117 protein-coding genes, 2 pseudogenes and 1 riboswitch (2 of these 120 cut by a window edge) are annotated in these 109,299 nt (G+C 56.2%); of the genes and pseudogenes, 51 read left to right on the forward strand and 68 right to left on the reverse strand.

Annotated elements, in window-relative coordinates; all coding sequences use genetic code 11:
- The 5 genes in view from LAC65_RS17315 to LAC65_RS17335 are tightly spaced (at most 12 nt apart) and all read right to left on the reverse strand, a layout consistent with a single transcriptional unit that may run on beyond the window.
- On the reverse strand, positions 1–1,167 hold the 5' portion of the coding sequence (locus tag LAC65_RS17315) for an aldehyde dehydrogenase (RefSeq protein WP_040113550.1). The gene continues 300 nt to the left of window position 1, outside the view; the window shows 1,167 of its 1,467 coding nt (coding positions 1–1,167); the start codon lies at positions 1,165–1,167; the stop codon falls past the left edge of the window.
- A gap of 12 nt (positions 1,168–1,179) precedes the next feature.
- A complete protein-coding gene (locus LAC65_RS17320; RefSeq protein ID WP_040113552.1) occupies positions 1,180–2,217 on the reverse strand; it encodes an LLM class flavin-dependent oxidoreductase in 1,038 nt (345 codons plus the stop codon).
- On the reverse strand, positions 2,214–3,155 hold the full coding sequence (locus LAC65_RS17325; RefSeq protein ID WP_040113554.1) for a flavin reductase family protein: 942 nt from the start codon (positions 3,153–3,155) through the stop codon (positions 2,214–2,216). The genes LAC65_RS17320 and LAC65_RS17325 overlap by 4 nt, the downstream gene beginning before the upstream one ends.
- A 3-nt stretch (positions 3,156–3,158) precedes the next feature.
- Positions 3,159–3,986 (reverse strand): alpha/beta fold hydrolase, encoded by an 828-nt coding sequence (locus tag LAC65_RS17330; RefSeq protein WP_040113556.1) that lies wholly within the window; start codon positions 3,984–3,986, stop codon positions 3,159–3,161.
- A complete protein-coding gene (locus LAC65_RS17335; protein WP_040113559.1) occupies positions 3,958–4,560 on the reverse strand; it encodes an amino acid synthesis family protein in 603 nt (200 codons plus the stop codon). The genes LAC65_RS17330 and LAC65_RS17335 overlap by 29 nt, the downstream gene beginning before the upstream one ends.
- A 533-nt stretch (positions 4,561–5,093) precedes the next feature.
- Here LAC65_RS17335 and LAC65_RS17340 point away from each other — a divergent pair.
- Together LAC65_RS17340 and LAC65_RS17345 are read left to right on the forward strand one after the other, a co-directional pair.
- On the forward strand, positions 5,094–5,771 hold the full coding sequence (locus LAC65_RS17340; protein ID WP_040113561.1) for a GntR family transcriptional regulator: 678 nt from the start codon (positions 5,094–5,096) through the stop codon (positions 5,769–5,771).
- A gap of 2 nt (positions 5,772–5,773) precedes the next feature.
- Entirely contained in the window at positions 5,774–6,061 is a 288-nt protein-coding gene (locus LAC65_RS17345) for a DUF1330 domain-containing protein (RefSeq protein ID WP_040113562.1), read from the forward strand.
- A 178-nt stretch (positions 6,062–6,239) separates the two neighbouring features.
- Here the strand turns inward: LAC65_RS17345 and LAC65_RS17350 are convergent, their stop codons facing one another.
- Positions 6,240–7,436, reverse strand: coding sequence for an FAD-dependent oxidoreductase (locus tag LAC65_RS17350; RefSeq protein ID WP_040113564.1), 1,197 nt, complete (start codon positions 7,434–7,436; stop codon positions 6,240–6,242).
- A gap of 217 nt (positions 7,437–7,653) precedes the next feature.
- On the opposite strand from LAC65_RS17350, the gene LAC65_RS17355 reads away from it, so the two are divergent.
- Positions 7,654–9,981 carry an FdhF/YdeP family oxidoreductase gene (locus LAC65_RS17355; protein ID WP_040113566.1) on the forward strand — a complete coding sequence of 776 codons (2,328 nt, stop codon included), beginning with the start codon at positions 7,654–7,656 and terminating at the stop codon, positions 9,979–9,981.
- Between the two features lie 44 nt (positions 9,982–10,025).
- On the opposite strand, the gene LAC65_RS17360 is transcribed toward LAC65_RS17355, so the two are convergent.
- Positions 10,026–10,862: a substrate-binding domain-containing protein gene (locus LAC65_RS17360; RefSeq protein WP_040113568.1), complete on the reverse strand. Its 837-nt coding sequence runs from the start codon at positions 10,860–10,862 to the stop codon at positions 10,026–10,028.
- Between the two features lie 206 nt (positions 10,863–11,068).
- Here LAC65_RS17360 and LAC65_RS17365 point away from each other — a divergent pair, with 206 nt between their 5' ends.
- From LAC65_RS17365 to LAC65_RS17375, 3 genes are all read left to right on the forward strand, one after another.
- Entirely contained in the window at positions 11,069–11,758 is a 690-nt protein-coding gene (locus LAC65_RS17365; RefSeq protein ID WP_040113570.1) for a RipA family octameric membrane protein, read from the forward strand.
- Positions 11,759–11,869: 111 nt separating this feature from the next.
- Complete coding sequence (gene blc / locus LAC65_RS17370) at positions 11,870–12,397, forward strand: outer membrane lipoprotein Blc (protein ID WP_040113572.1); 528 nt, start codon at positions 11,870–11,872, stop codon at positions 12,395–12,397.
- Positions 12,398–12,487: 90 nt separating this feature from the next.
- On the forward strand, positions 12,488–12,766 hold the full coding sequence (locus LAC65_RS17375; RefSeq protein ID WP_040113574.1) for a VF530 family protein: 279 nt from the start codon (positions 12,488–12,490) through the stop codon (positions 12,764–12,766).
- 42 nt (positions 12,767–12,808) lie between these two features.
- Here LAC65_RS17375 and LAC65_RS17380 read toward each other — a convergent pair whose 3' ends face one another.
- The 5 genes from LAC65_RS17380 to LAC65_RS17400 form a co-directional block, all read right to left on the reverse strand.
- Entirely contained in the window at positions 12,809–13,021 is a 213-nt protein-coding gene (locus tag LAC65_RS17380) for a hypothetical protein (protein WP_040113892.1), read from the reverse strand.
- Between the two features lie 424 nt (positions 13,022–13,445).
- Positions 13,446–13,661, reverse strand: coding sequence for a YdgH/BhsA/McbA-like domain containing protein (locus LAC65_RS17385; protein WP_040113576.1), 216 nt, complete (start codon positions 13,659–13,661; stop codon positions 13,446–13,448).
- A gap of 374 nt (positions 13,662–14,035) precedes the next feature.
- Positions 14,036–14,587 (reverse strand): C40 family peptidase, encoded by a 552-nt coding sequence (locus tag LAC65_RS17390; protein ID WP_040113578.1) that lies wholly within the window; start codon positions 14,585–14,587, stop codon positions 14,036–14,038.
- A gap of 316 nt (positions 14,588–14,903) precedes the next feature.
- Positions 14,904–15,059, reverse strand: a complete 156-nt coding sequence (locus tag LAC65_RS17395) for a hypothetical protein (protein ID WP_158249873.1) — start codon at positions 15,057–15,059, stop codon at positions 14,904–14,906.
- 240 nt (positions 15,060–15,299) lie between these two features.
- Positions 15,300–16,367 carry an SDR family oxidoreductase gene (locus tag LAC65_RS17400; protein ID WP_040113580.1) on the reverse strand — a complete coding sequence of 356 codons (1,068 nt, stop codon included), beginning with the start codon at positions 16,365–16,367 and terminating at the stop codon, positions 15,300–15,302.
- Between the two features lie 101 nt (positions 16,368–16,468).
- On the opposite strand from LAC65_RS17400, the gene LAC65_RS17405 reads away from it, so the two are divergent.
- Entirely contained in the window at positions 16,469–17,371 is a 903-nt protein-coding gene (locus LAC65_RS17405) for a LysR family transcriptional regulator (RefSeq protein ID WP_040113582.1), read from the forward strand.
- 4 nt (positions 17,372–17,375) lie between these two features.
- On the opposite strand, the gene LAC65_RS17410 is transcribed toward LAC65_RS17405, so the two are convergent.
- On the reverse strand, positions 17,376–18,494 hold the full coding sequence (locus LAC65_RS17410) for a lactonase family protein (RefSeq protein WP_040113584.1): 1,119 nt from the start codon (positions 18,492–18,494) through the stop codon (positions 17,376–17,378).
- 263 nt (positions 18,495–18,757) lie between these two features.
- Between LAC65_RS17410 and LAC65_RS17415 the strand changes: the two genes are divergently transcribed.
- Positions 18,758–19,396, forward strand: a complete 639-nt coding sequence (locus LAC65_RS17415; RefSeq protein WP_040113586.1) for a LysE family translocator — start codon at positions 18,758–18,760, stop codon at positions 19,394–19,396.
- 40 nt (positions 19,397–19,436) lie between these two features.
- Here the strand turns inward: LAC65_RS17415 and LAC65_RS17420 are convergent, their stop codons facing one another.
- The 5 genes from LAC65_RS17420 to LAC65_RS17440 form a co-directional block, all read right to left on the reverse strand.
- Positions 19,437–20,204: an N-acetylmuramoyl-L-alanine amidase gene (locus LAC65_RS17420; protein WP_040113588.1), complete on the reverse strand. Its 768-nt coding sequence runs from the start codon at positions 20,202–20,204 to the stop codon at positions 19,437–19,439.
- A gap of 271 nt (positions 20,205–20,475) precedes the next feature.
- Positions 20,476–21,276 carry an inositol monophosphatase family protein gene (locus tag LAC65_RS17425; RefSeq protein WP_040113590.1) on the reverse strand — a complete coding sequence of 267 codons (801 nt, stop codon included), beginning with the start codon at positions 21,274–21,276 and terminating at the stop codon, positions 20,476–20,478.
- Between the two features lie 14 nt (positions 21,277–21,290).
- Complete coding sequence (locus tag LAC65_RS17430; RefSeq protein WP_040113592.1) at positions 21,291–22,352, reverse strand: ABC transporter ATP-binding protein; 1,062 nt, start codon at positions 22,350–22,352, stop codon at positions 21,291–21,293.
- Complete coding sequence (locus tag LAC65_RS17435) at positions 22,349–24,571, reverse strand: ABC transporter permease (RefSeq protein ID WP_040113594.1); 2,223 nt, start codon at positions 24,569–24,571, stop codon at positions 22,349–22,351. The genes LAC65_RS17430 and LAC65_RS17435 overlap by 4 nt, the downstream gene beginning before the upstream one ends.
- A 74-nt stretch (positions 24,572–24,645) precedes the next feature.
- Positions 24,646–25,674: an ABC transporter substrate-binding protein gene (locus LAC65_RS17440; RefSeq protein ID WP_040113596.1), complete on the reverse strand. Its 1,029-nt coding sequence runs from the start codon at positions 25,672–25,674 to the stop codon at positions 24,646–24,648.
- Positions 25,675–25,884: 210 nt separating this feature from the next.
- On the opposite strand from LAC65_RS17440, the gene LAC65_RS17445 reads away from it, so the two are divergent.
- Positions 25,885–26,919, forward strand: a complete 1,035-nt coding sequence (locus LAC65_RS17445; RefSeq protein ID WP_040113598.1) for a LacI family DNA-binding transcriptional regulator — start codon at positions 25,885–25,887, stop codon at positions 26,917–26,919.
- Between the two features lie 20 nt (positions 26,920–26,939).
- Here the strand turns inward: LAC65_RS17445 and LAC65_RS17450 are convergent, their stop codons facing one another.
- Genes LAC65_RS17450 through LAC65_RS17460 form a run of 3 tightly spaced genes read right to left on the reverse strand, consistent with a single transcriptional unit; the run spans position 26,940 to position 29,197 of the window.
- Positions 26,940–27,347, reverse strand: coding sequence for a DUF2000 domain-containing protein (locus tag LAC65_RS17450; RefSeq protein ID WP_040113600.1), 408 nt, complete (start codon positions 27,345–27,347; stop codon positions 26,940–26,942).
- A gap of 33 nt (positions 27,348–27,380) precedes the next feature.
- Positions 27,381–28,238, reverse strand: coding sequence for an AraC family transcriptional regulator (locus tag LAC65_RS17455; protein ID WP_040113602.1), 858 nt, complete (start codon positions 28,236–28,238; stop codon positions 27,381–27,383).
- A 56-nt stretch (positions 28,239–28,294) separates the two neighbouring features.
- Entirely contained in the window at positions 28,295–29,197 is a 903-nt protein-coding gene (locus LAC65_RS17460; protein WP_040113604.1) for a LysR substrate-binding domain-containing protein, read from the reverse strand.
- Between the two features lie 97 nt (positions 29,198–29,294).
- Between LAC65_RS17460 and LAC65_RS17465 the strand changes: the two genes are divergently transcribed.
- On the forward strand, positions 29,295–30,065 hold the full coding sequence (locus LAC65_RS17465) for a 2OG-Fe(II) oxygenase family protein (protein ID WP_192415490.1): 771 nt from the start codon (positions 29,295–29,297) through the stop codon (positions 30,063–30,065).
- Here LAC65_RS17465 and LAC65_RS17470 read toward each other — a convergent pair.
- The 3 genes from LAC65_RS17470 to LAC65_RS17480 form a co-directional block, all read right to left on the reverse strand.
- The gene (locus LAC65_RS17470; protein WP_040113609.1) at positions 30,027–31,130 is read right to left on the reverse strand and encodes a DUF2817 domain-containing protein; all 1,104 of its coding nucleotides are present in this window, start codon (positions 31,128–31,130) and stop codon (positions 30,027–30,029) included. The genes LAC65_RS17465 and LAC65_RS17470 overlap by 39 nt on opposite strands.
- A gap of 39 nt (positions 31,131–31,169) precedes the next feature.
- Entirely contained in the window at positions 31,170–31,937 is a 768-nt protein-coding gene (locus LAC65_RS17475; protein ID WP_040113610.1) for a transporter substrate-binding domain-containing protein, read from the reverse strand.
- A gap of 218 nt (positions 31,938–32,155) precedes the next feature.
- A complete protein-coding gene (locus LAC65_RS17480) occupies positions 32,156–33,157 on the reverse strand; it encodes a zinc-binding alcohol dehydrogenase family protein (RefSeq protein WP_040113612.1) in 1,002 nt (333 codons plus the stop codon).
- A 137-nt stretch (positions 33,158–33,294) separates the two neighbouring features.
- Here LAC65_RS17480 and LAC65_RS17485 point away from each other — a divergent pair, with 137 nt between their 5' ends.
- Positions 33,295–34,209 carry a LysR family transcriptional regulator gene (locus tag LAC65_RS17485; protein WP_040113614.1) on the forward strand — a complete coding sequence of 305 codons (915 nt, stop codon included), beginning with the start codon at positions 33,295–33,297 and terminating at the stop codon, positions 34,207–34,209.
- Positions 34,210–34,612: 403 nt separating this feature from the next.
- Here LAC65_RS17485 and LAC65_RS17490 read toward each other — a convergent pair whose 3' ends face one another.
- The 7 genes from LAC65_RS17490 to LAC65_RS17520 form a co-directional block, all read right to left on the reverse strand.
- Complete coding sequence (locus tag LAC65_RS17490; protein ID WP_040113616.1) at positions 34,613–35,071, reverse strand: hypothetical protein; 459 nt, start codon at positions 35,069–35,071, stop codon at positions 34,613–34,615.
- Positions 35,072–35,176: 105 nt separating this feature from the next.
- Complete coding sequence (locus LAC65_RS17495; RefSeq protein WP_192415493.1) at positions 35,177–36,145, reverse strand: HesA/MoeB/ThiF family protein; 969 nt, start codon at positions 36,143–36,145, stop codon at positions 35,177–35,179.
- Positions 36,146–36,155: 10 nt separating this feature from the next.
- Positions 36,156–36,914, reverse strand: a complete 759-nt coding sequence (locus LAC65_RS17500) for a thiazole synthase (RefSeq protein WP_040113620.1) — start codon at positions 36,912–36,914, stop codon at positions 36,156–36,158.
- 3 nt (positions 36,915–36,917) lie between these two features.
- Positions 36,918–37,115 carry a sulfur carrier protein ThiS gene (gene thiS, locus LAC65_RS17505; RefSeq protein ID WP_040113622.1) on the reverse strand — a complete coding sequence of 66 codons (198 nt, stop codon included), beginning with the start codon at positions 37,113–37,115 and terminating at the stop codon, positions 36,918–36,920.
- Entirely contained in the window at positions 37,099–38,043 is a 945-nt protein-coding gene (locus tag LAC65_RS17510; RefSeq protein WP_040113624.1) for an FAD-dependent oxidoreductase, read from the reverse strand. The genes thiS and LAC65_RS17510 overlap by 17 nt, the downstream gene beginning before the upstream one ends.
- A 122-nt stretch (positions 38,044–38,165) precedes the next feature.
- Positions 38,166–38,286, reverse strand: a riboswitch (TPP riboswitch).
- 428 nt (positions 38,287–38,714) lie between these two features.
- A complete protein-coding gene (locus tag LAC65_RS17515; protein ID WP_052246551.1) occupies positions 38,715–39,146 on the reverse strand; it encodes a type II toxin-antitoxin system VapC family toxin in 432 nt (143 codons plus the stop codon).
- A complete protein-coding gene (locus LAC65_RS17520; protein WP_040113898.1) occupies positions 39,139–39,384 on the reverse strand; it encodes a type II toxin-antitoxin system Phd/YefM family antitoxin in 246 nt (81 codons plus the stop codon). The genes LAC65_RS17515 and LAC65_RS17520 overlap by 8 nt, the downstream gene beginning before the upstream one ends.
- Positions 39,385–39,932: 548 nt before the next feature.
- Between LAC65_RS17520 and LAC65_RS17525 the strand changes: the two genes are divergently transcribed.
- A complete protein-coding gene (locus LAC65_RS17525; protein ID WP_040113628.1) occupies positions 39,933–40,370 on the forward strand; it encodes a 6,7-dimethyl-8-ribityllumazine synthase in 438 nt (145 codons plus the stop codon).
- 116 nt (positions 40,371–40,486) lie between these two features.
- Here LAC65_RS17525 and LAC65_RS17530 read toward each other — a convergent pair whose 3' ends face one another.
- Together LAC65_RS17530 and LAC65_RS17535 are read right to left on the reverse strand one after the other, a co-directional pair.
- Positions 40,487–40,699 carry a glycine zipper 2TM domain-containing protein gene (locus LAC65_RS17530; RefSeq protein ID WP_040113630.1) on the reverse strand — a complete coding sequence of 71 codons (213 nt, stop codon included), beginning with the start codon at positions 40,697–40,699 and terminating at the stop codon, positions 40,487–40,489.
- Positions 40,700–40,965: 266 nt separating this feature from the next.
- A complete protein-coding gene (locus LAC65_RS17535) occupies positions 40,966–41,691 on the reverse strand; it encodes a pirin family protein (protein WP_040113632.1) in 726 nt (241 codons plus the stop codon).
- 120 nt (positions 41,692–41,811) lie between these two features.
- On the opposite strand from LAC65_RS17535, the gene LAC65_RS17540 reads away from it, so the two are divergent.
- Complete coding sequence (locus tag LAC65_RS17540; protein WP_071668393.1) at positions 41,812–42,693, forward strand: LysR family transcriptional regulator; 882 nt, start codon at positions 41,812–41,814, stop codon at positions 42,691–42,693.
- Here the strand turns inward: LAC65_RS17540 and LAC65_RS17545 are convergent.
- Together LAC65_RS17545 and LAC65_RS17550 are read right to left on the reverse strand one after the other, a co-directional pair.
- Positions 42,687–43,622, reverse strand: coding sequence for an ROK family protein (locus LAC65_RS17545; protein WP_040113640.1), 936 nt, complete (start codon positions 43,620–43,622; stop codon positions 42,687–42,689). The two genes, LAC65_RS17540 and LAC65_RS17545, sit on opposite strands and share 7 nt — an antisense overlap.
- Positions 43,623–43,784: 162 nt before the next feature.
- Positions 43,785–44,954, reverse strand: coding sequence for an ROK family transcriptional regulator (locus LAC65_RS17550; protein WP_040113642.1), 1,170 nt, complete (start codon positions 44,952–44,954; stop codon positions 43,785–43,787).
- Between the two features lie 255 nt (positions 44,955–45,209).
- Here LAC65_RS17550 and LAC65_RS17555 point away from each other — a divergent pair, with 255 nt between their 5' ends.
- The 5 genes from LAC65_RS17555 to LAC65_RS17575 are packed head-to-tail and all read left to right on the forward strand — an operon-like array spanning position 45,210 to position 50,228.
- A complete protein-coding gene (locus tag LAC65_RS17555) occupies positions 45,210–46,445 on the forward strand; it encodes an extracellular solute-binding protein (RefSeq protein ID WP_040113644.1) in 1,236 nt (411 codons plus the stop codon).
- Positions 46,446–46,454: 9 nt separating this feature from the next.
- A complete protein-coding gene (locus LAC65_RS17560; RefSeq protein WP_040113646.1) occupies positions 46,455–47,363 on the forward strand; it encodes a carbohydrate ABC transporter permease in 909 nt (302 codons plus the stop codon).
- Positions 47,353–48,192 carry a carbohydrate ABC transporter permease gene (locus LAC65_RS17565; protein WP_040113648.1) on the forward strand — a complete coding sequence of 280 codons (840 nt, stop codon included), beginning with the start codon at positions 47,353–47,355 and terminating at the stop codon, positions 48,190–48,192. The genes LAC65_RS17560 and LAC65_RS17565 overlap by 11 nt, the downstream gene beginning before the upstream one ends.
- On the forward strand, positions 48,189–49,136 hold the full coding sequence (locus tag LAC65_RS17570; protein ID WP_040113650.1) for a carbohydrate kinase family protein: 948 nt from the start codon (positions 48,189–48,191) through the stop codon (positions 49,134–49,136). Before LAC65_RS17565 ends, LAC65_RS17570 begins: the two co-directional genes overlap by 4 nt.
- Before the next feature lie 3 nt (positions 49,137–49,139).
- Positions 49,140–50,228 carry an ABC transporter ATP-binding protein gene (locus LAC65_RS17575; RefSeq protein ID WP_040113652.1) on the forward strand — a complete coding sequence of 363 codons (1,089 nt, stop codon included), beginning with the start codon at positions 49,140–49,142 and terminating at the stop codon, positions 50,226–50,228.
- A 3-nt stretch (positions 50,229–50,231) separates the two neighbouring features.
- Here the strand turns inward: LAC65_RS17575 and LAC65_RS17580 are convergent, their stop codons facing one another.
- Positions 50,232–51,641, reverse strand: coding sequence for an MFS transporter (locus LAC65_RS17580; RefSeq protein WP_052246562.1), 1,410 nt, complete (start codon positions 51,639–51,641; stop codon positions 50,232–50,234).
- 117 nt (positions 51,642–51,758) lie between these two features.
- Between LAC65_RS17580 and LAC65_RS17585 the strand changes: the two genes are divergently transcribed.
- From LAC65_RS17585 to LAC65_RS17595, 3 genes are read left to right on the forward strand one after another with little or no spacing between them, the layout of a single operon-like run.
- Positions 51,759–52,652 carry a helix-turn-helix transcriptional regulator gene (locus LAC65_RS17585; protein WP_052246563.1) on the forward strand — a complete coding sequence of 298 codons (894 nt, stop codon included), beginning with the start codon at positions 51,759–51,761 and terminating at the stop codon, positions 52,650–52,652.
- Between the two features lie 36 nt (positions 52,653–52,688).
- Positions 52,689–52,862 (forward strand): hypothetical protein, encoded by a 174-nt coding sequence (locus LAC65_RS17590; RefSeq protein WP_166714220.1) that lies wholly within the window; start codon positions 52,689–52,691, stop codon positions 52,860–52,862.
- Between the two features lie 21 nt (positions 52,863–52,883).
- Positions 52,884–53,231 carry a hypothetical protein gene (locus LAC65_RS17595; RefSeq protein WP_040113654.1) on the forward strand — a complete coding sequence of 116 codons (348 nt, stop codon included), beginning with the start codon at positions 52,884–52,886 and terminating at the stop codon, positions 53,229–53,231.
- Between the two features lie 41 nt (positions 53,232–53,272).
- On the opposite strand, the gene LAC65_RS17600 is transcribed toward LAC65_RS17595, so the two are convergent.
- Positions 53,273–54,466, reverse strand: coding sequence for a zinc-dependent alcohol dehydrogenase (locus LAC65_RS17600; protein ID WP_040113656.1), 1,194 nt, complete (start codon positions 54,464–54,466; stop codon positions 53,273–53,275).
- Positions 54,467–54,729: 263 nt separating this feature from the next.
- On the opposite strand from LAC65_RS17600, the gene LAC65_RS17605 reads away from it, so the two are divergent.
- The gene (locus tag LAC65_RS17605) at positions 54,730–55,437 is read left to right on the forward strand and encodes a phage antirepressor KilAC domain-containing protein (RefSeq protein WP_040113658.1); all 708 of its coding nucleotides are present in this window, start codon (positions 54,730–54,732) and stop codon (positions 55,435–55,437) included.
- Between the two features lie 38 nt (positions 55,438–55,475).
- Here LAC65_RS17605 and LAC65_RS17610 read toward each other — a convergent pair whose 3' ends face one another.
- On the reverse strand, positions 55,476–55,694 hold the full coding sequence (locus LAC65_RS17610) for a hypothetical protein (protein ID WP_040113660.1): 219 nt from the start codon (positions 55,692–55,694) through the stop codon (positions 55,476–55,478).
- Positions 55,695–56,023: 329 nt separating this feature from the next.
- Between LAC65_RS17610 and LAC65_RS17615 the strand changes: the two genes are divergently transcribed.
- Genes LAC65_RS17615 through crtB form a run of 5 tightly spaced genes read left to right on the forward strand, consistent with a single transcriptional unit; the run spans position 56,024 to position 61,795 of the window.
- Complete coding sequence (locus tag LAC65_RS17615) at positions 56,024–56,929, forward strand: polyprenyl synthetase family protein (RefSeq protein ID WP_040113662.1); 906 nt, start codon at positions 56,024–56,026, stop codon at positions 56,927–56,929.
- A 12-nt stretch (positions 56,930–56,941) separates the two neighbouring features.
- The gene (locus LAC65_RS17620; protein WP_040113664.1) at positions 56,942–58,219 is read left to right on the forward strand and encodes a glycosyltransferase; all 1,278 of its coding nucleotides are present in this window, start codon (positions 56,942–56,944) and stop codon (positions 58,217–58,219) included.
- Positions 58,219–59,391 (forward strand): lycopene beta-cyclase CrtY, encoded by a 1,173-nt coding sequence (gene crtY, locus LAC65_RS17625; protein WP_040113666.1) that lies wholly within the window; start codon positions 58,219–58,221, stop codon positions 59,389–59,391. Before LAC65_RS17620 ends, crtY begins: the two co-directional genes overlap by 1 nt.
- Complete coding sequence (locus tag LAC65_RS17630) at positions 59,388–60,869, forward strand: phytoene desaturase (RefSeq protein ID WP_040113668.1); 1,482 nt, start codon at positions 59,388–59,390, stop codon at positions 60,867–60,869. Before crtY ends, LAC65_RS17630 begins: the two co-directional genes overlap by 4 nt.
- Positions 60,866–61,795 (forward strand): 15-cis-phytoene synthase CrtB, encoded by a 930-nt coding sequence (gene crtB / locus LAC65_RS17635; protein ID WP_040113670.1) that lies wholly within the window; start codon positions 60,866–60,868, stop codon positions 61,793–61,795. The genes LAC65_RS17630 and crtB overlap by 4 nt, the downstream gene beginning before the upstream one ends.
- Here the strand turns inward: crtB and LAC65_RS17640 are convergent.
- Positions 61,734–62,267, reverse strand: a complete 534-nt coding sequence (locus LAC65_RS17640; RefSeq protein WP_040113672.1) for a sterol desaturase family protein — start codon at positions 62,265–62,267, stop codon at positions 61,734–61,736. The two genes, crtB and LAC65_RS17640, sit on opposite strands and share 62 nt — an antisense overlap.
- Before the next feature lie 113 nt (positions 62,268–62,380).
- Entirely contained in the window at positions 62,381–63,781 is a 1,401-nt protein-coding gene (gene clcA / locus LAC65_RS17645) for a H(+)/Cl(-) exchange transporter ClcA (protein WP_040113673.1), read from the reverse strand.
- Positions 63,782–64,047: 266 nt separating this feature from the next.
- On the opposite strand from clcA, the gene glsB reads away from it, so the two are divergent.
- Entirely contained in the window at positions 64,048–64,971 is a 924-nt protein-coding gene (gene glsB, locus LAC65_RS17650; protein ID WP_040113675.1) for a glutaminase B, read from the forward strand.
- A gap of 3 nt (positions 64,972–64,974) precedes the next feature.
- Here glsB and LAC65_RS17655 read toward each other — a convergent pair whose 3' ends face one another.
- Positions 64,975–65,916, reverse strand: coding sequence for a D-2-hydroxyacid dehydrogenase (locus LAC65_RS17655; RefSeq protein ID WP_040113677.1), 942 nt, complete (start codon positions 65,914–65,916; stop codon positions 64,975–64,977).
- 186 nt (positions 65,917–66,102) lie between these two features.
- On the opposite strand from LAC65_RS17655, the gene LAC65_RS17660 reads away from it, so the two are divergent.
- Both LAC65_RS17660 and LAC65_RS17665 read left to right on the forward strand, forming a co-directional pair.
- Complete coding sequence (locus LAC65_RS17660) at positions 66,103–66,501, forward strand: DUF2946 domain-containing protein (protein ID WP_040113679.1); 399 nt, start codon at positions 66,103–66,105, stop codon at positions 66,499–66,501.
- Positions 66,502–66,575: 74 nt separating this feature from the next.
- On the forward strand, positions 66,576–68,306 hold the full coding sequence (locus LAC65_RS17665; RefSeq protein WP_040113680.1) for a DUF2534 family protein: 1,731 nt from the start codon (positions 66,576–66,578) through the stop codon (positions 68,304–68,306).
- Positions 68,307–68,345: 39 nt separating this feature from the next.
- On the opposite strand, the gene ahr is transcribed toward LAC65_RS17665, so the two are convergent.
- The 3 genes from ahr to LAC65_RS17680 all read right to left on the reverse strand — a co-directional run bounded on the left by ahr (position 68,346) and on the right by LAC65_RS17680 (position 70,890).
- Positions 68,346–69,362 (reverse strand): NADPH-dependent aldehyde reductase Ahr, encoded by a 1,017-nt coding sequence (gene ahr / locus LAC65_RS17670; RefSeq protein ID WP_040113682.1) that lies wholly within the window; start codon positions 69,360–69,362, stop codon positions 68,346–68,348.
- A 186-nt stretch (positions 69,363–69,548) separates the two neighbouring features.
- Positions 69,549–69,935, reverse strand: a complete 387-nt coding sequence (locus tag LAC65_RS17675) for a cupin domain-containing protein (protein WP_040113684.1) — start codon at positions 69,933–69,935, stop codon at positions 69,549–69,551.
- Positions 69,936–70,011: 76 nt separating this feature from the next.
- Positions 70,012–70,890, reverse strand: coding sequence for a LysR family transcriptional regulator (locus LAC65_RS17680; RefSeq protein WP_040113907.1), 879 nt, complete (start codon positions 70,888–70,890; stop codon positions 70,012–70,014).
- 131 nt (positions 70,891–71,021) lie between these two features.
- On the opposite strand from LAC65_RS17680, the gene LAC65_RS17685 reads away from it, so the two are divergent.
- On the forward strand, positions 71,022–72,197 hold the full coding sequence (locus tag LAC65_RS17685; RefSeq protein WP_040113685.1) for an MFS transporter: 1,176 nt from the start codon (positions 71,022–71,024) through the stop codon (positions 72,195–72,197).
- Here LAC65_RS17685 and LAC65_RS17690 read toward each other — a convergent pair.
- On the reverse strand, positions 72,194–73,129 hold the full coding sequence (locus tag LAC65_RS17690; RefSeq protein WP_052246552.1) for a LysR family transcriptional regulator: 936 nt from the start codon (positions 73,127–73,129) through the stop codon (positions 72,194–72,196). The two genes, LAC65_RS17685 and LAC65_RS17690, sit on opposite strands and share 4 nt — an antisense overlap.
- Before the next feature lie 35 nt (positions 73,130–73,164).
- Between LAC65_RS17690 and LAC65_RS17695 the strand changes: the two genes are divergently transcribed.
- Positions 73,165–73,428 carry a DUF2798 domain-containing protein gene (locus tag LAC65_RS17695; RefSeq protein ID WP_040113687.1) on the forward strand — a complete coding sequence of 88 codons (264 nt, stop codon included), beginning with the start codon at positions 73,165–73,167 and terminating at the stop codon, positions 73,426–73,428.
- Positions 73,429–73,452: 24 nt separating this feature from the next.
- On the opposite strand, the gene LAC65_RS17700 is transcribed toward LAC65_RS17695, so the two are convergent.
- The 3 genes from LAC65_RS17700 to LAC65_RS17710 form a co-directional block, all read right to left on the reverse strand.
- Positions 73,453–74,412, reverse strand: coding sequence for a sensor domain-containing diguanylate cyclase (locus LAC65_RS17700; protein WP_040113689.1), 960 nt, complete (start codon positions 74,410–74,412; stop codon positions 73,453–73,455).
- A 27-nt stretch (positions 74,413–74,439) separates the two neighbouring features.
- Complete coding sequence (locus LAC65_RS17705; protein ID WP_040113697.1) at positions 74,440–75,120, reverse strand: hypothetical protein; 681 nt, start codon at positions 75,118–75,120, stop codon at positions 74,440–74,442.
- 154 nt (positions 75,121–75,274) lie between these two features.
- Positions 75,275–76,045, reverse strand: a complete 771-nt coding sequence (locus tag LAC65_RS17710; protein WP_040113698.1) for a DeoR/GlpR family DNA-binding transcription regulator — start codon at positions 76,043–76,045, stop codon at positions 75,275–75,277.
- Positions 76,046–76,176: 131 nt separating this feature from the next.
- Here LAC65_RS17710 and LAC65_RS17715 point away from each other — a divergent pair, with 131 nt between their 5' ends.
- Both LAC65_RS17715 and LAC65_RS17720 read left to right on the forward strand, forming a co-directional pair.
- Positions 76,177–77,340 (forward strand): MFS transporter, encoded by a 1,164-nt coding sequence (locus LAC65_RS17715; protein WP_040113700.1) that lies wholly within the window; start codon positions 76,177–76,179, stop codon positions 77,338–77,340.
- A complete protein-coding gene (locus tag LAC65_RS17720) occupies positions 77,337–77,720 on the forward strand; it encodes a VOC family protein (RefSeq protein ID WP_104085783.1) in 384 nt (127 codons plus the stop codon). Before LAC65_RS17715 ends, LAC65_RS17720 begins: the two co-directional genes overlap by 4 nt.
- 119 nt (positions 77,721–77,839) lie before the next feature.
- On the opposite strand, the gene LAC65_RS17725 is transcribed toward LAC65_RS17720, so the two are convergent.
- On the reverse strand, positions 77,840–78,475 hold the full coding sequence (locus LAC65_RS17725) for a DUF2268 domain-containing putative Zn-dependent protease (protein ID WP_040113703.1): 636 nt from the start codon (positions 78,473–78,475) through the stop codon (positions 77,840–77,842).
- 113 nt (positions 78,476–78,588) lie between these two features.
- On the opposite strand from LAC65_RS17725, the pseudogene LAC65_RS17730 reads away from it, so the two are divergent.
- A pseudogene (locus LAC65_RS17730) lies at positions 78,589–78,831 on the forward strand (isochorismatase family protein); the annotation flags it as partial.
- Between the two features lie 233 nt (positions 78,832–79,064).
- Here the strand turns inward: LAC65_RS17730 and LAC65_RS17735 are convergent.
- On the reverse strand, positions 79,065–79,700 hold the full coding sequence (locus tag LAC65_RS17735; RefSeq protein ID WP_224144878.1) for a helix-turn-helix transcriptional regulator: 636 nt from the start codon (positions 79,698–79,700) through the stop codon (positions 79,065–79,067).
- A 57-nt stretch (positions 79,701–79,757) separates the two neighbouring features.
- On the opposite strand from LAC65_RS17735, the gene LAC65_RS17740 reads away from it, so the two are divergent.
- A complete protein-coding gene (locus tag LAC65_RS17740) occupies positions 79,758–80,120 on the forward strand; it encodes a VOC family protein (RefSeq protein ID WP_040113705.1) in 363 nt (120 codons plus the stop codon).
- Positions 80,121–80,243: 123 nt separating this feature from the next.
- On the opposite strand, the gene LAC65_RS17745 is transcribed toward LAC65_RS17740, so the two are convergent.
- Entirely contained in the window at positions 80,244–80,744 is a 501-nt protein-coding gene (locus tag LAC65_RS17745; RefSeq protein WP_040113707.1) for a P-loop NTPase family protein, read from the reverse strand.
- 817 nt (positions 80,745–81,561) lie between these two features.
- Here LAC65_RS17745 and LAC65_RS17750 point away from each other — a divergent pair.
- Positions 81,562–82,566, forward strand: a complete 1,005-nt coding sequence (locus LAC65_RS17750) for an ABC transporter substrate-binding protein (RefSeq protein WP_040113709.1) — start codon at positions 81,562–81,564, stop codon at positions 82,564–82,566.
- Between the two features lie 62 nt (positions 82,567–82,628).
- On the opposite strand, the gene LAC65_RS17755 is transcribed toward LAC65_RS17750, so the two are convergent.
- Positions 82,629–83,231 carry a TetR/AcrR family transcriptional regulator gene (locus LAC65_RS17755; RefSeq protein ID WP_040113711.1) on the reverse strand — a complete coding sequence of 201 codons (603 nt, stop codon included), beginning with the start codon at positions 83,229–83,231 and terminating at the stop codon, positions 82,629–82,631.
- Between the two features lie 138 nt (positions 83,232–83,369).
- On the opposite strand from LAC65_RS17755, the gene LAC65_RS17760 reads away from it, so the two are divergent.
- From LAC65_RS17760 to LAC65_RS17770, 3 genes are all read left to right on the forward strand, one after another.
- A complete protein-coding gene (locus tag LAC65_RS17760) occupies positions 83,370–83,771 on the forward strand; it encodes a RidA family protein (RefSeq protein ID WP_040113713.1) in 402 nt (133 codons plus the stop codon).
- 151 nt (positions 83,772–83,922) lie between these two features.
- A complete protein-coding gene (locus LAC65_RS17765) occupies positions 83,923–84,489 on the forward strand; it encodes a TetR/AcrR family transcriptional regulator (protein WP_040113714.1) in 567 nt (188 codons plus the stop codon).
- A 42-nt stretch (positions 84,490–84,531) separates the two neighbouring features.
- A complete protein-coding gene (locus LAC65_RS17770) occupies positions 84,532–85,008 on the forward strand; it encodes a nuclear transport factor 2 family protein (RefSeq protein WP_040113716.1) in 477 nt (158 codons plus the stop codon).
- 44 nt (positions 85,009–85,052) lie between these two features.
- On the opposite strand, the gene LAC65_RS17775 is transcribed toward LAC65_RS17770, so the two are convergent.
- On the reverse strand, positions 85,053–86,372 hold the full coding sequence (locus LAC65_RS17775; protein WP_040113718.1) for a D-serine ammonia-lyase: 1,320 nt from the start codon (positions 86,370–86,372) through the stop codon (positions 85,053–85,055).
- 211 nt (positions 86,373–86,583) lie between these two features.
- Between LAC65_RS17775 and dsdC the strand changes: the two genes are divergently transcribed.
- The 5 genes and pseudogenes from dsdC (at position 86,584) to LAC65_RS17800 (ending at position 91,428) form a co-directional block, all read left to right on the forward strand.
- Positions 86,584–87,507 carry a DNA-binding transcriptional regulator DsdC gene (gene dsdC / locus LAC65_RS17780; RefSeq protein WP_224144879.1) on the forward strand — a complete coding sequence of 308 codons (924 nt, stop codon included), beginning with the start codon at positions 86,584–86,586 and terminating at the stop codon, positions 87,505–87,507.
- A 124-nt stretch (positions 87,508–87,631) separates the two neighbouring features.
- Positions 87,632–88,009, forward strand: coding sequence for a peptidase (locus LAC65_RS17785; protein ID WP_040113719.1), 378 nt, complete (start codon positions 87,632–87,634; stop codon positions 88,007–88,009).
- 2 nt (positions 88,010–88,011) lie between these two features.
- Positions 88,012–88,239 (forward strand): annotated as a pseudogene (locus LAC65_RS17790) (Y-family DNA polymerase); the annotation flags it as partial.
- 73 nt (positions 88,240–88,312) lie between these two features.
- Positions 88,313–89,302 carry a tyrosine-type recombinase/integrase gene (locus LAC65_RS17795; RefSeq protein ID WP_040113722.1) on the forward strand — a complete coding sequence of 330 codons (990 nt, stop codon included), beginning with the start codon at positions 88,313–88,315 and terminating at the stop codon, positions 89,300–89,302.
- Positions 89,302–91,428 (forward strand): tyrosine-type recombinase/integrase, encoded by a 2,127-nt coding sequence (locus LAC65_RS17800; protein WP_224144880.1) that lies wholly within the window; start codon positions 89,302–89,304, stop codon positions 91,426–91,428. Before LAC65_RS17795 ends, LAC65_RS17800 begins: the two co-directional genes overlap by 1 nt.
- 230 nt (positions 91,429–91,658) lie before the next feature.
- Here LAC65_RS17800 and copM read toward each other — a convergent pair whose 3' ends face one another.
- The 7 genes from copM to LAC65_RS17835 form a co-directional block, all read right to left on the reverse strand.
- Complete coding sequence (gene copM / locus LAC65_RS17805; protein ID WP_040113726.1) at positions 91,659–92,009, reverse strand: CopM family metallochaperone; 351 nt, start codon at positions 92,007–92,009, stop codon at positions 91,659–91,661.
- 144 nt (positions 92,010–92,153) lie between these two features.
- Positions 92,154–93,551 carry a heavy metal sensor histidine kinase gene (locus LAC65_RS17810; RefSeq protein ID WP_224144881.1) on the reverse strand — a complete coding sequence of 466 codons (1,398 nt, stop codon included), beginning with the start codon at positions 93,549–93,551 and terminating at the stop codon, positions 92,154–92,156.
- The gene (locus tag LAC65_RS17815; protein ID WP_007708057.1) at positions 93,548–94,228 is read right to left on the reverse strand and encodes a heavy metal response regulator transcription factor; all 681 of its coding nucleotides are present in this window, start codon (positions 94,226–94,228) and stop codon (positions 93,548–93,550) included. The genes LAC65_RS17810 and LAC65_RS17815 overlap by 4 nt, the downstream gene beginning before the upstream one ends.
- Positions 94,229–94,256: 28 nt before the next feature.
- Positions 94,257–95,189, reverse strand: coding sequence for a copper homeostasis membrane protein CopD (gene copD / locus LAC65_RS17820; RefSeq protein WP_038863463.1), 933 nt, complete (start codon positions 95,187–95,189; stop codon positions 94,257–94,259).
- Between the two features lie 4 nt (positions 95,190–95,193).
- A complete protein-coding gene (gene copC, locus LAC65_RS17825) occupies positions 95,194–95,574 on the reverse strand; it encodes a copper homeostasis periplasmic binding protein CopC (protein ID WP_101826986.1) in 381 nt (126 codons plus the stop codon).
- A 35-nt stretch (positions 95,575–95,609) separates the two neighbouring features.
- Positions 95,610–96,545 (reverse strand): copper resistance protein B, encoded by a 936-nt coding sequence (locus tag LAC65_RS17830; protein ID WP_040113917.1) that lies wholly within the window; start codon positions 96,543–96,545, stop codon positions 95,610–95,612.
- 34 nt (positions 96,546–96,579) lie between these two features.
- A complete protein-coding gene (locus LAC65_RS17835) occupies positions 96,580–98,424 on the reverse strand; it encodes a copper resistance system multicopper oxidase (RefSeq protein WP_192415507.1) in 1,845 nt (614 codons plus the stop codon).
- Between the two features lie 303 nt (positions 98,425–98,727).
- On the opposite strand from LAC65_RS17835, the gene LAC65_RS18310 reads away from it, so the two are divergent.
- The 4 genes from LAC65_RS18310 to LAC65_RS17855 all read left to right on the forward strand — a co-directional run bounded on the left by LAC65_RS18310 (position 98,728) and on the right by LAC65_RS17855 (position 100,956).
- Entirely contained in the window at positions 98,728–98,946 is a 219-nt protein-coding gene (locus LAC65_RS18310) for a hypothetical protein (RefSeq protein WP_420852420.1), read from the forward strand.
- Positions 98,947–99,237: 291 nt separating this feature from the next.
- Positions 99,238–99,564 carry a four-helix bundle copper-binding protein gene (locus LAC65_RS17845; RefSeq protein ID WP_033755879.1) on the forward strand — a complete coding sequence of 109 codons (327 nt, stop codon included), beginning with the start codon at positions 99,238–99,240 and terminating at the stop codon, positions 99,562–99,564.
- A gap of 367 nt (positions 99,565–99,931) precedes the next feature.
- The gene (locus LAC65_RS17850; RefSeq protein WP_052246554.1) at positions 99,932–100,807 is read left to right on the forward strand and encodes a DinB/UmuC family translesion DNA polymerase; all 876 of its coding nucleotides are present in this window, start codon (positions 99,932–99,934) and stop codon (positions 100,805–100,807) included.
- Positions 100,807–100,956: a DUF4113 domain-containing protein gene (locus LAC65_RS17855; protein ID WP_224144883.1), complete on the forward strand. Its 150-nt coding sequence runs from the start codon at positions 100,807–100,809 to the stop codon at positions 100,954–100,956. Before LAC65_RS17850 ends, LAC65_RS17855 begins: the two co-directional genes overlap by 1 nt.
- 181 nt (positions 100,957–101,137) lie before the next feature.
- Here LAC65_RS17855 and LAC65_RS17860 read toward each other — a convergent pair whose 3' ends face one another.
- The gene (locus tag LAC65_RS17860) at positions 101,138–101,536 is read right to left on the reverse strand and encodes a response regulator transcription factor (RefSeq protein ID WP_052246555.1); all 399 of its coding nucleotides are present in this window, start codon (positions 101,534–101,536) and stop codon (positions 101,138–101,140) included.
- 537 nt (positions 101,537–102,073) lie between these two features.
- Entirely contained in the window at positions 102,074–102,991 is a 918-nt protein-coding gene (locus LAC65_RS17865; protein ID WP_040113733.1) for an AraC family transcriptional regulator, read from the reverse strand.
- A 158-nt stretch (positions 102,992–103,149) separates the two neighbouring features.
- Between LAC65_RS17865 and LAC65_RS17870 the strand changes: the two genes are divergently transcribed.
- The gene (locus tag LAC65_RS17870) at positions 103,150–103,884 is read left to right on the forward strand and encodes an SDR family oxidoreductase (protein WP_040113735.1); all 735 of its coding nucleotides are present in this window, start codon (positions 103,150–103,152) and stop codon (positions 103,882–103,884) included.
- A gap of 58 nt (positions 103,885–103,942) precedes the next feature.
- On the opposite strand, the gene corA is transcribed toward LAC65_RS17870, so the two are convergent.
- From corA to LAC65_RS17885, 3 genes are all read right to left on the reverse strand, one after another.
- Positions 103,943–104,947, reverse strand: coding sequence for a magnesium/cobalt transporter CorA (gene corA / locus LAC65_RS17875; RefSeq protein ID WP_052246556.1), 1,005 nt, complete (start codon positions 104,945–104,947; stop codon positions 103,943–103,945).
- A gap of 120 nt (positions 104,948–105,067) precedes the next feature.
- Entirely contained in the window at positions 105,068–105,388 is a 321-nt protein-coding gene (locus LAC65_RS17880) for an AzlD domain-containing protein (RefSeq protein ID WP_040113737.1), read from the reverse strand.
- On the reverse strand, positions 105,378–106,052 hold the full coding sequence (locus tag LAC65_RS17885; RefSeq protein ID WP_040113744.1) for an AzlC family ABC transporter permease: 675 nt from the start codon (positions 106,050–106,052) through the stop codon (positions 105,378–105,380). Before LAC65_RS17885 ends, LAC65_RS17880 begins: the two co-directional genes overlap by 11 nt.
- A 101-nt stretch (positions 106,053–106,153) precedes the next feature.
- Between LAC65_RS17885 and LAC65_RS17890 the strand changes: the two genes are divergently transcribed.
- A complete protein-coding gene (locus LAC65_RS17890; protein WP_040113746.1) occupies positions 106,154–106,702 on the forward strand; it encodes a helix-turn-helix domain-containing protein in 549 nt (182 codons plus the stop codon).
- Positions 106,703–106,799: 97 nt separating this feature from the next.
- Here LAC65_RS17890 and LAC65_RS17895 read toward each other — a convergent pair whose 3' ends face one another.
- The 3 genes from LAC65_RS17895 to LAC65_RS17905 form a co-directional block, all read right to left on the reverse strand.
- The gene (locus LAC65_RS17895) at positions 106,800–108,110 is read right to left on the reverse strand and encodes an MFS transporter (protein ID WP_040113748.1); all 1,311 of its coding nucleotides are present in this window, start codon (positions 108,108–108,110) and stop codon (positions 106,800–106,802) included.
- Positions 108,111–108,221: 111 nt separating this feature from the next.
- Positions 108,222–108,821: a nucleotidyltransferase family protein gene (locus LAC65_RS17900; RefSeq protein ID WP_040113750.1), complete on the reverse strand. Its 600-nt coding sequence runs from the start codon at positions 108,819–108,821 to the stop codon at positions 108,222–108,224.
- 54 nt (positions 108,822–108,875) lie between these two features.
- Positions 108,876–109,299 carry the final stretch of an aldehyde dehydrogenase family protein gene (locus tag LAC65_RS17905; RefSeq protein ID WP_040113752.1) on the reverse strand. Its footprint extends 953 nt past the window's final position, so the window shows 424 of its 1,377 coding nt (coding positions 954–1,377); its start codon lies beyond the right edge, outside the window; the stop codon is at positions 108,876–108,878.

Here is a 109,299-nt window from a genome sequence, read left to right on the forward strand (position 1 = left end):
CAGCACCGAAAGCACCGGACCAAACAGCTCCTGCACGACACTCTCTGCTGCCGGTACGCTGCTGCAATCAAGAATAGTAGGCGGATAATAGAAGCCAGGCTTGTGAACAGGCTCATGCCCGATAATCAGCTTAGCGCCCTGCTCCAGCGTGCGGCTGACGACCTGTTCAATGTTCTGTTTCTGGCGCAGCGTGCAGAGCGGGCCAAACTGCGTTTCAGGCTGCTGCGGACAGCCGATCACAATGCTGCGCACTTTACTCACCAGCCTCTCAATAAACGCCTCTTTAATACTGGCTTCTACCAGCAGGCGCGAGCCTGCAACGCAGCTCTGACCCGAGGCTGAGAAGATCGCAGCCACCTGAGCGTTCGCCGCACTCTCCAGATCGGCATCGGCAAAAACAATAAACGGTGACTTGCCCCCCAGCTCCAGTGAGGTGCTGGCGAGATTCTCCGCGCTGCCGCGTATAATATGGCGTGCGGTTTCTGCGCCGCCGGTAAAAGCGATATGATCGATAAGCGGGTGTGCGGTGAGCCGTGCACCGCACTGCTCAGCAAAGCCGGTGATGACGTTAATCACGCCGGGCGGAAAACCCGCTTCATCAATCAGTTCTGCCAGCGCCAGAAGGGGAGCCGGAGCAACCTCTGCTGCCTTCACTACCAGCGTACAGCCAGCGGCGATCGCCGGGCCGATTTTAACCGCTGACAGAAACAGCTGGCTGTTCCAGGGGATGATTGCCGCCACCACGCCCACCGGCTCACGTCTGACCCACGTTTCCATATCGGGCTTATCGATACTTAACGTGGCCCCCTCCATTTTGTCGGCCATGCCCGCGTAATAGCGGTAATACTCCGCCACATAGGCGATCTGCGCCTGCGTCTCGCGAATAATTTTGCCGGTATCCAGCGTTTCAATGCGTGCCAGCCGCGCCGCATCCCGCTCAATCAGATCGGCCAGCCGCAGCAGCAGTTTACCGCGCGCGCTGGCGGTAAGCGCGCGCCATGCCTCTGACGTAAACGCGCGGGCAGCCGCCTCCACCGCGCGGTCAGTCTCCTGCTGTTCTGCGCCGGCGATGGTTGCCCAGGGCTCTGCGGTCGCCGGATTCAGGGATGTGAACGAGGCTGCGCCGGTTACAAACTGCCCGTCAATATAGAGTTTAAACGCGTCCATCTCTCTCTCCGCTTAGTGGAATTCCGGAACGACCTGCTCAATAAAGCGCATCAGCGAAGCTTTTTTGCGCTCAAAGGTCATACCGCTGTCGAGCCATAGCGCATATTCGTCATAGCCCAGTGCTTCATAGTTTTTCAGCCGGGCGATCACTTCGTCCGCCGTACCGATAGCCAGGTTCTGGCGCATTTTTTCCGCGCTGTAATAGGTGTTAGCGGCAATCTCTTCATCACTGAGTGGCGCAATAAGCCCCTGCGTCACCGGACGCTCGTTTTTAAACCAGGCGCCAAAGTAGTGGTAGAAGCGGTTCAGCTCCTGCGCTGCCTGCTGTGCATCCGCTTCATCCGCCGCCACGAAACCGTGCTGCAGCAGCATAATTTTTAGCGGCTGCTCCGGAGCGTATTCCCGGCACGCCTCTTTAAACGTGGTAATCAGGCGCACAATCTCCTCGTCTCCCTGATGCAGCGGCGTGCACTGCACGTTACAACCCTGCTTAACGGCAAACTCATGGCTGTTGGGATCGCGGGCAGCCACCCAGATGGGGGGATGCGGCTGCTGTTTGGGTAACGGCGAGGACGTAGTGGACGGGAACTGCCAGAACTCGCCCTGATGAGCATAATCACCGCGCCAGAGCGCTTTTACTGCCGGCACCAGCTCCCGCATGCGCTGACCGGCTCCCCAGGCATCAAGGCCCGGCAGCAGACGCTCATACTCAAACGCATAGGCGCCGCGCGCAATACCCAGCTCCAGCCGTCCGTTAGTGATGATATCGGTCATTGCCGCCTCACCGGCAAGGCGAATCGGATGGGTAAACGGCGCAATAATGGTGCCGGTACCGAGGCGCACATGTCGGGTGCGGTGCGCAATATCCACCAGATTGATGAAAGGGTTCGGTGCAATGGTGAAGTTCATACCGTGATGCTCACCGGTCCAGATCGCATGCAGCCCGCCGCGATCGGCGATTTCGCACAGCGTCATCATCTCTTCGTAGAGCTTATCCTGTGCATCATCAGCCGAAACGCGCTCCATATGCAGAAACAGAGAAAGCTTCATACCACCTCCTGATGGGCTGGCACAGAGAACTGGCGCACCGAACCTTGCGCTTCATCGCCGTAATAGAGGCCATAATTACCCGCCGCATATTCACGCATGTAGCGTCCCAGCAGCGCCTGCAGCGCACCGTTAGCCACCGGTACTGCAGCCAGATCCTGCAGATCGCGCCACTCTCCCTGGTCAACTGCGGGTAGCGTACCGCCGGTGGGCTGAGCGCATAAAAAGACAATATGCTGCTGCTTTTTCTGCCGATCCTCCCACATGGAGTAGATAAAGCCCGGACTGGCGGCAATCTGCAGCGTGCTGAATACCTGCGTCAGCGTTTCATCGACGCTGCGGCCGCGCATGGTTTGTGCCGGTAGCTCATACCCCTCTGACTGCCTGACCAGCAGCACCTTACCGGCGGACTCGATAAGCGCACTGACCACAACATCCGGCCCGCTAATCAGCGACTCTGCCTGCTGATAAGGGGTAAAATAGGCGCCGCGATAGTAGCCCAGACCCGCCGTGCCGCTGGAAGCGAACTGCAGCACGTTACCAATCAGAATTGCGTGGTCGCCCGCGTCAATCACCTGATGCAGCGAACACTCAAACCAGGCCGAACTCTCATCAATCAGCGGCGTGCCCTGCTCTCCGCGATGCCAGCTGACGCGCGCAAACCGGTCGGCAATTTTCTGCGCAAACACGTTTGACGTCTCTTTCTGCTGTTCTGCCAGAATATTGACGGCAAAATGGCGGCACTGCGTAAAATGTTCAAAGTTAGCCGAACGTTTGTCGATGCTGACCAGCAGCAGCGCCGGGTCGAGTGATACCGATGAAAAAGAGTTTGCGGTGAAACCAATCGGCTCACCTTTAGCATCCCGGGTCGTGACCACGGTTACGCCCGTCATAAAGGCGCCAAAGGCGTCGCGCAACTCTCTGCGTTTATCTGCGTCCATAAGTTACTCCTGAATAGGCTCTTGTGACGTGACGGGGGCTGCAACCGGCTCAAGGAAAGAGAGCATCTCTTGCGTGACCCGTTCAGCATCGGTCAGATTCAACATGTGTCTGGCGTTATCGATAACCACCGCCTCACCGTAAGGTGCTGCGCCGGCCATCTGGCGTGTCATTTCCGGACTGGAGTTGGCATCCAGTTCGCCCGTCATGACCAGCACCGGACAGCGCATCTCTGCCCAGCGATCGGCATACAGCGAGTCGCCTTCAGCAAACGCCTGATAGGCGCGCGCATAGCCTGCCGGGCTGACCTGCTGCAGCCACTCGCCGACTTTGTGACGCAGCGGCTGCTCCTCCGGGGTGGCGCTGAACCAGCGCTCCAGTGGCGCATCCAGCTGGACATCACCGCTTGCCAGCTCGTGAGCGCGCTGCAGGACCGCAGCGCGGGCCGCAGCTGAGCGCCTGAATACGCCGCTCATGACGATGGCGCATCTGACAGAGTGCGGATAATCAATTGCCAGTCCGGCGGTGATCAGGGCACCCATTGAGTGCCCGGCAACCGCAAAACGCTGCTCTGGCTGAGTGGCGAGAAAGGCTGCCAGCCAGGAAACGTAGTCGGTCAGCGTCGCGTGATGCCCGAAGCCTGTGCTGTCGCCATGCCCGGGCATATCCACTGCGATAACCCGGAAATGGCGACTCAGCACCGCTATCTGGGGAAACCAGGCTTCCGCATTCATGCCCACGCCGTGAATCAGCACCAGCGGAGTGCCGGCTCCCGCTTCGAGATAGCTGACCTGTGCTGACGCCTCAGACAGCGGCTGGATTTTTCTGATCATGGCCAAGCTCTTTAAGATCAAGATAACGGTTACCGATGCGATGATGCGGGCGGCCGCCCAGCGCAGCGCCCAGCGCAATCACGATCTCGTCGCTGAACGGGGCATCATTGATGGTGAACTGCATGGTCAGATAATGTTCGCGCGAGCCCTCATCTTCTGTTCCCATCATCGGGACGAGAATCGGGGTGTTGGCCGGGCCGCGCGTATTGTTGAATGCCAGATAGGTTTTGCCCTGCACCGCAGAACGGTAGTGATTACCAAAATGCAGCGTATGAATCAGCGCTGAGGCGTGCTCCAGCTCGCCGTTCAGTCCGGTAACGGCACATTTGCCATAGGCGACCACACGATCGCCGCCCCCCGCTTCTTTAACGATTAATCCGGTCAGCAATTCGCCTAATACCGGCGCCATCTCACGGATTTCTGGTGCCAGATCTTCAACAAAGCCTCTGCCAGCCCACGGATTTTTGACCACGGCTGCAGCGGCAATCATCACCAGCGGCGTGCCCGCCGCTTTGCCGCCATCGGTATACACGGTTTCAGTGGTGACGACGGTTTTACGAATATCCGGATGCATGTAAACCCCTTTCAAGTTAACGGTTTGTTAATTGCTACTGATGAAAGGGGTATAGCATCGCCACTTTTGGGATGTCAAAACATGGTATACCATCATACAGTCATACCTTAATTGCCTGCTTTTTATGCGCCAGGATGCGCCAGACGCGGTCCTGGGCCATTTTTAGCGGGCTGCCAGTGCAGGTTTTAGCGGGTAGAAAATCAGCTATCGGAGTGTGACTGGCATCATAAAAGTGATGCAGGCCAGCGCAGCGGAAAAAAATCATGTGATTGATAAATATGCATTATTTTTAAAGCCCGCGCGGGAAAAGGGAATACTTCAGCGATAAGTGATAAAAATGTGAGCAATAACAAATTCCGGGTATGGCGGCGTTAGACGAAATCACAGCGCCGCTGAGGGCTTTATGACCTCAGACTCTGTTGCAGCCACGTCCGCGACGTTGCGTTAACTGCCGGAACAGTGCTAATAGTAAAAAAGAGCGCGCGCAGGGGGCTTCGCGCAACGGTTCTTAACGCGGGACAATAGGGAAGATCATGATTGCGATTCACTCCTTAAGGATTGAAAACACGCCGGTGACACTGCGGGAACTGGCGCTGGTCAAAGTAAGACAGGCAATCATCTCAGGCTATTTTAAAGCGGGCGATCGTCTGGTTGAACGCTCATTGTGTGATGAGCTGGGCGTCAGTCGTACCGTGGTGCGGGAAGTGATCCGTTATCTTGAAGCGGAAGGACTGATCGAAAACCTGCCTAAAAAAGGGCCTATTGTGGCGCGGCTCACCTGGGAGATTGCGCAGCAGATCTACAGCATACGTCAGCTGCTTGAATCTGCAGCTGCAGAAGATTGCGCCCGCAAAGCCACAACGGAAGATAAGCAGAAGCTGCACACCCGGCTGATGCGAATTGCCAGAGCATCTGAACATCATGACGATATTGAACGGGTTGAAGCGTCTCAGGCGTTTTATGAAACGCTGTTTTCGATTGCGGAGCATCATATCGCCTGGGAAATCGTGCAGCGGCTCAACAGCCGTATCAGCCGGCTGCGCGCCATGACGCTGCGCAGCCCTGAACGCCAGGTTGCCGGATTTGAACGTATGTCGCGTATCTGTGCAGCAGTTGAAGCCAGCGATCCGCAGCAGGCCAGAGAAGCGGTGATACAGCATCTGACGGAAGCTGCGCAGCTGGCAAAAACGATTCTGACAACGGAGGAGTAACCATGACCGCTTACTGGATAGCACACGTGACGGTGCATGATGCTGAGCGCTATCAGCGTTACCGGGATCTTGCACCGGCGGCCTTTAATAAATATCAGGCAACATTTCTCGCGCGGAGCGAGCAGGCGCTGACGCTGGAAGGCGAGAGCTATGGCCGGCATGTGTTAATCGCGTTTCCCGATTATCAGACGGCCGTGGCGTGTTACCACTCACCCGAATATCAGCAGGCGCGTGCTGCGCGTGCTGATATTGCTGACGCAACGATTGTCATTACCGAAGGATTAGCCTGAACCGGCCCGGCTGCATAAATTACTTATCTGTTCAGCAAAATTAACTCATCGAACAAAATTCGTACGTTCGCTGAAACGTTGCTATTATAGTGACGCTAAACAGCAATGCGTTGCTGACGAGAAAGTTTACCGGTTATCGTTCGCCTGCCCGCCTCGCGGGCTTTTTTTTGTCTGAAATTCAGACTTTGCCGGTCAGACGCGGGCGTTCCGGGCGAAATCCCAGTCCGATAAGACGCCCAAACAGGTGACGCAGGAACGGGTAGCGGCTGATGAACTGCGGCACTTTTGACGGCGCGCTGCGCGTGCGTTTTTTACTGCTCATCTTTATCTGCAGAAACTGCGTGGCAACCGTCGGAAACTGACGCCGCCGCTGGACTTTCTGTAGCGTTTTCAGGCTCACCCTGCCCCTGAGCAGTGAAGGCGTGAGCAGATTAGCGGTGGCCACCGCATCCTGGATAGCCAGATTCACCCCTACGCCACCGATGGGCGACATCGCATGCGCCGCATCTCCGATGCAAAGTACCCCTGCCCGGCACCAGCTGTCGAGCCGATCGATCCGGATCGACAGCAGGCGGAACATTTCCCAGTGCGTCAGCACCTGAAGCCGCGCTTCGCTAAAGGGGGCCACCTCAGCAAGCCGCGTAATAAATGCAGCGACATCGCCCGTTTTGAGCCGCTCAAACTCACCTTTTTCGATGGTATAGCCGCACTGCCAGTAGTCACCGCGATCGATCACAATAAAATTCTGCTTCGGTCCTTTATGGCCCATGCCGAGCGCCGGATCGTCGGGAAGCTTAGGGAGTGAAAACCACAGCACGTCACGCGGTGCGCCAAAACTCTGGCTGGTCAATCCGGCTTTAGCGCGTACCTGTGAGTGACGGCCATCAGCCCCGATCACAAGCGGTGCGTGAATAGTCTCTCCCTGTAACGTCGTCAGGCCGGTAACCCGGTCGCCCTCTCTGATAAAGTCAGCAAAGCCGGTCTCCTGCAGCAGCGTAAAATTGTCATACGCGCGGGCTTTGCGCGCCAGAAAATCAAGAAAATCCCACTGCGGCATAAAGGCGATAAAACGGCAGCGCATCGGCAGGCGGGAAAAGTCCGCCATGGTGATCTCTTCCCCACCTACTTCCGCCTGCAGCTTTTCAGCCCGCTGATGCGGCAGCGTTAACAGCTCATCCAGCAGACCAAGCTGGTGCATCACTTCCAGCGTTGAAGGATGAATAGTGTCACCGCGAAAATCACGCAAAAAGTCAGCATGTTTTTCAATCACAATCACATTTACGCCGGCACGCGCCAGCAGGTATCCCAGCATCAATCCGGCCGGACCGCCGCCTGCAATACAGCAGTCAGTATGGAGAGTTTTACCGTTGTGCATTCTGTCAGTTCCGCATCAATTTACTGATAATAATTATCATTTATATAGCATGTTATAGCAGTAAGGCGAGAATCCGATGCGCTTATATGCCCGTTTAGCAATCGCAGCGCTGCAATATTCTGTAAACATTAAAATAACCTGTTTTAAATAGTTTCCTTGCGGACCCGGCAGCTTATTCCAGGCTTATGAGATAATTTTTTACGCGAGATAAGCAGCCATGAAAGAGCAGAATCGGGATGTCGGCATTAAACCTTATGGCGGCTCAGCCGGCGGCTGGGGTGCACTGAAAGCGGTAGCAGATGCCATTCGCCGTCAGATGGCGGTGAAACAGGATGTGATTGCGTTATTTAAGGTCAATCAGCCGGAGGGATTTGACTGTCCGGGCTGCGCCTGGCCCGATCCGCGTCACGCCTCGTCGTTTGAGTTTTGTGAAAATGGTGCCAAAGCTGTCTCCTGGGAAGCGACCAGCAAACGCACCACGCCCGCCTTTTTCGCCGCGCACACCGTCAGCGAACTCTGGCAGCGCAGCGCGTTTGAACTGGAAGGTGAAGGCCGGCTCACGCATCCGATGAAATATGATGCCGTCAGCGATACTTATCAGCCCATTGAGTGGGAGACCGCGCTGCAGGAGATTGGCGCGCTGCTGCGCGGTTATGACGATCCCGATAGCGTGGAATTTTATACTTCCGGACGCGCTTCCAATGAAGCGGCCTTTCTCTGGCAGCTGTTTGCCCGCGAATATGGCACCAACAATTTTCCCGACTGCTCCAATATGTGCCATGAGCCCACCAGCGTAGGCCTGCCTGAATCCATCGGCGTCGGCAAAGGCACGGTAGAGCTGGAGGATTTCGATCACGCCGATCTGGTGATCTGTATTGGTCACAACCCTGGCACCAACCATCCGCGTATGCTGGGGACGCTGCGGGAGGTCTCTAAGCGTGGTGCAAAAATTGTGGCCATTAACCCGCTGCGCGAGCGCGGGCTGGAGCGTTTTACCTCTCCGCAAAGCCCGATTGAAATGCTCTCGATGGGGTCCACGCAGCTGGCCTCAACCTACTATAAAGTGCGCGTTGGCGGCGATGCGGCCATGCTCAAAGGGGTGATGAAAACGCTGCTGGCTATGCATGATAACGCGCTTGAAGCCGGCGAGCCGCCGGTTCTGGATGAGACGTTTATCCGTGAACATACTGAAGGCTTCGCGGCGCTGAAAGCGGATCTGGATGACACCAGCTGGGATCATATTCTGAAAGTCTCCGGCATGGATATCGCCGAAATCCAGAATATTGCCCACCTCTACGCCGCCGCGGAAAACACCATTATCTGCTACGGAATGGGCATCACCCAGCATCAGTACGGCACGCAAAATGTGCAGCAGATTGCGAACCTGCTACTGCTGCGCGGCAATATTGGCCGGCGCGGCGCAGGCATCTGCCCGCTGCGCGGACACTCCAACGTACAGGGCGATCGCACCGTGGGCATTACAGAGATCCCCTCGCAGACGCTGCTGGACAGTCTGCAGAAGGTCTTTGGCTTCACGCCCCCGCAGCAGCACGGGCACGGCGCGGTGGCGGCGATTCAGGCGATTCGTGACGGACGCTCAAAGGCGCTGCTTTGCCTGGGCGGCAACCTTGCTGAAGCGATCTCCGATCCGCAAATCACCTTTGAAGCGATGCGCAAGCTCGATCTGGTGGTGCATATGGCGACGAAGCTCAACCGCTCTCATCTGTTGATGGCTAAACATAGTTACCTGCTGCCTGTGCTGGGCCGCACGGAGCGGGATCGCCAGGCGTCGGGCGACCAGAGCGTCACCGTGGAAGATTCGATGTCGATGGTGCACGCCTCGCGCGGCACGCTGGAGCCTGCCTCGCCGCATCTAAAATCGGAACCGGCGCTGGTAGCAGGGCTGGCAAAAGCGACGCTGCCGGCTTCCCGCGTAAACTGGGATAAAATGGTCAGCGACTACAGTAACATTCGTGATGCGATTGAAGCCGTCTTCCCCGCTTTTGAGAACTTTAACCAGCGCGTAATGCAGCCTGGCGGTTTCCGCCTGTACAACGCGGCTTCTGAACGTGTCTGGCTGACGCCGTCGAAGCGCGCGCAGTTTAAAGTGATGCAGGGCATCAATGAGGATCCGCGCTCGCTACAGTGTCACGATCTGGTGCTGACTACGCTGCGTAGTCACGATCAATACAACACGACGCTTTACGGGCTGAACGATCGTTATCGCGGCATTACCGGCCGGCGCGACGTACTCTTTATTTCTGCCGATGAAGCGGAGAGCCGGCAGCTGCGCTCCGGCGATACGGTCAATATGACCGCGCTCGATCCGCAGGGCAACCGCACGCAGCGCCGTATGGAGAACCTGACCCTCGTGATTTATGACATGGCGCCCGGTTCGGTAGCCGCTTACTATCCGGAAGCGAATATCATGGTGCCGCTCGACAGCCACGATACGCAAAGCGGTATTCCCGCGTATAAAAGTATTCCGGTGGTGATTGAGCCTTCCGGTGCCGCGCAGGCTGACAGCAGCGGCGTGCTGCGTTAAGTGCAGGGCTCCGGATACCCATTCATGCTGTCCGGAGCCGCGCTTTAGTGGCGAATCGCGCAGCCACATTGCGACATTTCGCCCGGGATATATTTTCCCTGATGGGAATGCCGCACTTCCAGTGCACCCTGCTGCCAGACGCTGCTGTCAGCACGCTGCTCCAGTAACCGGTTCAGCGTTTCTGCGATCTGTAACTCGCTGCGCGGTGCCCAGCGGGTAAGATGCCAGGTGGATGTCGCCGCTTCGGGCACGCTGCCATACCCCGTTACCGCCACGTGCGCACCCTGACCAAAATCACGCACGGCCTGTAGCGCGCCAAACGCCAGCTCATCGCTGCTGCACACCAGCGCGTTAATACGTTCAGCGGCACGGGTTTTCTTCAGGTAGGTCATCATACTTTGATACGCCGCTTCGCGCCGCTCACTGCCGGCCGTCAGTAAGAGCTGTATCTCTCTCTCGTGCGTCTGCAAAGCGGCATTCACGCCTGCCAGCTGCTGGCTTATAGCCGGCGTTTCGCCGGCGTGCATAAAGCCTGTCCGCTGATGCCCCTGCGAAAGCAGCAGCAGGGCGAGCGCTTCGCCGGCGCTATAGCGATCGCTGGCCAGCGCATCAGCATGAAACTGCGCGACCGCAGGCAGGATCTCTGTGGCCAGAGTCTGCTCATCATCACAGACAGATGAGAGGAACAGCAGATGCGTAACGGGCAGCGCGGCGGCATTATGCAGCGCCTGCTGCAGCTCCTCGCGTGACTGCGCATGAATCAATAGGCTGACCATGCCGCGTTTGTTGAGCTGAGCGCTGAATACGCTGAGCTGACGCGCGGTTGCCGCATTTTCAGGCGCGCGACAGATCAGCGCGACAAGTGAAGAGGAAGCTGACATCAAAGAGGCTCCTGCCAGTCCAGGCTGGCCTGATGAATAAAACGGTGAGTATTCCACGTTACCCGAATAATGCGCTATCGCCAACAACCGGCGGTACGCTCTGATTAAGACCGGTGCACCGGACGGCTTTCAGCCGCGCCTTAACGATCACTTTGAGCCGGCAACTGTTACACTGTTGCCACTTATCTTCTGTTTGCGGAACCCTTATGCACGTGATTATCGATCCGGCCGATCGGCCTTTTATCCACCGACTGCTGGGCAGTGAACCTGACACCATCGACGCCAGCTCTGCTGAAGCGCAGCGCCTGCAGCAGGCTCTGGTTATCGCTCGTCAGCAGAAAAACCACGAAGCCGATCTCGACTGGAAACGTAACGCGCTCTATCTGGTGCTGTTTCTGTTTTTATATGGCGTACTCGGCGCGTCGTTAACCCTGGATCTCACCGGTCTGGCACAGGATTCGCTGCATAAAAGTATCGCTTATGCTCTGGCGGCAGTACCGGTGCTGATCGCTTTCTCAGGCCTGTTTATCTCACTGCTGTTTCTGTTTGTGACACGCGGCAGCGCGCGTCGTCTGCGCAGCTGGGACCAGGGCATCTGGGTACTTGAGAAATACACAGGGTGCAACCTCAGTATGCAGATCAACGAAATGGGCGCGCGCACGACCAATTATTCACAGTCCGCTATCAGCGTAGCGCTGGCGCTGTTTATCTGTGTCACCTGGGTAGTGATGTATAACTTCTTTACCTTTACCACCAGCGGCGTTATTGGCAGCGTTATCTCTCTGTTTATCACCACCATGACTTACGTCATGCTCGATATTCAGCTGCTGAAGTCCGGTAAGTCGATTGCCATTGATGAACCTCAGTTCCCGGCGGACGACGAGAAAACGCCATAGTCCTTGCAGGCAAAGGCGCGGGCGGAACGCATCTGCCCGCGCCCGCCACGCCTCGTCAATCCTTAACTATACTCAGCATGGGATTTTTACGATGTTGTGTAAGGAGAGACAATGAAGATTTGGCCTCTGGTTGCTGTCACCGCGCTTTCACTGACGCTGGTGGCCTGCAAATCGCCTACCCCGCCCAAAGGTGTTAAGCCGGTTACCGGTTTTGATGCACAGCGCTATCTGGGCAAGTGGTATGAAATTGCGCGTCTCGATCATCGCTTTGAGCGTGGTAAAGATCACGTGACCGCCACGTATAAAAAGCGCAGCGATGGCGGACTGGTTGTTATCAATCGCGGTTACGATCCGGAGAAGAAATCCTGGAGTGAAAGCGAGGGTAAAGCCTATTTCACCGGACGCTCTGACGTTGCGGCGCTGAAGGTTTCGTTCTTCGGGCCTTTTTACGGCGGCTACAACGTTATCGCGCTGGATGAAGATTATCAGTATGCGCTGGTCAGCGGCCCGAATCGCAGCTACTTGTGGATACTGTCGCGCCAGCCGCAGATCCCGGAGCAGGTCAAACGGGACTACGTTAATCTCGCCAGAGAGCTGGGCTTTGCCACCGATAAACTCATCTGGGTCGATCAATCCTGACAAACACGTTTCACCACGGGGTGGTTTGCGGTTACCGTATGTTTACGGTAACCTTGGCGCCCCTTTTTGCCCTGTGAGACGCAACCTGATATGCATTCAAATGACCCTCTGCACGGCGTAACGCTGGAAATGATAGTGACTGCGCTGGCAGAACATTACGGCTGGGCAGAACTGGCAAAAAAGATCAATATCAACTGCTTTAAAAGCGATCCCAGTATAAAGTCGAGCCTTAAATTTTTGCGACGTACACCCTGGGCGCGTACAGAAGTTGAAGCGCTCTATCGGGAGATGTTAACTGAACAGCCTGAGAAAGATCTTGCTGACGCCGGATTTAATCCGTGGACGCAGGGAAATAAAGAGAAGCACTGAGCGCGCTCAGGCAGGGCTAAATAGCGCCCTGCCCAATAAGTATTACTGCGTATTTTTATTCGCTTCTTTCTCTTTTTTATTCGCCATGTGATGACCTACTGCACATCCTGCTGCCGCACCGGCTACACCGTGATGCTTAAGATGCCCTGCCACACCGCCTACCGCAGCCCCTTTCAGACAGCCTTTAGCCTGAACCTGAGCAGTCGCTGATAACAGCACGCCGGCAGTTAATAAAGCAAACGCTATTTTACGCATATTCTTATCCCCGAAAATAAATGCAGATTGCATTCATGCTGAATATAGTAATGAAATTCCGGAATATCGAATGAATTACCTGAGTTGCGCCGCAATAATGTGTAACCAGAAATAAGTTACTAAAGGTTAAAATTCGCGTTGAAGCGTGTCATTGCTATGCGTTCTGCAGTCAGGGAATAAAATAGAATAAAAATGAGGCGAATAGATAGATCGGCCTGGCACAGTTAAACGTGCGCCTTACCTGACAAAGAGAGTGGATTATGCTTGCGAGTTTATCCACATTCCGCGTGAAAAGAGCAGGCGCAAACCTGTGGATAACCTTCTGCAGGCCGCATGGCAGATACGCCGCCATCGATTGGTTATTTTTTAACCACAAGAACAGCAAAGCCGCCCGAAGGCGGCCTTAACGCTTATTCACGCCAGATTATTTATAGAGCTCAGCGGTCATATGCACACGGTTGTTTGTATTGGCTTCAGTAATTTTGTACTGCGCGCCCTGCTCCTGCGCCTGAGCGGCAATTTTCGCTTCTGCACCATCCAGCGTACCGGAGGTCACAGAGATGCTCTGTGCAAAGCTTGCGCCGGATACCAGGGTCAGAGCGGTTACAGCAGCAATTGAGAGAGCTTTCATGGTTTTCATAATCTTTTCCTTAATATCTGTTTTAAAGGCCGCACGCCTTTGATGAGAAATATAGTAACACTGTAAACTATATACATTTTGATAATTAATGCTGTTACTGTGATCTTGCTAACTAAATTCACAAGCAATTCAAGCAGTTTATTTCACTTAAGAAAGCAGCTGGAGAATCACTCCGGAAACGCTATCAGCGCTGCCTCTGTTGCGATGAAGAGAGAATAAAGGTGTTGAGGAGAGTTTAAAAGCTAAGCATTTTGCCGTTTATGTTCATATTTTTTGAATAAAAACAGGCGTAAAAAAACCGCCATCAGGCGGTTTTCCTCAGCAGGCGGAGAGGGGTACGGCTGTTATTCCTGGATCAGAGAAGCAGGTAGCGCTCAGACTTTGTTTTTATAGTTGAAGCTGATTTGCGAACCCTGTTCGCGGGGCAGTCGCCGCGCCTGGAGATAGACAGACTTCCAGTAAGGATTGTTGAGGGATGAACGCATCACACCCTGACTCACCGACGCATGCAGGAACTGGCGGTCAGTATCATAGAAGCCGACATGCAGCTCATGCCTGATGCGGAAAAAGACCAGATCGCCCGGCTGCAGATGGGCCTGATCGACCGGCTTGCCCATGGCGATGAGTTCACGTGTCGTCACGCGCTCCATCGGAATATTAAAGCGATCTTTCAGCGTGCGCCAGACAAAGCCTGAACAGTCCACGCCGGAGAGCTGCGTGCCGCCCCACTGATATTTTGTGCCCTGCCAGGAGTGCATCTGATCGTGCAGTGCAGCAATAACCGGGATTAAATCGGGCTGTTTATCACCAGAGAGATTCATTTCAGCGCTGTCAGGCGGAGGCGCTTCATGATGCTTTTTCGCGCATCCAGCCAGCGTAAAGAGCAGCAGACTGGTAAAAAGAGTACGGCTTGCGGTGATAGTCATGGGTTGTCGTTTCGCCCGGCTTATTGGTGAAAGATTTATACCGTAAAAAAGCAGCACAGTTAAACCCGCAGCGGGAAAATCCTCACTCCCTCCCTGTTATTTACCTTAATTTACATAAAGGTAGCATCATGTTTATACGTATAAAAACAGGATAAACAGTAATTTTGACAGGTGCCGTGGGTCGCGCGTGCTGAACGAGCTAATTTTAGCGGGTGTTTGAGAAAAGAGGAGGAGGGAAAAGAAAAATTTCAGCCGTCTTGTGAAGTGATAAAGAGGATGTCCCGGTTAACTCTGACAGCCAGCCGGGACTCAATCGCTACTCTTCTGCAGCGGCGACGGCCAGCGACTCAATTTGCTGCCAGAAATTCTCAGGCAGAGACTGAACCAGCGGAACCGGATCGCTGACAGCATGTTCGATGACGGCCAAAAGTTGCTGTGTGTCACTGTTGTTGTTTTTCAGAAGTGTTGTCATAACGCAATAACCTGGTGAAATGTATCAGCGGGTTATTGTAAGGATCTGGTACTAAAAATAAATAAACAAACCGCACTAATCTGCCGCTGGCTTAAGGCATTTGTGCGTTTTGCACGTAACTTCACAGGCTGAAAACAGACCAGGCACGTCAGTTTTACAAAATAAAAACAGTGCGGTAAAAAATAGCGTTTATGCGCAACGTCTGCCGCTCGCCAGAGGCGGCGGCAGAACCTGAGTGCATCAGCGCGGGATGATATTTTCCGCTTTGAGGCGATCGAACAGCTGGATAAAAGAGTCAACGGACGAACGATAGCCGGTAAAACCTGCTTTGCGGCTTTTGCTCATATCTGTAAACACTTCCATCGGGCGACCGAGATCGGCATCGGTATGCCACCATGACGCCAGCTTACTGATATCCGCCTCACGTAACTGATAGCGTGCAGCGATCTCCTGCCAGATTTCAGCCGCCTCCTGCATTCTCTCTTCCAGCGGCAGCGTCTGAGCCGGCAAGTCTGCAGCTTCGATACCAAAATAGGCTGCCAGCTGCGGCCACATCCAGTTCCAGCGGAAAACGTCGCCGTTTACTGCGTTAAAGTCCTGATTCGCTGCGCCTTCTGCTGTAGCCGCCCAGACCAGCTGCTCAGCCAGCAAACCAGCATCCGTCACATCGACCAAACCATTCCACTGCTCAGGCGAGCCGGGGAAGATAAACGGCCAGCCTTTCTCACGGCACAGGGTGGCATAGACGGCCAGCGTCTGGCCCATATTCATCGCATTACCCAGTGCAAAGCCGACGATGGTGTGCGGACGGTGCACGCTCCAGCGATAATCATATTTTTCGGCCCCGGCAAACAGCTCATCCTCCTGAGCATAATAGAAGTTATCTACCGGCTGGCGGCCCTGCTCTTCGCGGAACGGCGTAACCGGTACGGCTCCTTTACCATAGGCTTCAAAAGGCCCCAGATAGTGCTTAAGGCCGGTTACCAGCGCCACGTGAGCACCCTGCAGCCGTTCGCCCAGCGCCTCAATGACGTTACGCACCATGCCGCCATTAACGCGAATGTTCTCTTTCTCATTTTCCTGACGTGCCCAGACGCTGAAAAACAGCGCATCGGGTTTTTCCTGCGCCAGCGCATCGCGTACCGCGTCGCTGTCGGTAAGGTCAGCAGTCAGGCTACGGCAGCCATCCGGTACTGCACCACGTCCGCGCGATAAGCCGGTAACGTCCCAGCCCTCTTTCTGCAGCTGTTCTGCCAGCGCACGTCCGATAACGCCACTGACCCCTACAATGAGTGCCTGTTTTTTCATCATTATCCTCCCGTCGGTTTATTAATATTTAGCCTAATAGAGAAATCAGTTCTTATCTCTGGTAAAAATTCACTTCATTTCTGAATTGAGTTCATGAATAGATGCACGATCATCGCCTGAAAGATATTGTTCCTTTTGTTGCCAGCGTGGAATGCGGCAGCTTTGCTGCGGCGGCGCAGCGGCTGCATCTGACCGGTTCAGCGATCAGTAAAAGCGTTACCCGGCTGGAAACGCGTCTCGGCTCACGCCTGCTGGAGCGCACCACGCGCAGTCTGAAGCTGACCGATGCCGGCAGCGCCTACTATCAGACCTGCCTGCGCGTCATGGAGGAGCTGGCCGAAGCGGAATCGGTACTGGCCGCGCAGCGAACGATCCCGTCAGGGCGCCTGCGACTGGCCCTGCCCAGCACCTACGGCCGGCTGGCGGTGATGCCGCTGCTGATCGCTTTTTGCCAGCAGCACGCGGAAGTGGAGCTAAGCCTGACGTTTTCCGATCGCTTTATCGATCTGTTTGAGGAGGGAATCGATCTGGCCGTGCGCATCGGCGGCTCGCCGGATCTGCCCGCGTCACTGGGCTGCCGTCATCTCGGGCGTGAACGTATGGTATTTTGCGCAGCGCCGGACTATCTGGCACATCACGGCTATCCCGCAACGGAAAATGAGCTGCTGCTGCATCCGGCGGTAATGTATGAACGGGTTGATGGCACCACCAAGCCCTGGCTGCTGACTACCGCAGAGGGGCACGCTTACTGGCGTAATGTCCCGCATCGTATGGCGCTGGGCGATGTGGATGCACAGGTGCAGGCAGTCTGTGCCGGATTAGGCGTGGCGCAGATGCCCTCCTGGCTCATCGCCGGGCCGCTGCAGCGTGGCGAGCTCGAAATTATTCTCCCACAGCAGCAGCCAGACGGCTTTGCGCTGTCGCTGATCTGGCCGCGCCGCAAGCAGCTGTTACCGAAAGTTGATGCGCTGCTGACGGCGCTTGAACAGTTGCCTATCCGTTAGCCGCTCAGGGACGTTCTGTGGTCACAAATTTGATATCAGTTGGCGTGGCAATTTCTGCCGCCTTCCCTTTCGCCTCCAGCTCGCCGCTCTCTTCGTCGAAAGAAAACAGCGAAATGGCGTTAGTGAAGACATTGGTCACGTACAGATAGCGGCCGGTGGCGTCAAAAGATAACGCCCGCGGCTCAATGCCGCCTGCCGGGTAGCGTATGGGCGCCTCCGGTTTGCCGTCACGCCCAATCCGGAATACCAGCAGATGGTTATGCGAAACGCGGTTGGACACAATCAGAAATTTGCCCTGCGGGCTGAGCATGATTGCGCCGCCGCTTCTCTGATCCGCCGTAGCGTTATCGGGCGCTATGTCCGTACTCGCAATGCGTTCCGGTTTTTCTCCCGTAAACCGCCAGGTTTCGACCACCGCCGCCATTTCTGCAATGACCCAGGCGTAGTGACCATCGGCTGAAAATACCATATGACGCGGCCCGGCACCGGGTGAAAAGGTCATGTCGCGTGCCGGATCCGGCTGCAGCGGCGTGGCTGAATGCGCGTCGTAGCGATAAGCATAAAGCTTGTCACCCCCCAGGTCAGCGGCATAAAGCGTCTTTCCATCCGGCGTAAACGTGACTGAATGAGCATGTCCGCTCTCCTGACGCTCGTCCACGACGCCGCTGCCTTCAGCAAACGGAAAGTGCTGCACCGGCGCACCCAGCGATCCATCCTGGTTCACCGGCAGTACGGCAATGCCTGCACCGCCTTTATTACCGGAATAGTTGGCGACCAGCAGATAGCGGCCATCGGGGCTGAGCGTGGCGTGTGTTGGCTCATCGCCGTGGCTGGTTACCGTGTTGATCACTTTTACGGTGCCATCAGCCGCAACCGACAGTGCGGTTACGCTGCCTGCCTTCTCTTCGTTGGTGGTATAGAGAAAACGCCCGTCGGCAGATTTCACCAGCCATGACGGACTCTTCATCTTCACCACATCCAGCGGAGTAAGCGTGCCGTCACGGTTCAGCTTCAGCCGGTAGAGCCCCTCGCTTGGCTGCGCCGGTTTTTCAGCCGCCGGAGCATCAGGCACGCTGGTCCAGGTGCCCACCAGGGCGATTTGATCTTCGCTATTTTGTGCCATTACATTTCCCCCAAAAGTAAAAAGAGCCAGTGACAGTGCTACGGAAAGCGGCGTCAATGCGCCAGACGCAGCGGGTTTGAAAGGTATAGACATCGTTATGTTTATCCTGCAGACCAGAGGTGTGATACAGCGTAGTCAGGAAACGGGCAATCTGGCAACGATTCTGCAAGCCGTCTATAGGAGTTAGTCAACAATCTGATTCTGCGATTAACACTGCCTGCCAGAGATGATTTAATAGCTTTTTTACTGCCCGGGACGGATCTATGTTGCCGTTTTCAAATGGATTTTTGCTTAGCCTCTCCTTATGTCTCGATATTGGTCTTGCCAATATCGCCATGCTGACCCTGGCGATGCAGCGCGGTTTTCTGCAGGGTTTCTGGCTGGGTGTCGGCACCTGCATTGGCGATTTGATCTATGCCCTGCTGGCGCTGGCGGGTATGGCTATGGTGCTGCAATTTGCGCCTGTGCGCTGGGCATTATGGATTGGCGGTGGCCTGCTACTGATCGGGTTTGCCGGGCGTATGCTTTACGCCGCGCTGATAAAGTCTGTTGCCATGCCGGCAGCTGAAACCGCGCCCCGACAGCCGCTGTCACGGGAATTCCGGCGCGGAGTGGTGCTGGCAATGTCATCGCCTACCGCCATTCTCTGGTTTGCCAGCGTGGGCGGCGCGCTGATTGCGCGTATGGGTAACCAGGGAGCAGGCGCCACGGCAGAATTCCTGAGCGGCTTCTTTATTGCAGGTTTGCTCTGGAGCGGCGTGATTTGCCTGACCGGCGCGCTGGGCGGCAAAATGCTGGGTGGGAAGCTGCTGAGGCTCTCTTATCTCGCCTCAGCGCTGATTTTCAGCTATTTCGCGGTGTATGTGATCTACTCCGGGTATCAGGAGTTTGTCATATCCTGAAGCGTGCTCTGCCGCTATCTGTGCGGCAGAGCAGCGCCTGTTAGCCAGCAAAATATTTATCTACCAGCGCATAGAGGATTGCGGCCGTTTCTGCATCCATTACGCCCGCATAATCCTGCTGACGAAAATGCAGCTGAAACGCCCTGACCAGCACACGATAGCCGTGAGCGGATGCAGCCTCCTGCGTGTTATAGCCATATGTTTTAAATTTGCTGATAATTTCATTTTTATCCGGCAATCCGGCAGCAAAACGCTCCCTATACATCTGTTTCGTACTTTCATCATACCAGGCACCCACGCCCGCTTCATATAATCGCTGCCACGGAAAGCTTGCGCCCGGATCGCTTTTGCGACCCGGAGCAATATCGCTGTGCCCTACTACCTGCGTAGGTGTAATATCGGGATAACGCTGCAGAATATTATATGCCAGAGAAATTATCGCCTCGATTTGACTGTCGGGATAAGGAGGAAAAATAAATCCTTCACTGCTACTTTTAGCCTCATTAACAATTTCTATGCCGATGGATGAGTCATTAATATTTGTTCGTCCGGCCCATGTGCTGACGCCGGCATGCCATGCGCGCTCGTGCTCATCCACCAGGTTAAATATACGTTCATCGGTAAATCCGGCGTCGATATACGTTTTGTCTGTAAAATCCGGGACCAGATAGTGGGCGCTGACGGAAGCACCCGTTAGCGCATTCACTGAACCGTTAAAATTTAATGCAGTGTAATGCATAATAAGAAAGCGTACGCGGCGGTTAAAGCCTTTTACAGAACGATAGCTGTTATAATCAATTTTAATCATGATATTCTCCTTTTCGTGTAAGAGAAATCATTTTTATAGCACCTATATTAAACAAAAATAAAACGAAGGTTTGCGATGACAAATTTATACAATTTTAATTACGGAGTTTTTTAAGCGCTATTTCACGCCTTTACGCTATATTTTCTTGTTGTATTTTTATTAATAAAAAATAGCCTGATGAATCGGATATTTACTGATGCAGTATGCTGGCATACCAGCGTTCCGGTTACGTTAAAAAACGGATGCAATAATTTGCATCCGCTAACGGTAGTTACACGCCGGCAATCTGCCTGAGCTCGGTTTCAGCGCCTGGCGCCACTGCCAGCACCTGAGCGCCTTTCAGCAGGCGATCGCCTTCGGTATTAAACGGGTGATACCAGCCTCCCGCCTCTTTCACCAGACAATATCCCGCCAGACAATCCCAGGCGTGCATATAGGGTTCAAAATAGCCTACCACCCGTCCTGCAGCGACCCAGGCCAGCATCAGAGCGCCTGAGCCAATACGGATAAAGTTGCCGCCCGCCGCCAGCAGCGACGCGAGCAGCCTGCCCACCTCTTCCGGGCTGACGTGGCTGTTTGCACCAAAACCTGTCACGTGATTCTGCAAAGTGCGTGCGGGATCAACCTGCAGTGTTGTGCCATTAAGCGTGGCGCCAGCGCCGAGGGAGGCGGCATAACACTCTTCATAAACCGGCGCATAAATAATGCCAACCACCGGTATCCCCTCGTGCAGTACGGCCACCGACACGCACCAGTTAGGCATACCGTTCAGAAACGGGCTGGTGCCATCGATAGGGTCAACCACCCAGGTATAACCTGACGAACCAGGCTGCAGGCCATACTCCTCTCCCAGAAAACCATCCTGCGGAAACCGGAGGCGGATCTGCTCTGCTATCAGCTGCTCAACTTCACGATCGGCGCGGGAGACCACATCCTGCAGATCATATTTCGTTTCCACCACCAGCGAATCGCGCTGCCGGAACCAGGCCAGAGCCTTTTCACCCCCCGCCCGCGCAACCTGCTCAGCCAGCTCCCGTCGCGCCTGTAGCGCACTGCTTACTGTCTCACTCATGACGCTTCCTCTTGTCAGCCGGCAATCAGAGCCAGCCCCTGTGGTTTGAAATCGACGCCGACCCGTGCCGCCAGCGGCAGCTGCTGCTCCATCTGTGCATCGACGATAAACAAGGCGCCCAGCTCAGTGGTCACTTCATATTCGATATGGTCGCCCAACCAGGTGCAGTGCGTGATCTCCCCCGTCAGCGCCCCGGCGCGGTGAGTGCTGAGCGTAATAAACTGCGGGCGCACGGAGAGACGGGCGGTGCCGGCGAGGACGCCGTTGTCCGGCACGCGATAGCGCTGATTTCCCAGCCGAATCAGCGCCTCACTCTCTGCGACCTCTTCAACTTCACACGGCAGGATATTCGCCTCTCCCATAAAATCGGCAATAAACTCGGAGGCCGGACTGCGATAGAGCGTTTCCGGCGCGCCCTGCTGAGCGATATCTCCCTCTTTCATGACAATAATTTTGTCGGATACCGCCAGCGCCTCCTCCTGATCGTGCGTGACATACACTGCCGTAAAGCCAAGCCGCTGCTGCAAATCACGGATATCGGTCCGCACCTGGCGACGCAGCCGTTCATCCAGGTTAGAAAGCGGCTCATCCAGCAATAGCACCTGCGGCTCCAGCACCAGCGCGCGCGCCACCGCAATGCGCTGCTGCTGGCCACCTGACAATTCTGAAGGCAGACGCTGTCCCTGACTCTCCAGTCCTACCAGTTTCAGGCCTTCACGCGCGCGATCCTGCGCCTCACGCTTCGTCATCCCGGACGACTGCAGCCCGTACATGATATTTTCCAGCGCGCTCATATGGGGGAACAGCGCGTAGCTTTGAAAAACCATGGCCACATCGCGTTCGTTAGCGGGCAGATGGGTGACGTCTTTCCCGCCAATCAGTATCCGTCCGGAGGTAGGATGTTCCAGCCCGGCGAGCAGGCGCAGCGTCGTGGTTTTACCGCAGCCGGAAGGACCCAGCAGCGTTACCAGCGTACCCGGCTCCACGATGAGCGAGAGATCCGGCAGCGCGTTAAACCCGGCAAAACGCTTAGTGACGTGTTCAAATACAACGGAACCTGCTTTGATGGCACTCATACAGCACTCTCCTGGGTTAAGGATGGAGCAACGGGCGGAGCGGCGACATCTACCGGGCGCGCCACGCGGCGCAGCCGGCGCTCACCCACCAGCCACTGGAACAGGCCAATAATCAGCAGCATGACAAAGATCAGTACGGTGGAGTACGCGATAGCCACACCATATTCTCCGTTCTCCACCAGGCCAACGATGTAGGACGTCGCCATGTTGTACTGCGCGCTGACAAGGAAAATCACGGCGCTGATAGAGGTAATCGCGCGCACAAAGGCGTAGACCAGCGCGGCGCTGATGGCCGGTTTCAGCAGGGGCAGTACCACTTTGCGCAGCGTGCGGAAACTGCTGGCACCCAGCGTCAGCGACGCTTCATCCAGACTTTTATCGAGCTGGCTCATGGCGGCAATGCCGCCGCGCACGCCCACCGGCATATTACGGAAGACAAAACAGGCGATCAGGATCATCGCCGTCCCGGTGATCTCCAGCGGCGGCAGGTTATAAGCCATAACATAGCTCACGCCGATAACCGTACCGGGAATGGCAAAGCTCAGCATCAGCAGAAACTCAAACGTCTGCCGCCCGGCAAACTTCTGGCGCACAATCAGCCAGGCGGTCAGCAGCCCGACAATTGCGGTGAGCGGCGCGGCGATCAGCGCTATCTCCAGCGTGGTCCAGAAGGAGTTCCATGCCACCCCGCTCCACAGCAGGTGTCCGTCGCTGATGCTCACGCGGAAAGCGCGCACGTAGTGCTCAATCGTCAGCACACTGTTCAGGCCCCACGACTGCACAAAACCTCCGACCAGAATCATGCCGTAGACCACCAGGGTAAAGAGGCCCCACGGGATCACCAGCCCATAGACGCCGCCGCGCAGCAGCCGCGGCAGCTGGCTGTGCTGGCCACCATCCCCTTTGCCGGTTACGGTGGCAAAGTTTTTGCCCCCCAGCCACAGGCGCTGCAGCACAAAGGCCGCCAGCGTGAAGCAGAGCAGGATCATCGCCAGCACCGCCGCGCGGCTCGGATCGTTCTGGGCGCCTACCACCGAGAAGAAAATTTCTGTCGAGAGCACGCCGTGGCTGCCACCCAGCACCATCGGGTTGCCGAAATCGGCCATGCTTTCGATGAAGCTGATCAGAAAGGCGTTTGCCAGGCCCGGCGCCATCAGCGGCAGCGAAACGCGGCTGAAGGTGCGCCAGCGATCGGCACGCAGCGTCTGCGACGCCTCTTCCAGCGAGGGGCTGACGCCCTCGGCTACGCCAATCAGCACCAGAAAAGCGATGGGTGTAAAAGAGAGCACCTGCGCGATCCAGATCCCGGTCAGGCCATAGAGCCAGCGACCGGGCTCTATGCCAAACAGCGCGGCCAGATGTTCTGTCACCACTCCCGAACGGCCAAACAGCAGGATCAGCGCCAGTCCGATAACAAACGGTGGCGTGATAATGGGCAGAATGGTCAGCATGCGCAGCGCTTTTTTACAGGGCAGCGGCGTGCGCGTGGCGGCGAGCGCGAAAGCGAGCCCCAGCAGCGTGGAGCCGGTCGCCGTCATCAGCGCCAGCCAGAGCGTGCGCCAGGCTGTCCCGCAGCTGCCGCCCGCCAGACAGGAGAGGCTCCAGATTGAGGGATCCTGCAGGTTAGCTAACAGGCCATCGGGTTGAAAGCTGCCGTCAACGTCCTGTACGGAGACCACAAACATACTCAGCACCGGGTAGAGCACAAATACGCTGACCAGCGCGGTGATCAGCACCAGCGCTGCCACCACAAAGGCATCTCCTCTCAGCACGCCGCGCTCGGCCAGCGCAAAGGCAAAAAGCAGCAGAAAGGTGGTCAGCAGTAAAATTGCGCCAGCTCCCATTGCAGGCTGCCCCTGTTGCAGCGTGCCAAACTGATTCTCCAGCCACAGCCAGCTCCAGCCGCTGTAGCCAATGGCATGGCCCTCAATCACCAGAAACAGAATCCCCAGCGCGCTGAATAACAGCAGCAGCGCGCTGCGCTGTCTGCCCGGCAGCAGGCCACTGACACCGCATAACAGCCAGAGCGTCAGCGCGCCCCACAGCCACGGATGTGCCGCGAGCTGCCACAGCGCCGGCGCGCTGGCCTCATCACGCCAGAGCGACAGGATCCAGCCGGTATCAAAAAAACCCGCTTCCAGGCTGTACCAGGGCAGCAGCGCCAGCGCTACGGCCCCCGATAGCAGAGCGCCTGTCAGACGGCGATTATGTGCATTCATATAACACCTCGAACGGGAGGGAGCGGGCTGGCGCGATCTGCACCAGCCCGGAATATCTGTCTGCATAGATGGGCTTACTGCGCGCCAGAGCCGATCTCTTTATCCCAGCGGCCGAGCAGCGCTTTACGTTTGGCCGTATCGCCATAGGTTTTAAAGTCGTAATCGATCAGTTTGATGTTCTCAAAACGCGGCGCATATTCTGAGATTTCCGCAGTGCGGTTAGAGGGCAGCTGGAATGACTTCGCCTCTTTCATATGCGACTGCGCTTCTGCGCTGAGCGCCCAGTCATACCAGACTTTGGCATTGGCCAGATTGCGTGCGCCTTTCACAATTGACATCGAGCCGATTTCGTAGCCGGTGCCTTCACACGGCGCAACGGTTTTTATCGGGAATCCATCAACCTGCATGGCGACGGCATCGTGCATAAACACAATACCGACCGTCGCTTCACCGCGCGCTGCGGCTTTCACCGGTGCCGAACCCGATTTGGTATATTGTGAGATATTGGCATTGAGTTTTTTCAGATAATCAAAAGCCTTGTCCTCACCCATAATCTGCACCAGCGTGGCCAGCGTGTTGTATGCCGTGCCGGATGAATTCGGATTAGCGATCTGAATTTCGCCTTTAAAGGCCGGGTCAAGCAGGTCCGCCCAGCAGGTGGGTTCTTTCAGTTTTTTCTCTGCCAGCAGTTTCGTGTTGTATCCCCAGCCCAGCGCCCCCGCATAGATCCCCACGGTGCGATAACCGGCATTTTCCGCCTGTTTCTGTGCCCACGGCTGCTGCTGATCGAGCAGCGGTGATTTGTAGACCTGCGTCAGTCCTTCCGCCGCCGCCTGCATATGCGGATCGCCGGTGCCGGCCCACCAGATATCGGTACGCGGATTACGCGCTTCACTGCGCAGACGAGCGTAGGCTTCACCGGCTGACAGCCGCACCATGCTCACTTTGATGTCAGGATGGCTCTGGCTGAAAATACGCGTCATCTGTTCGCACACCACGACATCCGCTGAACAGATCATATTAAGATTGCCTGCAGCTGAGGCGGTTATCGGCAGGCCAGCCGCTGAGAGGGTGAGAGCAACGGCAAGGGATAGGGTTCGCATAGTAGTCTCCTGTCGGGCAGAGGGTGCGCATTAATTGTTATTTGCACGTGTGTGCAAATTAGTAACGGACAGAAAATAGGCTGTCAAACGCTGTACTCTGCAATTGACTGCCTGCGTCACAAAAATGCAACATTTAAGCCGAAGGATAATTTGCACAGCTTTGCAATTTGCGGCAGACTCAGTTAAGCGACGGGAGTTGAGGATGTAACCATGCATAACGATAAAGCGGGCGTCAGCGCGCAGGATGTGGCAGCGCGGGCCGGAGTCTCCCGGTCAGCCGTTTCACGTGCTTTTACGCCGGGTGCCAGCGTCTCTGCCGCTACGCGGGCCAGAGTAATGAAAGCCGCAGAAGAGCTGGGGTATCACGTAAATCATCTGGCACGCGGCCTGGTGCGTAACCGCAGCGGCATTGTCTGTCTGATTGTCTCAGAGATCGCCACGCCCTACCGCGCGACGCTGGTGCGCTGGCTGACACAATTTTTGCAGGAGGCGGGCAAAGTGGCGATGGTGATCAATACCGATCGCTCTGACAGCAGCGTGTCGGCCGCGCTGCTGCAGGCGATCAATTTCCGCGCCGACGCCTCGATTATCCTGTCAGGCATGCCGGACCGTGCCATCACCGCCCAGTGCTACCGGCACGGACAGCGCATCATTCTGATTAACCGCGATGAAACGCTGCCAGGCTCGCTCAGCATTCATCTGGACGCGCAAAGCGCTGCTGAAACCGCCGTTATGGCCTTTCAGCGCGCAGGCTGCCGCCATCTTGCCTTTGCTAACTCGCTGGCCGGCACGCCCAGCCTGCAGAAGCGTGAAGCGGCGTTTCTGGCCGTTGCGCAAGACGCTGGCCTGCACGTTACCGTTGAGAGATTTGGTACAACCTCATATGAAAGCGGACAGATTCTGGCACACCGTCTGCTGACGCGCGCGCAGCGGCCTGATGCGATATTTTGCGTGACAGACCTTATCGCCTGCGGCGTGATGGATGAAGCGCGTCACCGCTTCCGGCTACGGGTGCCAGACGATCTCTGCCTGTTCGGCTATGACAACATTGCGCAGGCGGGCTGGGCGTCCTATAACCTGACAACCTTTGCACAGCCAGTAGAGCAGTTTGCACGTGACGCCGTGGCCTGGTTTAGCGCCACGGAATCGGGCGAGCATGACGCCTCCGGTACGGATGGAGAGCCGCCCGCGTCGCGTCTTTATCAGGCAGAGGTGATCTGGCGCGGCTCGGTGCGCGGCGGATGACGCCGCGTCAGCCGGGCTGACTACTCATGCAGCGCCAGCCCTTTGATCGCTTTGTCGACCGCTTTTTTCGGACCAAAAAGCGCCAGGCCAACCAGATTCATCTCCTGCGCGTTTTCTGCCAGAAACACCTCGCGGTTAGCCGCGTCGTTGCCGGTAGAAAACATCGCTTCTACATAGGGTATCAGCGTCAGTTCACGCTCCAGCCCCTGGCGATGCGCGCGCTGCAGGCCAGCGAGATTGCCGGAAAACACCCGCATCGGCTGTCCGGCGATCCGGCCATAGTGACGTCCCTGCGCATCGATGTAGGGTTCCCCCAGCATCTCCGGTGCCCCGGCGGCAAGGCCGGTAGCGATAAACGCCACCACGTTCAGACGCTGCCAGGTGGCTAAATCATCGCGTACGATCAGGGCAATTTTGGTGTCAGACATGGCATAACGCTCTCTTCAGAAAGGAAAACGCTATCATTCCTGATGCGGCCGTGCGCCGTATAGAACGTTTGTGCACGCCCGCTGATAGGCCGCCGGCGTCATATGCCAGGCGCGCCGGAACCAGCGGCCGAGATGACTCTGATCGGCAAACCCGGTGCGGGCAGCGACTTCAACCGGTGCCACGCCCTGCGCCAGCAGCGCGCGCGCCGCGCGCAGCCGCAGGCGTACCAGATAAGCGTGCGGCGTCTGACCAAACGCCTGCCGGAACTGGCGCGTCAGGCGAAAGCGATCCAGCCCGGCCAGGCGTGAAAGCTCGTCGAGTCCGACATCCTGCGCCATAAAATCATGCAAATAGTCGCGCAGCAGCAGCATCTGACGCTGTGCCACCGTATCAGGTCGCTCCGGACGCCGCTCAAGATGCCGCGACAGAAGCGTTATCAACTGCTCCAGCGTCTGATCGCGCGCCAGACGCCCTTCGCGCTGGTGAATGGCATACCACGCCTCTTCCGTGGCGCGGGCAAGCTGCACGTCATCCGTCAGCGTATGCCGGAATGCGCCGCCGATCCGGGCGATATCTCCCTGTCCGCGCTGCTGCATCATGTCAGCCACCCACGGCTGCGGCAGGTAAAGCATGACATAGGTAAAACCCGCAGCCTCCGGCGCGTGGCCATCATGCACCGCGCCCGGTTCAATAAGAATGACGCGGCCGGGGGTGCTGGTATGCAGTGCGCGACGGCAGTTAAAGCGCTGCAGTCCCTGCCGGGTCACCCCGACCAGCAGCTCATCGTGATCGTGTGCGTCGTAAGCGTGACCGCTGAAGTGGGCGTTGATACTCTCAATGCCGGTCTCCTGGTCGCGTCGCAGCTCAACCCAATCTTTATTTTCTGACATAGTCTCGTCCCTTCCGGCAGCGGTGCAGATTATCTGGCTACAGCGTGCGGGTAAAATCAGGCGGCCGCAAGCGCAGTGAGCCACTCTATCAGCGCCCGGGCGTCGGGCTGCTGCAGCGTGCGCTGCGGCCAGGCGAGATAGTAGGGCTTACTGAGCGGCAGGCTGAAGCTATCTGCGATCGCCAGATCGCCCCGCGCCAGCTCAGCGGCAATAAGACGCCGCTGGCCCAGCAGCAGCCCGGCCCCCGCAACCGCAGCATCTATCGCCAGCGACGTGAGGTTAAAGGTGAAAGCGGGCTGCTGCGCGGGTTCGCCGTGGCCGCGCGCCTGCAGCCAGCTTTGCCAGTCCGGCAGAAAACGCCCCTCATTGCCCCAGTCGAGATGGATCAGCGGCGCCTGGTTAAATAGCCGATCGCGCGGGAAGCGCTGCAGCAGCGCCGGGCTGGCTACCGGCAGCACCTCGTCATGAAACAGCCGCTGTTTCTCCAGCTGCGGATAGCGATCGTCACCGAATACGATAGCGAAATCAGCCGGCGTGGCGCTGAAATCGACCTGTGCATGGGTGCCATGCAGGCAGAGGTCGCTCGCGGGACAGCACGCGCGCCAGTGGTTCAGCTGCGGCATCAGCCACTTTGACGCCAGCGCCGGCAGTGCGTACAGAGTCAGCGCAGGCCGGCTGGCCGCCTGGCGCAGACTGAGCTGTCCCATCCGCAGGATATCAAACGCTTCTGAAACATAGCGCAGATAGGCCCGGCCGCTCTCTGTCAGCATGACCCCGTTTTGCGTGCGCACAAACAGAGCGTGACCCAGCAGCGTCTCCAGCTGGCGGATCTGCTGGCTGATCGCCGCCGGCGTCAGCGCCAGGTGCGCGGCTGCTTTTGCAAGACTGCCCAGCTCTGCAGCAGCTTTGAACGCGAGAATAAGGCTGATTTTTGGCAGACGCGAAGCACTGACGGACATTAACGTTTCCTTAGCAGGGCAGTAATGATTTATCGCTACGCATTCCCGCCGCAGCATCGTAGAGTTTTATGACACTGTTGCTACCGGGAAACGCACTATGTCTGGATTAATACGTTTTGACCTGCATCCTCTGGCGGACGCTGACTGGCGCGCGCAGTGTCGCGCGCAGCTGGAACAACACGGCGCCCTGGTGCTGCGGCAGTTTCTGCAGCCGGCAGCGCTGCAGGCTATCATTACAGAAGGGAACGCGCAGCGCCATCTTGCCTGGCATACGCGCAGCAACCATAACGTCTATCTGCTGAAAACAGACGAGACATTGAGCGCAGATCATCCCCGTAACCGCGATGTCATCAGCACCAAAGGCTGTATTACCGATGAGGCGATTGCTCACGACTCACCGCTGCGTCAGCTGTACAACGATACGCTGTTTAAACACTTTCTCTGCGAGGTGCTGAACGAGAGCGCCCTCTATCCTTATGCCGATCCGCTCTCGTCAATCAACCTGCACTATGCCGCACAGGGGCAGGAGCTGGGCTGGCATTTCGACAACTCCTCCTTTGCCATTACTCTGCTGCTGCAGAAGCCGCAGGCGGGCGGCATATTCCAATACGTGCGCGATCTGCGCGATGCTGACGCGGGCGAGATGAACTACGACGGCGTCGCCGCTGTGCTCAATGAAGCCTGCACGCCGGATGCGCTGGCGATTGAGGCGGGCGATCTGGTGCTGTTTCGCGGACGCAATTCGCTTCATCGCGTGACGCCGACCGAAGGTGATATCACCCGCATGCTGGCGGTGCTCGCTTACAATACGCAGCCGGGAATTGCGCTGTCAGAGACCGCCCGCATGACGTTTTACGGCCGGCTGTGACAGCAGCGCCTGCCAGCCGCGCCGGAAAATTTGCTGCGTGCGGAATGCCGTCAGCTCACGCCAGTCGCGGTCCTGTGGCCAGAATCCCTCAACCAGCTGCTGTTTGAGGGCCTGCCCGGCCGCACTCTGCACATCACCCTCTAAGTGCAGCCAGTGATCGTCCCGCACCCGCCGGTGCATCTCTTCACCTGCGTAAGTGCCACACTCCACCACCAGCGGCAGGATGGCACCGTGCGGCAGCTGATCCAGCAGAAACTGCGAGACGTAACCGGTGGCCGTTGCCGTGATGCCGGTGGCGCTCTCCTGCCCGCTGCCGGTATCGATCAGCGTCAGCCATTCACCATACAGCTCGCGTCCCCAGGCGTGCGCAGGAACCCGCTTCTGCGCAATGCCCAGCAGCATCGGATGTCCCCATGCGCCTGCGCCGGTATGCAGATCGAAACTCAGGATCTGTTCTGCCCGCAGCAGATGGCCGGTTACGATCTTCTGCAGCGTCCGCTGCGACCAGGTGGCGTGCTCTCCGCCATAAAACAGGCCATCAGCGTGCTGATACTGTCCGGCCTCCACCACCCGCTTGATCGCCGGCCAGCCGTCGCGCTGCAGCGCGGCAGCCAGCAGCCGATCCGCCTCTGCCCGCTCGCCGTGATAAAACGCGTGATAGCGTGCATAGTCAGCGTTATCCGGCAGCGGCGCGCTGAACGGAATAAAATTGCGGTTCAGATCGATATTCTCTTCATTGACGCGCCGCAGATGCGCCGCTCCCCACGGGTTCAGCAGATGAATCAGCATCACAGCACACTCTGCCGGTAAGCGGGCCGCATCCAGATCTTTCAGCCACTCTATCTGATTATCCGACCCGTAATATCCCTCCACGCCGTGCGTGCCGGAGATAATCAGCATGACGCGCGAGGCGTGCGGGTTGCCAATCACGGCAAGATCGGTAAACAGCGCTTCACCGGCCGGACCGCATAACGGATGCTGCCAGGTGTGCAGCGCCCCTTTTTTATGCTCAACGGCAGCCAGGAAGCGGGCCCGTTGCGTGCGGTAATCGGTCAGGTTACGCATAATTCTCCTGCTGGCAGATAACGGATTCACACATCCCGATCAGGGATAAACTTTATATTTGAAATACTTCTGCGCCAGGCGATCGTAGGTACCGTTGCGGTGCAGTTCTGCCAGGGCCGCATTAATCAGTTTAAGATTTGCGACATCATCTTTGCGCAGCCCGATTCCCACGCCGTTACCTAATACAGCTTTATCGGTCAGGGTCACTTTATTCACATATTCCTTTCCTTCTGCGGTATTCAGGAAGCCCTGATCGGCAGACACCGCATTCGCCAGCGTGCCATCAAGGCGTCCGGCAACGAGATCGGGATAAATCTCCATCTGGTTGGGATAGGAGACCACGCTGACGCCTTTGGGTGCCCAGTAAGTCTGCGCGTAGGTTTCCTGAATAGTCCCCTGCGCTACGCCGATGTTTTTACCGCGCAGCGTGGCGATGTCATCAGTCAGGGCGCTGTCAGCCGGGGTGATGAGCGCGCTGGGGGTGACATAAAGCATATCGCTGAATGCAACCTGCTCGCGTCGTTTCTCCGTCATCGACATGGCTGACAAAATCGCGTCAAACTTCTTTGCCTGCAGCGCCGGAATAGAGCCATCAAAGCCAATCTGAACCCATTTGCAACTCACTTTGGCCTGGGCACAAATGGCGTTGCCGAGATCGATGTCAAACCCCTGCAGCGAGCCATCGCTGGCTTTGGATTCAAAAGGGGGAAAGGTGGGATCGACGCCAAAACGCAGCGTCTGTTGCGCCGCGGCTGACTGAATAGCGCAGTACGAGAGCAGCAGAGCCAGTGAAATTCGCTTATACATAATTCTCTCCGGAAGGCTGAAAGCACAGAGAGCAGTCATATCATGACCCGCAGCATTCAGCCAGAGCGGCAGCCGCGATTTGCAGAGCAAATTCTTATAATAGTTAGGGGGTTAGCGAAAATTACGACGGCCATCAGATTAACTTAAGGCGGCGGGTGACGTTTTCCTGACTGAAACCCGGCACGAAGCGGCCGCTCCGTGCCGGGTGAATCACGTTATCAGAAACCGCTAAGCACCAGCTTGCCGCGCGCGCGTCCGCTCTCGATCAGCGCATGCGCTTTGCGCAGGTTAGCAGCATTGATGCTGCCGAGATGCTCCCCGGCGGTGGTCTGCAGGGTGCCATCATCAATCAGCTGGCTGATACGCTGCAGAATCTCATGCTGGCGCTGCATATCCGGCGTTTCAAACAGCGAGCGCGTAAACATCAGCTCCCAGTGTAATGAGATCGCTTTACGCTTGAGCGGCATGGCATCCAGCGTCTCCGGATCGTCAATCAGCGCCAGCTTACCCTGCGGCGCCAGCACCTCAATCAGCTGCGTATAGTAGCTGTCAGTATGGGTAAGCGACGCAACATACTTCACCGTGTCGATGCCGAGCGCACGCAGCTGCTCCGCCAGCGGCTGGTGATGATTGATAACGTGATGCGCGCCCTGCTGCTGCACCCACTCTTCAGTCTCAGGACGGGATGCCGTACCGATAATTGTCAGCCCGGTGAGTTTGCGTGCCAGCTGGGTGAGAATAGAACCCACTCCCCCGCCCGCGCCCACAATCAGCAGCGCTGCGTTCTCATCCGCCTGCACCTCAAAACGGTCAAACAGCAGCTCCCATGCGGTGAGTGACGTCAGCGGCAGCGCAGCCGCATCGGCATCGCTCAGGGAGCGCGGTTTGTGGCCGGCGATGCGCTCATCCACCAGACCATACTCTGCGTAGCTGCCGGCCCGGCTGATATCGCCGGCATAAAACACCTCATCGCCCGGCCGGAACAGCCTAACCGCTTCACCCACCGCCTCTACCACACCGACGGCATCCCAGCCCAGAATGCGCGGCTGCTCAGTGGCGGCGCCTTTACGTACTTTGGTGTCGACCGGATTCACCGCAATGGCATTGATTTTGACCAGCAGATCGCGGGCGCCGGGCTGAGGTTTGGCGACATCAGCGTCATACAGCGCATTTTCATCCGAAATGGGTAAGCCGTTCTGACTATAAACAATGGCTTTCATGCCTTATCTCCATGGTGATTGACAGATTTTCTGAATACCCATCAAGCATAGCGGGCAATGGCGCATGGAAAAATCGACGTTGCAGGGGAAGACTTTCACTCGTAGAGTGAAAATCCGGTTTGCCAGGTAAAAACGTCATGGTTCGTCTCGAAGATATTACGCTGTTTGTCCGCTCAGCTGCGCTGGGCAGCTTCTCCCGTGCCGCGCGCGAAGCAAACCTGCTGCCGGGTCAGGTCAGCGCGGCAATTCAGCGGCTGGAGCGCGATCTCGATCGCCGCCTGTTTGCGCGCTCAACGCGCAGTCTGCGGCTGACCGCCGAGGGTGAGCGCTATCTGCCTTTTGCACAGGAGATGCTGGCGCTGATGCAGGCAGGTGCAGAGAGTCTGCAGCGTCATGACGACGAACTGCGCGGTGAACTGAAAATTGCGATGCCATCCGATATCGGGCGGCATATCCTGCTGCCGTTACTGACCCGTTTCTGCCGTCAGCATACCGGATTGCAGCTGCGCCTTTCACTCTCCGATCAGGTCAGTAACGTCTTCCGCGATCCGGTAGATATCGCTATTCGCTACGGCAAATTAGAGGAGAGCAGCTACGTTGCGCTGCCGCTGGCTGAAAATAACCGGCGGGTACTGGTCGCATCACCCGATTATCTTATTGAACATGGCCGGCCTGCCGCGCTGACCGATCTCACCCGCCATCACTGTCTGCCGTTTATGATGGGAGGCCACGTATATGATAAATGGAGCTTTCCGCAGGCGGAGGGCGCGCAGCTTATCACGGTAAAAAGCCGCCTTATGTGTGATGACGCGGAAGTCGCACGCCGCTGGGCGCTGGCAGGAATGGGTATCGCCTATAAGTCCTGGCTGGACGTGGCTGAGGATGTACATCAGGGGAGGCTGGAGTTGATTCTGCCTGAGGTAAAAGGTGAGGCGACGCCACTGCATCTGATCTGTCCGCACCGCAGGCAATTCTCGCCAGCGATTCGCGCCCTGCACCATCACTTACGTGAGCATCTGCAAAACAGCGTGTCGCTGCCGGGCAAAGATTAATGGGTGAGCCAGCGGTTAACCGCTACTCTCACGCTTATCAGCGCCAGCATCACGAATAATCCCGTTCGGATTTCTCTCTATTCTCTGCTGCCTTTACGCTATCAAACCAGAGCCGGTCAGCTTTTCCTGACGCGTAACCCTTGTCCGCCTCCGGTTTAAGATGGCCTGGCATGGTATTCTTATTCTGAATCAGTAATAGTAAGCCACAGCACATATTTGTCAGGCTAACTATTCAGGATAGATAATGTCTTATTCCAGACCCCGATCGCGCAACCTGCTCACACACATCGTGCTGTTTATTGTGGTAATCAATGTCATTGATGTTATTCATGCGCTGCTGAGCTGATGTCAGACAGCCAGATGAATATCGCGGGAGGGAGCGGTGCTGCAGCACCGCACTTTCTCAGGAGTTATCGGGAGGCGTACTGCTTTCACTGAACTGCGGACGCTGGCGGGTCACTGAATAAACCACATGTTTCGGCTTAGCCGTATCCGTGGTGATATCAACGCCCGGAATGGTGACTTTGCCAAAACCAAACAGCGTCTGTACATAGCCGCCGATTTCATGCTTGCCTGCCGCCACGCGGATCTCTTTATTCTCACCTTTTTTCAGCATGCCCGCTTCCTGGCCGTCAACGGTAACATACACTGCCGATCCATCATCCGTGCGCGTAACCAGGTGTGAAACGTTGATTACCGTAGGTCCGCTGGCAAAGGGCGTGTCGGTGTTGCTGTTCTCAATCGGTGCGGCAGCACTCACCTCTGCCGGCGCGGTGCTGGCAGTCTCATCAGCGTGATGACGGGCGCAGCCGGTAAGCAGTAAGGCAGCGGTTAAAGAAGCCAGTGTAAAACGTGAAAGCATTGTGACGATCATCCCTTAGCAAAATGAGAAGCGTTTAGTTTAGCGTGGCTTCTCATGTGATAACAGTCACAGGATTCCAGTATTTTCCGAAAAACCTGCCGCCGGCTAACTGCTGCTGGCCGCCAGAATCGCCAGGTCCGTATAGCCCCGCTCCGCCAGCTCGCTGGCCGCCTGTGCGGCGCGTATACCGCTGGCGCAAACCAGCACGATGCGCCGCCCAGTGGGTGGCTGCCAGGCCGCCAGATCTGCCGGCAAAATACGCTCAGCCTGGCTTGCCACGCTGTGGGGCGCTTCATCCCGGCTGCGTAGCTCGACAATACAATCTGCCGGGGTAAGCAGCGAGCAGTCGATAAAGGGCACGCCCGGCACGACAGGCTCCTGCGCTTCATCAAAGCGAAACGCGCGAAAGTGCCAGTTCACAAAATCGCAGTTGACCAGTAATCCCAGCGGAGACGGCTGCAGATCAAGCAGCACCGTAAGCGCCATCTGCGCCTGTATGGCGCCAAGCGCGGCCACAGCCGGCCCCATCACCCCTGCCGTGTTGCAGCTGGCAGCCGTACGCGGCAGCCGGGGAAACAGCGCCCGGTAGCTGGGCGCACCTCCGCAAAATCCGCCCGCATAGCCCTGCCGGCCCAGCACTGAAGCGCTGATAAACGGTGTACCGGTCGCATAGCAGGCGTCTGAAAGCTGCCAGGTCACGGCAAAATTGTCGGCCGCGTCGATGACCAGCGAACAGTCAGCCATAGCCTGCGCGATGTTGCTGGCCGTCAGGGCCTGTGCGCAGGTTTCGATATTGACCTCAGGATTGCGCTGCGTCAGCGCCTGACGCGCGCTGAGCACTTTTGACTGCCCGATATCCTGCTGCGTAAAGAGCGTCTGGCGATGCAGATTATGCAGCGCCACTTCATCGGCATCATAAATACGCAGCGTCCCCACGCCGGCCCCCACCAGCTGCGGCAGAAGCGTCGCGCTCAGACCGCCCGCGCCGGCTACCAGCACGCGCGCCTGCGCCAGCTTACGCTGCCCTGACGCACCAATTTCCGGCAGTACCATCTGTCGCTGATAGCGTTCCATCCTGTTCTCCTCAGCTTAGTGTGGCCAGACCGAATACCGGCGTTGATGCCATCGCCATATCGCGCTTTTCCATCAGCCCTGCCTCACAGGCACTGCGCCCCGCAGCAATGGCCTGGCTGAACGCCGCTGCCATGCGGATGGGATCGCCCGCTTTCGCGACGGCGGTATTAAGCAGAATGCCGTCAAAGCCCAGCTCCATCGCCTGCGCCGCCTGGGAAGGAGCACCGATCCCGGCATCGATAATCAGCGGCGTATCCGGGAACCACGCCCGCATGGCGCGCAATCCGTCAATATTACGCAGGCCCTGCCCTGAGCCAATCGGTGCGCCCCAGGGCATCAGTAGCTCGCAGCCGGCAGCCAGCAGTTTCTCGCCAACAATCAGATCTTCCGTGGTATAGGGAAATACGCTAAATCCTTCAGCACACAGGATGCGTGCGGCTTCCACCAGCGCAAACGGATCGGGCTGCAGCGTATCGGCATGCCCAATCACCTCAAGTTTGATCCAGGCCGTATTGAACAGCTCGCGCGCCATATGCGCCGTGGTTACCGCCTCTTTCACCGTGTGGCAACCTGCGGTATTGGGCAGTACGCGAACGTTAAGGCTGGCCAGCAGGTCGCGAAACGCGGCACCCGCACTGCCCTCCCGCCGCAGGCTTACGGTAATAATTTCACTGCCCGCCGCCGCTATCGCCTGCTGCAGAATGGCCGGTGACGGATACCCTGCTGTACCCAGCAGAAAGCGCGATGTGCCCGTAAAGTCGTAAAACATGCGTTACCCTCCCTGCATCGGTGACAGGACTTCCAGCTGGCAGCCTGCCGCAAGCGGCTGACGGGAGTAAGCGCTTCTGGGCACGAAGTTGCCATTCAGCGCTGTCGCCACGCAGCTGGCATCGATTTGCTGCTCCTGCAGCAGTTCGCTGACTGTCTGCGCCTGGGTTTCAACGATCTGTCCGTTAAGCTGGATTTGCATAAGGGGTCTCCTGAATCAGTTTTTGCATCAGCTGCTCTGCCAGCATCGGCGCCAGCAGAAAGCCGTGGCGATACATGCCGTTAAGATAATAAATACCGTTTTCATAACGAATTTCGGGCAGGTTATCCGGCCAGGCGGGCCGCAGGCCGCTGGCGCTCTCGATAATGCGCGCTTCAGCCAGCGCCGGATGTATCGCCCAGGCGGCGCTCAGCAACTCCATCATGGCGCGCGCGCTGATGGCGCTGTCATCATCGCTCTCGACCATGGTGGCACCCAGCATAAAGCAGCCGTTACGCCGCGGAACCAGATAGCAGGGAAAACGCGGATGCAGCAGACGAAGCGGTCGTGAAAAGTGCAGATCCCGACTCTGTAAGATAATCATTTCACCGCGCACGGCCCGCAACGAGGGCAGCGCGTCGCGGGCATGAATGCCACGACAATCGATGATCTGGCCGGAAGGCGCGGAGTGATGGAACGTTACACCGTGCGCCTCAAGCTTCTGGCGCAGCTCAGTGAGCGCCAGCCGGGGATCGAGATGTGCTTCGCCCGCAAACAGCAGCCCCCGTGCGAAGCGATCCTCCAGCGCCGGCTCTACCTCTGCCGGATTGACCCACTGATGCGCGTGAGTCAGGCGCGCAAAACGGTTCAGCTCCTGACTGTCGCGTGGCGGAGCCAGCACCAGCGTGCCCTGATGCTCAACGCAGCTTACGCGCTGCTGCCACCAGCGAGCGGCATGCTGACCCAGTGAAATAACGTCGGCGGGGGCGCTTTCTGCTTCACACCAGGGTGCCAGCATGCCACCGGCATACCAGGATGCGGGCGGACGCTGCGCGTCATCGATCACTTCAACAGATTCACCGCGCTCCGCCAGCAGGGTTGCCACGCATAGCCCGCTGACGCCTGCGCCTAACACGCTCCAGCGGCTCATTGTCGGTTTTCCGGATAAAAAAGAAGGGTCACATCGGCCTCTCAGTGTTGACTGAGACCCGCGGATACAGGAAGGGAGATAAGGAGGTGCAGCCGTTTGCTGCAGCATTCCGGACGGCACCGGTCTGGCGCCCTCAGTCTTCCTACGCCAGTATCAACTGGGTCAGGTTCAAAGGGTCGCTGAACCGCGCGGTTGCGCTATCAGCCTCTCAGTCTCTGTGGCGAGACTCCCCCGACATCTTTAGTTTTATTCAAGCCGCATCACGCCGTCAAGGAGAGCCTTTTAAGGCTCTCTTCAGGAGCTTACATTTTGCGCTGCAAAAAACGATTATTTACGGCTTCTCCTTACTTATAAACAATAACTTAGAAGCCGTTTTGAACGCGGTTTTCTGGCTTATCGGCGTCTGAGACCAGAAATCAGATCACATTAAATTAATATATTTTCTACGGAAAACAGCGAATGTAATGCCACGTTTACGTCTGGGATCATGAAAGACTCAAAGCCTTAATTCGTCGCGGCGAGGGCTTTGGCTGCTTCCTGTGGGTCGGTAATGCTGCGGTAATAAACTTTGCCGAAGGTGCGATCGGGCACGCCGCCCAGCTCGATCCCGGTCATTGTTTCATGCATGAATTTAGCCCATAAAAAACCCGCTCGGGACGGGTGTGTTTTTATCAGAAAGTTTTCATCGGAATGTAATCTGAACAATATCGAATAATTTTTTCATCATCTGTGATTAAGGTCAGCGCCTCCATGTTCGCCTGAGCAACGATCAGCCGGTCAAACGGATCGCCATGCATATCACGAGGCAAACGTTTAAGACTTACGGTGTGATGTGATGAAATGGGAAGTTCGTTATAACCGTTTGCGAGCAAGCCGCGCAAAATCTCCTCTGGATCAACCGTAAAATGAGGTTTACCTAACGCGAATTTTATGGCGATTTCATGAATAGATGCGGCGGAAAAATATAGCTCGTTTAAGGGATCAACAATCAGATCGAAACAGGCTTGCGGAAGACGCTTAGAGTCTGCGCAAGCCCAGATAAGATAGTGAGTATCAAGTAGATAGCGATTAAAGATGTTCCGCGTTCTTACAGGACTAGTCATTGCCACCTTCAAACATCGACTGGATTTCATCTGACATGAAATCGTTGAAATTATCAGGAATGGCATACTTTTTATGATCTAAAAAGCCAACACGGTTTAACAGAGGCGCTGATTTATAAGGAACTATCATGGCTATCGGATCGCCGTGGTTAGCAATGATGAAACTTTCACCGCTACTCGCTGAACTCAAAATCTGAGAGTAACGAGCTTTCGATTCGGCTACATTCAGGACTTTCATATTAACCTCATTAATTGCGGTCATGAGGTCATATTATCACCTACCTGATAAAAGTGGTCAAGTGGCCATATTTTATATAAGCAACTGATATTGATACTATTATTTGATAACCGATGTTTATTCTATGAAATGGACGAATATTCGGGATCGGAAAATTTGCATCGAACAAAGTTAAACAGGGATGAAAATCGTCATTGATATGGCCAACATGCTAATGGGTGCAAAACGTTCAGTCCTGGATGTTCTTGATCAGCTTTGAGAGCTCAGCAACGACTCAGGTCGCGTGGTCCCGGCGTTGAGCTTAAATCAGATCATGGTTGCCTTTACCCGCGCACGCGAGAAGACCGAGCTCAAATGGAAAGTTTCAGCGCCAACTTTTCACAAGATTCGCTAGCGTGATTTCGGCCCGAAGATGACATGAAAAACCTGCATCGCAACGGAGTGGATCGCGCTCTCAGCCTATGTTATACACACTCATGTTAATGAAAATGATGAGATTTTACGGATAATTATCCGCCTACTCTACTTTGGCAAATGACGGAAGACTTATGGAACAGATTAGAATCGCCTTTATCAAGGCTGGCTGGCATAAAGATATTGTGAACAATGCGCTGGCAGGATTTGTCAGTGAATTCAATGAGCAGGGCGCAGACAGCGTGCTGAAAACCTATGATGTGCCCGGTGCTTTTGAGATGCCGCTGCTGGCAAAGCGCCTGGCCGAAACCGGTCGTTTTGATGCCATTGTCTGTGCCGCGCTGGTCGTGGATGGCGGGATTTACCGTCACGATTTTGTTGCGCAGGCAGTGGTTGACGGCCTGATGAGCGTGCAGCTCAGTACCAACGTACCGGTGTTTTCTGTTTCACTGACGCCACATAATTTTCAGCCGGTCAATGAACTGGAATCATTTTATACCGAGCATTTTATTAAGAAAGGAAAAGAAGCTGCACGAGCCGTGCTGGCTATCCATCAGCTTAATATTGATTAAGGCTGATAAAGCATTACGTTTGTTCCGCCTGTTTAATAATGGCGTGCAATGCAGAAATAAGCTTATTTACAGGACGCGCAATAATACCATTATGCGCGTCCTGTCATATTTACTGTTTAACGACTTGCTTCATGGCCAATCAATCCGCCAATAGCCGCCCCGCCCAGCGTACCGAAGGTACTGCCGCCGGTCAGCACAGCACCGCCCAGGGCGCCGACACCAGCACCAATTGCGGTATTTTTACCACGATGAGACATGCCGCTGCATGCGGTAACAGACAAAGCCAGCACCAGTACGGCGGCAATATTAAAGCTGCGTTTTAAAGTCATCAAAATCCTCATTACCATTTAATAATGGAATGCAATCAGGTTAATGTTGTTAGTTATTTGATCGCCCTTTGCCAGCAGGCGGCATGGGTCTCAGGATGCGAATTTAAAGTGCTGCAGAAATTTAAGAAAGGTAAAAATTCTTATTTTAGTCTGGCCCTGTCCGGGTTCCGAATTAAGCGCTGATAAAACAGCCAATGGTGAAGAAATAATGGAGAATAGTTATGAATAAAGGGTAGCGCGCCGCAGCACGCTACCCTTTTTGGCTATTAACGCTGAGGATGATTCACTTCAAGCGGACGCAGATCAAACACCAGCACCTCGGCATCATTACCATTCGCAAAAGTCAGCGCCGTTTCATTACGCACCCGCGCGCCGTCGCCCGCGCTGAAGCGCACGCCGTTAACCTCAATACTGCCGCGCGCAACATGAATATAGGCGTAGCGATCGGCTGCCAGCGTCAGCGTCTGCTGCTCATTATCGTTGAACAGGCCGGCATAAATACGCATATCCTGTCGCACCTGCAGCGAACCGGACTCGCCCTGCGGCGAGACAATCAGGCGCAGTTTGCCGCGCTTATCCTGTTCCGCCACGGAAACCTGCTGATAGCCTGGCGCGGTATTGCGCTCTGCCGGCACAATCCAGATCTGCAGAAAATGCACGTTGTCGCTTTTCGAGTGATTAAACTCGCTGTGCGTCACGCCGCTGCCAGCGCTCATCAGCTGCACATCACCCGGCACGATAACAGAACCGGTACCCATTGAGTCTTTGTGCTCCAGAGCACCTTCCAGCACATAGGAGATGATCTCCATATTATTGTGCGGATGGGCACCAAAGCCGCGACCGGGTGCAACCTGGTCGTCGTTAATCACCAGCAGATCAGAGAAGCCCACCTGCTGTGGATCGCGGTAGCCTGCAAAGGAAAAGGTGTGGCGTGAATACAGCCAGCCGTGATCGCCGGTGCCGCGCTGATTTGAAAGGCGTTGTTCAATCATGATCTGCTCCTGAATAAGTAAGGGAAACGATTTTGCTTCCTGATGTGATTCAGTATACGTAAACTGATTTGCTCAACAATGTGCTGACATGACAATCACTGTCACGAATTAGTGGACACTATGCAGATAGACGATCTTCGTATTTACGTTGCTGTTATCCATGCGGGCAACTTCAGTGCAGCCGCTGAACAGCTGATGCTTTCAAAGCAGTATGTCAGCCGCCGCATGGCGGCGCTGGAAGCGGCGCTGGGCACCCGCCTGCTCAACCGGAATACCCGCAAGCTTTCGGTGACAGAAAATGGTCTGCTGTTTGCGCATCACGCACAGCGCATACTGGATGATGTACAGGAAGCGGAACTGGCAGTATCCGGTCGTCATCAGGCTCTGCAGGGTAACTTCCGTCTGAGCGTGCCGATGTCGTTTGGCATTACGCATCTCTCCCCCTACATTGCTGAATTCCTCACGCTGCATCCCGGCCTGCAGTTTCAGGTTGAGCTGGCCGATCGCCATGTCGATATGGTGGGAGAAGGATTTGATATGGCTATTCGCATCGGCACCCTGCCCGACTCCAGCCTGATCGCACGCAGGCTGGGCGAATTCCGGCGGCTGATCTGCGGCAGCCCTGCCTATCTTCAGGGCGCCGGAGCGCCGGAGACGCCTGCGGAACTGTCGCTGCACCGCTGCCTGCGCTACGGCCGGGAAAGTCAGCAGGGCTGGGAGCTGTTCAGGGACGGGCAGCGCAGCGTCGTGGCAGTTCAGGGGCCGATGGTCAGTAATAATGGTGAAATGCTGCGCGATGCGGCGATTGCCGGGCTGGGGCTGATCCTGCTGCCGGAATTTATCGTGGCGCCGGCGCTGGCCAGCGGTGAATTAATACGCGTGCTGGATGCGTGGCAGCCCGCCTCGCTGCACCTTAATGCGCTCTACCCGCAGCATCGCCAGCGCAGCGAGATCCACCGGCAGTTTATTGCGTTTTTACAGCAAAAACTGGCGGCTCAGTGAGCCAGCGCCAGCAGCGCTGCACCCAGCATGCCACCCTGATGAGCATGGCGGCCGGGGATCACCAGCGGCTGCGGCGTACGGCGCAGCACCCGCTGCTGCACCGCCTCGTTAAGGGCAGCTATCAGCGGAACAACGGAGGCCAGCCCGCCGCCGACGGCGACGCAGCTCGCTCCGGTGATGTTAACGGTGTAGGCCAGCGGCTCACTCACCAGCTGGAGCCACGCCTCCAGCGTCTGCTGCGCCTGGTTTTCGTCTGCCTGCCAGCGTGAAACGATCGCTTTGCTGCTGAGCGTTTCATCATGCAGCACGCGGTGCAGGGTTTCCAGACCGCGCGCTCCGCCATAAGTATCAAGACAGCCGCTCTGACCGCACGGGCACGGCTGACGCGGTATGGCAACCGTTTTGCCTGCGATATCAACTTCGCGTAGCGTGATCGGGCCATGTCCCCACTCACCGGTTAAGCCATTCTGACCGGTGATCAGCCGGCCATCTGCAACCAGTCCGCCGCCCACGCCTGAACCGAGGATAGCGCCCAGCACCACTTTATGCCCCTGTCCAGCCCCGGCCAGCGCCTCCGCAACGGCAAAACAGTCGGCATCGTTATGGACCGTGACCGGACGCTGCAGGTATGCGCCAAGCTCCTGCGCCATATGACGTCCGTGAAAGGCAGGTATGTTACTGGCAAACATCTCGCCGCTCAGTGGCGCTACAATTCCGGCGGTGGAAACCGCGACCGGGGAGTGCGCGCTGAAATGTGCCTGATGTCTGGCGATCGTATCGCTGACGGTAGCGCAAAACGCTTCCCAGGAGCGGGCGGGCATCGGCTGCTGATCGAGCAGCTGGATCTGCTCAGCCTGCGTCATCACGCCAAGTTTAATAAATGAACCGCCAAGATCGAGGCAGATTACCGGTAAGGCAGGAATAGTCATTGCAGAGTCCGCTGGGTCAGCAAAAAGTTGCTGGCAATGTAAATAAAATAACGCCGGCAGGAAACGGGCCGCACAGGTTTTTTCGCATCGGCGCAATAAACGGCTAAAAGGTATGCAGACGCCGCGCAGGATTACCGGCGCCAGCCTGGCGCATCATCATGCTCATTTCATTAATACCTGAAACTGCGGATTAAACTCATCAAACAGCGGCAGCGCTGCCGCACCCAGCGCGGCGGTATCACTGCCGCTCATTCCGGTCCGTATGCGCGTGGCGGTCAGGTAGCGCCCGCGCACAGACTGGTAAAGCGGCGGCAGGCGCGCAACGATTTTCTCCAGCAGGGCAGCGGGGATCATACCGCCAATGATCACGCTCTCCGCGTCAAAGATGCACTCCAGCATATTGATGGCCTGGCGCAGCGGCGTCAGCGCAGTGGCGATCCACGCGTCAAACAGCTCTGCCGGCACCGCCAGCAAATCGTCCGGCAGCGCGGTCATGGGATCAAGCCCGCAGAATTCATAGGCTGCCTGCAGCGAGACATAGCGTTCCAGGCACCCCTGATTGCCGCAGTAGCAGTCGCGCCCGCCGGGATCCACCACCATATGGCCAACTTCACCGGCGTTATGTGCATCACCGCTGCAGACGTGACCATCAACAATGATACCTGCACCCAGCCCGGTACCAATGTAGAGATAGATAAACGAATTAAGATGGCGCGCCACGCCGTGAAAGCGCTCGCCAATTGCCGCTACCGTGGCATCATTTTCCAGCGTCACCGGCAGCTGACTGAGTGCCGCCAGCTCTCCTGCAATATCGACATCTTCCCAGCCGTGCAGCGTGGTCGGCCCCAGTGAAGAGAGTCCCTCAACGCCAAAGGGCCCGGGCATCACAACGCCGATACCCAGCACTTTGCGCCAGCGCGCACCCAGCTGCGACTTAATCTCATCCAGCACCGAGACGATGCGCGCCAGCGTGGCAGCAGGCTCCGGTTTTTGCACCATAATGAGACGGCGAAAATGAATTTCGCCGGTTAAATCCACCAGCACCATCAGCAGCGTCTGGTGATCAAGATGAATACCGATTGAAAACGCACTGGCCGGATTCAGCGTGACGGGAATAGCGGGCTGTCCGCGTCCCTGACGTCGCGGTCCATGGCTTATCAGCAGTTCAGCCTGTTCAAGTTCAGCGACAATATTGGATACCGTTTGCGCGGTCAGGGCCGTGAGCCGCGCCAGCTCAGCCCGTGTCAGTTCACCGTGCAGGCGAATGGCCTCAATGATCACGCGCCGGTTATGCGCCCGCGCGTGTTCAAGGTTAGTCCCTGATGTTCTCATCGTACTGTTTCCTTTTCACGCCTGGCCGCTCTGCCACCGCAACAATATCTATGATCGCTGGCACATTTTACAACCTGTTTACCTGACAGCGGCGGGAAAACGTGCAAAGTAGAAGCAGGACCCGCAGCAGATCGTTTCTGGCACATCGCTTGCTTACCTTTCTGTGGCATGGCAACTGACGCACACTTTTGCGCACGTTATTAAATCAATCAAATTGATTTAATTAATCTCTCACAGCTTTCAGGCGGACATATCATGAAAAAATCGGTTCACGGTTGTTTGGCACTGTTTCTGCTCGCCAGCGCTGCCAGCGCGACGGCGGCCACCTCACTCAATGCGCTGTTTATGACTCAGGCAGCCTATAGTGAGAGCGATATTCGCGCCATGACGCAGGCGTTTGAAAAAGCGAATCCGGACGTTAAGGTCAACCTTGAATTTGTGCCGTATGAAGCGCTGCACGACAAGATTGTCGCGGCACGGGGTGCGGGCGGAAATGGCTACGACGTGGTGCTTTTTGATGCGATCTGGCCGGCGGAATTCACAAAATTTAACCTGCTGCAGGATATCAGCAGCCGTATCAGTGCCGAAGATAAGGCGCAGATTTTCCCCGGTGCGCTTAAAACCGTGGTGTTCAACGGTAAAACGCTCGGTATGCCGTGGATTCTGGACACCAAATATCTGTACTACAACAAAGCGATGCTGGAGAAAGCGGGCATCCGCGACCTGCCGCAAACCTGGCAGCAGGTAATGGATGACGCGCGCATTATTAAAGAGAAAAAGATCGTGAATTATCCGCTGGTGTGGAGCTGGTCTCAGGCGGAAGCGCTGGTATGCGACTACACCACGCTGGTCTCCGGCTTTGGCGGGCAGTTCTATCAGAACGGCAAGCTTAGCTTCTCCAGCCCCGCTTCACTGCAGGCGGTAAAACTGATGAAAAGCTCGCTTGATGACGGACTGACTAACCCCGCCTCACGTGAGTATCTGGAAGAAGATGTGCGCAAAGCGTTCTCCAATGGCGACGCCGCGTTCGCGCTGAACTGGACCTATATGTACAACATGGCCAACGATGCAAAACAGAGCAAAGTTGCAGGTCAGGTTGGCATTATGCCTGCACCCGGCGATGCGCCAGGCAAAGCGGGCGCGGTCAACGGCTCAATGGGGCTCGGTATCGCCAGCGGCAGCACCCATGCCGATCAGGCGTGGCAGTATATCCGGTACATGACCTCTCAGCCGGTGCAGAACAACTATGCCCGTCTGAGCCTGCCTATCTGGAAAAGCTCTTATCAGGATGCGGCGGTGATGAAAGATCAGGAGAGCCTGATTAAGGCAGCGGACACGTCGCTGAGCGTAATGCTGTCACGTCCTGAAACCGCAGACTATTCGCGTCTCTCCAGCACGCTGCAGCAGCAGCTGCAGCAGGTGCTGACCGGCGGCGCGACCCCGGAAGCCGCCATGCAGGCGGTCGATAAAAGTGCCGCGCGGCTGCGCTAAGGAGCGGGCATGCTGAGTTTGCGTCAACGTGAGCGACGGCAGGCATGGGTGCTACTGGCCCCCATGCTGCTGGTCATGCTGCTGCTTACCGCCTGGCCGCTGATGCGGACCATCTGGCTGAGTTTTACCGACGCAGCCCTGATAGGCAGCGGCGATGCGCCCGGCTGGATCGGCGTGGAGAACTACCTGTACGCCTTAAGCGATCCCGACTTCCGGCTTTCGCTGTGGCGCACGCTCTATTTTACGCTGGTGTCGGTTGCTTTCGAGGGCGTCATTGGCGTGCTGGTGGCGCTGCTGCTTAATCAGCGGTTTACCGGCCGCAACGTGCTGCGCGTGCTGGTGATCCTGCCGTGGGCGCTGCCGACAATCGTTAACGCGATGATGTGGCGGCTTAATTTTAATCCGGACTACGGCAGCGTCAACGCGCTGCTGACACAGCTCGGTATCCTGGATGGCTATCGCAGCTGGCTGGGTTCACCCGACTCAGCGCTTAACGCCGTGATGTTTGCTGATGTGTGGAAGAACTATCCGCTGGTTACGCTGCTGGTGCTGGCTGCGCTGCAGTCGATTCCGGACGATCTTTTTGAGGCGGCGCGCCTGGACGGTGCCTCAGCCTGGCGACGGTTTCGCGCCATTACCTTTCCGGCCATCGTCGGAGCGCTAAGCGTGGCGCTGGTACTGCGCACCATTGATGCGTTCAAAATATTCGACATCATCTATGTCATGACCCGGGGCGGGCCGGTAGATAGCACCAAAACGCTCAGTTTCTACGTCTATCAGGAGTCCTTCAGCTATCTGCGCGCCGGCAGCGGAGCGGCCTATGCCATCCTGATGACGCTGCTGTGTGCCGTACTGATTGCGCTCTATATGCTGCTGCTGTGGCGGCAGCGTCGCCGGGGGAGTGCCCATGAAACGTAAGATGATATCTGTGGCTAAATATGTGGCGGCAGCCGCCGTGGCGCTGTCGGTTCTGGCCCCGATGGGCTGGCTGTTTCTGATGAGCGTCAGCGCCACCAGCGACCTGACGCGCGTGCCGCTGGAGTGGATACCGCGCCAGTGGGATTTCAGCCGCTACGGCCGGCTTTTGTCGCTGGCGCCGGGTGAACCGGGAACCCTGTTTCTGCATGCGCTGGGTAATAGTCTGCTGGTGGCGACGGGAGGAACGCTGGTCTGTCTGCTGCTGGCGATCCCGGCCGCTTTCAGCTTTTCGCGCTATCCCGGACGCGACGGCTGGCTGTTTGCGTCACTGGCCATCTATATGGTGCCGCCGGTGGCCTTTGTACTGCCGCTCTACTTTCTGCTGCAGCAGCTGGATCTGCTGAACACCCGCCCGGGTCTGATTATCGTTTACTGTTCGCTGATCCTGCCGTTTCTGACCTGGATGCTCAAAAACCAGTTTGACACTCTGCCGCGTGATATTGAACAGGCTGCGCGGCTTGATGGCCTGCGGGTGTGGCAGGTGCTGCTGCGCATCACGCTGCCGCTGGCAAAACCGGTTCTGGGCGCCGCAGCGCTGTTTGGCTGGCTGCTGGCGTGGGATGAATTTTTCTATGCCCTGCTGTTCACCAGCAATATTACGGCGCAAACGCTGCCGGTGACCATTGCCGGCTTTACTGCCGGACGCGCAACCGATGACGGCCTGATTGCTGCGGTTGGCATTCTGGCTTCGGTTCCCCCTCTGTTAATTGCTGTCTGGCTGCAGAAAACGCTGGTGAGCGGTCTGGCCAGCGGCGGGAGTAAAGGATGACAATTGACTGTAACGCAACGCTCTACGTCGCTGGCAACGTTAACGCCGATTTGATCATGGGTACGCTGGATAGCTGGCCACAGCGCGGCACTGAAGTCATGCTCCCTCAGAGTGAACTGCGTCCGGGCGGCTCGGCGGGTAACTGTGCGCTGGCACTGGAAGCGATGCAGGTTCGCCATCGCGCTGTCGCTAATCAGGGGAATGATGGCCTCAGCGCCTGGCTGGCGGGCTACTTCCCAAACAGTGCGGCGCACTGGAGACGCTACGCCTGCGAAACGTCTGTCACCGTTGGCATTACGCACAGCGATCACGAGCGCTCGTTTCTGAGCAATTTTGGTCACGTGGCGCAACTCAGCGCGGATGACGTACTGGATCAAATTCCGCTGCGTGCTGCACCGGGAGATATTGTTCTGCTGTGCGGCACCTTTCTCTGCCTGGCACTCAGTTCGCACTATGCCGCACTGCTGGAAGAACTGCAGCGGCGCGGCTTTATAACCGCCGTTGACACCGGCTGGCCTCCGCAGGGCTGGAATACGGCGGTGCGGCAGCAGGTTGCACAGTGGCTGCCGTACTGCGACTGGCTGTTACTGAATGAAGCAGAGACGCTGGGCCTCGGCGCGGCGGCAACGCTGCCGGAGAGCGCACGGCAGCTGGCGGGAGCCCTGAGCGGACGTGGCGGCTGCGTGGTGAAGCGCGGTAGTGCAGGTGCCGCCTGCTGGCAGGGTGCGCATTGGCTGGAACAGCCTGCCACTCCCGTCACCGTCGTGGATACCATAGGAGCCGGTGACAGTTTCAACGCCGGCTTTCTCACCGCGCTGTTACATCAGCAGCCGCTGAGCCGCGCGCTGCAGTGGGGCATTGCCGTGGCATCACAGGCGATCAGCACGCAGCCACGCCGCTATCCCGGCTGGCAACAGCTGCCATTTTCTGCAGAGGAGAGGTAATTTATGGCCAGTATTGAGCTCGTCAGCGTCGCCAGACGCTACGGCAAACAGACGGTATTGCATCCGCTCAGTCTCAGCATTCCCGATGGCAGTTTTACCGTACTGGTTGGCCCGTCCGGCTGCGGTAAGTCCACGCTGCTGAGGCTGCTGGCCGGGCTGGATAGTTTGTCAGAGGGAACCATTCTGATGAACGATATACCGATTGGCGATCGCGATCCGGCCGACCGCGACATGGCGATGGTGTTCCAGAGCTACGCGCTCTATCCGCACCTTACCGTGGCTGAAAACCTCGCCTTTCATATGCAGGTTAAAAAGGTGGGCCGCGCGGAGCAGCAGAGTAAGATTGCGCGCGTTGCCGCTATTCTGGGTATCGATAAATTGCTGCAGCGCTACCCGCGCGCCCTCTCCGGCGGCCAGCGTCAGCGCGTGGCGATGGGCCGGGCGATGGTGCGAAATCCTCAGGTTTTCCTGTTTGATGAACCGCTCTCTAATCTTGATGCTCAGCTGCGCATGGAGCTGCGGGCTGAAATCAAAGCACTGCACCAGCGTTTTAAAACCACCATGATTTATGTCACACACGATCAGGTTGAGGCGATGACGCTGGCCGATCAGATTGTAGTAATGCGCGAAGGTCAAATCGTTCAGCAGGGCGCCCCGCTCAGCATTTACGATCGTCCTGCGGATCTGTTTGTCGCCCGCTTTATCGGCTCGCCTCCGATGAATCTGCTGCCGGCGCACCTGGTAACGCGTGATGGCGTGCCGGGCATTGAATGTGAAGATCTCTGGCAGCCGCTTCCTCCGCGCTGGCAGCACGCGGCACAGGAAGGGGCTGCGCTGATGATTGGCATCCGCCCCCACGATTTGATACCGGCGATGCAGGACAGTCTGGCGCAGGTCGCCGTTACGGAGATCACCGGAGAATCCACGCTGCTGCATCTGACGTGGCACGGGCATACGCTGCATATGCAGGTACCTGGCCGTCACGCAGCCGGCAGCGGCGATCCGCTGACGATTGCGCTGCGCATGGAAAAAATCCACCTGTTCGATGCGCAGAGTGGCCAGCGTCTGCCGGAAGCGCCGCCGTTACCGTGAACGTTATCCTTCTGCGGGTGTGGTTGCCACGTTGTCATGCTGCATTAAGGCGATCGCCACCAGTACCAGCATGGAGAGCAGTTCAGTCCCCAGCGTACCGCTGATAGCACTCAGCCAGGATCCGGTCTGGCTGAAATGGCTGAATACGCCGCCCAGCAGCATCGGCCCCAGCCCCATCGCCGACTGCTGCACGGTCGACAACATGGCGCTGCCAGCGCCCGCCTGATGATGCGGAATATCGCGCATGCCAATACGGTAGAAGGTACTGACGATAAAAGACTGACCAAATCCAATGAGTGCCGTGGCTGGCGCCAGCGCAAGAATACCCGCCTGCGGCCACCGGAGCTGCAGGGTTGCCATCAGAGCCAGCAGGCCGGTGATCTGAATAGCACAGCCAGCCAGCAGCATTGTGCGCGTACCAAAGCGCGTGACCAGTGCGGTCGACCGCATGGCACCGATAAAATAGGCTACCCCCAGCGCTATGAAAGCGTTACCGGAGTCAAAGGCGCTGAAGCCAAGCCCGGACTGCAGCGTCAGAGCCATGACAAACATAAACCCGCTCCAGCAGGAGAAAAAGATAACGGCAAGCGTAAGGCTGAAACGCACGCCGGGTAAACGCAGCAGTGACGGGGGCAGCAGCGGTGAATGGCCTGACGCTTCAGCACGCACAGAGACCCGCCGCAGCTGCAGCAAAAACAGCGGCGCCAGCAGCAGTAACAGCACGCATGGCCAGCGCCAGTTCAGCACCGGCCCCAGCGCCAGGCTCAGCAACAGTGCGCCTGTGGCTCCGCCCAGCAGCAGCGCACCGCTGATATCAACCGGTACGCGGGTCGCATTGCGGGTTTCCGGAATAAAGCGGCGCGCAGCCACCAGTACGCCCAGACAGATCGGCAGGTTGATCAGAAACACGCTGCGCCAGCCATACCCACCCGGATCGGCTTTGATAAGAAAGCCGCCCAGCACCTGACCAATCACGAACGCCAGCCCGCCCATTCCGCCATAGAGACCAATCGCCCGCGCATGCTCCCTGCCCTGCAGCGTAATATGCAGCGTTGCCAGGATCTGCGGCACGATAAGTGCCGCACCCACTCCCTGCAGCGCGCGGGCAAACATCAGCATCCCGGCCCCGCTTGCCATACCGCACAGCAGCGAAGCCAGGGCAAAGATCCCGACACCGCTGATAAAAACCCGGCGCCGGCCATAGTTATCTCCGAGCCGCCCTCCCATCGCGAGGCAAACGGCAAAAGTAATACCATAGACAGCAACAATCAGCGCCAGCTGGGTGGGCGTTGCCTGCAGGCTATGCGCCATTGCATCCAGCGCCACGTTAACGATTGAAAAGTCGATCATAGGCAGTAAGAGTCCGGCCAGCAGTACCATCAGACCCGCCTGACGAAGTTGCGGAGTGTGCATCAGTTTCACCTTGTTTTCGTGTTCATTGCGGCATAGCATCTGCTGAAAAATAACCGGGTACCAGTTTTTGATTATCATGGTATTAAAACCACCCGTCTGGCCGGAGAAATGACGCTGATGTCGATTCAACCCGCTGTAAAATATGCTGAAAAAGAGGTTCATACGAATCGCAAACTGCTGGGCGCCTTTTTGCGTTCCCGACGGGAAAACCTCGATCCTGTCAGGCTGGGTCTGCCGCGTATGCGCCAGCGGCGCACGCCGGGCCTGCGCCGCGAAGAGGTCGCCCAGCTGGCTGATGTCGGCGTCACCTGGTACACCTGGCTGGAACAGGGTCGCGATATTAAAGCGTCGCTGAAAACGCTGACGGCGATCGCATCAGCACTGCAGTGTAATGACGTTGAAACGCAACATCTTTTCTCGCTCGCCGGTCATAAACTGCCCGCCCTTCAGGTTGCCGCCTGCTGCAAACTCGCTGAGCATAATCAGCAGATGCTGGATGCTATCCAGCTGCCGGCCATTATTGAGACACCGCGTTTTGACATCATTGGCTATAACGCTGCGTGGTGTGCGCTGATGGGTATAGATCTGGCAAGCGTAGAGGCTGAGGATCGCAACTGTATCTGGCTGGCGTTTAATCATCCCGGCTGGCGCGGCATGATACGCGACTGGGATGAAGTCATGCCGCAGATGGTGGCCATGTTTCGCGGCCAGATGGGAGAACACCTTGGCGATCCGCACTGGGAAAGCTTTCTCACCCGGCTGATTAACAGTTCTGATGAATTTGCACAGACCTGGCAGCGTTACGAGCTGGGAAAAGTGGAGAATCGGATCAAGCGTTTCTGGCGGGCGGAAACCGGGGAATTTACGCTGCGTCAGAATAACTGGTGGTCCGCTTCACGCAATGGCGACCGCCTGCTGGTTTACGTCCCGGCAGATGAAACAAGCGCAGCGGCACTGGAAAAACTCATTGCCGGATATCAGGCGCTGCGCTCCACAAATGCGTTAATCTGACTATGCTTACTTCATGATAAATAATCAGGAGAGAGCATGAAATTTCTTTATTTCGTTGCGCTTATTGCGGCGGCGGGTTATTTGCTGGCATTTCTGCCTAAATTGCGTACCCGGCGTGAACCCGTTGCTTACTGGGGCTGCTGGGCCTGGCTGGGCCTGAACGCGGTTTACTGGTCGGTATATGCTGTACGCAACTATTTCCCGCACTGAAATATTATTCAGGAGTAATGTATGTCTGAAATTAATCGCGATCGGATGCCCTATCTGCTTTATTTTGCCCGCCAGCGTCTGCTGTTAGAAAATATCGATGCCAAAGTAGTTGATATTGGCAGCGCAGAAATCGTGGGTAATCATTTTCGCTGGAAACTGGATGGTAAAAACGCTCAGGGTGAAACCGCAAAAGAGGTGGATGAGCTGCTGGAAGAGGTTGAACGGCATCTGAGTTTTCTGTTTGTTGATGGTCAGTTCACCAGCCTGCCTGATGTCAGTGAAGATTACGGCGACAGGCTGGATAACATGCCGTTTGTTGAAGTGTCGCTTTCTGAACTCAGCGACCGTGACGAAGGCAGCGTACGCTGAATTTCTGTTATGCAGGCTGCCACGCGGCAGCCTCCATAGCGTCAGGCTTCAGCAGTAGCCGATTTCATTCCCGGCACCAGAATGATTTTGCGGCAATCCTCTTTGCGTTTATCAAAGATCTCATACCCCTCTGCCGCCGCATCCAGCGGCATATGATGCGTAACAATCTCTTCCGGCGTTAATAATCCCTGTTCAATCAGCGACAGCAGCCGTGGCAGATAGGCGTGCACGTGCGTTTGTCCCATTTTGAAGGTCAGCCCTTTATCGAACGCATCGCCAAACATGAAGCCATGGATAAAACCGGCATAGACGCCCGGCACGCTGACCACCCCACCACGACGCACGGCCGCAATACACTGACGCAGCGCTTTGCCGCTGCTGCCTTCAAGTTTCAGATTGCTGAGGACGGTTTCGGTCAGGCTGCCTTTGGCTTCAAAGCCCACTGCATCAATCACCGCATCCACGCCGCGGTTCCCTTTGGTATGGTCAATAATCCAGGCTGCGGGATCGTCAATCTCGTCAAAATTTATCGGCGTAACGCCATAGCGCTGACGGGCAAACTCCAGACGATAGGCGTTATGATCAATCATAAAGATATCTTCGGCACCCATCAGCCTTGCACAGGCGGCGCTAAGCAGACCTACCGGGCCGGCACCAAAGATCGCGACGCTTGAGCCTTTATCCAGCCCGGCATTCTGCACCGCCTGCCAGGCGGTCGGGAGGATATCGGACAGAAACAGCACTTTGTCATCCGGCAGCGCCAGCGGCACTTTAAACGGGCCGGTATTCGCTTTCGGCACGCGAACATATTCTGCCTGTCCACCGGGTATTCCGCCATAAAGATGACTAAACCCAAACAGGGCGGCGGGTGGCGTGATATTTTTTTTATTGAGTATCGCACCGCGACCCGGATTAGTGGTTTCACAGGCGGCATACTGATGCAGATGGCAGAAGAAGCAGTCGCCGCAGGCGACCACAAACGGCACCACCACGCGGTCGCCAATCGCTACATTGGTTACGGCACTGCCAGCTTCCACCACTTCACCCATAAATTCATGACCAAATATATCGCCATGTTCAGTTTTTGGGATCTTACCGCGATATAAATGCAAATCAGAACCGCAGATAGCGGTTGCAGTGACACGCAGAATAATATCATCCGCTTCCTGCAATACCGGATCGGGAACCGTTTCAACGCGTACTTTGTGCGGGCCATGATAGGTTAACGCTTTCATTCTTAACTCCTCATTAATAAGCGCAGCAGGTGCCTGACATTATTTAAGGCGAATTGCCTGAGCCTGGCATCAATTGCTGATTAGGCAAGCGCATCGGCAGTTCTGCCCGCGTGGTGCAACCGGGTTGCAGTGGTGTCGGAACGTGGCGCACAGCAGCAGAAAAACTACCGAATTGGTTAAAAAAACACTGGATATAACTACAGTAAATTGTATACTTATCCAGCAGTCTTGATGACTGAATGACGTTTTAAGAGGTGATACGAATGATGATCTCAACGGAAATTCTTGCTGCTCAAACCGTGTCTCTGCTGATGAGCAGCCGTGACCTTGCCAGACTGACTGGCATCACGCACGGCGAAGTGAAGCGCCTGATTAAAAGCCTGGAAACCGCACAGCGCCTTTCCCAGCCTGTTACGGTCAGTCTTTACGAGCATGAAGGTGAGAGCCGTCAGGAGTTTCTGCTCAATAAACGCGACTCGTTACTCGCCGTAGCCCGACTTTCGCCCGGCTTTACTGCCGATCTGCTCGATCGCTGGCAGGAGAAAGAAAAGATCGCTCAGCTGCCGGACTTCACGGATCCGGCCGAAGCAGCCCGTGCCTGGGCGGAGCAATTTGAACAGCGGCGGCGCGCAGAGCAGCAGCTGGCACTCTCTGCACCAAAAGCGGAGTTTTTTGACCGTTTCACTGAGGTCAATGAAGCGCTTGGATTTCGTCAGCTCTGTAAAATGCTGAAGGTCAAAGAGACTGACTTCCGGCAGTTCCTGCTTGAACGCAATATTATGTACCGGGAGAAAAATACGCTGGCGCCACAGAAACACCATGTGCAGGCGGGCTATTTCTCTTTCCGCACCGGTACGGGTGAAAATCAGCACGCGTTCTCACAGGCCCGCTTTACCGCGAAAGGCGTGAAATGGGTTGCAAGCCTGTGGGCGGGTCACCTGGCCTCTCATCCTGCAGGCGTCGCCGCCTGATACAGCAGAGCCGATGAACAGACATCGGCTCTGCCTGCTTACTTGTGCTGATGCCGCTGACGCTGTAGCTGATGGCGAAACTGCCTGACCTCCTGCGGTGACCAGCACCGGCTGGAGAGCGGCAGCTCTTCATCAATTGCAGAGGGGAGCGGCACCTTCTCCAGCGTGCCGCGATTACAGATAGCGCGAATCAACACGGCGGGAGAGACGCCCAGGTAGCGCGCCATATCCGATAAACGCATTAGTGATTTGCTCATTGCTGCCTCCGGTTATTTCCTGACTACAGGTATCTTCCTGCAATGCTGATGGCTGAAATTTGATCGCGATCGGCAAGTTCGTTTTTTCAGGTCAAAAAATAACCTCTCCTGCCTCTCTTCCCTGCTCTGTGCGCTGCTGTTTCTGAGGATGCTGACAGCAATGTATTCCGATCTGCCGGGCCTGATGCCATACCAGCCAGCCGGAACGGTAAATTAATATAAATAATTGGTTTCTGAGACTTAACGAGTCATCACCGCTGGCATTCTTCCCCTGCGCAGTCTACGGTTAATAAAAAAAGCGCCACGTTTATTAACCATGGATAGCCGCTATGACCGCCCATGCCGAAATTGCAGCAAATCAGGAAAACGATCTTCGCCAGCTTTGCCATGCTCTGCAGGAGAATCTTGAGCTGCTACTGCCAGACGGACAGCCCTCCGATCGCGTGCGGGCCGCTATGCGTGCCGGCACGCTGCCGAGCGGTAAGCGCATACGTCCGCTGCTGCTGTTACTGGCGGCGCGTGACATGGGCTACGACCTGACAAAGCGTGGCATTCTCGATCTCGCCTGCGCGGTTGAGATGGTGCATGCGGCCTCGCTGATACTGGATGATATTCCCTGCATGGACGATGCGCTGATGCGACGTGGACATCCCACTGTGCATCGCGAGTTTGGCGAAAACGTGGCCATTCTGGCGGCAGTCGCGCTGCTCAGCCGCGCATATGAAGTCATTGCGCTCGCGCCGGATTTGCCCTCCCAGCACAAAACAGACGCCATTGCTGAACTCTCTGCGGCGGTCGGTTTGCAGGGGCTGGTTCAGGGGCAGTTTCAGGATCTGCATGACGGGGGTCAGAGCCGCAGCCCGGAAGCGATTGCCATCACCAACGAACTTAAAACCAGCGTGCTCTTTCGCGCTGCGCTGCAGATGGCAGCCATTGTGACCGATGCTGCGCCGGTAATGCGTCAGAAACTCAGCTACTTTGCGCAGGATCTGGGCCAGGCTTTTCAGCTACTGGACGATCTCGCTGATGGCTGCAAACACACCGGAAAAGATATTCATCAGGATCAGGGCAAATCGACGCTGGTGCAGATGCTGGGTGCTGACGGTGCGGAGCGCCGTTTGCGTGAGCATCTGCGCAGCGCTGATGAACATCTTGCCTGCGCCTGTCATCGCGGCGTTGCAACCCGTCAATATATGCATGCCCTGTTTAATCAGCAGCTGGCAATGTTCAACTAACGCGGATCATCTATGGGGCATTTTGCCGTTATTGCGCCGCCACTCTATAGCCATTTTCACGCGCTGCAGTCACTGGCACAGACCCTTATCAGCCGCGGACATCGTATTACTTTTATCCAGCAGGCCGACGCACGTACGCTGCTGACCGATGAGCGCATCGCCTTTACTCCGGTGGGTGAACAAACTCATCCGGCCGGATCTCTGGCGGCGGCTCTGCAGCGGCTGGCTGCACCCGGCGGCCTTTCCCTGTTTCGCGTAATTAACGATATGGCCGAAACCACCGATATGCTGTGTCGTGAATTACCGGCGGTATTGAAAAAACTGCAGGTGGATGGCGTCATTGCGGATCAGATGGAAGCGGCTGGCGGACTGGTGGCTGAGGCGCTGGGCCTGCCGTTTATTTCCGTTGCCTGCGCGCTGCCGGTTAATCGCGAAGCGGGCATTCCGCTGGCGGTGATGTCGTTTCGCTATGGTCAGGATGAGAAGGCGCTGAAGCGTTTTGCGGCCAGCAGCCGCATGTATGACCGCATCATGCGCCGTCATCGCCACGTTATCGCTTATCATGCGCGCGCGTTCGGTTTATCGCCACGTTCAGGCCTGCAGGATTGTCTCTCATCGCTGGCCCAAATCAGCCAGCTGGTGCCGGCATTTGATTTTCCGCGCCATCAGCTTCCCGCCTGCTATCACGCCGTCGGGCCGCTGCGTCAGCAGAGTATCACTACTCATCTGCCGCCGCCGTGGCCCGCACTGCGTCAGCCGGTGGTCTACGCTTCGCTGGGTACGCTTCAGGGACGCCGCTTTCGGCTGTTTCTGCGCCTGGCGCGCGCCTGCTGCAATCTCGGATTATCACTGGTTGTTGCCCACTGTGGCGGGCTGAGCGCGCATCAGGTACGCAAGCTGGAGCTGGCCGGGGCAGCCTGGGTGACCGATTTTCTCGACCAGCACGCTGCTCTGCAGCATGCTCAGGTATTTATTACGCACGCCGGACTGAATAGCGCGCTGGAAGCGCTGGCGCAGGGCATTCCAATGCTGGCGCTGCCTATTGCGTTTGACCAGCCCGGTGTGGCATCGCGTATCGAATGGCATGGCGTGGGGCGTCGCGCCTCACGGTTCAGCCGCACTCATCAGCTGGAGACGCATTTGCAACTGCTGCTGTCCGATTCTCACTACCGTCTGCGCATGTCCGCGATCCAGGCGCAGCTGCAGCGCGCCGGCGGCTGTCAGCGCGCGGCTGATATCGCTGAACAGGCGCTGTGCCGGCAACAGATTGTGCTGGCGGAGGCGACCTGATGTCTGAAACGCATGTTGATCTTATTCTGGTGGGGGCGGGGCTGGCAAACGGGCTGATCGCCCTGCGGCTGATGCAGCTGCAGCCGGCCCCTGACATTCTGCTGCTGGAGAGTGCCGCTCAGCCGGCAGGTAATCACACCTGGTCGTTTCACCGCGACGATGTCAGTGACGCACAGTTTGCCTGGCTGGAGCCGCTGCTCTCCGCGCGCTGGCCGGGCTATCAGGTCCGCTTTCCGGCGCTGCGGCGTAATCTGCGCGGGGAGTATTGTTCCGTCGCTTCACAGGACTTCGCCCGCCATCTGCGCGAAACGCTGGGAGACAGATTGCGCACTGCAGCACCCGTGCGCAGCGTAACACCGCAAAGCGTAACGCTGGAAAACGGCGACGTGCTGCATGCCCGTGCCGTGATTGACGGACGCGGCCTGCAGCCCACGCCGCACCTGCGGCTTGGTTATCAGTCGTTTGTCGGTCAGGAGTGGCATCTGGCGCGTCCGCACGGCCTGCAGCAGCCGGTTCTGATGGATGCCACGGTCGATCAGCACAGCGGTTATCGCTTTGTGTATACCCTGCCGCTCAGCGCTGAACGTCTGCTGATTGAAGATACCCACTATATCAATCATGCCACGCTCGATAGCGAACAGGCGCGACAAAACATCATGCAATATGCAGAGCAGCAGGGCTGGCAGCTGAGCCGCCTGTTACGCGAAGAGCAGGGTTCCCTGCCGATCACGCTTGATGGTGATATTGAACGCTTCTGGCAGCAACAGCAGGGTCAGCCCTGCAGCGGGCTGCGCGCCGGACTGTTTCATGCGACCACGGGCTATTCGCTGCCCTCTGCCGTTGCGCTGGCGGATGAGATAGCGGCTGCCCTGCCCTGTAATGCAGAAAAGCTTAGCCAGCGTATTGAACGGTTTGCCCGACGTCAGTGGCGCGAGCAGCATTTTTTCCGCCTGCTCAATCGTATGCTGTTCCTCGCCGGACGACCGGAAAAACGCTGGCAGGTTATGCAACGTTTTTACCGGCTTGATGCCGGTCTTATTAGTCGCTTTTACGCCGGAGAGCTCTTTCTCAGGGATAAAGCACGCATATTATGCGGCAAACCACCGGTGCCGGTGGGAGAAGCGCTGCGCGCACTGTTGATGACTCCTTCGCTACCAGGGAAGAAAGAATGAAACGTACTTATGTGATTGGCGCGGGCTTTGGCGGCCTGGCTCTGGCTATTCGTCTGCAGGCAGCCGGTATTCCGACCACGCTGCTGGAGCAGCGTGATAAACCCGGCGGGCGCGCCTACGTATGGCAGGATGAGGGCTTTACCTTTGATGCCGGTCCGACGGTAATCACCGATCCCAGCGCCATTGAAGCGCTTTTCACGCTGGCGGGAAAAAAACTCAGCGACTACGTTGAGCTGATGCCGGTCACACCCTTTTATCGTCTCTGCTGGGAAGATGGCAAGGTCCTTAATTATGACAATAATCAGCCCCTGCTGGAGCAGCAGATTGCCGCGTTTAATCCGCAGGATGTCGAAGGCTATCGCCGGTTTCTTGCCTATTCACAGGCAGTATTTAAAGAAGGGTATCTCAAACTCGGTACGGTACCGTTCCTGAATTTCCGCGATATGCTGCGCGCCGGTCCGCAGCTGGGCCGCCTGCAGGCGTGGCGCAGCGTATACGATATGGTGGCAAAATTTATTCAGGACGATCATCTGCGACAGGCATTTTCGTTCCACTCTTTACTGGTGGGCGGTAATCCGTTTGCAACATCCTCTATCTACACTCTGATTCATGCGCTGGAACGCGAATGGGGCGTCTGGTTTCCGCGAGGCGGTACCGGCGCGCTGGTCGACGGCATGGCGCGGCTGTTTCGCGACCTGGGCGGCGAGCTGCTGCTTAATGCCGAAGTCAGCCAGCTGGAAACAGAGGGTAATCGCATCAGCGGCGTGCAGCTAAAAGATGGACGTCGCTTTGACGCCAGCGCCGTGGCCTCCAATGCTGATGTCGTGCACACCTATGACCGGCTGCTGCAGCATCATGCGGTTGCCCGTAAGCGTGCCGCCACGCTGAAGCGGAAGCGAATGAGTAATTCGCTGTTTGTACTCTATTTTGGCCTTAACCAGCCGCACGCTCAGCTGGCGCACCATACGGTCTGCTTCGGCCCGCGTTATCGCGAGCTGATTAATGAGATATTTAACAGCAACCAGCTGGCGGACGATTTTTCGCTCTACCTGCACGCGCCCTGCACCACCGATCCGTCACTGGCACCGGCAGGCTGCGGCAGTTTTTATGTGCTGGCGCCGGTTCCGCACCTTGGCACTGCCGCAATCGACTGGCAGCAGGAAGGTCCGCGTTTCCGCGACCGTATTTTTGCCTATCTTGAGGAGCACTACATGCCAGGCCTGCGCGATCAGATAGTGACACAGCGTATGTTCACGCCAGAAGATTTCCGCGACACGCTGCACGCACATCAGGGCTCAGCGTTTTCGCTGGAGCCGATCCTTACCCAAAGCGCCTGGTTCCGGCCGCATAACCGCGACGCCGACATCAGTAATCTCTATCTGGTCGGTGCGGGCACGCATCCCGGCGCTGGCGTGCCGGGTGTCATCGGCTCAGCTAAAGCTACCGCGCAGCTGATGGTAGAGGATCTTGCCGGATGAATCAGCCACCCCTGATTGAGCAGGTCACGCAGACCATGGCGGCGGGCTCGAAAAGCTTCGCTACCGCAGCTAAGCTTTTTGACCCGGCTACGCGCCGCAGCACGCTGATGCTCTATGCCTGGTGCCGTCACTGCGATGATGTGATTGACGGTCAGACGCTGGGCGAAGGTGGCACGCAACATCAGGTGGCAGACGCACAAACGCGCATGCAGCATCTGCAGATTGAGACCCGCCGCGCATACAGCGGCGCGCATATGGATGAACTCGCCTTTCGTGCGTTTCAGGAAGTAGCGCTGATGCATGAACTCCCGCCCCAGCTGGCGTTTGATCATCTGGAGGGGTTCGCTATGGATGCGCGTGAAGAATGCTACATCACGTTTGATGACACGCTGCGTTACTGCTACCACGTGGCGGGTGTCGTGGGTCTGATGATGGCGCGCGTAATGGGCGTACGCGATGAGAACGTACTCGATCACGCCTGCGATCTCGGCCTGGCGTTTCAGCTGACAAATATCGCACGTGATATTGTTGAAGATGCGCAAAACGGGCGCTGCTATCTGCCGCAAAGCTGGCTGACGGAGGCCGGGTTATGCGCCAGTCAGCTGGCCGATCCGCACTATCGTGCGGCGATAGCGCTGCTGGCTGCACGCCTGGTGGCAGCAGCGGAGCCTTACTACCATTCGGCCCGCAGCGGGCTGCCCGATCTGCCGCTGCGTTCGGCATGGGCTATCGCGACGGCCCACGGGGTGTATCGCGAAATCGGGGTCAAAGTGCAGGATGCTGGTATGCGTGCCTGGGATGCCCGGCAGCGCACCAGCAAAGGGGAAAAGCTGGCGCTGCTGCTCAAAGGCGCGGGGATTGCGCTTACTTCTCGCGTGGCGCGTCCGCAGCCGCGTCCTGCCGATCTGTGGCAGCGGCCGCGTTAGGTTTGCGACCGTGACGTTCACGCAGCGTAGCCTGCAGCTTATGCAGCGGCGGTGCGTAGAGAAAACCAAACGAGACGCAACCTTCACGCCCGCGCACCGCATGATGCATCCGATGCGCCATATATAAACGCTTCAGATAGCCTTTGCGCGGAATGTAGCGAAACGGCCAGCGCTGATGCACCAGCCCGTCATGCACCATAAAATAGAGCGCGCCGTAGGTGGTCATCCCGGCGCCGATCCACTGCAGTGGCCACATGCCCTGCACGCCATAGTAAATCAGCCCGACTGAGAGCACGGCAAACACAACGGCGTAAAGGTCGTTGAGTTCAAACCTGCTGGTATGCGGTTCATGATGAGAGAGATGCCAGCCCCATCCCCAGCCGTGCATAATATATTTGTGCGAGAGCGCCGCCACTGCTTCCATCAGTGCAACGGTTGCCAGCAAAATAAGCGTGTTCCATAACCAGAGCATGGTGCGTCCATTTTAAAAGGTCAAAGAGTAAAGGTGGACTGCGATACGGGATGCCGCAAGTCAGCATAGGTGAAATAAGCGCGAGGGTCACGCTTATCTCTGCCACAGCCGGGTCAGCTGGCATCGCGCGACAGCGGTTCTTTCAGCGGGGTTTTCGCCAGCGTGCGCGCCAGCAGTGATGAATAGAGCGGCTTGCCGCCAAAAAACTGTGCCGCCAGCGTAGCGCCCAGACAGGTAATGATCATCGGCAGGATCAGCTGATAATTGCTGGTCATCTCCAGCACCAGCACAATCCCCGTCAGCGGCGCGCGGACCGACGCGGCAAACAGCGCGCCCATACCGGCAACCGCAAAGGTGCCCGCTTCCAGATGCCACGCCGGAAACCAGGCTATAGCGATCTGGCCAAAACAGGTGCCCAGCAGCGTACCCAGCGTCAGCATGGGCGCAAAAATGCCGCCCGGTGCGCCGGAGGCAAAGCAGCAGAGCGTCACCAGCGTGCGCAGCATAAAAAGACCAAACAGCATCAGCGCGCTATATTCGCCGCCAGAGAATGCCGGGATCAGCGTTATCCCGCCACCGGCCGCCTGCGGCAGCAGCATACTCAGTACACCGCAAAGTCCGGCCAGCACGCTGCCCCACAGCACCCACGCCGTGGTGCGCCCGCGATGCAGACGCTGAAAGCGATCCTGCATGGTGAAGATCAGCCGGTTAAACGCGACGCCGACAGCGCCAAACACCACCCCCAGCAGCAGATAGAGCCATAATGTATCAGTGGGCGCATCTCTGAGCTGGCCGATATCGATGATAGCGCTATTGCCCTCGCAGAGCCGGTAGACGATGCTGGCCATGATGACGCCAACAAATACCGCTTTGATTGAAACCAGACTGTAGCGAAACTGCGGACGCATCTCTTCAATAATAAATAAAATCCCCGCCAGCGGTGCGTTGAAGGCCGCTGCAAGACCGGCTGCCGCACCGGTTGCGAGCAGCGTGTGGCGCGATTCAGCGCTGCGCAGGCGAAACAGATCGCTGCACATGCCGCCGATATTCCCGCCCAGCTGCACCGTCGGTCCTTCCCGACCCAGCACCATCCCGGAACCGAGTGCGCCCATGCCGCCAAAAAATTTTACCGGCAATACGCGCCACCAGCGTACCGGGCGCAGCTCTTCCAGCGCACCTTCAATTTCCGGAATGCCCGAGCCACCCGCCTCAGGCGCAAAGCGGCGCACCAGAAAATAGCCCACGCCGCCCATGATGGCAGAGGCGGCAAAGGCAGAGATCGCTCCGGTCACGAAACCGCTATGCTGTGCAGTGAGCGTATCGATACGCAGCTGCAGCATCAGGTTGACCGCCCGGTTAAATGCCACACCCACCAGGCCGGTCAGGGTGCCGACCAGCGCCGCCAGCAGCAAAAGCCTTACCGGCGTGGTGTCCCGGCGCAGCAGCGTTTGCAGCCGCATAAACCGGCCAGGGCGACGCATAGTCTCTTCAGCGTCAGAAGGTGTAACAGGCATCAGTTTCTCCTAATCAGAAATCCATGTGCAGCGTCCCGGCGCCCTGCACCGTTCCAGCATAGTCAAAAGCGGGCAGCCCGTAACCTGGTCATTCGCAACAGAATTTTACGTTGCGGTTAATTCATATACAGTCCGCAACCGCGCTGTCACCGCGCGCGACAGAATGTGTCACAGAATTGCGGCTGGCGGATTGACGCGGCGCCTGCAAATCACCATCATCCTGGCCATCGCCCTTGTGGCCAGATTCATTACTATCGGAGCGGGATGTGTCAGAACTCAGTAACGCATTGCTTGAAGAGATTACCAGCGAGGTCCGGCCGCTGACGCAGCAGGGAAAGGTGGCGGATTATATTCCGGCGCTGGCGGACGTGGAGCCTGACCAGCTGGGGATCGCAATCTGTACCCCGTCAGGTGAGTGCTATCAGGCGGGTGATGCCGCTACGCGCTTTTCAGTGCAATCCATCTCTAAGGTGCTGTCGCTGACGGTGGCCCTGACGCTGTATGAAGACGCTGAAATCTGGCAGCGCGTGGGTAAAGAGCCATCCGGACAGGCGTTTAATTCGCTGGTCCAGCTGGAGCTGGAACAGGGCAAACCGCGTAACCCCTTTATTAACGCCGGCGCGCTGGTGATGTGCGATTTGCTGGAGAGCCGCCTGACGGCTCCGCGCCAGCGCATGCTGGAATTTGTCCGTGGCCTGGCGCAGCAGGAGGATATTCTGTATGACCGCGGCGTCGCGCGCTCTGAGTATGAGCACTCTGCCCGGAACGCTGCCATTGCCTGGCTGATGAAATCGTTTGGCAATTTTAATAACGATGTCAGCAAGGTGATGGAGACCTATTTTCACTACTGTTCGCTGGCCATGAGCTGCAACGAACTGGCGCGTACATTTCTCTATCTGGCCAACCAGGGACGCACACAGGATAATCGCCGGGCGGTGATCTCGCCGCGTCAGGCGCGTCAGGTGAATGCGCTGATGATGACCAGCGGCATGTATGATGGCGCCGGCGAATTTGCCTGGCGGGTGGGCATGCCGGCCAAATCCGGCGTGGGCGGCGGCATTATTGCGGTGATCCCGGGGGAGATGAGCATTGCCGTCTGGTCTCCGGCGCTGGATCGCTCAGGCAATTCACTGGCCGGCACCGCGCTGCTGGAGAAGCTGAGCGACCGCCTGGGCCGCTCGGTATTCTGACCCTTAGCTCACCTGATTACGCGGTTTATCCTGCGCAAACGCCTCCAGGTTGGCTTCAATACCGCGCAGCAGATTCGCCACGCCCTGCCGGGTTGCCCAGGCGATATGCGGCGTCAGCAGCAGCCGGGGCACGCCGGGTTGCAGCAGCGGATGCGTAGCGGGTGGCGGCTCACTGCTCAGCACGTCCAGCGCCGCGCCGCCGAGGGTTCCCTGACGCAGCGCGGCCGCCAGATCCTCCTCTTCAATCAGTCCGCCGCGCGCGGTGTTGATCAGTAACGCTCCCGGTTTCATCGCGGCCAGCGTCTGCCGGTTGATCATCTGCTGCGTCTGCGGCGTCAGCGGGCAGTGCAGCGTCAGTACGTCGCTGCGCGCCAGCACCTCATCAAAGGCGGTATAGCCGGCGCGGACGGCTGCCGCCCCCGGCCGTTCAGCATAGAGCACCGTCATACCCAGCGCCTGCGCCATCTCACCCGCTGCGCTGCCAATATCGCCTTTGCCGACCACGCCCAGTACCGCACCCTGAATATCCTGCAGCGGCTCGCGATGGATACAAAAGTGCGGCGAGGCGGGCCACGCGTCGCGGCTGCTGATGGCGTAATCCATCAGATGTCGCCGCAGCGCGAACAGCGCAGCGATTACCCCCTCCGCCACGCTGCGGGTGGAGTAGCCGGGTACATTGCTGACCACAATGCCCTGCGCCCGGCAGGCGTCAAGGTCGATACAGTCATAGCCGGTAGCCGTGACGCAGATATAGCGCAGTTCAGGCAGCTGCCGCAGCGTGTCGGCGCGCAGCGGGACTTTATTTGTCATGGCTATCGTCGCCCCCTGCAGGGCAGACACAATCTCCGCGGGTGCGGTCTGTCCGCGCCAGACCCATGCACTGCACCATTCTGGCTGCGCCGGCCGTTCGGGCAGCGTATCACCATCCAGCATCACTATTTTCATCTTCGCTCCGCTTTATTGTTTCTGCACTGTTCTCATCAGGTTGCATTAAGGTTAACAAAAACGGCGTCCGGGGTGAGCTTTTTCAAAAAATGCGAATTATTTCCCTCTCCGGCGGCGTTTGTTTAACGCGGCAGCGGCAATCGCGTTACAATTCCGCCTCTTCTCTGACGTGACCTGCTATCTGCTATGACGGTTTTACCTGCACTTCGCCAGCGCCTTACTGCCTGCCTCGCCATTCTGGCGGTGCTGCTGCTGTTTGTTGCGCCGGTGGTGTCGAAAAGCCTGATTGAGCAGCAGCGCGTTTCGCAGCCTGCCCCGGCCATGATGGAGATGGATCATCATCAGATGATGGAGCACGCCATGCCGGGCATGATGCATCATGACGCGGACGACGGCGAACTTGCCTGCGGCTACTGCGATCTGCTGGTGCATGTGCCGCTGATGATTTGGGTGTTTATTCCCTTTATCTGGCTGATGCTGCTTCACTCCCGTGCGCCACCGCTGCCGCGGCGCGCGGCACCCGTAGTGCGCAGGCGGGTGGCCATACCCCGTCCGCGCGGACCGCCTTCCCCGCTTCTTAACTGAATCCGCTTTAACGTGGCGCGGGCGCAGCGTGCTGCCCGTCGCCCCGGTTGTTTACTTTCAGAAGGAAGACGCTTTTGTCTGCTGTTAATTCTGCAGCACCGCGCGGCGCGGTGCTCAATCTGCTTCGCCGCCTGCATTTTTATATCGGCCTGTTCGTTGCGCCGTTTATCTTTATTGCTGCGCTGAGCGGCACGCTCTATGTGCTCACGCCTCAGCTCGAACAGCTGGTCTATCACGATGCACTGACGGTAACGCCCGCTGGTGAACCGCAGCCGCTGTCGGCTCAGATCGGCGCGGCACGTGCCAGGGCTGGCGCAGATGCGCATATTTACGCGGTGCGACCGGCACCGGGTGCAGAGGAGACCACCCGCGTGCAGTTCAGCGATCCGGCGCTGGGCGCCTCGACCTCGCGCGCGCTGTTTATCGATCCCTATACCCTGCAGATAAAGGGAGATATGCCGGTCTACGGAACCAGCGGCATACTGCCGCTGCGCACCACGCTCGATTTGCTGCACAGCAGCCTGCTGCTGGGCGATGCCGGACGCAACTACAGCGAGCTGGCGGCAAGCTGGCTCTGGGTAGCCGCGCTGGGTGGCGTGGTGTTGTGGCTGGCGACCCGGCCGAAGCGCCGGCTTAAACCGGCACGCAGCGGGTTGGCTTTCAGCCGCCACTGGCACGCCACCCTGGGACTGCTGCTGCTGCTCGGGCTGCTGTTCTTCTCTGCGACCGGCCTCACCTGGTCACAGTGGGCAGGCGCGAACATCGATAAAATGCGCAGTGAGCTGAACTGGCTGACGCCGCAGGTCAGAACGGTACTCGATCCGGATGCACCGGTCGCCCCCGCCGATCCGCACGCCGATCATCACAGTATGTCAGTGACCGATATGGCGGCGATGCGCAAACCCGGCATGCCCATGATGAAACCGGCGCCCGCCAATATGCCCGATGCTGACTGGGACCAGGCGCTGAATGCCGCGCGCGCGAACGGGATTGATGCAGCGAAAGTGGAGCTGCGCCAGCCGAAAAACAGCGGCAGCGCCTGGACCGTCACGGAAATCGATCGCCGCTGGCCCACGCAGGTGGATGCGGTGTCGGTGGATCCGCACAGTTTCGCGATCGTGGATCGCGCTGAATTTGCCCGCTTTCCGCTGGTGGCAAAACTGACCCGCTGGGGCGTGGATGCTCATATGGGTGTGCTGTTTGGTCTGCCCAATCAGCTGCTGCTGGCTCTCTTTGGTCTCGGCCTCTGCACCATGATTGTGCTGGGCTACCGCATGTGGTGGCTGCGCCGCCCCGCTTCGGCTGCTACCAGCCCGCTTGAGACGCTAACGGCAAGCTGGCTGGCGCTGCCGCTCACGGCGCGCCTGCTCTCCCTGCTGCTGGCCGTAGCGCTGGGGTATGCGCTGCCGGTCATGGGTGTCAGCCTGCTGCTGTTTTTAGCCATCGATTATCTGCGCTGGCGCAGACAGCAGCGTACGCCAATGACTGAAGCGGAGATCCTCGCTGCACAGCAGTCGCCGCTGGGCATTATTCGCGCCCGCTTTACGGTCAAACGTAAAGAGATGCGCTATTTTCTGCGCGGCCTGTTCATTCTGGCGCTGATTGTCGGTACGGTGATGAGTAATGCGATTATCGGTGGCGTGATCGATCAGTATGGTATTCCGTTCAGCCACTGGTCGCTGACCATGTATCTGACGCAGGGCTTTATGATTACGCTCTACACGCTGGTATTTACCGGACTGATGTCGATTCCGCTCTGGTACTTCTTTCTCGGCGAGCAGGACGATTCAGCAAACAAAGGGTAAAAAAAAGAGGTGGCTGAGCCACCTCTTTTCATCTCTGCATCAGAAATCAGCTTTCAGCACAACGCGGTAGTTCGCTTTACCGGCGCGCACATGCTCCAGCGCATCGTTGATTTTTGACATCGGGAACTCTTCTACCTGCGGCGCGATATCAGTACGAGCGGCGAGGCGCATCAGCGTACGCAGCTGGCCCGGCGAGCCGGTAGAGGAGCCGGTTACCGCGCGATCGCCCATGATCAGGGTAAATGCCGGAACCGGGAACGGCTTCATTACTGCACCAACGGTATGGAACTTACCGTGCGGGGCCAGCGCCTGGAAATAGGGCTGCCAGTCGAGATCGACCGCAACCGTACTGATAATCAGGTCAAACTGACCCGCCAGCGCCTTCAGCGCTTTTGGATCGCGGCTGTTGACCACGCGATCGGCGCCCATCGCTTTAACAGATTCAGTTTTGCTGGCGTTTGAACTAAACGCGGTCACCTCTGCACCCATGGCACGCAGCAGTTTGATGGCCATATGGCCCAGACCGCCAATTCCGATGACGCCGACGCGGCTGTTAACGTTGATGTTGTGCATCAGCAGCGGTTTGAATACGGTAATACCACCGCAGAGCAGCGGGCCGGCTGACGTGATATCAATTGATTCCGGTAGCGGGATCACCCACTGCCAGTCCGCACGCAGGTGGCTGGCGAAGCCGCCTTTGTTCATAATGGTCGGGACAGAGCCTTTTTCGCAGTTTACCTGCTCGCCGTTAATACAGGCATCGCAGTGCTGACAACTTTTCGCCGTCCAGCCGATGCCCACGCGCTGGCCCACTTTCAGCCCTTTGTTTTGCGCTGCGGCTCCCAGCTCGCTGATGCGGCCGATAACTTCATGCCCGGCAATGACCGGGAAAGAGGAGATGCCCCACTCATTATCGATCATAGAGAGATCGGAGTGGCAGACACCGCAGTAGTCCACTTCGACCATCACCTCTTCCGCGTTCAGCGGACCAGCTTCATATTCGTGCGGCACCAGTGCTTCGCCCGCTTTCATCGCGGCATAGCTTTTGATTTTCATTCCAGTCCTCTGTTTTTTAGTTACGACCCGGCAAGTTTAGCAGAGGCGCCGTGATGATTTAGGCGAGCAACCAGGCAACCAGCCCGATCAAAAACGCTGCGGGGCGCAAAAAGCATTAAGGGTTAAAGCGAACCGGGTGCAGATCGGCGCTGTTGCGCCTCCGGTCACTCTCCACCCGGCTCAACGCTAAAACTCCGGCTCTTCACCCGGCAGCGGCTCAGAGAGCGACTGCCCCTCTGCCCCGGCATAAAAAATAATCAGCTCGGTCCCCTGCTCAGCGGTATAGCCGCGATGCGCACTGTTAACCGTCTCATTCAGCGCTTCACCGGCATTAAAATGCTGGCGCCGGCCGCTCTCTTTATCTTCAATAATCAGCTGGCCCGACAGCACGTAAGCCGTGTTGGGCATGGGATGCGTATGCCACGGCAGTTCACTGTGGGGCGGCAGCGACATGCGCATAACGGAAATCTGTGGCTTGCCTGACGGATAGCAGTCGTAAGCCTGACCGTTCCATGCGGTGCCGCTCTCTGACACCAGTTCATGCACGATTTCACTGTTTTTTGAGTTCGTCATCTTTTCTCCTGTTACTTTGCGCGTTACCGGAGTGTAGAACATTGCTGCGCTTACCGACGCGCGCGCTGGATTTTGCTCAGCGTTCAAGCTGCTCCCGGCATTCGCTGAAGAGTCCGATAAGATGATCGGCCACCGCGCGTACGCGACCCGACGTTGCCAGATCGGCGTGCATTACCAGCCACAGCGGCTGATCGGCACTATTGTCGCGCTGCAGGCAATGCAAACCGCTGGCTCTGGCCATAAAGTGCGGCAACACGCCAACGCCCAGTCCGGCCGTCACCGCCGCAACCTGCGCGGTCAGCGTGTTGGCTTCCAGCCGGCAGGGCCTGCCGCGCAGCACGCGCTTGATCCAGCGGGCGGCAGGCAGATGCTGGTGTGATTCAGACCAGCCGATACAGGGCGCTTCATTGAGGGTAAAAGGTGCTGAAGCGTGCAGTAATGACGGCGCCATATACAGACCGAATCCCAGGGTTCCCAGCCGTCTGATGGTCAGGTTGCCCGCCTCAGGGCGAACCAGACGAATCGCCAGATCGGCCTCTCTGCGGTGCAGATTGACTGACTGCACCCCGCTCAGCACCTCCAGCCGAAGCGCCGGATGCGTCTGCAGCAGAGACGGCAGTGAAGGCAGAATAAAATGGGTGGCCAGATTATCCGACGTTGCCAGCCGTACCAGTCCGGCCACCGCTCCCTGCAGCTGCGCTTTTTCTGTCACCGCCCGCCCCGCCTCTTCCAGCGCCTCCGCCCGCTCCAGCAGCGCTTCGCCGTCATCCGTTAGCCGGTATCCGCTCTGATGCCGGCTGAACAGCGGCAGTCCCAGCGACTGCTCCAGCCGGTCCAGCTTTCTGGAGACGGTCGCGATGCCGGTTTCCAGCGCACTCGCCGCGCCGCTCAGCGTTCCGGCGCGGGCGATTGCCAGAAAGATCCTGATGTCATCCCAGTAAAATTCACTCTTCATAGTTTCCATTTATGGAAAATAGCCTTCCATTCTCCGCACTGTTTTCCCGATTTCGATCAGATGATACTGCGCATCCCCGGGAAGTTAAACCGGTTAAGAATTCCGGAATCTGAACATAAGGAGACTGCACCATGAATGACACTGTTATCGCTACGCACGCTGTGCCAGCGCGTAACTGGATTGCTATTGCCGCGCTCGGCCTCAGCGCTTTTACTATTGTCACCAGCGAGCTGGCGCCGGTAGGGATGCTGAACGCCCTGGCAAACGATCTGCACCAGCCTGCTGCCACCACCGGACTGATTGTTACCGCTTATGGCTGGGTCGCTGCGCTGGCTGCACTCTGCTCCGGCATGCTGCCAGCACGCACTCCGCGCAAGGCGCTGCTGGTTGGATTAATGGTGATTCTGGCGGGCTCCTGTCTGATGGCGATGCGCGCTTACGCTCTGCCCGCGCTAATGACCGCCCGCATTACCGGTGCGCTGGCCCATGGCGTATTCTGGGCGCTGATTGGCACCGTTGCCGCCCGGCTGGTGCCGGCCAGCAGGCTGGGACTGGCGACATCAGTGATATTTGGCGGCGTCTCAGCCGCCAGCGTACTGGGCGTACCGCTTGCCAGCTTTATGGCTGCTGCTGCCGGCTGGCGCAGCGCGTTCGGTGCCATTGCGCTGCTTGCACTGGCCGCCGCCGTGGTTCTCTGGCGCACGCTTCCGGCTCTGACGCCTCCTGCCCCCTTAAAACTGAATGACTATCTGGCTATTTTTCGTCATCGCACGCTGCTGACGCTGTTTGGCGCAACGGCAGCCGTCATCACCGCGCACTTTGCCGCGTTTACCTATATCGATCCGCTGCTGACGTTAAAGCAGGGTATTGCCCCTGCTGCGGTTTCCGCCCTGCTGCTGATGGCCGGCATCGCCGGCGTAGCGGGCAATATGATTGCCGGGAAGTTGATCGATCGGCATCTCAGGGGCCTGATTCTTTCAGCGCTGCTGCTGAGCGCGCTGGCGCTGGGCGCACTCAGCATCGCCGCATTGCCGCACGGCCTGACCGCGCTGCTGCTGGCACTCTGGAGCGCCGGGATCGCAGTAATATTCGTCGGGCTGCAGACCTGGCTGCTGCGCAGTGCCGGTACGGCCGCGCAGCCCGCTTCTGCGCTCTATGTCGCGATATTTAATGCCGCCATCGGCAGCGGTGCGCTGGCAGGAGGACATCTGGCTGGGCTTATCGGCCTGCAGAAGATGGTGCTGATGGCAGCAGCAGTGATGCTCGTCAGCAGCCTGTTCATACTGCGGCTGCGCACTCCGCGTTAATCACCCCGGACCGGCGCCGATGACATCTTTTCATCTGTGGCAACCGCTGCCGCAATGTAATCAATAAACGCCCTGACTTTTGCGCTCAGGGCGGAACGCTCACTGACGCAGGCGTAAATGATCATCGGCAGCGACTGAATCGCCTGTTTGTCGTCAGTAAACAGCGGGATTAGCTGGCCGCTGGCGATCAGCGGCCGGGCGATAAAGCTTGCCAGCCGTGCAATTCCGCCACCGCTGACGGCAATTCTGGCAATAATATCGATATCGTCACTGATAAAACGGGGATTCAGCCGGGCGGTAACGACCTCCCCGTCTGCGCTGAAGCTCCAGGGAAGAAACCGGCCATCTGTGGGATAACGAAACACCAGACAGGCGTGCTCGCTCAGCTCGTCAATGCGTTGCGGGGTACCTGCACGGGAGAGGTAAGCGGGTGCCGCACAGAAAATAAACGGCAGGGATGCGATTTTTCGCGCCACCAGCCGATCGTTCAGCTGCGCCTCAATGCGCAGGCTGACGTCGATATTTTCCAGCCGGTGATCGACATCACGATCGGTAGCGATCAGTTCTATGTCAATTCCGGGGAACATTTCATTAAAAGCCGGCATAAGAGGGGCAACCACGTAGCGGCCAAACGCCGCGGTGGTGGCAATGCGCAGCGGACCCTGCGGTCCGGTTTCCACAGCGGCAGCCTGCGCAGCAAGCGCAATATCATACGGTATATGGCGGACTTTGGCGTAATAACGCTGACCGCTTTCCGTCAGGACCATACTGCGGGTGGTGCGTGAAAGCAGACGCACGCCGAGGTGCGTTTCGAGCCGGGCCAGGCTCTGGCTTACGGCTGCAGCACTCATTCCTCTGGAGCGGGCAGCAGCGGCAATAGTGCCGTTTTCCACTACGCGAACAAAATTGTCGATCAACCCCAGCATATCCATCAGCGGCCCGCTCTTTTCGTAAATGTTGCTTAGCAATGATTAAAGCAATTGCGTCAGCTGGCGTGCGCTTACGGCTGCCACATCGGGTTACCCCTTATATATTTTCTCTGTACATGGCGACCATTATGGCGTTTCTGATGAGCCTGGTTATTACGCTGGCAGAGTCTGGTCCAGGCCCGCATTATATGACAAATGTGATGAATGCTTATCAGGTGGCGATGCCTGCTGCCTTTGTCTGCATTCTGCTTGTACGTCCGGTGGTTATCCGGCTGGTGGCGCTAACCGTTCACGGCCACTAATCTCCTGCACAGCTGGCCGCGTGCTTAGCGCGGCTTTTTGCGACGCTTTTCGGCATACATCACGCTGTCGCTCTCGCCGATCATTTCCGCGAGCGAGGCATATTTGCCTGCCTCACTGGCGATCATGCCAAACGAGTAATTAATGTTGTAGGGCTTAGCCGCCTGCTGATTCCATACTGACAGCGCCTCGCGCAGCCGGCACAGGTAGGCTTTAGCATCGCTTTGCCGGGCCAGCAATACAGCAAACTCATCGCCGCCGAGACGGCCTGCAATGTCATCCGGTCCGAGCTGCTGATAGAGCAGCGCGGCGAAGATCTTCAGCACGTTGTCGCCTTCTGCATGGCCCCACAGGTCATTGATAGGCTTGAATTTGTCGAGGTCAAAATAGAGGATGGCAAAGTCGCGATCCTGCTGCTGCAGTTGCTGAAACCGCTTTTCTCCCATCGCATAAAACCCGCGCCGGTTGGGAATATCCGTCAGGCTGTCCACCATTGCGATGTGCGTGACCTGAAATTCATCTTCGACAATCGCCGCCACGTCTTTCATTGCGGCAATGTCGTCGTCGGTAAAACGGCGCGGTTCGCTGTTAGCCAGACACAGAGTACCGGCAACGGCACCGTCGGGCAGCCGCACCGGATACCCCACATAAAAACGGATAAACGGCGTGCCGGTCACCAGCGGATTGTCATAAAACCGCGCATCTTCGCGCGCGTCTGTGATGATTAAAGGCTCATCCAGCATAATGGCATGCGCGCACAGAGAGATGTCGCGTTTCATCTCGCGGCCGTTGATCCCCTGACACGCCAGCGCCCACTGACGATCGCGATCGATAAGGTTGATTAGCGCTATCGGTACCTGAAACAGCCGGCGGGAAATGCGGGTCAGTCGTTCAAAGCGCTCATCGTCCTGCGTATCCAGCAGGCCAAGTTTGTGGAGCGACTTCAGCCGCGCAGCTTCATTTTCCGGCATTCCCGGCAATTTCATAGCAACCTCTTCTCTTTTCGCCCTGGACTATTTTAAGGGATAGCACTCTGTCCAGTTATAGTTAGTTTTCACCAGCGTCAGTTCCCCGGCTACATCACCGAACGTGGCGGCCTGATGCTTAAAGAAAAACGCGCGCACAGGTTCAGGTAAAAACGCCGCCCCGTAGCGCAGCAGCGTGCTGTGCCAGAAGGGAGCCGGCAACGCTCTGCCGGCATGGCGCATCAGGATTTCATTTTTCCACTGAGAATCGAGCACCTTTGCACAGAACTGCTCGCGCAGCGCCAGCGCAGGATGTGCCGGGATCCCCGCCAGCAAAAGCTGATCGGGTAACGCTACCAGCCGCAGATGCGTAATCACAACTTTTTCCGCTGCAAATTCACGCCAGATTGCCATTAACTGATCCACTTTCGCTGGCAGTGGCTCATCTGCGTGATAGAGCGGCAGAGTCAGGGGTAAGAAAGTAAAATGCAAACCGCAGGCGGGCAACGTATCGGCAAGCCGGTCACCTGCGGTGAGCTGAGTTAACTTCGCAATAAGGCGTGAAATATCTGCGGTCACGGAGGGCCGTATGCCCGTTGCCAGCGCGAGCCGGGTCGGATCGTAGTAGTTTTCCTCTCTGACCTTCCGGATACCTGCATTTTCCGCCCACAACGCCGCAGTATTGTTATTCACAGCGTGATATCTGTTTTGCAAACTTATTGCGTTCATAGCAACCCTTCAGGCATTAATTTAAGCATCGGCTTGTGGTCATATATTTGTCAGAAACAACGACTAATGACCTGGGCCTGGCGGATTGCTTACTTTGCATACTCAGATGTCACTTTTGCCGCTTTCTATAGCACGCAGAATAAATATATTGAAATCAGACAGATAAAATTTTCATGTGTTCCGACAGGAGGTTTATACCGGTCGCTTCAGCGCTTTCCCCCTCAATAACCAAAATGTCTATCTCCTCACAGCCGGCAACTAAAAATCGTGCCACGCCTGGTATCTTTTCTGCTGTCAGTCCGACGATAATCTGCTCACTCCGGGCTATTGCTGCTTTTTTAAATTCGCAATCTTCATACTCAAAACCAGTCAGTCCGGCTTCCGCGCTCATTGCACACCCGCCGATAAAGGCCTGATCGAACATGATGTTTTTCAATTGCGCTATTGCCGTATTTCCTGCACAACCGCCGCTTACTTTTTGAACACGCCCGCCCAGCATAATGACTTCTGCATTAGGGTGCTTTAATAGCGCTGCTGCGACATCAGGTGCATTCGTAACTATCGTTATGGCTAACTCTATAGGTATAAACTTAGTTATTGCCAGATTAGTACTTCCTGCATCAATAAAAATACAGTTGCCCTCAACAATCAGACTTGCACATTTCTGCGCGATCATGTCTTTTCTTGACAGGTGTTGCTCTTTTCGCAGGGAGAAGCTTCCTGCATCAGGCAGCAGCAGCACGGCTCCTCCATAAACCTTTCTGCAAACCCCTTCTTTACTTAATTCATGAAGATCCCGCCGGATAGTATGCTCTGAAACCCCGATTTCCTGGGCAAGTTCAGCACACACGACTCTTCCATTATCGCGCAATATTTGTCTGATAAAGTCTTGTCGCCGATCGGGGAAAGCTGCATAATCGAGCAATTATCACCTCTTAAATTCACAAAAAGAGCCACATCGAGCATGATCGTGCAGACGCTATACATTGTCAATGTATGTTCTGTCGGCAGCATGCCATGTATATGACATCATCAGATTTCACAATGAGGAACATAATGAATCAAAAGTTATACCGAATCTCTTCCAGCCGGGCTACCCGGCTAACTTTTTTCATTGCCGGGTTTATTACAGCGACATGGGCTGTTCTGGTGCCCTATGCACGTATTAATACTGGTGTAAATGAAGCGACGCTGGGATCTTTGCTGCTGTGTCTTGGATTGGGTGCTTTAATTGCTATGCCAGTAACAGGCTTACTGACCAGCCGCTTTGGTTGTCGCAGCGTTATTATGGCGGCTATCGCATTAGCTATTGTCAGCACACCTCTGCTGGCTGTGATTAATAACCCGTTGCTTTTGGGCGTTGTGCTGCTGTTTTTTGGCACAGGCCTTGGCGTGACAGACTGCGCCATGAATATTCAGGCGATCCTGGTGGAAAAAGAGGCGCCTGCTCCGCTGATGTCCGGTTTTCACGGCATGTACAGTTTTGGCGGTATTGCTGGTGCAGGTTTGATGACCTTGCTTCTGTCTGCGGATCTTAATGTTGTTACTGCTACCCTCTTCATCGTACTCATTGTGATTGTTTTAGCTTTACTGAGCTATCCGGGTTTGCTGACTTTTGCTAATCCTAAAGAAGGGCCGGCTTTTGCTGTACCTCACGGTGTTGTTCTGACGCTGGGAATGGTCTGTTTATTAGTGTTCCTGACTGAAGGCACTGTTCTTGATTGGAGCGCAATTTATCTGACGCAGGTAAGAGACATGCCTGAATCATTGGGTGGGCTTGGATATACCTGCTTTGCTATTGCCATGACAGCGACCCGGCTCACAGGGGATCGGGTGGTAAAATATCTTGGTCAATTAGCTGTCGTTGTGGGCGGATCGCTGACTGCGGCTATTGGGCTGGCACTGATTACGTTCATACCATCATGGCACCTGTCGCTATTTGGCTATGTTCTAATCGGAGCAGGGTGTGCAAATATTGTCCCGGTGATGTTTTCGGCCGTGGGTCAGCAGAGTGTAATGCCTCAATCCGTAGCTGTTCCGGCAATAACGACGATGGGTTATATGGGCGTATTAAGTGGTCCTGCTATTATCGGTTTTGTCGCTCATTTTAGTTCTCTTGCGCTGGCTTTCTCAGTGATTACAGCTTTAATGCTGTTTGTTAGTGCAATATCATTCACACTTAACCTTAGCCGGAAGAATTCCCCAGGAGCGAACAAATGAAAATTTCACATTTAGCTTTATGGACGGGAAATATTGAAGCGCAAAAAATATTCTGGCGAGACTATTTTGGCGGAACCCCTAATGAGTTATATATCAGCAAAAACCGGCCCGGTTTTTCCTCTTATTTTATCAGCTTAAGTGAAGGACCTACTATTGAGCTAATGCACCTGAAGGGTATGGCAGAGGGACAACACGGTGCAGAGCTTACCGGCTGGGCGCATGTTGCTATCGACGTTGGCTCCCGCCACCGGGTTGATGAAATGGTTATTAAAGCATCCGAAGATGGAATTTTAGTGAGTCCGGCTCGCCTCACAGGTGATGGTTATTATGAAGCTATCATCAAGGATCCCGATAGCAATCTTATTGAAATTATGGGTTGAATTTTTGTGAGCAATAACCTGCTTATAACTCAGCTGCATTATTGTTTTGATTGTCAAAACCAGAACGTCCGTTTTTGCCTGCAAAACGGACGTTCCGAATAAACAGGACACGAATATTTTTAAATGAACATCCTGAAATCCTCAGCGCTAATATCTGCCAGCGCTGAAGCTTTCAGATGCGGAGAGGCTGCCAGATACCGGGAAATCAGCTCAAAGCCTGCGGTGTATCCCAGCCACTTTGGCAAATCGCCGGTTCCGTAAAACCAGGCATTGTGATCGTAATCGGTGCGATGCCAGCTGTCATGCAGTTGCCGGGCGAAGGATTGAATAATATCTGAGTTGAGGCTTTCCCAGAGTTCAGGTTTACCGCCTAGAAGCTCAAGAGAAAAGTGCCCGGCAAGTCCTTCAGAAACGATAGCTTCCCCTAACGTTGAGCCGTATCCGGGCCCTGCCCACCTGGCCGCATGGTGCAGTTCATGAGCAAACATTCGCTCAAGCGAGTGCGCTTCATTTTTACAGAATGCCGGGTTTTCAGGGTCGACCGTTAAATAGATAACGCCTGACTCAGGACAAAAACCCGTGTGCCCTTTTTCAGGGATCACAAACTTTCCGGCTTTAACCACCACATCCAGCGAAGGGACCGGCATCAGCCGCTGAGCTTTTTGATAGGTAGCGGTCAGGCTGGCCTGAAGCCATTCACGGTGAGCGGTCAGTTTTTGTTGGGCATTCAGAATATGCAGGGTTATGTGAGGCATGTCAGCACCATCAAGGGCAAGAGTATTTATCCGCATACCAGCAAACATATACTGAACGTCACGGATATAACAGGAAAAGTCCGGTAATGGTCAACGAATATATCGGTTGTAATCAGCTCAGCCAGCGGGGTATTAAGGAGCTGGTTATCGCCGGGATGAAAACAGAATTTTGTGTGGACACGACCTGCCGTGCAGCGGAACGCGGATTCAGGACAGTGCTGATTTCAGATGCGCATACAACAATGGATAACTGCTGCCTGTCAGCTAAAGAGATCGTCAGCCTTCATAATGTCACGCTGGCTGGCCCGTTTGTTACGCTATCCACTGCGGCTGACTGGAACGTTATCGGGAAATGAGTATCAACCGCAGCCGCCCGCAGGGCGGCTGAAGGCACTACGCTTAACGTATAGAACAATCCGGTTTGTCGGCCAGCGTCTGCTATGAGCGAAAAGCGGACAAATTAATAGATATGGGCAGGCCTGAATATTCTGGAACACTGGCATTCAGTTCAGCTACGCCCAGGGATTATGTTATCCAGACCCGCACTGCGCCACATGCGGAGTAAGCGATGTCGGGAATGAGGGTATCCTTACCGCATAAGTTGAAGAGATGTGAATCGCGTTACGTCGAAATGGCGGAAGGCATTACGTTTTTCACACCATGCCGCAAGGACAATATCACCGGAGAAGTAACCTAAAGCGAAAGGCCATATCGTTCTTTCACTCACATTACCTGACCTGTCTGTATAACCTGTCCGGATTTTTTGTCTTCGCCTGATGGCGCTTCGAAGAGAATTCAGATTTTCAAAATTGTGATGGGCAACCTGAGTCTTTCCGACTAATAGCGTCGAGTCATCAAACAGCATCTTTAGCTGTGGGGGCAGACCTTGCCGGATCTTACCCGTCACCTCAGAAGCCGCTTTTGCTATACCCGCATCACCATATACAGCTACCCATCGCAAACCGAGCGCCAGCGCGTCAAGCTGCTCAGGGGTAAACATCACAGGCGGCAAATGATGGCTCCGGGAAAGCAGAAATCCCGTGCCGGCCTCCCCTTGAATGTCTGCCCCCTGAGCACGTAGTGCGTGAACATCACGGTAAAGCGTGCGAAGGCTGACGGAAAGCTCTTGAGCAAGCCAGTGTCCGCTTACCGGATAGCGATGCTGATACAAAATCTGCAGAAGATTGAGTAGGCGCTCTGCACGCTTCGGTCCCGATGCTGACATGTTCTGTCAATGCTCCATGCAATAGTGAAGTCTCATTCTTTTTGACGCGAGAGACTTATGATACTTAACCTGATCATTCTTTATGTTGATGACCCGATTGTCAGCAGCAGATTTTATCAAAATCTATTCAATACAGAACCAGACGTGATGCTTCCGACGTGGGCGGCTTTTTCCTTCAATAACGGCCTGAATCTTGGACTATGGTCAACAACGGCTAGTGACTTTGTATCCTGCGGTAAGGGTAACCGAACTGAGTTGAGTTTTATGGTTAAAGATATTCAGGCGGTTGATGCGCTTTATCAGCAGTGGTCAGACAGCGGTGTGCAGATAGAGCAGCGGCCCAAACAGGCTGTTTTTGGCAGGACGTTCGTTGCGCTTGATCCTGACGGGCACCGTATCCGGGTATGTATACCGGATTAATAAGTAAAGACGCTTAACAGCCCATGTTTAAACCTGAAGCGTCCGCTTCTGGCACAAAGCGGACTGACGCACAGGCCAATGTCCGCTAAGAGCGGGGAGCGGCCGTTTACTGAACTGCCTTAATCAAAGTTGAGTAAGGAATTGATGGATATCTTTGCGACTAGCTAGCTTTATTTTGTTCCCGGGACTGACTTTTGAAAAGACAGAAAGATGGCCCTCATAACTACTCGACCCGGTTCGGATTTCATATAATGAGGCCCATTCCAGCAAGGCCTCATAATCTTCAACAGTTCCATTGTTCCTTACTCCTCTAACTTTAATGTTTTCAACACATTCACCTGGCTTAGGCGTCAGCCATATAACATGAGAGGCGTATAAAGAGACTTGATCAGCAATCCAGCCATAAACGCCCTCAATAACCCAGAGTTGTTTATTTGCTATTGCAAGAACATCTTTAAGCACTTCAGCCTTTTCCCTGGCTCTGCCGTAACCATCTTGTTCCCAGTAAAGAGTATCTAAATCTGTAACAGGTAACTTTTTGAATTCAGAGATACGTGCAGCAAGCCAGCTTTTGCCTGAACCGCTGTTTCCCATGATTAGCACACGCTCTAACTCATTGCACATGTTTAAATTCCTGTCATGAATCATTTCTGAAAACGTATGATATATAGAACTAAAGGCAGTAAAACCCGTTTCTGCAGGGTTGGCATTCTATGTATGCAGATGTTGAATACGCAACAAATGGCTGGCCCAGGCGCATTTTCTGCTGCATTGGCTGCAATTCTTTGTAGTATTTCTTCACGGAGAAGCCGGGTAGCCACAGATGCATTTCCGCAAAATTCAGACAACAACCCTGATATCAAAAAACCTCATCCGGCAGCGTGCTGTGTGTAAGTCGATGACCTTAAAACCCGCCATCTCCGCATCCTCTTTTTCTTTGCCAGGATCTCTGGACATTCTCTCTTTGTGAAGTGGTCCTAAAATATACTCGATAAATGCAGATGCAGGCTCAGCCTGCTGTGTCAGATAGCTCCCTCCGGTTTAAGAACCCGATATATTTCTGGCCAATCCGGTGCTACCGGATGCCAGGGGCACCGCAGACTTAATCACATTTGATACAGTTCCATATTAACGGGCAGGTTTTCATTTATACGCCAGGCAGTCGGTTAACTTACAAAAATCGTTATATACTCACTGATATAGCGGTAAGTAATGATGCCTGCCCTATCGACAGCTCTCCGAAAATTTCATGTTGGTTAAACGGTGGATCCTGGTGAAGACAACGTTCACCTGCGCAATGTTATTGCGCTGCTATGCCGGTATATGCCGTAAATGAACAACCTGCGATGGGCGTTAATGCTTTGCCAGACGCACCTTTTGCAACCGACAGGAAAGCGACGTTATTTCCAGGCAACTCAGCTTCTGACAGGGATATTTACTAATGAAAAGCCTGCAATGGGCACTACCGCTTCTGGTCGTAAGCGCTCTGGCATCGGCTCAGACAGTCACTGACGACAGCGGAAAAAAGATTGAATTGAGCCAGCCGGTGCTGCACATAGCCGATGCCTGGTTTGCCCACCACTCTCTGCTTATGACGCTGGGCGCCGGCGATCGGATTGTGGCAACCGTAAACCATCCGGCGGACCGGCCGTGGATGTTTAAGGTACAGCCATCGTTAAATCAGGCGCTCCAGGCACACGGTAAAACCTTTAACAGTGAAGCGCTGGTGGCACGCAACGTTGATGCGATTTTTGTACCCGCTAACGATCCCGATGCAGAGTCTTATCGTCTGGCCGGTATTCCCGTACTGGCAATGAATTTTGATGATTTTGACTCGATGAAACGCTCACTCACTACCACGGCTCAGGTGGTCGGCACACCGGCAGCGGCCGCGCGAGCCCGGGCTTATAATCGCTATCTGGATACGCAAATCGCTGCTATTCAGACCAAAACGGCCGCGCTTGCGGAGAGTGAACGCCCGCGCGTGCTGCATATTCAGTCGCTGCATCCGCTGAAGGTAGATGGCCGGAATACCCTGATTGATACCTGGATCAGGCTTGCGGGTGGCCGGAACGTCGCCGCCTCCGTGGATGGCAATATGCGCCCTGTTTCACCGGAGGAGGTGATACGCTGGGATCCGGATGTGATTATTATCGGTGCCGGCGCGGGAACCCTGGCTGACTCTGACTACAAATCGCTGTTCGCCAGCGTAAAAGCCGTGAAGCAGCAGCAGGTGTGGCAGAATCCATCGGGTGTCTTTCCCTGGGATCGCTACGGCACTGAAGTCGCACTGCAAATCCAGTGGGCTGCCAAAAAACTGCATCCGGCGCTGTTTGCAACGCGCGATCTGGTTGACGCCACTCAGGAATTTTACCGGACATTTTACGATTACCCGCTGAGCAAACAGGATGCGCAGCGTATTCTGCAGGCACTGCCTCCAGGTTGAGGCAGGCAGGATTTTGCAATATTCGTTGATAAGCTGTGGTATCCAGACCAATTAAAGCGGCGTTATGGCTGCGCAACACTTTCCAGCAGACCGCCGAAGAGCAGAGTAAACGCCTGAATAGCTTTTGGTAATGCCTGTTGTGGATTACCGCTGGCAGCGACCCATAGCGCGGCATTCAGTGCCGCGCCATTTAACAGCCACGCAGCCGCATCCGCATCGACTGATTTGATTACGCGACGTTCAATCAGATCGGTAATACTCTCACGCGTAGCACTGAGGCAGTTATTCTGACTCGGCCATTTTGCAGGATCGCCAAGAAAAGCGGGACCATCAAGCAGCACAATGCGCCGGACCTCTTCATCCAGCGCCATCCTGATATAGGCTATCCCTTCAGCTAGGAGCGTTTGCTGGTCGTTATCGGAGTGAACCGCTTCACGTTTAGCGCGTTGCGCCATTTCAGAATCGATCTGCGTCACTACCGCGGCGAGCAAGCCTTTTTTATCCCCAAAGTTATGGTAAAGCGCCCCGCGCGTCAGACCGACACTGGCAGTCAAATCGTCCATTGATGCAGCTGCAAATCCCTTTTCAGCGAACGCTTTGCGCGCAGCTGCAATCAACTTTTTCCGGTTTTCTTCCATCGTTTCTGTGCGGCGTCTGGTAACCATATACTTCTCCTGCTGCTAACGCCGCGCATGCCATTTGACATACGCAGCGTATGTGTGATTAATTTTACATACGCCGCGTATATTAATTGTTTTATTTATGCTGCGCATCCCCTGTTGTTCTCCCACAAAGGAGTCCCTGTGACCCAGCCAACACCCGTTTTTCCTGCTCATCGCCACGCTCTTTATGAACAGCATCGTTATTCTGCAGCAATCCGCTCTGGCGATTTATTATTTGTTTCCGGGCAGGTGGGTAGCCGCGACGACGGCACCCCGGAGCCGGACTTTGCAACCCAGGTACAGCTTGCCTTTGAGAATCTCAGAGCCACGCTCGCTGTGGCAGGGTGTACGTTCAAAGATATGATTGATGTAACTACTTTTCATACCGACCCGGAAAACCAGTTTTCAACCATCATGCAGGTAAAACAGACTCTTTTTCCGGCGCCGCCCTACCCCAACTGGACCGCCGTGGGCGTTAACTGGCTGGCAGGGTTTGATTTTGAGATAAAGGTTATCGCCCGCATTCCTGAGTCTCAGGCATAAAAACGTTGCAGAGCAATATCAGGGAGAGCCAGCTTACGGCTCTCCCTTTTTGATCCGCTCAGTCAGCATTGCATAGCTGTCTGTCGCCCCGGTGATAGCCTCCTGCTAAAAAAACGTTGACGAGGTAGAACGATCGTTCTACCTTAAGGCCATGAACAAAACATCAGGCAGTACCCGGGAAAAAATTCTCAAGAGCGCTGAGCAGCTGATTTATCAGAACGGTATCCACGCCATGGGCATGGATCTTCTGGTCAAAACCTCAGGCGTCGCCAGAAAAAGTATTTATCATCACTTCGCCAGTAAAGAGGAGGTGGCATCAGCCGCGCTGAGCGTGCGCGATGAGCAGTGGATGGCGTGGTTCAGAAGCGCGTCCGATCAAGGCAATACGCCGCAGGATCGCATTCTGAATATGTTTACCGCGCTGAAAAGCTGGTTTGAGTCAGAGGGTTTCCGCGGCTGCGCATTTATCAACACCGCCGGTGAGACAGGCAACCCTGACGATACCGTTCGCCAGATAGCGAAAACCCACAAGCAGAAGTTACTGGATTACGCCCTGGAGCTCAGCAAAGAGATGAATGTTGCACATCCCGAGGCGCTGGCCAGACAGCTGCTGATTCTGATAGAGGGCGCCATTACCGCGTCCTATGTTATGGGGAGCGGGAGCGCGGCCGACGACGCACGGGATATTGCGAAAATGCTGCTGGAGCAGGTTTCCTGAAGCCTGCGTACTCATCAAATTTGAATTAACAGGAGTTTTACCATGTCTGATTCATACCAACGCCCGCCGCTTCCTCCTTTCACCCGCGAAACGGCCATCGAAAAGGTGCGCCTGGCTGAAGATGGCTGGAACAGCCGCGATGCGGCTAAAGTCGCACTGGCTTACTCAGCGGACACACAATGGCGCAACCGCACCGAGTTTGCTCATAACCGTGAAGAAGCCGAAGCGTTTCTGGCCCGTAAATGGAAAAAAGAGCTTGAGTATCGTCTTATCAAGGAGCTCTGGGCGTTTGATGGCAACCGCATTGCTGTCCGCTACGCCTATGAATGGCGCGATGATTCAGGTAACTGGTTCCGCTCTTACGGCAATGAAAACTGGGAGTTTGAAGGCGATGGCCTGATGAAGCGCCGTTTTGCCTGTATCAACGATATGCCTATTAAAGAGAGCGAACGCAAATTTTTCTGGCCGCTGGGACGTCGTCCGGACGATCATCCGGGGCTGACTGCGCTGGGGTTGTAACGGCGGCAGGGCAGCTCGCGTGACTGCCCTGCTGCATGGGTTTATCAGCAGCTGGCTTTAGCGAGGTAGCGCTGCATTTCATCAGCAGGAACCATGCCGCCACCTGTCGCCCAGACAAGCTGCGTGGCCTGCTGCAGCTGCTGCGGAGTGATACCCTGCTGTGCCAGATAAGCGGGGCTTGCCGCGATGCGCTGCGGCCCCTGCATGCCCGCCAGCGCGGAAGGTTCCAGCTGAATACCTTCCGTTTCATCCAGCATGGCAAGCAGCGTAAACAGGGTGCGATCGCTGAGCGTATAGCAGCCGTCGATCAGCTGCGCCATCGCCCGGCCGACAAAGCCGGAGGCGCGGCCCACCGCCAGTCCATCCGCAGCGGTTTTATTGTCGATACCGATATCCTGCACCGCAATACCATCGTGCAGGCCGGTGCTCATTCCCAGCAGCATACAGGGTGAATGGGTTGGCTCCGCAAAAAAGCAGTGAACGTTATCGCCAAAAGCCAGCTTCAGGCCAAAGGCGACGCCTCCCGGGCCGCCACCCACGCCACAGGGCAGATACACAAAAAGCGGATGGGAGGCATCCACAGTAATGCCTTTCTCCTTCAGCTGCTCTGGCAGGCGCAGGCCGGCAACGGCATAGCCCAGAAACAGCGTGCGTGAATTTTCATCATCAATAAAGAAGCAGTCGGGATCGGACTCCGCCGCTTTGCGGCCCTGCTCCACGGCGACGCCGTAATCCTGCTCATACTCAATCACGTGCGCTCCACGCCTGCGCAGCAGCGCTTTCTTCCACTGACGCGCATCTACCGACATATGAACGGTAACGTGAAACCCGAGGCGGGCACTCATTATGCCGATCGAAAGGCCCAGGTTGCCCGTTGAACCTACTGCTATTTTATGCTGGCTGAAAAACTGACGGTGCGCCGGAGAAAGCAGCTGGCTGTAGTCATCGGCTGGCGTGATAAGCCCCGCCTCCAGCGCCAGCTTCTCTGCGTGCGCGAGAACTTCGTAAATGCCGCCGCGCGCTTTGATGGAACCTGAAACGGGCAGATGGCTATCTTTTTTCAGCCAGAGTCTGCCTGGCAGCGGCGCACGCTGCGCCAGCCGCGCCTGCATCGCGGGTAGAAGTACCATATCTGACTCAATAATACCGCCGCTTTCAGCCGTTTCCGGAAAGGCGGCGGCGATCAGCGGAGCGAAACGGCGCAGGCGGGCTTCGGCATCTTCAGCCTCTTCACGCGTCAGTCCCGTATGCAGGAGCCCCCTCTCTGCCGTCGTCACCTGATCGTTAAACCAGATGGTTTCACGTAGCGCCCTCAGATCGCTTACCGCCGGTACAGACCGGAGTTTTTCAGTTAAATCAGTCATGGTTACTCTCATTCAGCCCGACGCATCAAAAGAAAACAGAGCGTTATTTATATGCACGCGGCTGCGCGGTGACAAACGATGGTTTTTCAACTTAACATGAGCTCAGCTAACTCAACAGGCGAGCACGCATTGTGCATTTTTATCTGCAACGTCCACGCCGGTTAAATAACTAATCGCTAAATCAGCAGCTTAAACAGTAAAGGTGAAAAATGTGTTCTCTGAGATGCGTGAAATAGAGGGTGGCCAGCTGGGACGTCTTTTCACCTTTGAAGCCGCTGCCCGCCACGGCTCGTTTGCCGGAGCGGCGGCGGCGCTGGCACTGACGCCCAGCGCTGTCAGCCACCGTATCAGCCAGCTGGAAAGAGAGCTCGGTATCTCGCTGTTCACCCGTTTACACCGCAGGGTGCTGCTGACCGAAGAGGGTGAGCGGATCTTCAATGCCATGAGTACCTCACTCGACTACCTCAACCGGGAAATTCAGGGCATCAGAAATCAGGGATCCAGCGGAAGGCTTACGGTTTACAGTCGCCCGTCGTTTGCGCACGCCTGGCTTGCACCGGCGGTGGCCTCTTTTCTGGAGCAAAACCCCGCTATCGATCTCGTTATTAATACCGGAAACGAACCGGTCGACCTGCATAAAATGGGTGCCGATCTGGCCATCTGTTTTGATGCTGACGTGCCGGACAGATTTCACCTGGACCCGCTGATGGATGAACATATTATTCCGGTTTGCAGCCCGCGCTACGCTGCACAATTCAGGCTGACGGACTGCCCGGAGAATCTCCGGAGCTGTCGCCTGCTGCACGATCGTCAGGCGTGGAGTATCGATTCCGGAGAAAATGAATGGCGGTTGTGGGCAGCGCATTTTGACGTGGATATTACGGCAGCGCGCCGTGCCGAATTCGATCAGGCAGAGCTTGCGGTTGCTGCAGCGATAAACCATGCCGGCATCGCGATGGGACGTAAGGCGCTGGTGAAACAGCGTATCGCCTCTGGCGAACTGATAACGCCTTTCCCGCGCCTGGCGCTGCTGTGCAGCGAACGGTATTACATCGCTACCCGCGCCGACAGACGCTGGCCAAAAACAGAAACCTTTATCCGCTGGCTGCAGGAAACCGCGGCGAAAGAGAAATAATTACGCTCATAGTATCGTCACGCTGGCAGAGCAGGATCACGGCGTAAACCGCGCTATTTTTAAGCAGATCGGGTATAATAGCCGGACACTTGCCCACCCTTTTTATCCTCAGCGAAACAGGCATATGGCATTTCAGAATCCGGCTCAAAACTTTATCGAAGCGCGCCTGAACCTGGGTGATATCGTCTCGCTGTCGCCCTGGTCCACCTACCTGATGCGCAGTGATACAGCCTGCCCGGAGGCGGGTATCGTCAAAGGCTCAGTGCTGGCAGTTGATCGGGCACTGACGCCGCGGCACGGTCAGATTATTGTGGCGGAATTTGAGGGTGAACTGGTGCTGCGCAGGTTACTGCTGAAACCCGTTCCGGCGCTGCAGTCGCTGGAGAGGTCCGATGCTATCGTTCTGCTCGACGAGAACCAGCCGCTGCCGGTGTGGGGCGTGGTGGCTTATGCGCTTAATGATATCGCGGGCCAGGGTTTCACCGGGCCTGCAGGAGAATAGGTATGTTTGCGCTTGCTGATGCCAACAATTTTTACGCCTCCTGTGAAACCATTTTCAGGCCCGATCTGCGCGGCAAACCCGTTTGCGTGGTATCAAATAATGATGGCTGCGTGATTGCCCGTTCAGCTGAAGCAAAGCGCATGGGTATAAAGATGGCCGCCCCCTGGTTTAAGCATGAACGCTATTTTCGTGACAATGGCGTACACGTTTTCAGTTCTAACTATGAGCTTTAGTAAGTTAAGTGGAATGCAACATTTGCGGTATAGACTTTAGCCAGTTGTCCTGAACTGAAAGGGGAAGGCCGTGAACACAAAAACACATTCCACTTCGGCTTTGCTGCTGGCCGGGCAGTGGCTTAAAATTCTTTCGAATTTAGGAAGAGCCAGCTCAACTATTAAAGCCTATCGAAGTGCCCTGACGCATTTTTTTGCCTTCTGTGAAATACACGATATTGCTCCTGAAAGGGCTTCCTTTGAAGACATTGCAGGATATATCCGCCCTCAGCTCCCTGATATGCCGTCACCCGTTGCCAGCGCCACACTCCAGTTGCGCATTTCAGCTCTTCGCCTCTGGTATGACTTTCTGATCTACCAGGATATTTGCCGTCTCAACCCGTTACCCCGTTCGGGTTTGCCTGGTGCCATTTATACCGGGCGAGGCCTGATCCCACGTATCACCCGCCTCCCCGTTATTCCCGATGACGGGCAGTGGCTCAGGTTCCTGAAACACGTTTCTGCCGCGTCCCTGCGTGACCGGCTGATGCTTGCTCTGGCGTATTATGGCGCGCTCCGGCGTACGGAAGTGACGGCTCTGAGGCTTGAGGACATTGATCTGGCTCACCGCCTGATACGCATCCGCGCAGAGACGACGAAAAACAGACGGGAAAGAATGGTCTGCTACAGCGCTGACGTTGCGCGGGTACTGGCAAATCATTTCCAACAGCTACGGCTGGCAGGCTGGTCAGGCGGTGCTCTGTTCCGTTCCGCCTCTGACCGTAATTACGGCGCTCCGCTCTCGTTCTGGAGCTGGAGTAAAACCGTGCGGAAATGGGCGACAGAGACTGATCAGCCAGACATCACCACGCATACTTTTCGTCACCTCCGGCTGACGCACCTGGCACGGGCCGGATGGAAACTGCATGAACTGGCTACGTATGCAGGGCACAGGGACCCGCGTACCACACAAATTTATATTCATCTGTCGGGAACGGATATGGCTGCCCGCATGGCTGCTGCCGTCGCTGAAACCGACCGGAAGATCGCAGAGCTTATCTTTCAGGCGGGGGCAGTGTGATGAAAGCAGAAACAGGAATTCATAACATTTATGTCCCTTTCAGTCGTTCAGACTATCAGCTGAATAATGTGTTAAACACTGAAGAGCGCGAGGCGTTAAGCACCGGGCACAAACGTACCTCTGCTCTGAGCCAGCAAGGTCCGCTGTCATCTTTACTGCGGCCTCTTCAGGATATTGCCGACCGCAGCGGCACAAGTGACAGACTCGTCAGGATTATCATTTCTGCCGTTCTGGCGGAAATACACCGGACAGGGCAACCCTGCTGGCTGTGGGGATCAGAAAAGTGGCTGACGCTGTGCCAGCAGCACCGTTCAGGCAGGCCCCTTATTGCGGCTTTTGCCTTCCATCTTGGCCCGTTCCCCTCACCGTTCGATCTGCCGCATCATGGTGCCCCGTCGCTGTACGCCTGTGCCATCTATGGCCGGGAATTTTTCACACAGGAACTTAACCGGCTGACGGAAGCTCTGGTTTCACTGGGATACAAACGCAGGAACCAGAAAAATCAGCTGTCAGCCCTGCTGGGCATACTGATGATGATGAACAGTAATCCTCAGCTCGAAAGCTTCACGACTGATCTCCTGTGGCGCGCGCAGAAATATCACGATCGCGGGATCGCAAAGACAGTGGGCAGAGTTTCGCATGCGCTTGCCGCAATGGGCATCATCAAAAGCCCCGTGCGTATGCGCAATTACCAGGAGTGGCGCGAAAAACCGACAGAAGACATCGCACAGGCCTGGGTAGCATGCTGTCGGCGGTGGAGGGAAACCTCAGTGCTTCGTCCCCGATCCAGAGAGAGCCAGTACAGTTTTATCCTCCGCTGCGGCCTGTGGCTCGCCCGGGAGCATCCGGAAATACGCGAGCCGTCCGACTGGACAATGGAGATCTGCGCAAGCTTCATTGCAACAGTCGGAAGAATGAAAGTCGATGAACTTTCTCTGGGCACGGCACAGGGGATGCGCCGGTCTTCCCGTTCCGGAGAACCCATGCTGCCAAACTCCCGCGCCGGTTTTGTGTATGCCGTCCGCCGCTTTATGATTGACTACGAGAGCTGGGGATGGGGACGGCTGAAATTCAGTCCGTCCCGCCATCTCTCCACGCCTGATACGCCGCTGTTTCGTCAGGGCGTCAACCCCCGGGTTATTGATGATCCGGTCTGGCTGAAACTGGTATGGGCAAGTCTGAACCTGCGTCAGGAAGATTTGCTGAGTGAAATTCATTATCCCCTGTCTATGCTGCAGGCTATGGCGGTCATCTGGACGCATGCAGGGCTGCGCCAGAATGAGCTGATGCGCCTGACCGCAGGCTGCATCATTCCACAATCGGAAGATATTAACCGGGACGACGGCAGTACCATTCCTGCCGGGACCCTTTGCTACCTTAATGTGCCAGCTGGCAAGACCTCTAAAGCCTTTGTTAAACCGGTTTCTGCTGCAGTGAAAAAGTATGTCGATATCTGGCTGGCAGAGCGACCAGAAGAGCAGGCAGCGCTGACGGATGAACGCACCGGTGAAAAGGTCCGTTTCCTGTTTCAGTACCGGGGCAAAGCCGTGGGAAGAGATATAATAAACCGCACCGTTATTCCGGTTCTCTGTGCCAGAGCGGGGATGCCGGAGGAAGACAGCCGGGGTCCCATTACCAGCCACCGGGGGCGAGCATCGGCCGTGACAGCACTGGCCAGTGTTCCTCAGGGCATGTCGCTATACGAGCTGATGCAGTGGTCAGGTCACTCTTCGCCGCAGTCTACGATGCATTATATTCGTATACGGCCGACACAGCTGGCAGCCTCTTTTGTGAAGGCGGACCGGGTCGCGCATATGATGAGCGTGCTGATTGACCATGATCCGCTTGCCGTCAGCCTCACCGGTCCGGCAATATATTATGATCTCGGCGATTCGTACTGTATGAATCCTTTCTGGAGCAACTGCCCGCACCGGATGGCGTGCATCGGTTGTGACTTTAATCTGCCAAAACAGAGTGCAAGAGGACTTCTGCTCGAAAGTAAGGCGTCCGTAAAAAGATATCTGGAGGAGGTGCCGCTGACGGTTGACGAGAGAGCCATCGTGGAGGGAGATACGGAAAAACTGGAGGCTGCTCTGAGAAAAAGCAGTAAGGTTCTCATCCGGTAAAACATCTGTCCGGACAGCATATTATTTCAGGTAAGTAGCAGCACAGTGCGTGAGTTCTGCGTCGTAACAGAAAGTCAGCAGTCAAAGCTGATTCACTGAGCCATACCTCTTTTTTCCGCAGTCATTCCGGTTTAGATTATTTCTTTTTTCTGCCTGAAAAAAGATAAATAAGGGCCCTCTCAGGGGCCCTGCCGGTCGGTTGAAATCAGTCTTCTGATGTCAGCTGTAAACTATTTATTCAGCCATTTTTCCAGATGTTCAATCTCCGCCTTCTGTGCTTTGATGACATCTTCAGCCATATTTCTCATTTCAGGATCTTTTCCGTACTTCAGCTCTGTTTCGGCCATGGCTATCGCGCCTTTATGGTGCTCAGCCATGCCTCTGGCAAAAGCCCTGTCTGCATCCTGCTCCTTCATCGCATCCATCATGCTGCGGTGCATATTCTGCATGCCGGCCATGTATTCTTTTGAAGCTGGAGACATATGCATGTCCTGCGTCATCTTCATATCTGGCTTCTGTGCCATAGCCGCAACTGGCAGAACAACCAGCAGGGAAACCAGGGCTGTCTGTAACTTTTTCATGATCCGTTCCTTTTCTGGGCTAAGAGAATTTAGTTTAGTAAAGCACCCGGGCTCGTTTCACTAAACCGGGAAAGAAATCCTTGGTTTAAAGCAGTTCAGAATTATTACGGGCGACAGCCCGAAGAAAGCGCACATCAACATAAATTATGCTGCCGGTATTTTTACCGTAAACGTAACGATGTCATCGTCCAGAAAAACCTGCAATGTACCGTTGTGAGCCTGAACAACGGCTCGCGTGATGGAAAGGCCCAGGCCAGCACCGTCCGTGTTATGTTGCCGGGACGAGTCGCCCCGGTAAAAGCGATCAAAAAGCCTGTCCAGATTTTCCTGCGTGATGGCTTCCGTGCGGTTAGATATATAAACAAACGCCATCCCGATCTGCTGTTCTGCCCGGATCAGGATCGCCGCGCCGTCTGAAGAGTACTTTATGGCATTGGTTATCAGGTTGCTCAGCGCCCGGCGTAGCATCAGACGATCGCCCTTCATGCTGGCCTCCCCTTCAAGCGTCAGGGTTTTACCGTTTTCAGCGGCCAGCGGCTCGAAAAATTCGATTAGTTCTTCGAGTTCTGCCTTTGCGGAAAAAATCTCATTTTCCAGCGCCAGCAGCCCGTTTTCAGACTTCGCCAGAAACAGCATGTCGCTGCTCATTCTGGCAAGTCGGCCCAGCTCCTCCAGGTTTGAGAAAAGCACTTCCCGGTAGCTGGCAGCGTCACGCTCCCGGGACAGGGCAACCTGCGTCTGCATCATCAGGTTACTTACGGGAGTGCGCAGCTCATGGGCTATGTCAGATGAAAACTCTGACAGGCGCCTGAAAGAGCCCTCCAGTCTCTCCAGCATGCTGTTAAACTCGGCTACGGTAGGCATAAGCTCCGAAGGAAGGTGTCGGGCCGGCAGGCGCTCACTGAGATTATTAACGGTAATAGCCGAAGCCAGCCGGTTTATTTCATTCAGCGGCCGGAGTCCGATGCGGGTGGCAAGCCAGCCCAGCAAGACAGAAAGAAAAATCAGTCCCCCGTTAAGCCACATCAGCCACTCTTTCAGCTGGCCGATAAATTCATCATGAAAGCCAGTATCGTAGGCGGCTGTTATCAGCACGTCCCGGTGCCTGCCCGCGTTCTCTGCACCGATTTTTTTAATCATGACGTTATAGCGCCAGCCGTCTTCCTCCACCGTCTGCAGGGTGTTCAGCTTCAGAGCCTCACCGGCAAAGCGCTCAGCCGGAACCGGGAAGCCGGGAGAGAAATAGTCGGCGAGTATTTGATTATCGGCAGTCCTGATCGACAGATAAAGTCCGCTATGGCCCACCATGGCGTCGGCAAGCTTGCGGGCAAGCCCGACGGTATCAAGCTTTCCTGTACGGACTTCACTTTCCAGCAGTTCGGTAGCCAGCTCAAGCTTACCGGTCAGCAGCGTAAGGTCCTGGCTGCGAAAGTAACTGCCCAGCGCGGCAACCAGCAGAACGCTGGTAAGCAGCCAGACGGACATCATGACACCGGCAAAGACCAGGCTAAGTCTGGAAGTCAGAGACCAGTTACGCTTCATTCTTCACGTATCTCCAGCACGTAGCCAATGCCGCGCACGGTATGGATCAGCTTCGGGCTGAAGTCATCATCCACCTTGCTGCGCAGCCGCCGGACAGCCACATCAATCACGTTAGTGTCACTCTCAAAATTAATATTCCAGACCAGGGAGGAGATGAGATTTCTTGGCAGCACTTCACCGCGACGCTGCAGCAGCAGCTCAAGCAGAACAAACTCTTTTGTGGACAGATGAATTTTTTTGCCGGAACGGCTGACGCTCCGGCGGGATATGTCCATCACCAGGTCAGCTATTTCGTACATGCCGGATGCCAGAGAGCGGTTACGCCTGAGCTGGGTCCGGATACGGGCCAGAAGCTCGGCAAAATCGAACGGCTTGAGCAGATAGTCATCGGCTCCCAGGTCCAGGCCTTTGATTTTTTCGCTGACGTTATCCCTTGCGGTCAGAAACAGCACGGGCTCTTCGTGGCGGGCCATTCTCATCTGCCGCAGAATGTCCCAGCCGTCCAGGGAGGGCAGCATCACATCAAGAATAATCAGGTCGTAGCGCTGCTGAAGGATATGCTCCAGCCCCTGACGGCCGTCATTCACAAGGGTGACGTCATACCCTGCCTCCTGAAGACCCTGTTTCAGGTAAGTCCCGGTTTTAATTTCATCCTCGACGATCAGAAGAGTGGTCATGGTATAAGGGCCCTGCAGCTGAGTGTCGTTACGCCATACCGTTACCGGGCGACAGCGTGCCAAGCCAGGCTACGGTCGCCAGAATCAGGATAGACACGCTGAACTCTGTAATAATACTTTTGCGCATCAACGCAATACCCGTCTTATAGTGGCCCTGACCGAGCGCATTTTCCAGTGCGGGTGCAAGCCGGAAGCGGTTCGCGGCAGCCAGCAACAGCATAACGAAAAACAAGCCTGTCTTGATTAGCAGGAGCAGCCCGTAGTGGCTGCCCGGCAAAGATTTGACCGGGTCTTCCACAATGAAGAAAAAGTTAATGACGGCGGTGATGACAATACTCAGCACAATCACCGTGCCGGCCCGGGAAAAGCCCGTCAGGGCTTCCGCAAGCTGCCGGACGTGGCTGGCCGTCTGCGCCTTTTTGATGCATAACAGAATGGCAAAGGCCGTGAGCGCGCCCACCCATGCACCGGCTGCCGACAGGTGGATGATATCGCTCAGCAGATGCAGATAGTAGCTCATACCGTCGTTCATGGCCGCATGACCGCCCCATGCCAGGGTGGCCAGCGCTGTGCCTCCGGAAAGCGTGAGAACGTAACGCGACAGAACGGCATTGCGCAGGCGCAGGCCCAGTCCGATGAAGGCCAGCACGAGTGCGGCAAGCCGGATAACCCAGCTGAGGCCGACCGCAGTCTCACCGATAACCATCTCTATGATGTGGAGCGTGATTTCACCTGCGTCGGTCACGCCACTCATCGCCTGCGCGACCAGCAGCATATTCGCCAGCGACAGAACAATGCCGACGGATATCAGAATAAAGAAGAACGACCAGACACTGAATAATGACACCGATTTTTTAAGCGTTCCCTTCACGGCATACAGTTCAAATAAAGGCAGCCCAAACAGAACCATAAGGTCAAGGTAAAGGAAAAAGCGGATAACAATAAAAGTCTGATCGTTCATGGCATTATTTCACGCTAAAGCTGACGTTACCCGTGCGCGGGTGTGTATCAGAAGACACCGCACGCCACTCCACCTTGTATGTGCCAGGCACCAGAGGTTTGGCTGGCGTGATCACCATGGTTTTCGGATCGCCACCGGCGGCCACTTTTGCCGCAACCGCCATCGGGGCATGAGAGGACATGCCGGGCATAGCGGTCATGACGAGACGTGCACCAGAAAATTTTGTGACCAGATTCTCAGTAAAGTGCAGCTCCACTTTTGAAGGCGCTGCCACCTGCGCTTTATCAGCAGGGACAGAAGAAGCCAGTTCCGGATGCGCCTGCGCGCCAAAAGCAGCAACAGAGGCGGCAACAGCGATGACGTAGCCAGCATAATTACGTTTCATATTCATACCTGTCTTGTTTGTTAGAATTAACTGCATCAGAACCACACGCGGGCACCGAGAAGAAAGCGCACTTCGTTGTCCTTCTCTCCTTCACGGGTCGCCATATCGGCCGTGTTGCCATAAAGCTGGCTCCACGATACGCCCACATAAGGCGCAAATTCCCGCTTTACTTCGTAACGAAGGCGCAGGGAAAGCTCGGTACCGGACAGTCCTTTCCCGGTTTCACGCACCTCATCATCCTTACCGTAAAAATTGGCTTCAAAAGACGGCTGCAGGATGAGCCGGTTGGTCAGCAGCACGTCATACTCTGCTTCAAACCGGAGCGCGGTGCGTCCCTGCTCACCGGCAAACGCGGTGAGTTCAGTTTCGAGGTTATACAGCGGCATGCCCTGAAAGCCGGCGGCGGCCCATGTCTGGGGCCTGCCGGGCCTGAAGTCCTGCCGCGCACCCGCGACCACGTCCCACCAGGGCGAGACAGCGTGCCCCCAGAGGGCCTGCACCTCTGCCGACTCGGTTTTTCCGTCGCTGGTTTCCCCTTCGCTGCGCAGCCAGAGCCGATCAATATCCCCGCCAGCCCAGCCGCTGACGTCCCAGCTGAATCCCCCGGCCTCATTATTTTTCTGCCACTCAAGCTGATCGGCCAGCAGATACCAGTTCATGCTGCTGTCATGCACTTTATGACCATGCACGTCAGGAAACGCAGCCCGGCGGTCGGCGTCCGTCAGTACCGGAACAGGCGTTCTGCTTTCAGTCGGGGCAGCAGGCTGCATAGACTCCATGCCTTCCATCCCGGACATGGGTTCCATATTGCCCATAGCGGAGTGGTCCATGCCCGACATTGCACCTATGTCATGCTCCTGCATGTTGTGCGCCGCTTCAGCCCGGGCATCAGGGACGGCCGTAAGTGCGCTGCCGGCAATCGCTGCGAAAACCAGCAGCCCGGCCGCCGGGCTGCAAAAGTTATGTTTCATATCACCACGATCAGAAGCTGACATCAGAAGTACCTCACTCATTAACCCGGACCTCACGGAACATGCCTGTTTCCATATGAAAAAGCAGGTGACAGTGGTAAGCCCATCGGCCCAGCGCATCGGCCGTCACACGATAGCTGCGGCGCGTGCCGGGCGGCATATCTATGGTGTGTTTACGCACCAGGAAATTCCCTTCTTCATCCTCAAGGTCGCTCCACATTCCGTGCAAATGAATGGGATGTGTCATCATGGTATCGTTGACCAGGACAATGCGGACGCGCTCGCCATAGCGGAGTGTGACCGGCTCTGCATCGGAAAACTTAATACCATTGAAAGACCAGGCAAATTTTTCCATATGGCCGGTAAGATGCAGTTCTATGGTGCGTGAGGGTTCGCGTCCGTCCGGATCGTCAAAAGTACTTTTCAGGTCAGCGTAGGTCAGAACCCTGCGGCCGTTATTCCTCAGCCCGATACCCGGATCGCTGAGCTTCGACGTGGGCATCATGGCCTGCATGTCAACCAGTGGGTTGTTCGTTTCTGATGCCGGATGCTTCTGCATATCACCCATGCCGGCCATGCTGCCGTGGTCCATGCCGGCCATGCTGCCGTGGTCCATGCCGGCCATGCTGCTGTGATCCATGCCAGCCATACTGCCTGCCGGGGCGCTTTCCACAGCTGAACCATCCATGCTCTGCATGCTACCGCCGTCCATACCCTGCATCTGCCCGTGATCCATACCCCCCATGCTGCCGTGATCCATACCCCCCATTCCCATATCATCCATGGTGAGCCAGGGACGAGGATCGGTGGAAGGAACCGGGGCAGTCATGCCTTCACGAATGGCAAGCGTGCCCCGTGCATAGCCGCTTCTGTCCATGGACTGGGCAAAGATGGTGCAGGCATCCTGGACGGGCTCCACAATGACATCGTAGGTTTCAGCCACGGCAATACGGAACTCATCCACGCTGACGGGGGTGACGTACTGGCCGTCAGCAGCCACCACGGTCATCTTTACGCCGGGAATGCGCACATCGAAGTAGGTCATGGCAGAGCCGTTGATAAAGCGTAGGCGGATTTTTTCGCCTTTACGGAACAACCCGGTCCAGTTTTTACCCGGGCCCTGACCGTTCATGAGATAGGTGTAAGTCGCACCGCTGACGTCTGCAAGGTCAGTCGGATTCATCTTCATTTCCGCCCACATCTTCCGGTCGGCCAGGGTATTTCCCAGTCCCTTATCCCGGGCATCACGGAAAAAGTCACCAGCAGCAGGCTTGGCGAAGTTGTAGTAGTCGGACTGCTTTTTCAGTTTTGCAAGAATGGCAGAGGCATTTTCATCTGACCAGTCGGTCAGCATTACCACGTGTTCCCGGTCATACTTAAATGGCTCGGGCTCAGCGGGATCAATGATAATCGGGCCGTAAACGCCCTCCTGCTCCTGCAGGCCGGAGTGGCTGTGATACCAGTAGGTGCCATTCTGCTTTACGCGAAATGAATAGACGTAAGTATCATCGGGTTCAATACCGTGAAAGCTGAGGCCGGGAACGCCATCCATGTTGGCTGGCAGAATGATGCCATGCCAGTGAATGGAGGTTGTTTCTTTCAGACGGTTTTTAACCCGCAGCGTGACAGTATCACCTTCTTTCCAGCGCAGCAGGGGCCCCGGCAGGCCGCTGTTGATGGTTTTGGCATAACGGATGTTGCCGGTGATATTAAGTGGCGTTTCGGCGATAAACAGGTCGAAATCATTACCGGTAAGCATGTGGGGCTGTACCAGACTTACCGCCGAGAAAGCATTGAACGTCTTCATACCAAGACCGCCAGCAACGCTGGCCGCTGCGATCCCTTTGATAAAATTGCGTCGTGAACTTTTAAGCTGCATGACTGTGCTCCGGCAAAATGCAGATTATCCCGGGAGAAAATCTCTCCACACCAGATGCATCACTAATGCAATCCGGTCAGGAACTTTATTTTTGTTACCGGCAAGCTATCACAACAGGAATCCCGACTTGATTACATTTATGTCATGTTGGAACCTGATGTTTTTGAATTACATTTTTGTCATTTTCGTTCACGGTGTTTTTTTTCGGATACGATGAAAATCACTGAGGCCGGTAAAGTTCCTGTCCGGAATTAACGGCTATTTTTATCCTTTAAACGTAAGGAATTACGAATGAAAAAGATTATGCTTGCCGCCGCTGCGGTCCTTCTGTCCGTTTCAGCCGCTCAGGCTCAGCCAGCCCCCATGGACATGTCCTGCTGCATGAACAAGAAAGCCCCGGCGGCCTCCATGAATGAACATGAGCTGGCGATTCAGGCACATCAGAGCATGAATAACAGCAGTTCTGCCGCACATCAGAACATTATTGAAACGCACCGCAAGATGATGCAGGAAGATAAATAAACGCAGATGACAGCCCGTAGCCTTAGCTGAAAAAACCTGGGCATAAATCATCCGGATTTTGTCATGGTTACTGTTGTTACGGAATGTGTTGTGCGTTAACCCTCATTACACTGAGTTATCTGAACAACTTTGTTTAGGCTGTAATCAGCCAGCCCGTCTGACTGTGACGGGCTTTTTTTAACCCTGTTTTATCCCACTCCTGCTACCGTCTGTATAAAACGCTTTTGCAGCAATCAACATTTTGTTCCATGCTTACCACTTCTTTGCATTTAACGATTACGGGAAGAAATTATGTCTGAACAATACCGCAACTGCATTGAGGCCTGTTATATCTGCGCTGCAACCTGTGACTACTGCGCAACGTCCTGCCTGAAAGAAGAAAATATTGAGATGATGCGCGAATGCATCCGGGCGGACATGCAGTGCGCCAGCATCTGCCGCCTGGCAGCTGAGCTGATGACAATGGACAGTGAATTCGCTGCTCAGATTTGTAAGGTTTGCGCAGAAGCATGCCAGAAATGCGGTGATGAGTGCGCGAAACATGAGCACGAGCACTGTAAGAAATGTGCTGAAGCCTGTTACCGCTGTGCTGAAGAATGCCGGAAAATGGCAGCGTGACAGCAAATGGAAGCTGTCCAGTCGCAGCTTCCGGAAAGTACCGCCTGTCTCATTCCAGCCGGTGATTTTTGATACATACACCCGGCGTCAGGGTGGTAAAAATCACCGTTCTTATCCGGACTGCCCGCTATACAGCCAGAAGGGAAATGCCGCGTCCCTGTTCAGGCTTTTTTAAACTGACATCCCCCTGTATTAAATATCGTAAAAACCCGGGCGTGTTTTTGCAGCCGGTCGGTACATATGCCCTCTGCCTTATCCACAAAAACGGGGGATAAGTCCTGTATAATTAATGTACAAATTTGTAGTGTACATCCTCTCAGAAAGATTTAAGTCTCGTGTTGAATTTCTATTCCACATAAATGGCGATATGTCGGCGCGGATGATGGCAATACTCGATGAGATGGCTGCCGGGCAGGAAGTCTACTCTATCGATGAAAGCTTTCTTGATGTCACGGGCATTAGCAGTTATATGCCGCTGGAGCGCTTTGGTCAGCAGATGCGCGAGCGCGTTCGCCAGGAAACCGGCCTGACCATAGGCGTAGGCTTTGGCCCGACCAAAACGCTGGCCAAGCTGGCGAATCAGGCGGCCAAGCAGTGGACGAAAACAAACGGCGTGGTCGATCTCTCCGATCCCCTGCGCCAGCAAAAATTGCTGCAGCTGACGCGCATTGGCGATATCTGGGGTATTGGCTGGCGAATCGCCCAGCGTCTGGAAGAGATGGGGATCACCACCGGGCTGCATCTGGCAGAAAGTAATACCAGTACGATCCGCAAAAAATTTGATGTGATTGTTGAGCGCATTGCACGCGAGCTGCGCGGCGAATCCTGTCTGGCACTGGAGGATGCGCCGCCGCCAAAACAGCAGATCGTTAATTCACGCTCTTTCGGGCAGCGCATCACGACGCTGGATGATATGCAGCAGGCGGTTATGGCCTATGCGACCCGGGCTGCTGAAAAGCTGCGCCAGCAGGGCTCCCGCTGCCGTCATCTCACCGTCTCTGTGACGACCGGCCGCTATGGCGACGATCCCAGGTACTCTGCTACCGCGCCCGTCAGCTGGCAATATCCAACGGCGGACACGCGTGACATCGTCGCCTTTGCTTTGCAGGGGCTGAACGCTATCTGGCGCGACGGCTTTCGCTATGCCAAAGCGGGCGTAATGCTGAGCGACTTCTGGCAGTCAGGCAGCACGCAGTTTGATATGTTCAGCCAGCAGCAGCCGCGTGCCAAGCGGATGCGCTGATGACCGCTCTCGACGCCATAAACCGTTCAGGGAAAGGCAAAATCGGTTTCGCCAGCCAGACGACAGGAAACCAGGCGTGGCAGATGAAACGCAACATGCTCTCACCCCGCTATACCACTCGCCTGGCCGATATCCCTGTGATCCGATAGCAGGCTGTCGCGCCACCCGCTCCCGCTGCTGAGTGCTAAAAAGGTACTCACCGGATTTAAGCAGCAGAAAACCAGCTAAAGCCGGAGCGCCTCTGACAGTTGTCAGAGGCGCTTTATCTGGCGCAGAACGTTATGCGGAATACAGACCTTACCGACGGGCTGAGCGAGATAACAGAAAGCGTCAGCCCTGCTGCACTGCACGCTGTTCGCTCTCATTCATCGCGCGATGCAGGGTTGCAAGCAGCGGTTCAATGTCGAGCGGCTTGGTAAAAATATCAAACGCTCCCTCCTGAAACGTGCTGCGGCAGACGTCAAGCGTACCATACGCGGTCATAAGAATAACCGGCAGCAGCGGATGACGGGCGCGCTGTTCGGTCAGCCAGTTAAGCCCATCCATGCCGGGCAGCCGCACATCCACCAGCAGACAGCCGCGCAGCGGCAGCGCTTCTGCACTGGCAACGGCGTCGAACGTCGCCAGATCGCCGAAGTCAGCCACCTCGTAATCTACGGTTTTCAGCAGAAATCCCAGCGACTCCCTTACTGACAAATCATCATCCACTAACCACACTTTCGCGCTCATTCCATTACTCCGCCACCGGGAAAATTAACGTTATCTCTGCACCATATCTGGCGCGATTTATCAGCACCCGCTGACCGTTCAGGTACAGCGCCGGGCGCATTTGCAGAAAAACCTGGTACTGACTGGCGAAGACAGATTGCGGCTGCCAGCCTCTATTTCAGAAAAGTTCGTAGCCTGCCTCAGGGTTGTTCTTCCGTTATCGTGCAGCAGAAGCGACATGTTGCCGTAAGGCTGCAGTGCAATAAGAGAGGTCAGCCTGAACGATAAAAAGTGCCTGCAGCATGGCTGACAACAGCCTGCAGCACGGCTGCCGGAAACCTGTCGCGCGCAGCGCAATGCGCTGTTCCTGAGGCGGCAGCGGTGCTTCACTTAAAGATGCGCGATCTTTTCATATCCCTTCCCGGAACGCCATCGGCACAAGTCTGGATAACGCAGCCGCCAATACCACGATTAACTGGGGGATTCGCTTTAAAACATTTAGGCTTCTTTCTGTGGCAGGGGGTGATGCTCAGTCAGCCGTTACCCGCGTGCAGGGTGCTAAAACAGGTCGTATGGTTCGGCTGGCAGCAGCGTAAATGCCCGTTTCATTATGCGCGCCTCCTCTGCCGGACTGCGGCCAAACAGGCGTTTAAATTCGCGGCTGAACTGTGAGTCACTTTCGTAGCCTGTACGCGCAGCTGCCCCGGCTGCGGTCAGGTTCTGCTGGATCAGCATCAGTCGTGCACGATGTAAGCGCAGTGATTTAAGATACTGAATGGGTGAAGTTTGTGTAACGGTTTTAAAGTGCAGATGAAAACGCGGCACGCTCATGCCCGCCTCACGGGCAAGTTGCGTAACGTTTATAGGCTGCTGCCAGTTATCATGGATTTGCTGTAGCGCCCGGGCAATGCGGCCAAAATGGCCCTGATACGCCAGCGCGGCGCGTACAGCGGCACCCTGCTGCCCCATCAGAATGCGAAAGCAGATCTCTTCCACACGGGCCGGCCCCAGTATCCGCGCCTCAAGCGGATCCCGTAATGCCTGAAGCAGTGCCAGCGTACTCTGTAGCAGTGTGCTATCCAGCGGCGTGGAGATAATAGCGGCCGTCGCCCTCTCTTCACCCGCAGGCTTTGCCGGCACCTGCGCGATGAGTTTCGCCAGTACGTTAACGTCAAAACGGATCGCCAGGCCCAGCAGCGGCTCAGCGGACGTCGCTTCAGTCTCCGCTGAGAATGGCAGAGGCACAGATAATACCAGATAGTGTTGCGCGTCATAGCGGTAGACATTATCCGCCAGAAAGGCACGCTTAGCGCCCTGGCAGATAATGATGATGCCCGGCTCATAAAGTACCGGCGTGCGCGCCCACTGCTGATTAGCCCGCATAAATAACACGCTATCCAGCAGGGATTTTGTATATCCCTCCTGCGGTGCCAGCTGGTTAAGCAAAGTGCAAATCTGCTGTTGCACGTCATTCATCACACGTTCTCCCGGATAGTTGAATTCCTGCTTAGTCACAAGGCGCAGCGCGCGGCTCGCTCTGCGAGAGGATCAGGCAAAGATGCGCAGTGAATAGGTCTGTTGACGATTGCGGCATTTTTCAACAATAGCAGGGTACTTCACACGAGGAAAAAAAGATGACTGATGCAAAAGCGAAAGTAATTATTCTGACCGGCGCCAGCAGCGGTATCGGTGAAGCCATCGCCCGCTATCTGGCCAGGCAGGGTCACAGGCTGATCCTTGGTGCACGCCGGGCCACACGTCTGGCATCGTTGTGTGATGAGCTGCAGCAGCAGGGTGCCCGGATAGATTATCTGACGACAGATGTGACGCAGCGCGCTGATACACAGGCATTAGCCCGTCTGGCTATTGAAAAATATGGACGGATTGATGTGATGATTAACAATGCGGGCGTGATGCCGCTCTCTCCGATGGCTTCACTGAAAGTTGAAGAGTGGGACCAGATGCTGGATGTTAATGTGCGCGGCGTGCTTTACGGCATCGCTGCAGTACTGCCCGCAATGCAGCAGCAGCAGGCGGGGCACATTATCAATATCGCGTCAATCGGGGCGCTTACGGTCTCACCCACCGCGGCGGTTTACTGCGCCACTAAATTTGCCGTCCGCGCTATTTCTGAGGGATTACGGCAGGAGTCGTCCGCTCTGCGCGTTACCGTTATCAATCCAGGCGTAGTGGAATCTGAGCTGGCTGACAGCATCACTGACGATGTGGCCCAGGAGGCGATGCGCAGCTTTCGGGCTATCGCCCTTAAACCGGAATCGATAGCGCAGGCGGTCAGCTGGGCTATCGATCAGCCTGGCGAGGTTGACGTCAGTGAAATCACGCTGCGCCCTACTGCCAGCCCGTTTTAAGCCATAAAAATTCTGGCGATTTCAGGCTGAAATTTCAGGCATCGACGCGCGGGCGTCGTTATAACCAGCCCGCGCGCTTCAGCCGCCACCACATAATGCAGCAGATAAGCAGCGTTGATCCCAGCGCCACCGGATAACCAAAATGGCTGTGCAGCTCCGGCATGTCGGAAAAGTTCATGCCATACATACTGAATACAATTGTTGGCACAATCAAAATGGCGCCCCAGCCCGCCAGCTTCTTATTCACTTCACTTTGCTGTACAGAGACCAGTGCGAGGTTGACCTGCATAGCACTGGCCAGCGTTTCACGCATATCCTCTGCATCGATCATGACGTGATGCGCGTGATCCTGCACATCGCGCAGATAGGCGCGCAGATTTTTTGGGATAATATCTTCATGGAAACGAACCAGCTGCGGGCAGATTTCAGTGACCGGCATCGCGGCGTTGCGCAGCGCCAGCAGCTGGCGTCGCAGATGGTAGACCTGCTCCAGCGCGTGGTTATCAAAGCGCGTGGAAAACATCCCATCTTCGAGATTACCGATACGCTCGCTGAGCGTTTGTGTGATTTTACTGTAGTTGTCTACGATAAAATCGAGGATACAGTAGAGTGCATAGCCTGGCCCCTGGGACAGCATGGCGTGATTCTTTTCCGCTTTTTCCCGGATTGCGGCATAGCCTTCCCGCGATCCATGGCGTACCGTAATCAGGAAATTTTTGCCCAGAAAGAAGTGCGTTTCACCAAACGTGATGTGCTGCTGCGCCTGCATATACGCCGTTTTGACCACGATAAATACCGATTCGCCATACTGTTCAATCTTAGGACGCTGATGCGCCAGCAGAGCATCTTCGATCGCCAGCTCGTGCAGCCCGAATTCCTCCTGCAGCTTTTGCATAAAAGCGGGTTCGGGCTGGTATAACCCAAGCCAGACGAACGATTTATCTTCTTTCAGGATATCGCTGATCTCTGCAACATCGACATGCTCTTGCCGCTCGCCATGACGATAGACCACGCAGTTGACGATCTCATCTGCATGATTGTCGGTTCGTTCCTGCTTTTCCATTTTTGCCTCAATCCTGCTCTGGCTTACTCTGTCGCTCTCTGAAGGGATCCGGAAGCGACGCCTTATACTGTTAGGGTAGCAAAAGCCGTGGCAGGCGGATATTGCCAGCCTGAAAAGTCGTTACGGCACGCCCAGATAACGCAGTAATCCCGTCATCGCTGCGGCTCCTGCGATAACCAGAATCAACGGCGTCCGTCGCCATGCCAGAAAAACAGCAAACAGAACGCCTGCTACCCGTGCGATGCCGGCAAAGTGCGTTCCTTCAAACAGTGCGGTTGTGACCGCCACCGCCAGCAACAGGACCGTGGCAGCATCTGACAGCATATTGCGCGTTTTTTCTGACATCGGCAGCCGGCTACCGAGACGGTATCCGGCAAAACGGATAGCGTACGTTCCGACGGCCAGCAGCGCGATACCGGCAATGACCAGACTATTGTCCATCTTTACGCTCCCGCCAGCTCAGCAACCCCAGCAGGGAAAAGAGCACCGGCATTCCTGCCGGTACAAAAGGCGTGACCGCGACAGAGAGTGCGGTCCCGGCCAGCGCCGGAATGCGTGTCCGCCGTTTGCGCAGCGCCGGAAAAATCAGCGCAATCAGGATCGCCGGGAAAACCGCATCCAGCCCGATGGCGGAAACGTCAGGAATAAAGCGGCCAATCATGGCGCCGCCGATAACGGTGAGTGGCCAGACCGCAAAAATACCGAGTCCGCACAGCCAGTAGGCAACCCGGCGCTGCTGCAGCCCCGGTTGCGAGATACCAAATACCACGCTCTCATCGTTCATGATATGGCAGCCAAGGAGGCTGCGGCCTCCCTGCCCCACCAGATCTTTTACCGCAATGCCAAACGGCAGATGGCGCGCATTGACCAGCAACCCGGCGGCGGCGGCAGTGAGCGGGCTTCCGCCACCAGCAACAATGCCGATAAACAGAAATTCCGAAGCGCCTGCCAGCACCAGCGTAGAGAGCGCTATCGGCACCCAGAGCGGAAAACCCTGTGCAGCGGCCAGCGAGCCATAGGAGAGGCCCACAATACCGTCTGCCAGACAAACCAGAACAATCGCTTTTATCACGCCGCGATCAAGCACGTTAATCCCTGCACGCATCACATATTGATCTCATACCGAACAGTAAAGACAGTATAATGAACGTTCAGAAATTGTTTTACAAGATGAACAAACGTTCGATAAAACGAACAGGAGCTGCTGTGACACCACCGATTGATACTATTGCCGCCGGGCTGATCCGCGAGCGGCAGCGTGCCGGACTTTCACTGACTGAAGTGGCTCGCCGTGCGGGTGTGGCAAAATCAACGCTCTCACAACTGGAAGCGGGCAACGGCAATCCCAGTATCGAAACCCTCTGGGCGCTCTGTGTCGCGTTAAATATTCCTTTCGCCCGCCTGCTGGAACCAGAGGTAAAACGTCTGCAGGTTATTCGCAAAGGTGAAGGGATGATTGTGTCGGCTGAACTGGCTGATTATCAGGCGGCTCTGCTCGCCAGCTGCCCGCCAGGCGGGCGACGCGACCTCTATCTGGTGACCAGTCAGCCAGGCGCGCCGCGCGCTTCAAAGCCGCATCCGCCCGGTTCGGTTGAGCACGTTATCATTGCCCGCGGGCGGGCCAGGGTAGGACCCAGCGATGCGCCGGTGGAGCTGAATCCTGGCGATTACATCTGCTATCCCGCTGATGAACCCCACGTGTTTGAAGCACTGGAAGCCGATACCATGGCGGTGCAACTCTCTGAGCAGAACTGATATCGCCTGAGCCTGAATAAACGCGTCCTGCCTGACGTGTACGCAACGTTCACTGTAATCAGTAAAGCGCGCCCGTAACAGGCGCGCTTTATGGCGATCAGCGATTGACCAGTTTTGCCGGCAGTGCCAGCACCAGCAGGCAGCTGAGCAATAAACAGGCAGCAAACAGCCACAGCGCCCCGTCGCTGCTGCCGGTCATATCCAGCGCGATTCCCATAACAGAATTACTGACCAGGCCTGCAATATTGGCAATTGAGCAGGCGAGCGCAAAACCTGCGGCGGCGGCAGTACCGGTCAGAAAGGTTGCGGGCAGGCTGAAGAAAACCGGCACGGCACCAATAATCATCGCCTGCGCAATGGAAAATAGCAGCACGGTTACAGCCACATTACTGCTCCAGAAGGGCGCGCAGGCCATTGCGGCTGCACCGATGATAAAAGGAACAATAATATGCCAGCGGCGTTCGCGCAGCCTGTCTGAGCTGGCTCCAATCAGCAGCATGCCAGCCAGCGCGGCCAGACTTGGGACCGCCGTAAGATAACCAATCGTGGTGAGATCGGTGGAGCCTGCTTTTTTCAGCAGCGTCGGTAACCAGAAGCCCATTGCGTAAGCGCTGAGCAGTATGGAGAAATCGATTCCGCCCAGCATCACTACCCGCAAATTAAGCAGGCCATCCCGCAGCCGGTGTTTCGCTTCAGCAGCTTCGCCCGCATCGCTGCGGAGTTCATCAGCAATGACCTGTTTTTCCTGAACGCTCAGCCAGGATGCCTCTGCCGGGCCATCCGGCAGCATTCGCAGCGTCATCAGCCCCAGCAGAATACTCGGCAGGCCCTCCAGCAGAAACAGCCACTGCCAGCCATGCAGCCCGTGCAGTTTGTCGAAGTGCGTCATGATCCAGCCTGATAGAGGGCCGCCGATGATACTGGAAAGTGGCAAACCCAGCATAAACAGCGCAATAATGCGGCCGCGTCGCCAGGAGGGAAACCAGCGGGTCAGATAAAACAGCACGCCCGGCAGAAACCCTGCTTCTGCCACGCCCAGTAAAAAGCGGATCGTATAGAACTGACCGGGAGTTTTTACCAGCAGGGTAAACGCCGAGAGCACTCCCCAGCTGATCATGATCCGCGCGATCCAGATCCGTGCGCCGGTGCGTTGCAGAAACAGGTTGCTTGGCACTTCAAACAGAATGTAACCCACAAAAAACAGACCCGCACCCAGACCAAACGCCGTTTCGCTTAGCGCTAAGTCGCTTGCCATCTGCAGCTTGGCAAAACCAATATTAATGCGATCCAGGTAGGCTGCCAGATAACACAGGCAGAGAAACGGGATCAGTTTTAACGTTATTTTTCGATAGATGGCGGCACTTTCCCGCCGCGACTGGATTACTGAAGGATCGGCTACTGCGCTCATCACTCTCTCCGCGTACCATGACTCTGAACAGGGACGGTCAACCGGGTAGTGTGTCACCCGTTCGCATAAATATGACCGCGCGAGAGTAGCGGTAATTATCACCCTGCGCCACTACTTCCTGCGGCGGGCGAGCGGCGTGGCGGTAATGGGGAGATCGGCGTCGCGGATCACGCCAGCGTGTCCCTGCAAACGCAGCAGGCGCGCGGTATCAAGCAGCGAGCGGGCGCCGCTGTCCCCTTTTAACTCACTAAGTGCCGGGCCATATTCTGCCGCAAAGCCTACCGGGTGGCCGGGTTTGTTCTGCCAGCAAAAACGGGCCTGGGAGGCCCCTTCGGAGAGTGCGCCGGCGATACGCTGATGATCTTCTGCAGTAACCCATGCCATATCGCCGGGCTGAATCAGCCAGCCAGACCAGTGCGGCACAGCGCGAACGGCAGCGGCAATCGTCTCGCCGCTGCCTGCACTGCTGACACATAGCACCGGTATCGCCTGCGCGGCAGCCAGCGCCCGTATCGCGGTATATTCAGGTCGCGTTACCAGCAGAAGCGGCAGCCCGCTGCGTTGTGCTGCATGCAGCGTCATACCGAGCACAGGATGGGGTGTTCCGGTGCTGTCAGGCAAGAGGGCAAGCAGCTTATTGCCTTTTCCGCCCGCCTGCTGAAAACGTGTTCCCTGCCCTGCTGCAAGGATGATAATGCCCGGACTTTTCATGTTGCTGGCTACCTGAAAATCGTGAGGCGCACAGTATTGCGCGCCTCAGGGCAGTTAGCGACGGTTTTTCCATACTGTCTGGATATTGCAGAACTCGTGTACGCCAAAACTGGAGAGCTCACGGCCATAGCCGCTCTTTTTAACGCCGCCAATCGCGACGCGCGGATCGGATGCGCCGTTGCCGTTGATAAATACCGCTCCTGTTTCCAGCCGCTCTGCCAGCCAGCTGGTCACCGACTCATCGCGGCTCCAGACGGTGGCACTCAGACCGAAATCGCTGTTGTTAGCCAGCGCAAGGGCGTGTTCTGCATTACGCGCCGTAGTGATTGCCGCGACCGGGCCAAATATTTCCTGCTGAAATGCTGTCATCTCCGGCGTCACATCAGCCAGAATGGTAGGGGCATAGTAATTTCCTTCCCCCTCAATTTTATGACCGCCCAGCACCAGACGTGCGCCCTCTTTGAGCGTTTGCTGCACC

It is taken from the genome of Pantoea eucrina, from assembly GCF_020079945.1.
GTDB lineage: Bacteria > Pseudomonadota > Gammaproteobacteria > Enterobacterales > Enterobacteriaceae > Pantoea > Pantoea eucrina.

What these genes read in the sequence shown, in the direction of transcription:
- LAC65_RS17320 (WP_040113552.1), bottom strand. Translation starts at nt 2,217, where the DNA reads ATGAAGCTTTCTCTGTTTCTGCATATGGAGCGCGTTTCGGCTGATGAT.
- LAC65_RS17325 (WP_040113554.1), bottom strand. Translation starts at nt 3,155, where the DNA reads ATGGACGCAGATAAACGCAGAGAGTTGCGCGACGCCTTTGGCGCCTTT.
- LAC65_RS17330 (WP_040113556.1), bottom strand. Translation starts at nt 3,986, where the DNA reads ATGATCAGAAAAATCCAGCCGCTGTCTGAGGCGTCAGCACAGGTCAGC.
- LAC65_RS17335 (WP_040113559.1), bottom strand. Translation starts at nt 4,560, where the DNA reads ATGCATCCGGATATTCGTAAAACCGTCGTCACCACTGAAACCGTGTAT.
- LAC65_RS17340 (WP_040113561.1), top strand. Translation starts at nt 5,094, where the DNA reads ATGATTGCGATTCACTCCTTAAGGATTGAAAACACGCCGGTGACACTG.
- LAC65_RS17345 (WP_040113562.1), top strand. Translation starts at nt 5,774, where the DNA reads ATGACCGCTTACTGGATAGCACACGTGACGGTGCATGATGCTGAGCGC.
- LAC65_RS17350 (WP_040113564.1), bottom strand. Translation starts at nt 7,436, where the DNA reads ATGCACAACGGTAAAACTCTCCATACTGACTGCTGTATTGCAGGCGGC.
- LAC65_RS17355 (WP_040113566.1), top strand. Translation starts at nt 7,654, where the DNA reads ATGAAAGAGCAGAATCGGGATGTCGGCATTAAACCTTATGGCGGCTCA.
- LAC65_RS17360 (WP_040113568.1), bottom strand. Translation starts at nt 10,862, where the DNA reads ATGTCAGCTTCCTCTTCACTTGTCGCGCTGATCTGTCGCGCGCCTGAA.
- LAC65_RS17365 (WP_040113570.1), top strand. Translation starts at nt 11,069, where the DNA reads ATGCACGTGATTATCGATCCGGCCGATCGGCCTTTTATCCACCGACTG.
- blc (WP_040113572.1), top strand. Translation starts at nt 11,870, where the DNA reads ATGAAGATTTGGCCTCTGGTTGCTGTCACCGCGCTTTCACTGACGCTG.
- LAC65_RS17375 (WP_040113574.1), top strand. Translation starts at nt 12,488, where the DNA reads ATGCATTCAAATGACCCTCTGCACGGCGTAACGCTGGAAATGATAGTG.
- LAC65_RS17380 (WP_040113892.1), bottom strand. Translation starts at nt 13,021, where the DNA reads ATGCGTAAAATAGCGTTTGCTTTATTAACTGCCGGCGTGCTGTTATCA.
- LAC65_RS17385 (WP_040113576.1), bottom strand. Translation starts at nt 13,661, where the DNA reads ATGAAAACCATGAAAGCTCTCTCAATTGCTGCTGTAACCGCTCTGACC.
- LAC65_RS17390 (WP_040113578.1), bottom strand. Translation starts at nt 14,587, where the DNA reads ATGACTATCACCGCAAGCCGTACTCTTTTTACCAGTCTGCTGCTCTTT.
- LAC65_RS17395 (WP_158249873.1), bottom strand. Translation starts at nt 15,059, where the DNA reads ATGACAACACTTCTGAAAAACAACAACAGTGACACACAGCAACTTTTG.
- LAC65_RS17400 (WP_040113580.1), bottom strand. Translation starts at nt 16,367, where the DNA reads ATGAAAAAACAGGCACTCATTGTAGGGGTCAGTGGCGTTATCGGACGT.
- LAC65_RS17405 (WP_040113582.1), top strand. Translation starts at nt 16,469, where the DNA reads ATGCACGATCATCGCCTGAAAGATATTGTTCCTTTTGTTGCCAGCGTG.
- LAC65_RS17410 (WP_040113584.1), bottom strand. Translation starts at nt 18,494, where the DNA reads ATGGCACAAAATAGCGAAGATCAAATCGCCCTGGTGGGCACCTGGACC.
- LAC65_RS17415 (WP_040113586.1), top strand. Translation starts at nt 18,758, where the DNA reads ATGTTGCCGTTTTCAAATGGATTTTTGCTTAGCCTCTCCTTATGTCTC.
- LAC65_RS17420 (WP_040113588.1), bottom strand. Translation starts at nt 20,204, where the DNA reads ATGATTAAAATTGATTATAACAGCTATCGTTCTGTAAAAGGCTTTAAC.
- LAC65_RS17425 (WP_040113590.1), bottom strand. Translation starts at nt 21,276, where the DNA reads ATGAGTGAGACAGTAAGCAGTGCGCTACAGGCGCGACGGGAGCTGGCT.
- LAC65_RS17430 (WP_040113592.1), bottom strand. Translation starts at nt 22,352, where the DNA reads ATGAGTGCCATCAAAGCAGGTTCCGTTGTATTTGAACACGTCACTAAG.
- LAC65_RS17435 (WP_040113594.1), bottom strand. Translation starts at nt 24,571, where the DNA reads ATGAATGCACATAATCGCCGTCTGACAGGCGCTCTGCTATCGGGGGCC.
- LAC65_RS17440 (WP_040113596.1), bottom strand. Translation starts at nt 25,674, where the DNA reads ATGCGAACCCTATCCCTTGCCGTTGCTCTCACCCTCTCAGCGGCTGGC.
- LAC65_RS17445 (WP_040113598.1), top strand. Translation starts at nt 25,885, where the DNA reads ATGCATAACGATAAAGCGGGCGTCAGCGCGCAGGATGTGGCAGCGCGG.
- LAC65_RS17450 (WP_040113600.1), bottom strand. Translation starts at nt 27,347, where the DNA reads ATGTCTGACACCAAAATTGCCCTGATCGTACGCGATGATTTAGCCACC.
- LAC65_RS17455 (WP_040113602.1), bottom strand. Translation starts at nt 28,238, where the DNA reads ATGTCAGAAAATAAAGATTGGGTTGAGCTGCGACGCGACCAGGAGACC.
- LAC65_RS17460 (WP_040113604.1), bottom strand. Translation starts at nt 29,197, where the DNA reads ATGTCCGTCAGTGCTTCGCGTCTGCCAAAAATCAGCCTTATTCTCGCG.
- LAC65_RS17465 (WP_192415490.1), top strand. Translation starts at nt 29,295, where the DNA reads ATGTCTGGATTAATACGTTTTGACCTGCATCCTCTGGCGGACGCTGAC.
- LAC65_RS17470 (WP_040113609.1), bottom strand. Translation starts at nt 31,130, where the DNA reads ATGCGTAACCTGACCGATTACCGCACGCAACGGGCCCGCTTCCTGGCT.
- LAC65_RS17475 (WP_040113610.1), bottom strand. Translation starts at nt 31,937, where the DNA reads ATGTATAAGCGAATTTCACTGGCTCTGCTGCTCTCGTACTGCGCTATT.
- LAC65_RS17480 (WP_040113612.1), bottom strand. Translation starts at nt 33,157, where the DNA reads ATGAAAGCCATTGTTTATAGTCAGAACGGCTTACCCATTTCGGATGAA.
- LAC65_RS17485 (WP_040113614.1), top strand. Translation starts at nt 33,295, where the DNA reads ATGGTTCGTCTCGAAGATATTACGCTGTTTGTCCGCTCAGCTGCGCTG.
- LAC65_RS17490 (WP_040113616.1), bottom strand. Translation starts at nt 35,071, where the DNA reads ATGCTTTCACGTTTTACACTGGCTTCTTTAACCGCTGCCTTACTGCTT.
- LAC65_RS17495 (WP_192415493.1), bottom strand. Translation starts at nt 36,145, where the DNA reads ATGGAACGCTATCAGCGACAGATGGTACTGCCGGAAATTGGTGCGTCA.
- LAC65_RS17500 (WP_040113620.1), bottom strand. Translation starts at nt 36,914, where the DNA reads ATGTTTTACGACTTTACGGGCACATCGCGCTTTCTGCTGGGTACAGCA.
- thiS (WP_040113622.1), bottom strand. Translation starts at nt 37,115, where the DNA reads ATGCAAATCCAGCTTAACGGACAGATCGTTGAAACCCAGGCGCAGACA.
- LAC65_RS17510 (WP_040113624.1), bottom strand. Translation starts at nt 38,043, where the DNA reads ATGAGCCGCTGGAGCGTGTTAGGCGCAGGCGTCAGCGGGCTATGCGTG.
- LAC65_RS17515 (WP_052246551.1), bottom strand. Translation starts at nt 39,146, where the DNA reads ATGACTAGTCCTGTAAGAACGCGGAACATCTTTAATCGCTATCTACTT.
- LAC65_RS17520 (WP_040113898.1), bottom strand. Translation starts at nt 39,384, where the DNA reads ATGAAAGTCCTGAATGTAGCCGAATCGAAAGCTCGTTACTCTCAGATT.
- LAC65_RS17525 (WP_040113628.1), top strand. Translation starts at nt 39,933, where the DNA reads ATGGAACAGATTAGAATCGCCTTTATCAAGGCTGGCTGGCATAAAGAT.
- LAC65_RS17530 (WP_040113630.1), bottom strand. Translation starts at nt 40,699, where the DNA reads ATGACTTTAAAACGCAGCTTTAATATTGCCGCCGTACTGGTGCTGGCT.
- LAC65_RS17535 (WP_040113632.1), bottom strand. Translation starts at nt 41,691, where the DNA reads ATGATTGAACAACGCCTTTCAAATCAGCGCGGCACCGGCGATCACGGC.
- LAC65_RS17540 (WP_071668393.1), top strand. Translation starts at nt 41,812, where the DNA reads ATGCAGATAGACGATCTTCGTATTTACGTTGCTGTTATCCATGCGGGC.
- LAC65_RS17545 (WP_040113640.1), bottom strand. Translation starts at nt 43,622, where the DNA reads ATGACTATTCCTGCCTTACCGGTAATCTGCCTCGATCTTGGCGGTTCA.
- LAC65_RS17550 (WP_040113642.1), bottom strand. Translation starts at nt 44,954, where the DNA reads ATGAGAACATCAGGGACTAACCTTGAACACGCGCGGGCGCATAACCGG.
- LAC65_RS17555 (WP_040113644.1), top strand. Translation starts at nt 45,210, where the DNA reads ATGAAAAAATCGGTTCACGGTTGTTTGGCACTGTTTCTGCTCGCCAGC.
- LAC65_RS17560 (WP_040113646.1), top strand. Translation starts at nt 46,455, where the DNA reads ATGCTGAGTTTGCGTCAACGTGAGCGACGGCAGGCATGGGTGCTACTG.
- LAC65_RS17565 (WP_040113648.1), top strand. Translation starts at nt 47,353, where the DNA reads ATGAAACGTAAGATGATATCTGTGGCTAAATATGTGGCGGCAGCCGCC.
- LAC65_RS17570 (WP_040113650.1), top strand. Translation starts at nt 48,189, where the DNA reads ATGACAATTGACTGTAACGCAACGCTCTACGTCGCTGGCAACGTTAAC.
- LAC65_RS17575 (WP_040113652.1), top strand. Translation starts at nt 49,140, where the DNA reads ATGGCCAGTATTGAGCTCGTCAGCGTCGCCAGACGCTACGGCAAACAG.
- LAC65_RS17580 (WP_052246562.1), bottom strand. Translation starts at nt 51,641, where the DNA reads ATGCACACTCCGCAACTTCGTCAGGCGGGTCTGATGGTACTGCTGGCC.
- LAC65_RS17585 (WP_052246563.1), top strand. Translation starts at nt 51,759, where the DNA reads ATGTCGATTCAACCCGCTGTAAAATATGCTGAAAAAGAGGTTCATACG.
- LAC65_RS17590 (WP_166714220.1), top strand. Translation starts at nt 52,689, where the DNA reads ATGAAATTTCTTTATTTCGTTGCGCTTATTGCGGCGGCGGGTTATTTG.
- LAC65_RS17595 (WP_040113654.1), top strand. Translation starts at nt 52,884, where the DNA reads ATGTCTGAAATTAATCGCGATCGGATGCCCTATCTGCTTTATTTTGCC.
- LAC65_RS17600 (WP_040113656.1), bottom strand. Translation starts at nt 54,466, where the DNA reads ATGAAAGCGTTAACCTATCATGGCCCGCACAAAGTACGCGTTGAAACG.
- LAC65_RS17605 (WP_040113658.1), top strand. Translation starts at nt 54,730, where the DNA reads ATGATGATCTCAACGGAAATTCTTGCTGCTCAAACCGTGTCTCTGCTG.
- LAC65_RS17610 (WP_040113660.1), bottom strand. Translation starts at nt 55,694, where the DNA reads ATGAGCAAATCACTAATGCGTTTATCGGATATGGCGCGCTACCTGGGC.
- LAC65_RS17615 (WP_040113662.1), top strand. Translation starts at nt 56,024, where the DNA reads ATGACCGCCCATGCCGAAATTGCAGCAAATCAGGAAAACGATCTTCGC.
- LAC65_RS17620 (WP_040113664.1), top strand. Translation starts at nt 56,942, where the DNA reads ATGGGGCATTTTGCCGTTATTGCGCCGCCACTCTATAGCCATTTTCAC.
- crtY (WP_040113666.1), top strand. Translation starts at nt 58,219, where the DNA reads ATGTCTGAAACGCATGTTGATCTTATTCTGGTGGGGGCGGGGCTGGCA.
- LAC65_RS17630 (WP_040113668.1), top strand. Translation starts at nt 59,388, where the DNA reads ATGAAACGTACTTATGTGATTGGCGCGGGCTTTGGCGGCCTGGCTCTG.
- crtB (WP_040113670.1), top strand. Translation starts at nt 60,866, where the DNA reads ATGAATCAGCCACCCCTGATTGAGCAGGTCACGCAGACCATGGCGGCG.
- LAC65_RS17640 (WP_040113672.1), bottom strand. Translation starts at nt 62,267, where the DNA reads ATGCTCTGGTTATGGAACACGCTTATTTTGCTGGCAACCGTTGCACTG.
- clcA (WP_040113673.1), bottom strand. Translation starts at nt 63,781, where the DNA reads ATGCCTGTTACACCTTCTGACGCTGAAGAGACTATGCGTCGCCCTGGC.
- LAC65_RS17655 (WP_040113677.1), bottom strand. Translation starts at nt 65,916, where the DNA reads ATGAAAATAGTGATGCTGGATGGTGATACGCTGCCCGAACGGCCGGCG.
- LAC65_RS17660 (WP_040113679.1), top strand. Translation starts at nt 66,103, where the DNA reads ATGACGGTTTTACCTGCACTTCGCCAGCGCCTTACTGCCTGCCTCGCC.
- ahr (WP_040113682.1), bottom strand. Translation starts at nt 69,362, where the DNA reads ATGAAAATCAAAAGCTATGCCGCGATGAAAGCGGGCGAAGCACTGGTG.
- LAC65_RS17675 (WP_040113684.1), bottom strand. Translation starts at nt 69,935, where the DNA reads ATGACGAACTCAAAAAACAGTGAAATCGTGCATGAACTGGTGTCAGAG.
- LAC65_RS17680 (WP_040113907.1), bottom strand. Translation starts at nt 70,890, where the DNA reads ATGAAGAGTGAATTTTACTGGGATGACATCAGGATCTTTCTGGCAATC.
- LAC65_RS17685 (WP_040113685.1), top strand. Translation starts at nt 71,022, where the DNA reads ATGAATGACACTGTTATCGCTACGCACGCTGTGCCAGCGCGTAACTGG.
- LAC65_RS17690 (WP_052246552.1), bottom strand. Translation starts at nt 73,129, where the DNA reads ATGGATATGCTGGGGTTGATCGACAATTTTGTTCGCGTAGTGGAAAAC.
- LAC65_RS17695 (WP_040113687.1), top strand. Translation starts at nt 73,165, where the DNA reads ATGATTAAAGCAATTGCGTCAGCTGGCGTGCGCTTACGGCTGCCACAT.
- LAC65_RS17700 (WP_040113689.1), bottom strand. Translation starts at nt 74,412, where the DNA reads ATGAAATTGCCGGGAATGCCGGAAAATGAAGCTGCGCGGCTGAAGTCG.
- LAC65_RS17705 (WP_040113697.1), bottom strand. Translation starts at nt 75,120, where the DNA reads ATGAACGCAATAAGTTTGCAAAACAGATATCACGCTGTGAATAACAAT.
- LAC65_RS17715 (WP_040113700.1), top strand. Translation starts at nt 76,177, where the DNA reads ATGAATCAAAAGTTATACCGAATCTCTTCCAGCCGGGCTACCCGGCTA.
- LAC65_RS17720 (WP_104085783.1), top strand. Translation starts at nt 77,337, where the DNA reads ATGAAAATTTCACATTTAGCTTTATGGACGGGAAATATTGAAGCGCAA.
- LAC65_RS17725 (WP_040113703.1), bottom strand. Translation starts at nt 78,475, where the DNA reads ATGCCTCACATAACCCTGCATATTCTGAATGCCCAACAAAAACTGACC.
- LAC65_RS17735 (WP_224144878.1), bottom strand. Translation starts at nt 79,700, where the DNA reads ATGTCAGCATCGGGACCGAAGCGTGCAGAGCGCCTACTCAATCTTCTG.
- LAC65_RS17740 (WP_040113705.1), top strand. Translation starts at nt 79,758, where the DNA reads ATGATACTTAACCTGATCATTCTTTATGTTGATGACCCGATTGTCAGC.
- LAC65_RS17745 (WP_040113707.1), bottom strand. Translation starts at nt 80,744, where the DNA reads ATGTGCAATGAGTTAGAGCGTGTGCTAATCATGGGAAACAGCGGTTCA.
- LAC65_RS17750 (WP_040113709.1), top strand. Translation starts at nt 81,562, where the DNA reads ATGAAAAGCCTGCAATGGGCACTACCGCTTCTGGTCGTAAGCGCTCTG.
- LAC65_RS17755 (WP_040113711.1), bottom strand. Translation starts at nt 83,231, where the DNA reads ATGGTTACCAGACGCCGCACAGAAACGATGGAAGAAAACCGGAAAAAG.
- LAC65_RS17765 (WP_040113714.1), top strand. Translation starts at nt 83,923, where the DNA reads ATGAACAAAACATCAGGCAGTACCCGGGAAAAAATTCTCAAGAGCGCT.
- LAC65_RS17770 (WP_040113716.1), top strand. Translation starts at nt 84,532, where the DNA reads ATGTCTGATTCATACCAACGCCCGCCGCTTCCTCCTTTCACCCGCGAA.
- LAC65_RS17775 (WP_040113718.1), bottom strand. Translation starts at nt 86,372, where the DNA reads ATGACTGATTTAACTGAAAAACTCCGGTCTGTACCGGCGGTAAGCGAT.
- LAC65_RS17785 (WP_040113719.1), top strand. Translation starts at nt 87,632, where the DNA reads ATGGCATTTCAGAATCCGGCTCAAAACTTTATCGAAGCGCGCCTGAAC.
- LAC65_RS17800 (WP_224144880.1), top strand. Translation starts at nt 89,302, where the DNA reads ATGAAAGCAGAAACAGGAATTCATAACATTTATGTCCCTTTCAGTCGT.
- copM (WP_040113726.1), bottom strand. Translation starts at nt 92,009, where the DNA reads ATGAAAAAGTTACAGACAGCCCTGGTTTCCCTGCTGGTTGTTCTGCCA.
- LAC65_RS17810 (WP_224144881.1), bottom strand. Translation starts at nt 93,551, where the DNA reads ATGAAGCGTAACTGGTCTCTGACTTCCAGACTTAGCCTGGTCTTTGCC.
- LAC65_RS17815 (WP_007708057.1), bottom strand. Translation starts at nt 94,228, where the DNA reads ATGACCACTCTTCTGATCGTCGAGGATGAAATTAAAACCGGGACTTAC.
- copD (WP_038863463.1), bottom strand. Translation starts at nt 95,189, where the DNA reads ATGAACGATCAGACTTTTATTGTTATCCGCTTTTTCCTTTACCTTGAC.
- copC (WP_101826986.1), bottom strand. Translation starts at nt 95,574, where the DNA reads ATGAAACGTAATTATGCTGGCTACGTCATCGCTGTTGCCGCCTCTGTT.
- LAC65_RS17830 (WP_040113917.1), bottom strand. Translation starts at nt 96,545, where the DNA reads ATGAAACATAACTTTTGCAGCCCGGCGGCCGGGCTGCTGGTTTTCGCA.
- LAC65_RS17835 (WP_192415507.1), bottom strand. Translation starts at nt 98,424, where the DNA reads ATGCAGCTTAAAAGTTCACGACGCAATTTTATCAAAGGGATCGCAGCG.
- LAC65_RS18310 (WP_420852420.1), top strand. Translation starts at nt 98,728, where the DNA reads ATGCTTGCCGCCGCTGCGGTCCTTCTGTCCGTTTCAGCCGCTCAGGCT.
- LAC65_RS17845 (WP_033755879.1), top strand. Translation starts at nt 99,238, where the DNA reads ATGTCTGAACAATACCGCAACTGCATTGAGGCCTGTTATATCTGCGCT.
- LAC65_RS17850 (WP_052246554.1), top strand. Translation starts at nt 99,932, where the DNA reads ATGTCGGCGCGGATGATGGCAATACTCGATGAGATGGCTGCCGGGCAG.
- LAC65_RS17855 (WP_224144883.1), top strand. Translation starts at nt 100,807, where the DNA reads ATGACCGCTCTCGACGCCATAAACCGTTCAGGGAAAGGCAAAATCGGT.
- LAC65_RS17860 (WP_052246555.1), bottom strand. Translation starts at nt 101,536, where the DNA reads ATGAGCGCGAAAGTGTGGTTAGTGGATGATGATTTGTCAGTAAGGGAG.
- LAC65_RS17865 (WP_040113733.1), bottom strand. Translation starts at nt 102,991, where the DNA reads ATGAATGACGTGCAACAGCAGATTTGCACTTTGCTTAACCAGCTGGCA.
- LAC65_RS17870 (WP_040113735.1), top strand. Translation starts at nt 103,150, where the DNA reads ATGACTGATGCAAAAGCGAAAGTAATTATTCTGACCGGCGCCAGCAGC.
- corA (WP_052246556.1), bottom strand. Translation starts at nt 104,947, where the DNA reads ATGGAAAAGCAGGAACGAACCGACAATCATGCAGATGAGATCGTCAAC.
- LAC65_RS17880 (WP_040113737.1), bottom strand. Translation starts at nt 105,388, where the DNA reads ATGGACAATAGTCTGGTCATTGCCGGTATCGCGCTGCTGGCCGTCGGA.
- LAC65_RS17885 (WP_040113744.1), bottom strand. Translation starts at nt 106,052, where the DNA reads ATGCGTGCAGGGATTAACGTGCTTGATCGCGGCGTGATAAAAGCGATT.
- LAC65_RS17895 (WP_040113748.1), bottom strand. Translation starts at nt 108,110, where the DNA reads ATGAGCGCAGTAGCCGATCCTTCAGTAATCCAGTCGCGGCGGGAAAGT.
- LAC65_RS17900 (WP_040113750.1), bottom strand. Translation starts at nt 108,821, where the DNA reads ATGAAAAGTCCGGGCATTATCATCCTTGCAGCAGGGCAGGGAACACGT.